We start from the raw sequence: 115,343 nt of genomic DNA, 5'->3' as shown, positions 1-115,343 counted from the left end.
CTTTTAATAAATAATCCCTGAATGTCCCTTCGTCGTCAGGCAGCCATCCGGTCAATACTGCCTGATAGTCTTTCTCAAAAGTATGATCTTTGATCTGTTCTGTCAGAGATGCAGCTGCCTTCTTGGTTCTTGCAAATACCATTACCCCGCCAACTGGACGGTCTAAGCGGTGAACTAAATAAAGCTGTGGCTCCCCATCTGTATTTTCCTCAAAAAACAGTTGATTTTTAAGCTGATGCAAAAGATCCATGTCCCCCGTCTTGTCACTGGAAACGGGGATTCCTTTTGGCTTCTCACAAACAACGATCTGGTCATCTTTATATATGATATTTATCTTTTTATTCTTTCTCATAAAAATCTCCTACATCTTGAAACGATATCCAACACCCCATATTGTCTCGATATATTGAGGTTTTGCTGTGTTAACTTCGATCTTCTCCCTGATCTTCTTGATATGAACCGTAACGGTTGCGATATCTCCTAAAGATTCCATATCCCAGATCTTATTAAATAATTCTTCCTTGGTAAAGACTCTGTTTGGATGTCCTGCAAGGAATGTTAAAAGATCAAATTCTTTCGTTGTAAAGACTTTTTCCTCTCCATTTAAGTATACACGTCTTGCAGTCTTATCAATCTTCAATCCACGGATCTCAATGATATCATTGACTTCCATCTGATTATTTACAAGACGCTGATAACGATTCAGATGTGCCTTCACTCTTGCTACAAGTTCACTTGGACTAAATGGCTTTGTGATATAATCATCTGCACCGAGTCCTAACCCTCGAATCTTATCGATATCTTCTTTTCTTGCAGATACCATAAGGATCGGAATTTCTTTTGCTTCTCGAATCTGCTTACAGATCTCAAATCCATCAACTCCAGGTAACATGATATCTAAAATGATCATATCAAAATCATTTTTTAGAGCCTTCTCTAGTCCCTGTTGTCCATCTGTTTCGATTTCTACTTCAAAAGAACTTAATTCCAGATAATCTTTCTCTAATTCTGCAATTGAAAGTTCGTCTTCTACGATTAATACTTTGCTCATGTTATTTCTCCTTTGACTGATCGATTACTTTATTTAGTGTAAAGAATATTGTCGTTCCAGCACGCAGCTTACTCTCTGCCCAGATCTCACCGCCATGTTCTTCGATGATCTTCTTACAAATAGATAATCCAAGACCACTTCCACCTGCTGAATTTCTCGACATATCTGCACGATAGGTTCTTCTAAAAATATGTGGAAGATCTTCTTTGGAAATTCCGATTCCATTGTCCTTGATCGCTACCTGTACCTTTCGGTCATATTCTGTTAACGTAATTCCTACTTTTCCTTTTGCTTTGTTATTGTATTTGCATGCATTATTGATAATATTGTTTATCACTCTCTTAAGCTGTTCCGGATCTGCTGTTACCATGACATTGGCTGCACAGTAATTGCGATAAGAAAACATCATGCCTCTTTGCTCAAGGTCTGCTCCGATCTCATCGACACAGTCTTTAAAATACGAATTGATGTTGATCTTCTCAAAATTATACGGAATGATATTCGAATCGATCTTAGAGTATAATGATAATTCATTGATCAATACATTCATATCATTTGCCTTGTTATAGACCGTCTTAATGTAACGATCCATCTTCTCAGGTGTATCGGCTACACCATCCATGATCCCTTCTACATATCCTTTGATCGCTGTGATCGGCGTCTTCAAATCATGGGAAATGTTACTGATCAAATCTCTGTTTTGCTTCTCATAAACAATTCTTGCATCGATAGAGTCTTTCAATTCTGCCCTCATCTCATTAAATGCATTGCACAATTCCCTGATCTCTTCTCCACCACTGTTAATCACTACATCGTTGTCAAGATTTCCTTCCTTGATACGTTCTGCACCTGCTTTTAATTCACGGATCGGGCCGACGAATTCACGATACATAAACCATGATAAAAAGGTACTTGTTAAGATCAGTACCCCTATCACAGCGCAGGATACCTGAATAATAATATTGCGGTAATGTGGAAGTACTGTTCCAAGATCTGTCATGATAAAAACAGATCCTTGTCCGCCATCATTGTATTTAAAGTCCTGCTGTTTTACAAGATAGTTTCCTGGTCTGCTGACAAAAAAGCCACGGTCTGCATCACTGTCTTTATTCCCATAGGATGGAAGTTTATGAATTAATTTATCAGATACTTTTTTCTTCCCTATATATTGGATCTGACCATTTTTACGGACGATCAGATAGGAATCCTTCGCTTTTAAACGTTCATTGAGATCATTTAAATACTGTTCATTGTCAAAGATTTGTGGATCTTTCTTTACGTGATCTTCTAATTCAAAGAAATTTCCCTGTGTCTCGGTATTCATCGTCTTTAATGGATTCACAAATCGTTCAAAAGACCCTGCTGAGAGGTCTGCCTTGTTGATTCTTGAATACCCTATACTCAAACCAGCGATCGATACTATCATCACAAAGATTGGTAGCACGATCGCTGGTAAATAGATCAACCGAACTTTATTTACTGCTTTCATCCCATTAACTCTCCTTTGGTATTAATATCTATTATTATACCATAGTCATACGAAGAAACCAGAATTTGATCGATTATTTTATTTAATTTTTAGAAACGATAAAATCAAGAAGTGCATCTGCAACTTCTTCTTTTGTCATCTTTGGAAGCTGCTTTTCTTCATCCTTTGTGATTAGTGTGATCACGTTTGTATCTGTGTTGAATCCAGCTCCCTGTTCCTTTAAGTTATTGGCTGCGATCATGTCGATCTTTTTCTTCTCTAGTTTAGCTCTAGAATTTTCTAACATGTTCTGTGTTTCCATGGAAAAACCACATAAGAACTGACCTTCTTTTTTATTCTCTCCAAGTGTCTTTAAAATATCTTTTGTCCTTACCAGTTCAATCGCCATATCTCCGTCTTTTTTCTTGACTTTCTGATCGCTGACATTCGCTGGTGTATAATCTGCAACAGCTGCAGATTTGATGATGATATCTTGTTCATCGCTTCTGCTTATCACTGCATCGTACATATCCTGTGCACTCACGATCGGAACAACATCTACAAACATCGGGGGTTCGATCGCTGTCTTTCCTGTGACTAACGTAACATCCGCTCCACGAAGCATCGCCATCTTAGCGATCGCATATCCCATCTTTCCTGAGGAATGATTGGAAATATAACGTACTGGATCGATTGCTTCGATCGTTGGCCCTGCTGTCACAAGGACTTTCTTGCCTTTTAAGTCTTTTTCTTTGGCGATCACTCTCTCAAGATGTGCAACCAGCACTTCTTCTGAAGGCATCTTTCCTGCACCACTTGTTCCACATGCCAGATGTCCATTCGCAGGCTCTACGATCTCATATCCAAATCTTCTTAGTTTATCAAGATTATCCTGCAAGATTGGATTATTATACATCTTTGTATTCATCGCTGGTGAAATGATCACTGGTTTGTTACATGCCATTACGGTTGTTGATAACATATCATCTGCGATTCCATTTGCGATCTTACCAATGATATTCGCTGAAGCTGGTGCGATCAGCATCGCATCTGCTTTGTCTGTCAGTGATACATGTGCTACATGAAACTGAAAATTACGGTCAAATGTTTCTACAAGACATTTTGTATTGGTCAAACTTTCAAATGCGATCGGGTTGATGAAATTTGTTGCATTCTTCGTCATGACTACGTGAACTTCGCATCCACGTTTCACTAACATACTCGCTACATTTGCCATCTTATAAGCTGCAATACTTCCTGTCACACCCAATACTATCGTTTTTCCTTTTAACATGATCTTTCTCCTACATATCTTCTAAACGTCCATGTCTTTCATAGTTTGTGCAACGGGAAATCTGATTCTCATCATCTACAAATACAACTTTTGGTTCAAATGTTTTTGCTTCTTCTGGTGTCATATCTGCATATGCGATAATGATGATCTTATCTCCTGTTGCCACGCAACGTGCTGCAGGTCCGTTTAAGCAGATCATCCCACTTCCTGGCTCTCCTGGAATTGTATATGTCTCGAAACGGCTTCCGTTGTTCACATCTACGATATGTACGTGTTCATATTCTAAGATTCCTGCTGCTTCTAATAATACAGGATCGACTGTGATACTTCCTACATAATCTAATTCTGCCTGTTTTACTGTTGCTCTATGAATTTTTCCTTTTAACATGCTGATGTTCATTTTTCTTTCTCCTTAAGTCTATTCGTTAATCAGTGTATTGTCAATGAGTCTTGTCTTTCCAATGTAAACTGCCATAGCTAACATACATGTTCCTTCCAGTTTCTCAACTGGTGCCATAGATAAAGCATCAACTGCTTCTACATAATCAATCTTGGCAAGTGGTTCTGTCTCAATGTTTTTCTTCATTGCTTCTACGACTTTGTTTGCATCTTTTTCTGTCTTGGCAAGTTCTTTTCCTAATGCTACCGTCTTAGAAAGGATCAGTGCTGCTTTTCTTTCTTCAGGAGAAAGATATGTATTTCTTGAACTCTTTGCAAGTCCGTCTTCTTCACGAACGATCGGACATCCAACGATCTCAATATCCATATTTAAGTCACGTACCATACGTTTGATCACTGCTAACTGCTGTCCGTCTTTCTGTCCAAAATATGCGTGGTCTGGTGTTACGATATTAAATAATTTATTTACAACCGTACATACGCCTCTGAAATGAATTGGACGAGTTTTTCCACAAAGTCCTTCTGTAAGTCCTGTCATGTCCACAAAAGAACAGAAATCTTTTTCATACATTTCTTCTGCTTCTGGATGGAAGATCAGGTCTACTCCTGCACTTTCACATAATGCTGCATCATGGTCTAAATCTCTTGGATATGTTGCAAGGTCCTCTGTTGGTCCAAACTGCATTGGATTTACGAAAATACTTACAACAACTTTGTCGTTCCCTTTTCTTGCTGCATCCATCAGACTTTTATGTCCTTCATGAAGATATCCCATCGTTGGCACGAAACCTACGCTTAGTCCCTGTTTCTTCCACTCTTTTACCTGTTCTCTGACTTCTTTGACTGTTCCTACGATTTTCATTACTAAAACTCCTTCTTCCCATTATACGTGGGAATCTATTTATATAAATTATGTCCTTTTTATTGTCTGTTTTTGGTCTTAATATAATTTTTCAATGACATCATCACTGATCGCATATGTATTTTCTGGTCCAGGGAAAGTTCCTTCTTTGACTGCATTGATATAGTCTTTGACTGCTCCCTGCATCACTTCTCCAACCTGTGCAAACTGTTTTACAAATTTTGGTACGAAGTTTCCATACATTGCTAACATGTCCTGATAAACTAATACCTGTCCATCACATTCAGCACTTGCTCCGATTCCGATCGTTGGAATATGTACTTTCTTTGTGATGATCGCTGCTAATTTCTCAGGAATTCCTTCTAAAACGAGCATAAATGCTCCCGCTTTCTCAACTGCCTGTGCAGCTTCGATCAGTTCTTTTGCTGCCTCCTCGCTTTTTCCCTGCACTCTGAATCCACCAAACATATTAGATGACTGTGGTGTCAGTCCAATGTGGGCACATACTGGAATCTGTGCATTCACGATTGCTTCGATCTGTGGACATACATTTTTTCCACCTTCTAATTTTACTGCTGTACAACCTGTTTCTTTCATGATTCGTCCAGCATTTGCTACCGCATCATATACAGATGTGTGATAAGATAAAAATGGCATGTCGACAACGATCATAGCGTTTTTTGCCCCTCTTACAACGGCTGCTCCATGATGGATCATATCATCAACAGTTACAGGAATCGTTGAATCATATCCAAGCATAACCATTCCAAGAGAATCTCCAACCAACATCGTGTCAATTCCAGCTTCGTCAAATAATTTTGCAGTGGAATAATCATATGCTGTCAGCATTGTGATCTTTTCTCCATTATCCTTCATCTTCTGTACTGTGCTTACTGTTGTTTTCATTTTTCTTCCTCCAATACATGTTTCATGTCTGCATAAGAAATATCAGGATGTCGCATCTGCGCAAGTTTTATGATCTCTTTTGTCAGGGCACTATAAGTTTCCTTTGTCTCCTGATCCAAGGCATTCAGATGTTTCTGCACTGTTTTGATATCATGGCGTTCCACTGGGCCTGTCAGTGCATCACATGTTCCAACATCAAATATATTGTTCATGTTCGTAACTGTCAGCGGTTTCAATGCCTTCAGTGCTGCATCTTCATCAAATCCGCACTCCATAAGCAGTCTTTTGGCCTGATTGATCAGTCCGACCGCAAGATTCGATGCAAACACAGCTGCTGCATGATATTTTGGTTTATCTTCGCTTTTTAATCTCACGATGTGATTTGGACACGCAGATAACAGATCCATGATCTCTTCTATGTGTTCTTCATTTCCTTCCACACTGAATAGAGCCTGTGATAAATCTTCGTATGCAGTTTTTTTACTCTTAAATGGAAACATTGGATGAATAGAGTAACCGTACGCTCCGGTTTCTTCAATTCCAGAAAGAACAGCTGATCCTAATGATCCGCTGCAATGACAAATAAACTTTCCTTGTATCGGATAAGTTTTGACTAGTTCCCAGACTGCGGCTATTGCATCGTCTGGTACTGTTAAAAATAGAACATCACTCTTTGTTAATATTTTATCAATTGAGGTTGTAAATATCTTCTGAGTCTGTTTTTCCGTTCCACTTACCTTTGCTTGTGTACGGGTGTAACACCCTGTGACGGGTATATTGTTGTGTACAAAGTAATCATAAAGAGAGCAGCCTACTTTCCCCGCTCCGATAAATCCTACTTTCATACATGTATCACCTGCTTTCCTGCGGGTGATGTTCTAAGTTAAATTGATTTGCCGGTATGATTTCTTTCAAGAATACCATCCAGATGTTAACTATAACACCCGTGTGGGGAAATAGCAAGTATAATTTTGATTGTAATGGTGTTGCATGTATGAGTCAGAAAGAACAAGAGAAGAAATATTTATAAGAATAAAGGGTGACACTCCGCATTTTTGAAAGCGTTTTTTACAAATCGCTGATCCGCGCCTGTTCCTTTGATAACTTCCTGGCTGCGAGCCAAAATGCCCGCAGCTGCGGTCAGACAATCAACCACAGGGCGCTGCGAATTTGTAAAAAACGCATTCAAAAAGTGCTCATGTTGTCACCCTTTATTCTTATAAATATTTCTTCTCTTGTTCTTTCTGACTCATACAACGGAACACTATTCAATTCACTACACAGTGTGTATGTTAAACGATATTGGTTGATGATTTTTGTATTCGTTAACAGAAGATGAAAGGGCTTAAACAAGCACCGATTTAGCGAGTAGTTTGATGAACTGAAGTTATTGGTATTTATAATAAACACTGTCTGTCACTACAAAAATTGAAAAACGATAACACTCAACATACACACCACTTAAGTTTTCCAATCTTGTAATTGTCCACACTTTAGACTTCTGGTATATGATAAAAAATAAATAAACGATCGGAAGAGCAGCATTAGAATTTTGCCACGTTTTTTACGGATTCGCAGCCGGCTTGGTGCGTTGTTTGAGTCTCAAAAAGTTCTGGTTTTCAATACCTTTGAAGGCGAGTTACGCAAGGAAAGCCGGCGGATCAGCGATCTGTACAAAACGTGAGTAAAATTCTCTAGCTGCTCTTCCGATCGTTTATTTATTTTTTATCATATACTCGAAATCTACAGTTGGCCAACTACAAATTAAAATTTTAAGACAACAACATTCTATCGTTTGCAAATTCTCCGCCGCTGGCTTCTTCGAATTTCTGCAATAAATCTGCTACCTTAAGCTTCTTCTTTTCTTCCCCTTTCACATCATAAATGATCTTTCCATCACTCATCATGATCAGACGGTTTCCAATATTGATCGCATCTTTCATATTATGTGTTACCATCATTGTTGTAAGATTATCTCTGGCTACGATCTTCTCTGTGATATCTAGTACTTTCTTCGCAGTCTTTGGATCAAGGGCTGCTGTGTGTTCGTCTAATAATAGCAGGCTTGGTTTCTTCAGTGTTGCCATAAGCAGTGTCAATGCCTGTCTCTGACCTCCGGATAATAGTCCTACTTTGGATGTCATTCGATCTTCTAGTCCTAAGTCGAGCATTTGTAATTTTTCTTTAAACATTTCTTTTTCTTTTTTTGTGATTCCCCAGCTCAGGCCTCTTTTCTTTCCTCTACGGTTTGCCATTGCCATGTTTTCTTCAATCTGCATACCTGCTGCCGTTCCCATCATTGGGTCCTGGAATACTCTTCCTAACATGTAGGCACGTTTGTATTCTGGAAGATCTGAGATATCCTTGCCATCTAGAATGATCGTTCCTTGATCGATCGGATAGACTCCTGCTACCATGTTGAGAGTTGTAGATTTTCCGGCCCCATTTCCTCCGATGATCGTTACGAAGTCCCCAGGATCTAAGTGAAGATTGACTCCATTTAATGCTTTTTTCTCATTGATCGTTCCTTTATTAAATGTTTTATGTACATTTTTAATTTCTAACATAACTTTGCCCCTCTTTCTATGCTGGTGTCCTGCGGTGTGAATATTTTGATTTGAGAGCAGGAATACCGAGTGCTAATGCTACGATGATCGCTGTGAATAATTTCATATCATCGGTACTTAATCCGAAATGTAAAACAAGTGAGATGATCATACGATATACCATTGCTCCTCCGATCAGTGATGCAAGGATATAAGCAAAGTTAAAACGTTTTCCAAAGATAACTTCTCCGATTACAATGGATGCAAGACCAATTACAATAGATCCTGTTCCCATTTTGATATCTCCGTATCCTTGGTTCTGGGCTACTAAAGCTCCAGATACTGAGATCAGTCCATTAGAAATCACCAGTCCTAAAACTTTGGATGTATCTGTATTTCCCCCTAAAGCACGTACCATAAATTCATTGTTTCCTGTTGCCCTAAGTGCACATCCGATCTCTGTTCCAAAAAACCAGTACAGAGCTGCGATCACAATGGCTCCAATAATGACTCCAACTACCAATGTTGCCAGTGTCTGATCTACTCCTAACAGATCCATTACCTTTGTAAATGCAGTGTCTTCTCCAAGTAATGAAACATTTGGTCCTCCCATAACTCTGATATTAACGGACCATAATGCGATCATTGTTAAAATACCTGCCAAGATCGCAGGGATCATAAGTTTCGTGTGCAGCCAGCCTGTAACAAGTCCTGCTAACATTCCTCCTACAAGTGCAAATAATAATGTTACAAATGGATTGACTCCCCTTGTAATAAGGATTGCACTGATACATCCACCGAGTGCAAATGTTCCATCGCAGGATAAGTCTGCGATATCTAAGATCCTAAATGTAATATAAACTCCCAGTGCCATGATTCCCCATAATGTTCCTTGGGCTAATGCACTATAAAGATTTGTAATTAATGCCATTTTCTACCTCTTTTCTAAATGCACAGAAGTGCCTCCCGCAAATCGGAAGACACTTCCTGATCTTCTTGTAATCTTACATGCAAGAAAATCTTATTTATTATTCTTTTTCTGTGTTGTTACCATCTTAGCTTCTTTTTTTAACTTCTCTGGAATCTTAATTCCTAATGTCTTTACTGTGTCTTTATTGATGATCAGATCCGCATTTTCCTGATATTCAATTGGCATATCTTTTGGTTCAGCTTTTCCTTCTAAGATCTTTACTGCCTGCTTTGCTGTCTGCTGTCCTAACTTGTAGTAGTTAACTCCGTATGTTGCAAGTCCTCCACCTGTACACATTCCTTCTTCAGCTACGATAAATGGAATCTTAGCTTCATTTGCTACCATGGATACTGTATTGATTCCTGCTGCGATCATGTTGTCTGTTGGTGAATAGATTGCATCAACTTTACCTTTTAAGGATTCTACAACCTGACGGATCTCACTGGATTCTGATACCGTTGCATCGACTGTTGTTAATCCTAATTTCTTTGCTTCTTTCTTCGCAAGTCCTACCTGGAATTTGGAGTTTGCTTCTGCAGAACAATATAACATTGCAACTTTCTTTGCATTTGGAATTAATTCTTTTAATAGATTCATCTGTTTTGCTACTGGTGTTAAATCTGATGTTCCAGATACGTTTGTTCCTGGTTTTTTATTTGATTTCACCAGTTTGGCATCGGCTGGATCTGTAACAGCTGTTACTAAAATCGGAATATCTTTTGATTCATTGGCCATTGCCTGTGCTGCTGGTGTTGCGATCGCTAATACAAGATCGCACTTATCTGTAACAAATTGTTTGGCAATTGTCTGGCAATTTGACTGTTCATTCTGTGCGTTCTTATATTCAATCTTGATCTTGTCTCCGTCTTTATATCCAGCTTTCTCAAGACCATCCTTAAACCCTTTGTAAGATGCATCTAAAGCATCATGTTCTACTAACTGAACGACTCCGATCTTCTTCTGGTCTGAACTGTCTTTCTTGCTTGAGCAACCAACCATTGTGGATAATGCTAATGCAGCAACTAATCCTGTTGCCATGACTTTCTTTAATCTCATATTTTTCTCCTCCTTAATATCGTTCCCGATTGCATTCCTTGGCTTTAAACTTCTGAACTTTAAAACTTCAATGCTTTTATGTACTAAATTGTAGCACTATGATTTTGTGTCGTCAAGCTAATTTTATTGCTTTATATGGTACATCATATTCCATACAATCTAATATCAATTATTTTATACGCATATTTCTTTATTTCTATGCAAAAAAGGATGAAAGATTTCCCAAATTCTTTCATCCTTTTTCTTCTATCAATTTCTTCTATTGCTGTGCTTCTTCGGCTGCTTTCTTCGCATTCTCTTCTGCAACTGTACGATATTTTATTGTCAGTGTTCTGATCAGTTCTTTTAACTCATCTGTTAACTGCTCTTCTTTCACTCTCCACTCCCAGTTACCACCTACCGTAGATGGTGTGTTGATCCTTGCTTCATTTCCTAATCCAAGATAATCCTGAAGTGGGATGATCACCATATCGCTTCGACTCTCTAATGCAAGAGAAATCAAGTCTAAATGTACAGTTCCTGTTCTCTCGATCGTACTGTATTTTAAATAATGCTCTAAGAATTTCTTATCATCTTCTGATAATGTTTCGTACCATCCAACAACCGTATCATTGTCATGTGTTCCTGTGTATACAACACTATTTTCTTTGTATTTATGTGGAAGATAGATGCTGTCATCATATGCTCCAAATGCAAATTCCAGAACATTCATTCCTGGGAATCCTGTATCATCTAGAAGTTTATGCACGCTGTCTGTTAAGAATCCTAAGTTCTCTGCGATAACTTTCTTCTCGCCAAGTTCTTTCTTCATTGCTTCAAAGAAATCCATTCCTGGACCTTTGACCCATTCTCCATTAACAGCTGTCTCGTCTTCTGCTGGAATCTCAAAGTATTCATCGAATCCTCTGAAATGGTCTAATCTTAAAATATCATATAACATAAAATTATGACGTAAACGTTTCATCCACCATTCGTAATCTGTTTTCTTATGATATTCCCAGTCATATACAGGATTGGACCATACCTGTCCATCTTCTGCAAATGCATCTGGAGGACATCCACCTACAACCGTTGCCTTTCCTTCTTCATCGACTTTAAATAATTCTTTGTGGTATGTAAATGCTGTTCCATCTAAGGCTACATAAAATGGAAGATCTCCTACGATCTGAATTCCTTTGTCATTCGCATATTTCTTCAGCGCAAGCCACTGTTTATGGAAATAATACTGGCAGAAGCAGAAATAACTTTCTGGGAATTTACTTTTCTTCTCGCTCATATATTCTGCATATTCCCCGATCCAGTATTCATTGTCTTTGATAAATTTCTTATAATCTTCATCTGGATGAAATCTGAAATAAGCTTTTCTTAAAAGCTTTCTGTGATCTTCTCTGATTTTCTCATAGTCAACTTTGCCCTTGTTTTCTTCCTTAATTGATTCGAGTTCTTTTTTCTTAAGAAGTCCTTCTTCCAGTAACTGTTCTAAGTCGATATAATATGCACTTCCTGCAAAACTTGAAAACGAAAGATAAGGAGAATTTCCCGCACCGATCGTTCCTAATGGAAGGATCTGCCAGTACTTCTGGCCTGCTTCTTCTAAAAAATCTACAAATTTGTATGCTTCCTTTGAAAAGCATCCAATTCCGTAATCTGATGGTAAACTAAAAATTGGCAATAATATTCCGCTTGTTTTCATTGAATGAATTCTCCTAAAATCTCCTAAAATTTTCTCACAACTCAATATAGTATATCATAAAACATACTTCTTGAACAGAAGTGCTCTTGTACTTAATTTAATTCTATCATTTATTTCTGGCTTTCTTCTGCAACAGCTTTGGCTACTGCTTTGCAGACTCTTTCATCAAATGCACCTGGAATGATATACTCTTCATTTAACTCATCATCACTGATGATACTTGCGATCGCTCTTGCTGCTGCCATCTTCATCTCTTCTGTGATCTGTCCAGCTCTTGCATCCAGAGCTCCTCTGAAGATTCCTGGGAATACTAATACGTTATTGATCTGATTAGGGAAATCGGATCTTCCTGTTGCGATAACTCTTGCTCCACCTTTCTTCGCTTCATCTGGCATGATCTCTGGTGTTGGATTTGCCATGGCAAAAATGATCGCATCGTCTGCCATAGTAGATACCATTTCGGCTGTCACGATATTTGGTGCAGAAACTCCGATAAATACGTCTTTATCTTTGATGATCTCTGTTAATGTTCCAGTCTGTTTCTCTTTGTTTGTGATCTCTGCCATATCTTTCTGTGCTGGATTCATCCAGTCTTCTCCTGGACATAATGCACCTTTCTGGTCAACTAAGACAACATTTCCTGCGCCAAACTGTAATAATAGTTTACAGATAGAGATTCCAGCAGATCCTGCTCCATTGATCACAATGTTTGCATCTTCCATTTTCTTTCCGACAAATTTTAAGGCATTTAATAATCCTGCTGCTACAACGATGGCTGTTCCATGCTGATCATCATGGAATACTGGAATATCTAATTCTTCTTTTAAACGTTTTTCAATCTCAAAACATCTTGGTGCGGAAATATCTTCTAAATTGATACCACCGAAACATGGTGCGATATTCTTGACTGTTTTGATGATCTCTTCTGTATCTTTTGTATCAAGACAGATTGGGAATGCATCAATATCTGCAAATTCTTTAAATAAAAGGGCTTTTCCTTCCATAACAGGCATTGCTGCTTCTGGGCCGATATCTCCAAGTCCTAATACAGCTGTTCCGTCAGATACGACAGCTACTAAATTACCTTTTGCTGTATAACGATATACTTCTTCTTTATTATCACGGATCTTACGACAAGGTTCTGCGACTCCTGGTGTATAAGCTGTACTTAAGTCATCTCTTGTCTTTACTGTTACTTTAGAACGTACTGCGATCTTACCTTTGTTTTGTTCGTGCATTTCTAATGCCAGTTTGTTGTAATCCATTTTTTGTATCTCCTTTATGATTCTTCAGATTTTGCTTCTTTAAACAGTATACCTTATCAAACAAAGCGAGTCTAGTCCGAAGAGACAATCACAAAAAAGGAGCAGAACTTTTACTCTGCTCCTTCACAGCTTAAAATTGACAAATTGTTTCCTTTATCTGTTTAGCGGTCAATCCAAATTCCTCTTGTAAAAATTCTGCTGTTCCTACTTGTCCAAATTTTTCTTTGACACCAATTCTTTTTACTGGCACAGAAATTCCATTTTCTGCAATCACTTCTGAAACCGCACTTCCAAGTCCGCCATAAATTGAATGATTTTCAATGGTTACAATTTTGCTTTTCCCTTTTGCTTCCTTGATCAATAATTTTTCATCCAAAGGCTTAATTGTGAACATATCTATAACTTCTACAGAATATCCTTCTTTTTCTAATTCTTCAGCACAATCCAATGCCTCAGAAACTAGTTGCCCAGCTGCAATAATTAATATATCTTTTCCTTCTTTTAAAATATTTCCCTGTCCAATTTTAAAAGAGGAACCTTTTTTATATACATTTCGTACAGCCTTTCGATTACTCCTTACATAATGGATTCCTTCCATTTTCAAAAACTCTTTGATGATCCATTCCATTTGTACATCATCTGCTGGATCGCAGATAACTGCTCCTGGGATTTCTCTTATCAATGCTACATCTTCCCACGCTGTATGAGTTCCACCATTGGATGCCACACTAAATCCTGGATCTGAGCCATAAACATTGATTGTATTTCCTGCATATGCACCGGATAAAAATAACTGATCAAATACTCTTCTTGTCGCAAATGGTGCAAATGTATGCGTAAATGGTTTAAACCCTGTCAAAGATAATCCAGCTGCAACTCCCATCATATTAGCTTCTGCAATTCCACACTGAATAAAACGCTCTGGATTTGTCTTTTTAATTTTGGTAAATCCACTTGCTCCACCCAAATCAGCTTCAAGAGCTGTTATTTTGTCATCATCCTTCATAAGTTCCTGCAATGTCTCAACAACGCAATCTCTTAATTCTCTTCCTGCTTCCTGTCTGTTTTCTGCTAATTGAAACATTTTACCTGGCACCTCCCTTAATGAACTCATCTAACTCTTTGATTGCATCCTTAGTAGCTTTTTTAATCGTATCATTATTAAATTTTACGGAGTGATTTGCATCCAACTGTTCAAAATATGGGACTCCAGCTCCTTTTATGGAATCAAGAATAATACATACTGCCTGGTCTTTTACATTTTTGGCCCGGTTGATTGCTTCATCAATTGCTTCCTCGTCGTTTCCTTTTACAGTCTGTGTATAAAACCCAAATGCCTTCATTTTATTTTCGATACTAAATGGATTCATTACTTCTTTTGTTGTACCATCTAACTGTTTTTTGTTATCATCAATAATCACAACACAATGATTTAATTTATAATGCGCAATATATTGAAATGCTTCCCAGCATTGACCTTCATTTAATTCTCCATCTCCAACGATCAGGTATACATACTGATCTGTTTTATTCATTTTAAATCCCGTTGCAATTCCTGCCGCTGCAGATGTTCCTTGACCAAGTGATCCAGTTGTCATATCTACTCCTGGTGTTTTCAATCGATCTGGATGCGATGGAAGTTTAGTTCCACCATCATTTAATGTAAATAGCCATTCTCTGTCAAAAAATCCTTTTTCTGCAAGTACACTATACCACGCTGGGCCTGAATGTCCTTTGGATAATACAACCATATCTCTTTCTTCCCAATCAGGATTCTTTGCATCGTATCGAAGCTGCTTTCCATAAAGTACACTCATCAACTCTACAATTGATAAAGAACCGCCCATGTGTCCGTAACCACGTTTTTCCAACATTTCCAAAACGTCTTTACGAATCTTAGCTGATAAAAGCTTCAACTCCTCTAATTTATCCTTTTCCATATTCATAAATCCCTTTTATTTTTCAAACTCTGTTCTTAATTTGTTTTCTAACTCTGTTTTGTCCATAATATTATCTAAAATAACTACTCTTGGTAATTGTTTTACAAAATTTTCTAAGTCTTTTCCTACAACAAATAAATCTGCTGCTCCTTCTGCTGCATCTGATAATGAAGAATGTGTTACACTTACTCCTGATACTCCAATCTTTTGCAGAGTTTTTTCAACGTTCATACGAACTAACATACTTGATCCGAGTCCTGAACCACAACAACACATAATTGATTTAATCATAATAAATACCTCCTAAAATCTAATTCTTATTTTTAAGCTTCTTTTTTCTTTGGCATAATAACGTTATAAATAATTGGCAGAAGGAATAATACTACACATACCGCAAATAATCCTCCACCTTTTACAAACTGAGCAATATTTCCTAAAATAATTCCTGTAATAGAAAAATCTGCATCTGAAAATGTACAGTTTGCAAAGTTCAAAGATCCCATAACTGGCATACAAATTGCTGGCAGAAATGTAATTAGTAATCCATGCAGAAATGATCCTACTAGACATCCCTTTAATCCACCTTCTGCATTTGCAAAAACTCCTGCTGTTGCTCCACAGAAGAAATGAGGAATAACTCCTGGTAAAATAAGCGCTACTGGAATTAATGCCTTATTGATTCCTCCAAGAACAAATAATCCTACAATACCTCCTAAGAATGATACAAGAAATCCCATTAATACTGCATTTGGTGCATATGGGAATACTACCGGGCAGTCAATTGCAGGTTTAGCATTTGGAACGATCTTCTCAGCAATACCACGGAATGCTGGAACGATCTCACCGATGATCAAACGCACCCCACTTAAGATGATATATACACCACCTGCAAAACTTAATCCTTTTGTAATAGCCCATACAATCCAATGTGTTTGTGTTTCACCTTTAAAGAAAGCAGAAATTGTTGGGTCACTCATTCCATCTCTCACAACAACTGCTACAAATGTTACAACAACAAAGAAGATTGTCATTGTTAAACCAATTGCTACTGTTGTATCACGTAAGAAAGAAATTCTTTGTGGGAAATTCACATCTTCTGTAGATTTACTCTTATCTTTAAATAGCTTTCCGATCTGTGCTGAAAACCAATAACCAAATCCACCAAAATGTCCAAATCCAAGTTCATCTGTTCCCGTAATTTTTTCCATAGTAGGCTGACAAAGTGCTGGTGAAATTACCATGATCAGTCCAAGGATCAGTCCACCTGAAATCCATAACATTGGACCTGTTAGATTTCCAACATTTAAAATAATTGCTAACATTGCTGACATATATAATGTGTGATGTCCTGTTAAGAAAATGTAATGTAATCTTGAAAATCTTGCTAATACGATATTAGCGATCATTCCAATACACATAATATAAGCTGTATCACTTGCAAAATCAGCTAATCCCAACGATACGATTGCCTCATTATTTGGCACAACTCCCTGCATATTAAAAGCATAATTAAAAATCACACCAAAATCATTTAAAGACCCTGTCTGCAAAAAACTTGAACCTGCTGTCAGTACCAAGAATCCAACAATTGTTTTTACTGTTCCTTTTACAACATCTTCTACTGGTTTTTTCTGCAAAATCAAACCAAATAATGAAATCAGACCTACCAAAATCGCAGGTGTTGATAATATATTAATAATAAAACTCATCTTTTATCCTCCTTGTGTATCTCCATATAATTTCTACACTGCCCCAACAAACAAGTCATAAATTTCTTTTTCATTTGAAGCATCTAAAACTCTTTGCGTACTTTCTTTGCTTTCAAATAATTCTGACATCGCCTGTAGTACTTCCATATGCGATTCCGCATCTGTTGCAGCTAACGTAACAAGAATTCTTACATCGTATCCGTCTTCTTTAAATTTTACTGGTTCTTTTAATAGTGTAATGGCAATCTGACGTTTGATAACTCCTTGTTCTGTACTCCCATGAATCAATGCCACATTTTCACACAGCACATAATATGGTCCAAGTTTTTCTGTATTTTTTATGATCTCATCACTATATCTTGCTTCACAATATCCACCATCTACTAATGGTTGAACTGCTGTATAAATTGCTTCTTTCCAGTCTTTTACTCCTGCAAGAATTTTTATATTCTCCAATTTCAACATGTCATATATCTGCTTCATTTTTCCTCCTGTAAAAGTTCATACAATACATTTTTAACATCCAAAATTTCTTTCTGTCCCCATAATTTTTCTTCATTTTTTTGTTCTGAAAAAATTGTCATTATATCATTCAATAAACGAATGTGCGATTTTTGATCCTGAGCTGATAACATTAAAATAATTTTTGCAAATCGCTGCTTACCATCTAATGTTATAAATTCCACAGGCTTTTTAAAAATAGTCATTGATAAGCCCATGCTTTGTGCTCCATCTTCAATTTCTGAATGTGCAAGAAATACCTGTTTTGTAATAAACATATAGGGACCATATTGGTCTGTTTTATAAATAATGCTGTCTATATAAGACTGTCTGATCAATTTATTTTCTAATAATACCTCTCCAGAAACTTTTATCGCATCCTGCCATTTAAACTTATCTTTTATAATGCGAATATATGGATCCTCCAATATTTCATACAATCCCTTTTGAGGTTTTTTCTTATGTTCCACATATTGTTTCAGAGAATTTTTTGAAAATAGCTCAATCAATTCTTCTTTAAATTTTTGTAAATTATCATTTGTCATATATTTTGATGCAATTTCTGTAATGTTCGAAATACTGACATTATTTTCATGCTTATACTTCATACATCTTTGCAAAACTTTCATTCGATCATTATCTGTAAGAATCGGATGTACTAAAATCAGATCTTTTTCATTTTCAATTACGACTGTCGAAATCACTACATTATAATCATGTGCTCTCTCATATTCTCTTAATGAACACACGTCAACTACATCTGCATCTGGGACAAGTGTCTGAATCTCACCCCATATCATATTTGCAGTACTGACTCCATTGGGACATACGATCAAAATTCTTAATCTGTTTTCTTTTTCCTGTCCTGCACTGATAAATGCGCCAAAATGTAATGTTATATACGCAATTTCACCTTCCGGAATCGGAAATCCAATTTCTTTTTCCAAATATTTACAGGTTCTTGCTGTGAGTTCAAAGAGATCTCCATACTCATTTTTTATATTATCTAACATAGGATTCGCAAGCTGTACTCCATATCGATATCGATACATTGATGTCTTTAAATGAGCTGCCAGTGCCTCTGTTAACTCTCTCTCCTTTGAGAATCCAACTCCTGCAATTCGTGAAAAAGCTTTTACAAGTATCCTGGAAAGCCATTGTGATTCTTGCCCAGATTCTTCTTCCATAAAATCTACCGGTATACTCTGCATTCTTGATCCCAGTAAATGTAATGTCAGATATAATTGTTCACTTTCTTTTAAATCTGAAAATCTTCTAGATACCATTTCATACTCTTTCGTATCCATAATCTCCATTTTTTCTTTTTTCGAAAATTCAACAACATCTGTACGATTATCAATGGTTGAAAAGAACACTGCAATAGTGTATAACGTTCCTTGTACATATTGAACATCCAACGCGTTTTCAATATCTTTTAATCTGTCCAAAAATTCTTGTACTTTTTCTGGAGCGTCTAACGGAAGAATTCCTTTCTTATAAAAATCTGCAATTGAACTAAAATAAGAAAAATAAATACTTCTTTTTCGTACAAGATCACCCTTAATGTGATACCCTTTTCCATTTTCGTAAATCAGCTGCAGCTGATATTCAGAAATGATTCTTCCTGCCTCTTTCACATCGCTTATCGTTGTATTTCTACTCACCTGACAAAAATCCATAAAATCATCAAGAAACAAATTTCTATTTCTTTGCAAAATAGAACATATAATGATCTTTACTCGTTCTGTTGGTGTAAACACATAAGCAAGTTCAGATGGTATCATCTTTAATCCTGCACGAATCATTGCTTTTTGTTCATCGTCAATTCGTATTCCCTTTTTTCGCTCAACGACTAATTCTGACAGATGTTGTGCCTCCATCCATTCATTGATCTTGCGTATATCATAATAAACACTACGCTTAGAAATATTCATTTCTTCTGCAAGTTGTGTGATCGATGTATAGCCATCTTGATATAATAAATATTTCAACATCTCATGACATCTTACATCTAAGTTATATACGATTGACATGTTCTTACCTCCTTTTGCTTTCCATATATTTATCATACCGAATCAACTCTTAAAATAAAAGTCCAAGAAATGTACAAAGAAAAAGCACAAATCTGCAGAATGTACACAGTGCAAAATTTGTACAAAACTACTCATGTTTGTGCATTTATCGTTTAGATGGATCCTGTACTTTTATTATTTTTATGCTTAAACATAAAAAAAGAAGAATGCATAACATTCTTCTTAATAAAAGAGCGGGTGATGGGAATCGAACCCACGTGATCAGCTTGGAAGGCTGGAGTTCTACCATTGAACTACACCCGCATACAATGCCCAGAGCCGGAATCGAACCAGCGACACGAGGATTTTCAGTCCTCTGCTCTACCGACTGAGCTATCTGGGCAGTTAAATTGTTGTCTCATTTCTGCGACTTCTATACTTTATCATATTCCTCGACTCTTGGCAAGCTTTTTTTTCAAAAAATTTTATTTATCAGCCAGATTCCTGTTTTTGTCTTAAAAATCTTGCCTTTTACGGACTCAATTGTCTCTCTAGAACTTTGTTCTTCTGCAAGATTTACTAAAAAATCTGCTTCTACAAGAATCTGATAATCAATACCGTCAATCTGATCATATGTATGGTGATGTCCGATCAAATAGCAGACTCTGTCTGTTTTTGCTTTGTCATATTGTAAGTCTTCCAGCATCTGCTGTGCAACTGCCGGTCCTTCAACCTCTTGGTATTTTCCTGCACTACTGTTGTATTTTTCTTCGCTTATTTTGATACCGATATCATGTGTTAATGCAGCCACTTCCAGGATGTCTAAAATTTCCTTATCTAATCCTTCCTGTTCTCCGATCAGCTTTGCATACGCGTGTACTTTCAAGAAATGCTGGATTCTCTTTGGCTGACCTTGATAGTAATCGATCATTGCTGTTGTCACTTTATTTATATCCATCTGTTAACTCTCCTTTAGTATTTTTTGAAAAAGCTGAATAATCTTTTCTTATTTAAGATCTTAATTGCTTTGTCTGCATCTTCTTCTCTTAATCCACCTGTACAAAAATCTGTCTTGACCAGATGTTTGTCAAATCCGTGTCTATGCCATTCATATGCACCATCATCTAATATGACAAAACCTTCAATCTTCTCTTCACACTTATCCAGCCAATCTTTGATCTCATCTTCTCTTCTTCCACTGCTTAGGTATTCTGTCTTATCTATGATCTTTAGGTCGTATTTCGCTAAGATGTCAACTAGAATCTGACACCAGTCCTGCACAGCATCACTGTGTTCTGCCCATCCGTATCTCCAGGATGATGATAATACGATCTTTGCTCCTGTTGCATCTACGATTGTTTTTAAATTCTTAATGTTATCCTCATCTACAGAAATCAGCTGATCATCTTCGCATTTCTCGAATAATTGCTGTGAATTCAATACTCCGTCTACGTCTAAAAAAATAACTTTCATGCCTTTGTTCCTCCTTTACCTTCACGGTAGTCAGACATGGTCTTTGATGAGTATTATACTCTCTTTTTTTTTAAACGTAAATGTATTTTAAGGTTTTTAATACCTTGTACATAAAATCCTTTTTTTTGTAAATACTATACTGGAATTCTTTACATTTCACATCAAGGAGGTTTGATTTTATTATGGGAAATAAATGTTTGGATTGTACAGCTTTAACGCTTACGATCATTGGTGCTATAAATTGGGGATTGATCGGATTCTTCCGATTTGATCTTGTTGCATTTTTGTTTGGAGATATGAGCTGGCTGTCACGAGTTGTGTATGCACTTGTTGGATTATGTGGATTGTATATGCTGGCATTTTACCGGCATTGTGGACGTGATATATAAAAGTTTCTTCTTATTAATTATACACGGAAAGAAAGGCCAGGCTATGGCATACGCCATAATCTGACCTTTTATAAATGGTGAATATACATTAAGTATAGAAACAAGCTATTTTAAAAATAGATATTTATTTACTGTGCATCCTTGATCTTCTTGATCTCTTCGATCATAACAGGAAGCACTTTCATAACGTCTCCAACGATTCCTACATTGGCTACGTCAAAGATTGGTGCATCTTCATCTTTGTTGATTGCTACAATGTATCCAGAATTCATGATTCCTGATACGTGCTGTGTAGCTCCAGAGATTCCGCATGCAATATATAATTTTGGTGCAACGATCTTTCCAGACTGTCCAACCTGATGAATCTTTGATACCCATCCGTCTTCAATGGCTGGTCTTGTTGCTCCTACAACTCCTCCTAAGAGTTTTGCAAGATCGTCAACTAATGCGAAGTTTTCTTTGCTTCCCATTCCACGTCCACCAGATACGATAACTTCTGCTTCTTCCAGGTTGATCGTTTCTGCGATTTCTTTTACACTTTCTGTGATCTTTGCTTTGATCACATCATCAGCTACTTTTACTTCTTTGGCTACAACTTCACCCTCAGTTGGGTCTTCCACTTTCTGGAATGCTCCGGAACGTAATGTTGCTATCTGTGGTGTTGTCTTGATCTTTACATCTTCCAATACAGTTCCACCATAAAGTGGGCATGTATAGATAACTTCTCCATCTTCTGCTTTGATATCTAATACATCGGATGCACATCCTGTGTTACATTTTGCTGCAACAACTGGTGCGATATCTTTTCCATCCTGTGTTCCACCTACAAATACAGCTTCTGGATTTTCTTCTTTTACTAATTCTACTAAAACCTGAGCATATGCATCGAGATTAAACTCTTTGTAATCTTCGCTGTCGACACAGATGACCTGATCGGCTCCGGCCTTTGCTACTTCTTTTGCTGCATCTGCTACTCCACCTCCAATAACAACTGCCGTAACTTTATCGGCAAGTTTCTTGGCTGGAGATAACATTTCCAATCCAACTTTGACTGGATTTCCTTCTGCAGTTTCTACATATACCATGATATTCTTACATTCTGCCATGTCCTTTGTTCTCCCTTCCTAGAATACTTTGGCATCTGCCATCATAGCGACTGCTTTTATTGCTGAATCTTCTGGTGTTTCTTCCTGAATCTTGATTCCGGCTTCTTTCTTCGCTGGTTCATATAATTTAACGATCTGAACCTTTGCATTAGATTCTCCGACTTTTTCTTTTTCAAGATCAGCAAGATCAACTTCTTTAATATCGCCGATTGGTTTCTTTCTTGCTGCCATTTTATTCTTGATCGTTGGGTAACGTGGGTCATATTCTGGTTTTGTGACTGTTACAACACATGGTGCAGAAGCTTCTACTGTACGGTATCCTTCTTCTGTTTCCTGTTTTGCTGTCACTTTATCGCCATCTAAAGCGATTTCTGTAATATTTGTGATCACACTTGTTCCAAGTTCTTCAGCTAACATTAAGCCACCCTGTCCAAGTGCGGCATCTGTTGCTTCTTTTCCACAGAATACAAGATCAAATTTCTGACCATTGTCCGCTTCTAATTTTGCGATCACATTTTTTAGGATATTTGCGATTCCTGTTGTGTCAGATCCTTTGAATGCATCATCACTTACTAAAAATGCATGATCTGCACCAACTGCAAGACAGTTTTTCAGAGAGTTCTTTGCACTATCTTCTCCGACACATACAACTGTTACTTCTCCTTCAGAGGATTCTTTTAATCGTGCTGCCATTTCGAGAGCATAGGTGTCAAATGCATTTACAACAGGTGTTACGTTTGCTAAATCCGGTGTTCCTTCTGCATTTAAATGGATTTCTACAGAATCATCCGGAACCTGTTTGATACATACTAAAATGTTCATAGTCTTACTCCTTCTTATGTTCTATCTTCCGATTGTGTTATTTGCTACGACGATTCTCTGAATTTCGTTACTTCCTTCGAAAATCTGGAAGATCTTAGCATCTCTTAATAATTTCTCAACTGGATATTCTCTGCTGTATCCATATCCACCGAACATCTGGATTGCTTCAGAAGCTACTTCCATTGCGATATCAGATGCATAGCATTTTGCGATCGCTGCTTCTTTGGAATGTGGTAATCCCATATCCATCTTTGTTAAAGCATGTGCAACCATCTGACGAGCTGTTTCTGTTTTGATTTCCATATCAGCTACTTTAAACTGCATTGCCTGATTTTTGATGACTGGTTTACCAAACTGAACTCTTTCTTTGGCATATGCAATACCTTCATTGATACCACGCTGTGCGATACCTGTTGCAACACATCCCATCCAAGCTCTTGCCTGGTCTAATGTCTTCATTGCGATTGAGAATCCTCTTCCTTCTTCTCCAACTAAGTTTGCAGCTGGAATACGACAGTCTTCTAATACAACATCACATGTGTTTGATGTACGGATACCCATTTTATTTTCTTCATTACCTGTGCTTAATCCTGGTGTTCCAGCATCAACTAAGAACATAGAGATTCCTTTAACACCTTTTGTTTTATCTGTCATAGCTGTGATACAGTAGAAAGAAGCGATTCCTCCATTTGTAATGAAGCATTTTCTTCCATTTAATACCCACTCATCTCCGTCTTTGACAGCTGTTGTTGTTCCTGCACTAGCATCAGATCCTGCTCCTGGTTCTGTTAAACAGAAAGCTCCAAATCCACCATCAATGATCTTCTGGCATACATGTTTTTTCTGTTCTTCATTTCCTGCGATCAGTACTGGTTTTGTTCCTAATCCACTGGCAGAAATTGTTGTTGCAAATCCTGCATCTGCGATAGCCATTTCTTCGATCAGTGCCGCAACGTCTACTCTTGATAATCCTGGTCCACCGTATTCTTCTGGTACTTCTAATGAATGTAACTGCATTTCAATGGCTTTGTCATAAATTTCTTTTGGCCATTCTCCACTGACGTCGTATGCTTTACACTGTTCTTTTACTTCGTTTTCACAGAACTCGTGTACATCCTGTAATAAGTCTTTTGCTTCCTCTGAAATTAAATATGCCATCTTGATATCCTCCTAAAATAACCTTAAAAAAGCTTTGTATATGTTTTATGTTACTTGTTTATGTTTGATTAATCGTTTCCTATTAAAATTATAATTTGTAGCAGATCTTACCTGGATTTAAGATCATATTTGGATCAAAGACTTCTTTGACACCTTCCATGATCCTCATCTGAACTGGTCCGAGAGACTCTGCTAGGTAGTCCATCTTTCCATGTCCGATTCCATGTTCTCCAGAGATCATTCCACCGAATTCTGTTGCTTTTGCATATACTTTATCCATAAAGACTGCAACCTGTTTCTTAAACTCTCCTTCTTCCATGTCATTACTGCATGTATAGATATGTAAGTTACCGTCTCCAGCATGTCCAAAGCTCTTCACTCTGAAATCAGCTTCTGCTTCTAATGATTTTGTATATGTCAGGAATTCTGCAATCTTATTTGTTGGAACTACAACATCACATTCATCTAACAGTACAGTATCTGCTTCAATTGCCTCAAGTAATGCTCCGCGGACAGCCCATGCATCTTTCTTTAAGGCTGGTGTATCAGCAACTAATACATCAATTGCTCCTGCTTCTAATACTACTTCAGATGCCTGTTCAATGATATCTTCCAGTTGTTCTTCAGAATTTCCATCAAATGTTGCTAATAAATATGCTCCAATCTCTGTTCCTTCTAATTCTTTTGGATATACCTGTTTTCCTAAGAACTTCTCAGTATCCATAACAACTTCTTTTTCCATAAATTCCAGAGCCTGTGGTGCCAGATGATGCATAAAGAACTGTGGTACTGTTGCAATACAATCCTCTAAGTTTTCATAAGGAATGATCAGACTGATCACTGATTTTGGTGCTGGAATTACTTTTAATGTAAGTTCTGTGATAATACCCAAAGTACCTTCAGAACCGATCATTAAGTTTAATAAGCTGTATCCTGAACTTGTCTTTGATACAGTAGCTCCAAGTTTTACAATCTCACCTGTTGGTAATACAACTGTCATGGCACGTACATAATCTCTTGTACATCCGTACTTAACAGCTCTCATACCACCAGCGTTGGTTGCTACGTTTCCACCGACTGTTGCGAATTTCTCACCTGGATCTGGTGGATATAATAATCCTTGTTTTTCTGCATCCTGTGCAAGATCATTTAAAAGGACTCCTGATTGAATCTTCACTACAAAGTTTTCTTTGTCATATCCAAGGATCTTGTTCATCTTTGTAAGAGAAATCATAACACCGCCACCGATACTTACGGCTCCTCCTACTAATCCTGTTCTTGCACCACTTGGTGTTACAGGAACCTTGTTTTCATTACAAAGTTTAACGACAGCTGCAACTTCTTCTGTTGATGTTGCTTCTACTAAAACTTCTGGTCTAGCTTTTCCGTAGATTGCCATCTCATCATGGGTGAAATCCTCATTGATTTCATCACCCACTAAGACACGTTTTGGAGCGATCTCTTTGAATTTCTCGATCATCTCTGGTGTCACTTTGTTATACTGATACTCACTCATTTATCTTCCTCCTTAAAAGTTTATAGCTTTTTAATATCTTTTATCTTTATCATTTTCAGATCAATTTAACTCCAAAGTAGCAAACTAATCCATAGATGATAACGAATAATACGAAATATTTGATAACCTTTGTTAAGATTTCACTTTCTTTTCCTACCGTTGCTGTTGCCGCTGTCGCTACTGCGATACTCTGTGGAGAAATAATCTTTCCTGCGGTACTACCAACTGTATTTGCAGCTACCAGCCAGATCTGGTTGATATTTAATTCTGCTCCTGTACTTGCCTGTAACTTGGAGAATAGTACGCTGCTTGATGTAGAACTTCCTGTTACGAATGTTCCGATAGATCCGATCAGTGGTGCAACTAATGGATAAAAGCTTCCTGTTACACGTACGATAAAATCTGCGATAGACTGTGTCATTCCGCTGTATCCCATGATCTTAGCTGTCGCAAGCACTGCCATGATCGTAATGATCGTCTTAAACATCTGAATCACTGTCTTGCCTAAAACAACAAAGATCTCACCAACTGGACATCCCTGAATCAGTCCTCCAATAAATGCTGCGATCAAGATCAGCACTCCTGGTGTTGATACCCATGTAAATGTATATGGGCTTGCTCCCTCTCCACTATAAATTGGTACATTTGATTTGATCGCTGATAATGGATCATGAATCGCTGGTACTAATGTTGAAGTCAGAAGTAAGAACAGTAATACAAGAATGAATGGGCTCCATGCAACAAATGCATCTTTTACTGTCATCGTAGTATCATCATTATCTTCGATTTCTACATCAAATTTACTTGCCTTACCTTTCAGCATTACTTTTGCAAGGATGATCGTTACTGCCATACTGCATACAGATCCGATAACTGCTGGAAGTTCAGCTCCTACAAATTTTGCTGTCAGATATTGTGGTACTAAGAATGAAAGACCTGACATCAATGTAATAAATAAAATTTCTTTATAATCACCGATTCCTTTAGCTCCTTCATGTTTTCCTGTGATGAAAACAACAAGGAAAGGAACGAGAATTACCATGATCGCAAGTTGTAATACAACATAAGATGCTGTCATATGTGGACTAAATCCTGTTACATTTGCTGCTGTAACCGTTGGAATTCCGATGGATCCAAATGCTACTGGTGTCGTATTGGCTACCAGGCAAACAGTTGCTGCAAAGATTGGTTCAAATCCTAATCCGCAAAGGATTCCTGCTGGAATCGCTACAGCTGTTCCGAATCCTGCCATACCTTCCATAAATCCTCCAAATCCCCATGCGATGATCAGCACAAGAACTCGTTTATCTCTTGATACAGAAGTAAGCATTTTTTTAATAAGTTCCATGTTTTTCGTATGTACGACCAAGTTGTAAGTAAACACTGCTGCCACGATAACCAGACAGATTGGCCAGATTGCCATTGCAAATCCTTCTAACCCTCCTGTGAGGACATCAATAATTTTTTGCTTCCATAAAAAAAGTGCTTCAATGACTGTAATGATCAAAGCGATCGGACAGGCTACATGTCCTGCCATCTTTAATCCGCTTAATGCAATGATCAGCCAGATGATAGGAAGCATCGCTAATAAAAAGTGAATGAACATCTTAAGTTCTCTCCTTTCTTTTCAAATATGAGCGGGTTCCGATATCCTATTTTTCAGCGTATACGCGACATAGTAAGATTGGTCCTACCAGTTACTGTACTTATATGGTAGGACCAATTTGACAAAAAGTCAAGGAATTTTTTTCGCAAAACGATTTATTCTTTTTCTATTTTCTTTTCTTTTTTGTAGAAATTGCACAAAAAAAGCAGCATTTTTACAAACATACTATTTTCAATCCAACCATTTTAAGCCATTTGTATAAATACTGTTTTTTATTTATTTGTTAATTTTTCATCAATTTCCACAAATTTCGTATTTCGAACTATTTTACGGAGTCTTTTTCTTTCGTTATACTATTTTGATATTGCTTCCATATGATCGTGGACAATATCACTACAATATAGTCGTCAATGCCTGCCCATATATGACTCCATGAATCCTTGCAACCGCATTTAAAAGATACAATAACGGGATCAGCAGAACTTCATTGGCTAGTCCCATTTGTAAAAATGTAATAAACATATTTGCTTTGAATACAATTCCGATTGCTGCAACTGGTGCATTCCTATAGACTACGAGAGTCTAGTTTAATACGATGGTTGATACACTCATCAATATAGAAAAAATTGAAGATTAATTTTACTGTTTAATCTTACAAAACTGAAGAAAATATGTGTTATATTATCTATATACTTTATAAAACGCAAAAGAAATTATCACGAGGTGAATAAATAATCATGAAAGCTTACGAACGTTTATTAAATTACGTCAAAATTTTAACTCCAAGCAATGAAAACAGCCAAACTGTCCCTTCTTCTGATTGTCAGTTTAATCTTGCCCGAGTCTTGGAAAATGAAATGAAGGAACTTGGTCTCAGTGATGTCTACTTAGATGACAAATGTTACCTATATGGCAAATTACCTGCCACAAAGGGCTATGAAAACTGTCCTGCGATTGGATTTATTGCTCATATGGATACTGTTTCTGATTTCTGTGATCACCCGATCCGTCCGATCCTCACGAAGAATTATAATGGAGAAGCTCTTCCTCTTGGAGATAGTAGTCTGGTTCTTGATCCGAAAGTTTTCCCTCATCTTTCTTCTCTCAAGGGTCGTACTTTGATCACATCGGATGGTACAACGATCCTTGGTGCAGATGATAAGGCTGGGATTGCTGAGATTCTTACGATGGTAGAACGTCTGATCAGTAAAGAGATTCCTCATGGTCCGATCAGCATTGCATTTACTCCAGATGAAGAAATTGGAAGTGGTGCTGAGTATTTTGATATCAAGCGGTTTGATGCTGATTTTGCTTATACTTTGGATGGCGATACCGAGGGTGAGATCCAGTTTGAAAATTTTAATGCCTGTAAAGCTGAGTTTGAAATCACTGGTTTTAATGTACATCCTGGTTCTTCGAAGGATACGATGATCAATGCCTCACTTGTAGCTATGGAGATCAACTCTTGTCTACCTTCTATGGAGACTCCTAGAAACACGGAAGATTATGAGGGATTCTATCATTTGATCGACATGAATGGTGATGTTAGTCATGCAACATTACATTACATTGTGAGAGATCATGATCAGGGGTTGTTTGAGGCGAAGAAACAGACATTACGTTTGATCGCGAAAAATATGAACGAAAAATGGGGTAATGGTTGCGTTACTTTAACCATTACGGATCAGTATCAAAATATGGCCGAGATTATTAAGGATTGTCCTCATTTGATCAAAAATGCAAAGAAGGCTTGTGAAAATGCTGGTGTAGCTCCATTGGTTCTGCCGATTCGCGGAGGTACAGATGGATGTCAGTTAAGTTTTCGAGGACTTCCTTGTCCGAATCTTGGAACTGGTGGACATGCTTATCATGGACCTTATGAACATATTAGCGTTGAAGGAATGGATATGTGTGTTGATATTGTTGTGGAATTGATTAAATTGTATACTGAAGGTTGTTGATGTATAAATAGAGAAAGAACAATGTATTAGGGTCAGAAAAACGAATTTCATTGACGGCTTGACCCTAATACATTGTTCTTTCTCTATTTATACACTCAAATCTTTCAGTATACACTACTTACAGATAAGATACTTCATTCTTCACTTTTCACTTCTTTACGAAACTCTTCCTGCATCCATATGATACACGTCGTCTGCGATTCCCATGGTAGATTCTCTATGGGATACTAGTACTACGGTTCTTCCTTTACTTTCTTCTTTGAGTGATTTCAAGATGATTCCTTCATTTAAAGAATCCAAGTTACTTGTTGGTTCGTCTAGTAATAACATCGGGCTGTCGTGTAAGAAGGCTCTGGCGATTCCGATTCTTTGTTTTTCTCCACCAGACAGGGTGTCTCCGAGTTCTCCGACTTCGGTGTCGTAGCCATTTGGCAGGGACATGATCATGTCATGGATAGAGGCTTTTTGAGCGGCTTTTATGATTTCTTCTCTTGCTGCGCCTGGTTTTCCGATCGCTATGTTATTGGCGATGGAGTCGTGGAAGAGTTCGGTTTCCTGAGTTACGTAGGATTGTGTGTTTCTTAGTGTCTTGGTTGGGATTTCTTTCACGTTTTCTTCTGAAATCTTTATGTTTCCTTTGTTTACATCCCAGAAGCGCATCAGAAGTTTCAACAGTGTGGACTTTCCGCAGCCGCTTTTTCCACAGATTCCGATGACTTTTCCTTGTTTCATATTGATGTTGCAGTCTTTTAGGATGACTTCTTCATCATAGGCAAAGGTTACATCTTCTACGGATGCACCTTCAAAACTTATATCAGCTTCTCCTTCTGATTCTTCTACCATTGGTTCTTCTTCGAGTAAGGATAACACTCTTTCTCCACTTGCTAATGTCTGGTTTAAATTGTTTGACAGGCTTGACAATGCAGTTACTGGGCCAAAAGAACCCATCATAGCGATCGTTGCAAGCAGCATAGCATCAAATGTGACATTTCCTGCCTGATATAAATGATACATTAAAAAGAACATTCCAAACGAACAGCAAAGGATCACAAAGTCTGTGACAGCTCTTTGCATAGCTTCCATGCGATTCAGGTCTTTTTGCATTTTTCCTAATTCAATGGATTTTTCACTTATTTGTGCTTTTCTCTTTTTACCTTGTCCATACTGAATCGTTTCGTCTATTCCACGGAGAGATTCTAAGACAAAACTGTTCAGGTTTCCGAATCCGCTTCGGAATTCCATTCCTTTTTGTCCGCCTTTTTTTCCATTTCTTAATGGGATCACGCAGCCTACCAGAAGATAAGAACAGACTGCAAAGATTCCTGCATAGACATGAAATCTTCCGATAAATACAACCATGATCAATGAAGTTAAAATTGCGATCATGATTGGAGAGATCGTGTGTGCATAGAATACTTCTAATAATTCAATATCGGTTGTGATGATTGAAATCAGATTCCCCTTTTCCCTGCCGTCTAATTTAGCTGGGCAAAGCTTCCGAAGTACCGCAAATACCTGATGTCTGATGATCGCTAACAGTTTAAATGCAATAAAATGGTTACAATACTGTTCTGCATAATGGAGGATTCCACGCATCACTGCAAGAACCACCAAAATAATCAGATATTTCGTCACACGCTGCCCTTTCATAGCAAGAAGTACACCATGTCCGGCTGTGATCGTCAGGAAAATGGCACACAGATACCCTAAGGTTCCAAGAAGCACTGCCGCTGTCATAATGTGTGCCAGTGGTTTTACAAGACCGATCATTTTCCCCATAATCTTTATGGAACTTCTTCTTTGTTTTGTTGTATTTTCCATCTTACACCACCTTCTTCTTTAAAGACTCATTCCATGACATATTTGCAGCATAAGATTCCAGTTCCTTCTGCTTATCAAATAAATGCTGGTATGCACCTTTTTTACGCATTAAATGTTCGTGTGTTCCCTCTTCTGCAACAATTCCATCTTTCATCATATAAATACAGTCAGAATCTACAACATTGGATAATCTATGGGAAATAAACAAGATCATCTTTGTCTTTGATAATTCCCGAATGACATTCATGATCATTTCTTCACTTTCCATATCAATATTGGATGTCGCTTCGTCAAATATGTAGATCGGTGTATCAAACAGCAGCGCTCTTGCAAGTGCCAGACGCTGTCTCTGACCACCTGAGAAGTTTTCCCCGCGTTCTGACAAGACAGTCTGTAATCCATCCTGTTCTTTTAAAAATGCCAGAAGATTTACTTTCTCTAACACTTCTTCCATCTCTTCTTTGCTTGCATCTGGTTTTGCCATACGAAGATTTTCTTTGACTGTTCCTGCAAATAAATAACTGTTATGTGTGATCTTCGTCATATGGGACATCAATTCATTTTCCATAATATCGGAGATATCCACACCACCGATCTTGACACTTCCAGTATATCCACGATTTCTCGCTGTTAAGATCCCTGCCAGTGTACTTTTTCCGCAGCCAGATTCCCCAACAAAAGAAATAAAGCTGTTTGCAGGGAAGTTCATTGTGATTCCTTTTAAGATTTCACGATCTTTTTCATAAGCAAAATGAACATCATCAAGTGAAATCTCTAACTCTCCCTGTGGAAACTTGGATTCTCCGCTCTCTCCTTCTTCCAGATCAAGCAGTCCAAAAATCTTATCACTCGCTGCCATTCCATTCATCGCAATGTGGAAAAATGATCCTAACAATCTTAACGGAATAAAAAATTCTGAAGCCAACAATAAAATGATCAATGCTCCGCCAATCGTGATATTTCCAGCAATATACTGATGAATCGCTGTGATCATTCCGACAGCAGCGCCACCGTAGGCTATGATATCCATGACGCTGGTTGAATTTAACTGCATTGTCAAAACTTTCATCGTGATCTTACGAAAATTCTGCGCTTCCTCATCCATCTCAACCGCTTTCATTTCATCCGCCTGATAGATCTTTAATGTTGTCATTCCCTGAAGATTCTCAAGGAAACTGTCTCCTAATGTTGTGTATAGTCCCCAGTATTTATTCAATAATTTCTTTGCGAGTTTCTGCACCGCAACGATTGAAATCGGAATCAATGGAACGCAGATCAGCAGTACCGCACTTGCCTTTAAACTGATAAAGGATAAAATGATAAATAATGTTACTGGTGCTAAGATGCTGTAAAACAACTGCGGAAGATATTTCCCAAAATAAATTTCAAGCTGCTCCACACCTTCGGTACTCATCTGTACGACTTCTGATGTTGAAACATGTTCCCGATAAGAAGCCCCTAAACATAACAATTTCTCATAGATCTTTTCTCGTAAAATTCTTTTCACATCAACACTTGCTGCAAATGACGCCCTTGTTGCCATCTGATCACATAAGAAACGGATCGCTACTGCAACCACCAAAACCATAAATGTTGTAAGGATCACCTGATTACTCATCTGGTGCATCAAAATACAGTCCACCATTCTTCCAATGGAAAAGATCGCTGCGATCTGCCCTAATAATGCGATCCACTGCCACAGGACCATCTGTACAATATATTTTTTTGTATGGGAAAGTAATTTTACCAATCTTGTTTTAATCATATATTATTTCCTTTGCTTTCTCTTCTTTGACAGTTTCTACTTTCAGTCCGAAATATAAGAAATGAAAAATCCATACGATCACAAGAACAACACGACCGATCGGTACGTTGTTCATCATGATAAAACCGATTGCCATTAAGATCGTTACCATCGCAATGATGGATCTCTTTGTTTTCTTCGTCATTGCTTTCTCTTTTGCAAAGCTTTCCAAGTGTTTCTTGTAAAGACTTGTCCCTAAAAACCAATCGTGAAGTCTTTTTGAGCCCTTTGCAAAGCAAAACACTGTTGCCATGTAAAATGGAACCGTCGGCAGGATTGGAAGTACAACCCCTATCGTCCCAAGCACCAGACATAAGATTCCAAGTGCCATCCACACATATCGGATCGGATTTTTTCTCATATTTTTCATCTCCTTTTTTATTAATATTCTATACTGTCAGAACAAATTTCTGTCCATCGATATCTGCTACATTTAAATGAACATCGTAAAGTTCACTGATACTTTCGGTTGTGATCACATCCTTTGGATCTCCCTGTACCAATACTTTTCCGTCTTTTAATCCAATGACTTCATCAGAAAAATGAATGGCCTGATTGATCTCATGAAGTACCATCACGATCGTAATTCCGTATTCCCTGTTTAATTTCTTGACTAGTCGCAGAATATCCAACTGATAACGGATATCCAGATACGTCGTTGGCTCATCAAGGAATAAGATCTTCGTGTTCTGTGCCAGTGCCATTGCGATAAAGACTCGCTGTCTCTGGCCACCAGAAAGCTGACTTAACTCGCGGTTCCTGAATTCCTCAAGTCCTGTCACTTCGATCGCATGATCGATCAGTTTCTCATCTTCCTCACTTTTGCCGCCCATTAATTTCATATAAGGGGTACGACCATAAGAGATCAGTCGTTCCACGGTGATATCATCGGCCGCCTGATTATACTGATGAACGATCGATACTTTTCTTGCAAATTCATTTAACTTTAAATTCTTGATATTCTTTCCATGCAGAAAAACTTTTCCACGGTTTGGATTCAGATTCTTTGTCATTAGAGAAAACAGTGTTGATTTTCCACATCCATTGGCTCCCATGATCGTTGTGATCTTACCTTCTTTGATCATTAAGGAAATATCTTTTAGAATCTGATTGCTTCCATATGCAAAGGATAAGTCCCTGACTTCCATCGCTGGCTTCTCTTCTTGTAATCTTGCAAGGAGTTCTTCTTTATTTGCCATATCTTCCAGACCTCCTTAATAGTAAGATAAAGAACGGACCACCGACAACACTCATGATCACGGCAGCACTGACTTCATTTGGTGCTGCGATCGTACGTCCGATCGTGTCTGCCAGCAAAAAGGTAAATGCCCCAAAAAATGCAGAAAACGGGATCAGCATCTTATGGTTGCTTCCGACTAAAATTCTTCCGATATGTGGAACGATCAATCCAAGGAAGCTGATCGCACCTGCAACGGCTGTGGAAATACTTGCAAGTAAGACTGCAACAAGTGAGATCACGATTCTTGTGACATTGACATTCACTCCCAAGCTTCTTGCGGTTTTATCTTCCAGAGATAACAGATTACATTCCTGTGTAAATAACATTGCAAGGAATAATCCTGCAACCACATATGGAAGCAATGTTGTGACATCATCCCATGTCTTCTGTGTGATATTCGCCTCAACGATTGCTGCCACACCAGTTCTGTCCCCGCCGGACATAGAATTTAAGGCACTGGATAACCCAGTAAATAAGCTGTTTACTGCCACACCAGTTAAGATAATTCTCATCGGACTTAAGCCACCCTTCCATGACAAACAATACACCATGAAAAATGCGACCACACCACCTGCAAATGCTGCGATCGGTGTGAAGAAATATAGTGTTGGTGCAAATGCCGTAATAATGATAGCGATAAAACTTGCCCCGCTTGAGATACCGATAATTCCCGGATCTGCCAGTGGATTTTTCAATACCGCCTGGAATAACACACCAGAAACCGCAATGGCCGCTCCTGCTAACATTGAAATGATGATTCGTGGAAAACGCAGATCATAGATCGTTGCCACGTCTTTGTTATATTTGACAAACAGACCAGAAAGGAGCTCCCCAAATCCAACTTTCAGACTTCCGATATTAATAGAGGCAAAGAATAAAAGAATTAACAATATAATGACAACCCCAAAGGAAATCCATGCTCGCATCATTTTATTTTCCTGCCTCTCCTGATCGGCATTTCTCGAACTAACTGCTTCAAGGTCTGCTTTTTTTACCTTCTTGAAAAACATTTATTCTTTCACCTCCTGTGTTCCTTTTGTATTCTGATAAAAATCTTTTTCTAATTCACTTAATGCTTTCTTATATTTGAAGTTTGCACTCATTCCAAAGTATTCATATGTCAGGTCATAAACCCGTTTGTTCTTCACAGCTTCAAAATGTTTCCAGATATCGTTAGTTTCAAAGTCTTCGTTAAACATTTTTGTCACCTGATCTGGAAGTGCATGTGCCGCACGGACAATGATATCTGGTTCTTTCTTCTTCATATCCTCGGTATTGACGGTTAAAAACTCCTGATCCGTATTCTGGTAAACATTTTCACCACCAGCAAGTTTGACCAGACTTCCAACATAGGAATTCTCTGTCGCAATGACATAACTTCCTGGAAGTCCCATCAGTACGAGAACTTTGGGATGTTTTTTATTTTTATTTCGTTTTGTATAACTTTTATAAAATGTTGTAAACTCTTTGGTCATCTTCTCGGCTTCCTGCTGCTTCCCAAAGATTTCCCCTAATTCCTGAACCGAACGGTACATTCCCTGCACACTTCTTAGATTTAAGAATGCATACTCCGTATTCTTCAGTTCTTCAAACTTTGGTTTTAAGTCGGTTTCCAGAGAAGAAGGAGCTAAGATCCAATCAGGATTTAAAGAAGATACGATTTCCATATCGGGACTCATGGCAAGTCCGACTTTCTTTACCTTTTTGTATCTTGATGGAATTTTGGAAACACTGCTCTTTGGTACACCGACAAGATCAAGATCCAGCTTGTCACAAATATCTGCAACAGCCGGAGATGTTGCGACGATCCTTGGATTGCCTGACAATGCTTTGACTTTCGCCTTTGCATTTAACACTGCCTGTTTTTCCTTTGGATCTGTGATCTCAAGCATAGTTTCCACGCTCTCTCCCTGACTGCTCTTTTTGCTGTCTTTTGGGTGCTGGTTTACACAACCTGTCAGGAAACAAGAGGAAATTGCAAGCAACAGGATCAAAAAAATGCTCGGATATTTTCTTAATTTAGTTTTCATCGTTGTAAATCTCATCATATTCATCCTGATCACCACCCCATTTATCCCAGTTTTTGCGGTAATAGTAAACGATCGTCGCTGCCACTCCAAGTAAGACCAATCCTGAAAATGTCATAGAAACCGTTAAGATCAAAATCCATGTTCCCACAGACTTTTCAGAAGATGTTTTCTTCTTTGTGGTCGTCTTCGGTGCCGTAGATAAACTAAGTCCCTGGGCGTTGCTTAAGGAATCGTCACTGCTTTGTGTTGCAGCTCCTTGGGATGCAGTTGTTGTCTGTTGGCTGGCTGTATTATTTGTGTCAGCTGTTGTCTGGTTGTTGTTTGATGTCTGCGTATCGGAAGATGATGTTGTGACCATCAAAGCCTTCATACCTACGGAATTCCCTGCAGTATAATTACCTGGGTAGAAATAGAAGATGACGTTTCTTCCCATTGGTTTTACATACATGGAACAACGGATGATACTGTCTTGGGATGGAAGTTTGATCCTTAAATCTTTTGTTGTTCCATTATTATCTTTTCCTGTCGCTGTCTGTGTTACAGATTGTGTTTGAAATCCTGATGCTCCTCGTTTCTGTACGGAAAAACTCAGATCAGATGTATAATCTACGAGACTTATACGAAATGTCAGATAATAACCCCCAGAGTCTGTTACTTCCAATAATCCTTTGGATGATATTGCTCCTTCGACCATTCCCTGCCCAGTTGCTTTCGATGAACTTCCTCCAGAATCTTCTACTTTTCCAGTCACGGGATGCTCATATGTTCTTGCAATCTGACAACTGTAGACATTTCCTGATGCTGCTTTTACATCTTTTGAAAGACTCTCAAAAGACAGGAGCACCACTAGAATCAATATCCAGTTTTTTAATTGAACAATATGTTTTTTCATTTTTATAATCCCCAGCTCCTCACTTTATAAACTATACCTAGAATAGAAAGTAATACACTCATGATCGATGGTACTATGATCGGTGTTTCTTCCTTATCTTCCTGTAATGTCTGACTTCCACTGTTTGTTGATGTTGAAACCTGATCAGTATTAAGACTTCTTTCTTCCACAGCTGATTGTCCCTGTACATTGGATTGTGTTGTCTCTGGTAATTTTGAACTTTGAATCGTAACTTTCTCATGACTTCCTGCTGAAGAAGTATTTGAAGAATTTGTTGTCATTGTAGTACTGCTTTTTTCTGTATTTTTATCATTTGATACAAATTCCTTTGAATTTTTTACTGCCTTTATAGAATTAAGGTCTAATTTCAGATATACAGCCTGTGTACCACTTCCCGGACTGATCGCATCCATAATCGGAACAAACACTTGTAATGGAACATATCCGTCATTTTTTGCTTTTGATATCAATGGAAATGTTACCTGGTCTGGGTAATCACTTCCATAAGAATCTCTGACTTTCTTTCCTTTTGTGTCTTTTTGATAAGAATCCACGGTTACATTTTTTAACGAACCTGTTGGTACCTTATATTGATCGATCTTATAAGTATTCGTAAAGTATTTGATCTTGCTTAAATAGCCGTAACTTGAACTAATATTCAATCCTTTAAAATCAAGTGTTATATCATATTTTCCATTTTTGACTGTGAGTTTTATCTTGTGATTGATTGCTTCATTTGCCATGGACTCTGTCTTCTTATCTGTCTTTAACATCTTGCCAGAAATACTGTAAACCCCATCTTCTAATTTCTTTATATTTAGCTTTGATTTCTTTGTTGTAGTTTTCTTAACTTGACTTTTCTTTGCTGTAGTTGTTGTTTGTTTGTCTTGCTGTGTTGTAACAGATGACTCAATTTTCGTCTCGTCACTTACCTTCTTTAATGTACTCCAGTCAAATTGAAATCTTGCATATTGAAGACCACTCCCTTTGCTGATTGCTTCCATAACAGGCACATAAACTTGAACCCACATCTCTTCTTGTTGATAATTCACTGGAAAATTCATGTAATGTGGATATAGTTTCCCTTTTACCTTAGAATCTGTCCCTGTCTTAGGATCATTATAGCTGTCATATGTATTTTCAAAATATGATTCTATATTTATCGGGATCGGTGTTTCATTTTCTGGTGCCTCGATCTTTCCAGATGTTGTCTTCCAGTTTGGAAAATAAGACATCTGAGCAAGATATCCTGTAAAATCAAGCTTTCCTAATTTTGTACTCAGTGCCTTGCATTCTGCTCTTACTGTATACGTTCCATTTTTTACGATCACTTGTATTGGCTGAACAATCCCTGCATTTCCCATAGAAGCCTGATCTGATGAGGCACTTCTTAAGAAACTTTGCATAGTATAAGTTCCATCTTCTAATGTATTTTTTTCATCCGCTGCTGCCTTATGATCTACAAATGCAGCACCAGCCAGACAGCATAATATAACGGAAATGACACAGCTGATAAAACGAAAATATTGTGCTTTTTTCATGATTTTTTTCTACTCTTTTATGGGGACTATAAAGCCCCTGTAGGTTTACAGCGGCTTTATCATTTGTTTCCTGTTACTTTTTAATTTTTACAGAAACTGCTTTTGAATATTTACTGTATGTTACTTTCTTTCCTGCTTTTTTAATTGCACGGACTTTATAATAATATGTCTTTTTCTTTTTCAGTTTCTTATTTTTAAATTTGGTTGTCGAAGCTTTTGTGATCGTCTTAACTGCTTTGTATTTACCATTCTTCTTTGTCGCACGATATACAATATATCCTGTTGCACTTTTGACTTTCTTCCATGTTACTGTTGCCGTTTTCTTGGAAGAATTCTTAACTTTCAGACCTGTGACTGCTACTAACTTTACAGTCGTTGTCGTCTGTGTTGCAGTTGGCTTCTGGACTGTTGCAACTGGCTTCTGAACTGTTGTTGATGGTTTTTGTTCCTCTTTCTTTGGTGCTTCTTCTGTTACATCTTCACTGCTAAAATCTTTATCATCTGCTGTTGTTTTAACGACTGATGTAAAATCTAAGGAAAGATTCATTTTCTGAGTTCCCATTCCTGATGCAATGCTGTCCATAATTGGTATAAATACCTGCATTGGTGCGATTCCTGTTTCTACAGCTTCATCTGTCAATGGGAATGTTACAAGATCAGGATAATTGCTTCCAAATTCATCGGATACAATGTCACCATTCGTGTTTTTCTGAATCTGATCAACTGTAACGTCTTTTTCTGTTCCATTTTCAATGTACTGGATCTTGTTTAAGTATCCATGGAATGTCTGTCCACCGAATGGAATATTCATTGCCTTTAAGTTTAATGTGACATAATATTTTCCATCTTTTACTGTTAACTTTACTTTATGTGCGATCGCATCATTTGCCATTGATAGATGTTTTCCATTTGTTTTTAACATCTTTGCATCTACTTTGTAGATTCCATCAGAAAGTACTTCTTTGTCTTTCTTTTCTTTTAATGTATCCCAATATAACGTGATCTGAGCATCTGTATCAAACTTTCCATGATCAAATGTAATTCCACCATGTTCACCACTTAAATTGCTCATTGCTGGTACATACAATTTAAAGTTTGCTTTATAAGTTAATTCTGGTTTATCACCTGTTAATGGCATATTTACAGTTGTTACACTCTCTCCATCTTTTGTTTCTTCGGATCCTTCTTTTGTCAGATCTGATCCATTATAATACCCATTAAAAGCTAATACATCCATTGCTTCTTTTGTAACCACTGGATATGATAATGTCATCTTTCTATTTTTATCAACCTTTAATGTTGCTGTTACTTTATTCTCAGAATTTGCTGCAGACAAGCTATGTTCTACTGTACTTGTCATGTTTTTCATCTGAATCCCATAAGTACCTTCTTCCACTGTTTTTGGTGCTGGTGCAAGAACTTCCTCTTTTGATGTTAATCCTAGAGATTCCATAACTGCATTTTTAATCGCGGAAGCACTTGTCGTTGCTCCAGACACTGTATCGACTTTGTCAAAGGAATTCTGATCTGTGATATCTAGACCTTGTATCTGGTCTTTGATTTTATTGATCGCTTTTGGAAGGTAGATATTTTCATTTTCTTTAGCATATTTTCCTTCGAAATTTTCTCCTTTAATCTGAAGATCTGTCACTTTTCCATCTTTGTATGTAACAGTTGTTTTAATATCGTATCCACCGAACTGTGCAATATGAATCGTATTTTCTTTTGTTCCATCTGATACGTTTTCATTTCCCTTAAGACTTGCATAATCAACCTTTAAAAATGCATCTGTTTCCTTTGCTATCGGACTGATCATCATATGAAGATAGATACCATCGGTTGTCTTTGCACTCTCTGGAATTGTAAATTTAATCTTTGTTGGATTACCAGCTTCATCTGTTTTCTCAACAGTCACATCTTTTGTTTCTGATTTTGTATCGTTTCCCTGATAAACTTTTAAATCCTTTGCTGCACCTGTCATTCCATAAAGATTTAATGCTTTTAATTCAACTTCTAAACTTGCTGTTCCATCTTCTGCTACTTCTAATGTTGCATTTTCACCTACAGCCCCGGCCGCCATTGAATTCTGTTCAACATCATCTGCTTTTTTTAACGACACTGGAACTGTATAAGAACCAGCTGACAAACTTATTTTGTTTGTTCCAAATGCATTAGACACTGCTGCCTTTACAATTGCTGGATGTGCTACATATATGGGTGTCGCTGTTCCAGCCATTGCAACAGCTAACAATAATGGCATGATTTTTTTCTTTATATGATATTTAGTTTTTCTCATAATCTCTCCTTCTCTTAATTTATAGGCATTATCGGTTAGTTTTAATTAACTCACTTCTTTTTTATCATGCATCAATATTCTCCGTCAACGAAAACAAGTTTTTCAAAATCGTTCATATCTGATATTTTAAATTTAAAATTTCTTTAAAAAAACACGTGTTTCTGCCATTTATCAATAAAACACAAGGTGTTGCAGGCGTGCAACCCCTTGTGTTTTATTGATAATTCTTCTCATTTATTTTTTGATCAATATGCTTTTCTTTGAGGAGAATGCACCATATACTTTCTTACCTTTAACTGTACGATAAGCACGAACTTTGTAGTAATATTTTTTATTTTTCTTTAACTTTGTATTTGTGTAACTTACTTTTTTATTACCTTTTACTACCTTAACAAGCTTATATTTTCCGTTTTTCTTTGTTGCTCGATAAACTTGATATCCATCTGCATTCTTTACTTTCTTCCATGTAATACGCACCTTACGTTTTTTCAGATTTTGCAGATTAATCTTTGACACTTTCTTAAGAATATCTTTCACTGTTGTCATTGATAATTTTTGTGTCGTTGTTGTATCCGATGGCTTTTGTTCAGTTGTTGCACTTGATGGTTTCTGTTCGGCTGTTGTATTTGATGGTTTTTTATCATCGTTTTTAGATACTGCTAATTCGTTTGAATATACAGTAAAACGGTATTGTTTTGTTCCATTTAATGTCGCATTTAAGACTTTCTTTATTCTGTATGTTCCCAGATTTGATACACTAAAGTTCCCTTTTAATTCTTCTGCCTGATCAGTTTCTGTATCTTCTTTAACTGTCTCCCATGTACCATCTGCATTCTTTTTCTGAACTTCTGTAATAATATCCCAGTCATATTTTTCATCCATAACTTCTACGATATTTTTATCTTTCCATCCGTTCTGCTCCAGCATATCTTTATAATCTTCAACCGTTTCTATTTCTCTGGCTTCGTCACTTGCTGTCTTATCAAACCAGAATGCAAGATCTAATACACTTAAATCCTGGCTCCAACTAATCTTCTGACCGTTATCTTCCTTTAGTTCCAGATTCATCGCGTTCTTCTGTGGATAAAATTTATTGATCGCTGTGTCTGATTTTTTCATCACTGCCGGATCCACAACTTTGATATTATTTAACGTAAGATCAAGCTTGTGAAGTACTCCATCATAATCGTTTTCAAATGTTTCAGGAAATGCCTTCTCTGTAATATTGGAGATCTGATTATCGTGGAAATCTACAGAATATAGTTTTTTATTCTTTGCAAATGTTCCATCTGGCACTTGAGCAATATAGTTCTTGTAGAAATTAACCTCCTCAAGATTTGACATCTTTGTAAAATCAATATTCGAAATGTCTTCTAATGCATTATTGAATGCACTGATCTTTCGCAATTTCTTTGTTGCTGCATTGATACAGTTTGGAAGTTTTACAAACTCGTTATTGGATAATTCAATAAAATTAATCGTATCTCCAGCATCATCTAAGAGATGATCTGGTAATGCATTTAATTCATTTCCTGAAATGGATAGCTGCTTTAGACTTGTATCTCCATCCAGTGCCCCAGCCTCTACAGACGTGATACTATTATTATCCAGTTCAAGATATACTAATTTATCCAATCCTGACAGTGTATCTTTCTTAATCTCCGTCAGATTATTTGCTCTTATATTGATCCAATTCAATTTTTTTGTATTTTTAAACGCATTTTCTGGAAGAGCTTTTATATGATTTGAATTCAAATCTACATACTCAAGATTTGTCATATTATCAAAAAATCCCTCTGGAATTTCTGTGATCTTATTTCCTGAAAGATCCAATTCTTTAATCTTATCTGATAAACCTTTTAACAGATCGATATTACTCAAATTCTTGTTTGATAAATCCAGACTTCCTTCGTCTCCATTAAATGCTGCTAATTCTTCCTGGGTAATTTCTCCATCATTGTTCGTATCAGCTCCTGCTTCGATCAATGCATCAACCAGGGTCTGGTTCGCATCTTTTTTATCATATCCTTTCCATCCTTTTTCCAAAGATGTGAATGTGATATCCGCTTTCATATATTTGTCATAGTTACCTTTATCAGATTCAGATCCCATAACGGATACTAAAGCTGCCGCTGTATGTATTTTGCTCAGATCTTTAATGCTCATTGTATATTCATATGCATCATAAGAACCATCACTATTTGCATCCCCATACGCTTCTTTTGTTGCTTGGGCAAACGTTCCATCTGTCTCTAATGTGAAGTCAAGTAAGTATTTCGCCATGGAGATATTTAACATGGATAATTTCATTTCTCCATCTTTTACTGTCAGTTTTGCTTTTCCTTCAAAATATCCACCTAAGGAAGAGGGTTCCTTGCTGCCTTGTTTTGTTGCTTTAAGTGTAACTGTATATACACCATCTTCTGTTGGATTTAATGTTGGATCTTCTTTTTTAAACGTATCAATTGCTTCCCTTAATGCAGCAACTGCCTGATCGATCTGATCCTGAGTTGCAGATTCTTTATTATATACATCTTCTGCTGTTTTGATCGCTTCCTGGAATGCATTCCATTTTTCATCAGATGCCGATTCTTTCGTATATGCTTTTGCTGCTGTGATCATATTATTTAACGCATTTTTATCGATCACTGCATCTCCTGATTTCAAATCTATCTGTGAAACGAAAGTTACTGTTTTTGCTGTTTTGTCGACATTCACAATGATCTTTTTATCTTTGTAACCATTTGCTGAAACAATAATTGTGTTTTCGCCATCTTTGATCGATCCCATATATACACAAAATCCATCAGAATATGTCATTGAATAATAATTATCTTTTCCTTCTTCATCATAAACTGGATATTCCTTGTCGTTCACTACAACTTTATTGATCTTACTGCAATAATCTGAAGAAGTAGATGCATATTTATCCATTTCAGTAAATTTAATATAATTTTCTGTTCCTGACCAGTTTTTTCCCCATTCTGCTTTTGTGATCGCAATTCCTGTTTTTAATCCAGTTTCTGTATTTGCCGCTTTTACCTGTACAATACCTGTTGATAAGATTACTGTCTGTGGAACTGCCATTGCTACTGCCAGTGCTACTGCCAGTGAATATGTTAATACTCTTTTTCTCATCATTTTCTCCTTTGTAGATTATTTTTTGATCTTAATTTTTTTGATCGTTGAAAATTTTCCGTATACTTTTTTGCCAGATACTACTTTATAAGCACGTACTTTGTAATAATATGTTTTTCCTTTCTTCAGTTTTTTATTAACATAAATTACTTTTCCAGCTTTTTTCAATGTTGTGATCTTCTTAAACGATTTATTCTTCTTCGTTGATCTGTAAACTTCATATCCTGATGCATTTTTCTGCTTTTTCCAGCTTATTTTCACAGATCTCTTTGAAGATTTTTTTATTTTAAGCTTTACAACCCTTGATGGTTTTGCTATTTGTATTTCTTTCTTCTTTATTGTTGTTATTTGCGAAGTTGGCGTTGTTGCTGTTGTTTTATCTTCCTTCTTGTCTTCTTTCTTATTTTCAATTGTTACTTCATTTGATTTTGCTTCAAATAAGAAATTTCTCATAGAACTCATGTAACCATAAACATCCTTTACAACTCGATACGTTCCATCTTCTGTAAACTTGAAAGAACCATCCATTTCGTCTGCTTTTCCCTCATTGATTCTTTGATCGATCGTTACAAATCTTCCATTTGTGTCTTTCTTTTGAATTTTGGTTACGATATCCCACTGATATGACAAATCTTTTAATGTCTTTGTAAAATCGCCTTCCGCATATCCTTGTTCTTTCAGATATTCTTTATATTCATCAACTGACTGAAGTTCTTTTTTCTTTGCATCATTTGTTTCTTCATACCAGAACATCAAATCCAACGCACTTAACTGCTGTGACCATTTCATCTCTTGATCACCGCTTTTCTCTAGTCTTAATTCCATTGCGGACTTCTGTGGATAAAATTTATTATATGACTGGCTTTTATTGATCAGCTTTTTATCTATGATCTGCATGTTATTGAATTTAAGGTCCAGTTTCCTTAGACTAACTCCATTTGGAAGAATATCTGGTGATACAGAGGTCAAATCATTATCAAACAGATCCAAACCATCAAGTTTTGTATTTTTTGCAAATACATTTTCTGGAATCTGTGTTATCTCATTATGCATAAGGTTTAATTCTGTCAATTCCGGAAGTTTTGAAAAATCAACTTTGCTGATATCTTTCATTCCATTATCCCATGCATGCAGTTCCGTCAATGAGGAACAATCCTCTACTGCTTTTGGAAGACTTTCCATATTATTTTCCTGTAAAAACAACATTTTTAATGATCCTGCCAATGGTTTGAGACTTCCATCTTCTAATGTTGTGAGATTATTTCCATATAAACTCAGCTGTTCTATTTTTTTCATACCTTCAAAGGCATTCTTATCAACTTTTGAAATCTTATTGTTTTCGAGTCCTAAGATCGTCAGCTGATCTAGTCCTTTGAATGTTCCATCTTCTAATGTTGTAATCTCGTTTCCATCCAATGCGATCCAGTTAAGTTTTGTGTTGCTCTTGAAGAATCCTTTTGGGATAGACGTAAGTTTACTATTTTCCATATAGAAATTTTCTAATTGTGGCATCATCATCAACAGATCTGATGGAAGCTCAGTTATGTTATTATAAGAAAGATCAAGGGTTGTCACAGACTCCGGAAGGTACTTGAGCAATTCCAATCCTTCATTACTTAAATTGCAATTCTGTAATTCCATCTTGTCACCTTTGTATTGCTGAATTTCTTCTTTTGTGACAGTTCCATCATTATTCTTATCCAGTCCATAATCGATCAACGCCTGATTCAGTGCTTCTTTTCCTGTTGGTTTTTGATCTTGATCTTTGATGGCATCAAAGCCTGTCCATCCTCTCTCGATCGACATATCTTCTATATCCGCTTTTGTATATTTTTCATAATTTCCTATATTGTCTCTGCTTCCTCCCATAGGTTCTGCCAATACTGCGATTTTTGTGATGTCTGACAATTTATTGATCTGAATCTTATACTCATACATATTATAAGTGTCCGCAGAATTTTTTTCTCCTACTGGAGTTTTTTCAGATGTTTTATAATTTCCTTCTGAATCTCCAAGTGTGATATCGTACATCATATCTGCATATGTTGTACTAAGGATATTTACCCATGTCTTTCCATCCTGAACAGTAACTTTAATCTTTGGATCAATAAATCCGCTTAGCATTGATTCCTCAGATGTTCCTTCTTTGTTGATCGTCATTGATAATGTATAAGCTCCATTCTCCGTCGGATCTTCCAGGATCATCTTTGCCTTTGCTTTTTTTTGTAAATGAATTCCTTTTGCAGCAACATTTTGTAATGTTGCTGGATTACTTGTTGCCAGAAGGATTGCTGAAAATGCAACTGCCAATCCTCTATATAACTTCCTTCTTCTCATTTCTTTTCCTTCCTGTTATTTGGTTTTTAATGTTTTCTTTATACTCCAATTTCCATAAATCTTTTTGTGATCGTTTGTTTTATATGCTCTGATCTGAATATAATATCGTTTCTTTGATTTTAATTTTTTGATCGTTTTACTTGCCGTTTTGGCATTTACTTTGATCCGTTTCGCCTTTTTCATATTGGCTTTTGTTGCATATCGTATTTCATATCCTGATACTTTGGATTGTTTTTTCCATGTTAATCTGATCTGTTTTTTTCCTGCTTTTAGTTTTTTTACAACGACTCTTGGCACGGCTATTTTTGTGTTCGTTGTTGAAGTATTTTGAATCACTGTTGTTGTGTCTGGTGTTGTTGCATTTTGCATTGCTGTTGTTGTATTTTCAACATTGTTTTTTATATCAGGATCTGATTTCTTATCTTCTTCTACCGTGATCACAATCGCATCACTGATATCTCTGTTAAAGTTGTTTGTTCCTGTTGCCACTGCGTATACTCTTGCTGTTCCAGGTCCAAGAATCGTCACTTCTCCATCCTTGCTTACCTTTACAACATCATTTTCATTTGCAATAAATTCAACTTTCCCATCTCCTGGTGCTTCAACATATGCTTCTAACTTAAAGTTTTTGTCTGAAACATATTTCTTATATGAGGTAACTGGAACTTTGATCTTTTGATAACCTTTATCAATCTTGATCGTTACTTTTTCTTCTGTTTCTTTATACTCTTTTGTCTCGGATGCTTTGATCACGATATTACATTTTCCACGTCCAACGATCGTTACTTTTCCATCTTTGACCGTAGCAATTTTCTCATTTGTTGTTTCATACGTGAGATTTCCGTTTCCTCTTGTTATTTTTGCGTCAATTGTAAATGATTTTCCTGAATCATTCATTGTTTTATTTATTTGTGCCGGGGCTGAGATTGCCTGGTATTCTTTTCCGTCTTTAGATTCTGCTGCTTCATTTGTGTTATATTTTTCCAAATGTACATATCCATATCCAAACTCTGTATCCTTTCCAGATTCCCCAAGATCTACTGCATTATCTTTAAACGCCGCATATACATCCCTTTGATTATAATCTGGATGTTTCATTTTGACATAAGCTGCTGCCGCTGCCATATGGGGTGTTGCCATAGAAGTCCCGCTTATCGTATTGGTTGATTCTTCTCCATTGATCCATGCACTATAGATATTTCTTCCTGGTGCAACAAAATCAAGTAGTTCTCCATTATTGGCAAAATCTGAACGAATCAGGTTACCTTTTGCATCTGGCTCAAATGATCCAACTGCGATCGTCCATGGACTGCTCGCTGGATAACTTTTAGAAGTATCTGTGTATTCATTTCCTGACGCAGCACATACTGTTGTATTTGCTTTAAATGCCCTTGCAAACGCTTCATCCATTAGAGTTATCTGATCATTTTCAAATCCTGACATTATTTCAAATCCAAGACTCATATTAATAATATCTGCTTTATGTTCTACTGCATAATCCACCGCATTTGTGATCGTTGCATAGGATGCTGTACCAAGAGCACTAAATACTCGAATTGCCATGACTTGTACTTCTTCTGGTGTTGCCTGCGTAATGATCCCTGCGACATGACTTCCATGTCCTTGTTTTGTATCACTATATGCTGGCTTCGTTTTATCATCTTCATTTCCTTCATCCAACGCAAGATTTATACTGTTTTCTCGATCTAGCCTGTTCTTAAACCATTGATGATCCACATTAATTCCACTGTCGATCACGGCAACTTTGGCACTTTTATTTTTCCAACTGTCTTTTTCTTCCTTAAGTTGATCCATTCCCATTTTTTTAATTCCATCGTATGCCGCCACTTCATCTGATCCATTATCTTTTGCTGCTTCTTTTAGTGTGATTGGTATATCTTGAAATATTGTTGTTCCTGGAAGATCCTTTTTTAACTTCTCACATGCATTCTTTGCCTCTTCTGCAGAGTCATAAAACAAAATCTGGTAATTTCCCACTGTGTAGTAGTACACACTGTTAGCACCATAAGTATTTTCAATCTCATCTCTTGTTTTTACGATCAATTTTTGTTTAATCGTTTCATTGACCTGAGATTGAGTTATTTTTCCTTTCATTCTGGCTGTATTATTATTTGCTTTTTCTCTCATAACTGCAGCCATCTGTTCTGGCGTATTTACTTGTTTTGCATTATTATTTGTCTGTGATGCTTTTATGTTTTTTCCAAATGGAATAATTGAAAATACCAAAATCGCGCAGATTAATAATGCTAAAAAACGATTTTTCATAAGTTTCTCTTTTCCTCCCTTGTTGTAATCAATTTATAATATTTTTAAAGTTAGTTTTGACTAATATTTACCATAACTATTATTTTCATGTCAATCACAACAAATTTTTCAAAGAGAACAAAAAAAGAAAGTGAAAAATTCACAAAATTTTCACTTTCTTGATATTTACGTTCTTTTTTTAATTTTTCTGAAGTTGCATTGATGCAACAAAATTATTGTTAATAAGAGTTTTTCTCATTTTATTTTTTTGATACAGACAAAAAATCTGAATTTTTATCTGTTATTTTTCCATTGTAGATAAAAAAGAAAAAGAACCCAAGATCGCACTCTTAGATTCTTTTTCTTTTTGTTAGCTATTATTTTACACTCACCGAAGGTTCATGTTCTGTTTTATTTTTACCATATTGTATTCTTATGTTCAACCAAAAGATGTTTTACTATTTCTCTTTAAAAATGACAATATCTTTCCGATACATCATATTCATTTCGTCCATCTTGTTGCATCACTGCAACATATGGTCAGTAATTGATAATGATTCTCAATTGCTTTCTTGCTTCATTCCTAGGTGTTGATGTAAAGCAGCTTTCAGCCTTATTATTCCTTATTATTCCATTTATATCCATTCCACAGATTCTATTCTATTAGTAGCTACATTTTCATCATCATTTATTATATAATTTTGTTATGAATAATATAGAAAGGACTCTATCATATGAACTCTGAAAATTATGGTACTCATATCAAACATATCCGTCAAAAAATGGGTTTAACACAAAATCAAGTTGCTGAGGCTCTTGGTGTAACGCCTGGTTATATCAGCAATGTAGAAAATAACCGTACTGCTATGTCTCTGCGTATTTTAACATATTATGCGAAGCTTTGTGGCTGCTCTCTGGATTCTCTCGTTGGTACTCTGGATCCGGAATATTCAGAAACTGCGCTTGATCGTAAACTTTATAATGCGATCATGCAACTTGATGTGGATACGAAAGAAAAACTGCTGAAAACGATTGAATTGTGGAATTTGTAGAGTAGACTTGCCTGTATGGGGGAGAAATAAAAGAAAGATAGCATGTGAGCAACAATGGAATTCGTGTTGCTCACATGCTATCTTTCATTTTTTCTCTAAATACTCGATGACCTTCAACTTATACAATTTAAATTTTCAAAATCAGTGTCGCCATACTCTCTGGCATTCTCTTCTCCCCAACGCTGCTTGTCATAAACAGTTGGATCTGCCCGGTGATTTCTGTTTCTGACAACTGCTCAAACTCAAAATCTTCAAATGGAATCTGTATTTTCTTATCTTGGATCGGAAGATCTGTTAAAACGTCTTTGCTGCTTCTACATTTGACTGTCTGAATATGTCCAGACAGCATCGCTCCACCTTTTGTCATTGCTTTCATTTCTCTGACGGCTAGTTCTAAATAGTTTTTATCCCCCTTTAAATGCAGATATGCTGGTTTTTCAAATCCTTGGTCTGCCATAGAGAGACTTTGCCAGTCTTTTCCTTGTCGATAAATGGAAAATGCGACTTGATATATGCCTTTTTTTAGACTGCTGCATAATTGTTCGTAAGTCATCTTAGTAATTTCTTTACTTTCATTTTTCCCGATACTTTCATACTTTAGATGCATTTTCTCTTTCTGGCATAATTTCTGAATCGTATCGATATCTGCTGTATCAAACATTCCATTAACTGCCTGTCTTTGTTGTTGTTCGTTAATTCCAATAGATGCAAAGTAATGGTAAAGATCTGCTTCGATCATTTTATAATATTCTAAGAATTCTTTTCCTTTTCTGGTAAATTCCTTATCTTCCAGGAATCCTTCTTCTCGGTATCTTTTGAAGCATCGGGAGATTGTTGATCTGTTTACCTGCATCTTTCTTCCGATCTCTGCTTCGTTGTATCCTTTTCCTTCCTCAATCTGTATCTCTAATGCTTTTAAGCATTGTAACTGAAACATATTCGGTTTATAATTTTCCATTGTTTTATCACACATTGTCAAACTCCTAAATTAATGATACGGTTAAAATACGAACCGATTCTTCTATAATCTCTTCTTCATGATGATCACACACTACTATTTCTACAATTCCTTCAGATAATTTGTCGTTTCTTCGAATCGTACAGTCCAATGCCTCTGTCAAAATTCCAAATTTTCCATTTTCTTTTTTTGCATACATCCATTGATTTCCATAACAGTAGCGAATTTCTTTTTTCAGCAGATCTGAATCTATCGGTTTTAAATACAAGTAACTTTCTTTGCTGATCGCTACTTCCACTCGTTTCTCAAACTGCTGATATTCTTTCGAAAGAATTCTTGGATGTGATGTTCCTTTTTCAAAAAATGCGATCGGCATGATCCTCTTTCCTTCTGGAAACATCAGATTTAAATCATTTCCTCTAGTCATATATGAATATGTATGACGGTTTTCCATAAACATACGGATTCCGGTTAAAATGCGTTCATCCAGAACATGTTCGATCGCACATGCATTTTCTTTTGCAATACTTCCATCAACACCAGAAACCAAACGCAGAAACTCTGTAAGGCATCGTTTTCTTTCCAGACATTGCTGCCCTTTGGATAATCCCATCGGCGTTAAGAACATTCTTCTTCCTTCGTCCTTTAACAGATATCCTTCTTCTAACAATCCATCTGTAACTCTGGTAACTCTTGATAACGGCACTTCAAGTTCCCTGGATAAGTCGGATTTTACAATCTGGTTCTCTTTTCGTTTCATTTCATACATTAGACTTAGATAATCTTCTTTTTCCTGTTTTGATATCTCTTTTGACATATACTGTTCCTCTTCTCATCATTCTATATAAAAATGATAAAAGGAATGTTGCACGAATGCAACATTCCTTTTTGTTAACGATAAATATTCTCAAATTGTATTTTTAAGCTTCTGCTTTAGCGATTTTTACTAATCGACTTGTTCCAAGGCGGTCTGCCCCAAGTTCGATAAATTTCTTAGCATCATCAAAGGAACTGATTCCTCCTGCTGCCTTGATCTTTACATTTTCTCCAACATATTTCTTAAATAAAGCAATATCGTCAAATGTTGCTCCTGATGTTGAGAATCCTGTAGATGTTTTGATGAAATCTGCTCCTGCTTCTGTTACAATCTCACACATCTTAATCTTTTCTTCTTCTGTTAACAGACATGTTTCGATGATAACTTTTAATATTTTATCTCCACATGCGCTCTTTAATAACGCAATTTCGCCTTTGATCTTATCGAAATGTTTATCTTTGACATCTCCTAAGTTGATGACCATATCAATTTCATCTGCACCATTTAATATAGCATCTTTTGTTTCATATTCTTTGACTGCTGTTGTACTATATCCATTTGGGAATCCGATCACTGTACAGATTGCCATTTTCCCATCAACATAATCTTTTGCTCTTTTTACATAAGATGCTGGAATACATACAGATGCTGTCTGGTATTTGATCGCATCATCGCATATTTCTTTAATTTCTTCCCAAGTTGCTGTCTGGGCTAATAGTGTGTGATCAACAGTTTTAAAGATATCTTCTCTTGTCATAATGATTTCCCTTCTTTTGAAGTTCGCTTGTTACTTTTGTTAATTGTGGTATAGAGGATTGTGCTCCTAATGTCTGCACGGAAATCGCAGACGCCATAGAGCTTATTTTTAATACATCATAAAAATCCAATTGCTGCTTGATCGCATATGCAAATGCACCATGAAAAATGTCCCCTGCACCATTTGTATCGACTGCTTTTACTTTAAATGCTGGCATCAATGTGATCTTTCCATCTCTACGATATAATAATCCTTTTTCTCCCAGTGTGACCACTGCATGCTTATGATTGATCTGTTCTACTTCTTCAAAGATTTCACATGCTTTCTTTGGATCATTAAGATTGATCGTCTTTCCTGTATATTGTCTTGCAAAATCTTCAGAACATACCAGATAATCTACTTCTTTTGCTACCTGCATTGTACTTTCTCTGCATGTCCCTGCATCTACGATTGAAATGGCACTCTTATAATGATGAATTGCCTCCACACTGATCTCTGGTTCGTGTCCATCACTTAAGATAACAGAGACTTCTTCATCCGGATATTTATATTTAATGTCTTTTTTCTCACCTGGGAAATTAAATAACGTTCTTGATCCATTTTCCTGATTTGAAAAAATATAACTATGCGGTGTTTCAATCTCATCATCCTTGATCAGATAATTGGTTCCGATCCCAGCCTGTGCAGCAATTTCTAACAATCGTTTCCCGTAAGTATCGTTTCCGATCCTGCTGATCAATTCTACTTTTTCTCCCCACATTGCACACAGATATGCAGCATTAAATGCAGGTCCGCCTCCACATTCTTCTTTTTGTGTCACGCGGTATTTTTGATTCTCACAGATCGCGCCGTCAAGCGGAATCGTGATATCATACGCTGACTGTCCGATACAAAAAATACTTCCCATCTGTTTCTCCTTTATTCTTCTACAAGATCACATAATTCTTTGATCAATGCTGGGTAATCAATCTTCGAAAAATCTGTTACATCAACTTCGATCAGATGTCCCAGTTCAAATGTTCCGTATCCACGGTTCTTGCAACGATCCATAAAAATATCATAGGTTACAAGACAATCTGCCTTGCTTCTGTCTTCTAGTACATCACCTTTATGATAACGTGATACCAGATGACTTAAATGTCTCTTTGGATCCAAATCTCTCTTTTGTGAACGCTTAAATAAAACTTCTAGATCTCCGATCAAGCGGAATGTTACAACTTGATATTCATATTTCTCTGCAAGATTTTTAATCTTGTCTTTCTGTTTTACACTGAATGGGTAATCTGAAATAATGGAATCCCCATTCTTAAGATCTTCTTCCATAACTTCATAGTACTGTTCCCAGCTCTGATTTTCAATGGCTACTTTTTCTTCCATATTATCAAATCCATACTGGTCAAATAATTTTTCTTTCATATCATCCTGAGATACGATCAAAAAGTCTGGAAGTTTTTCTAATATTTTATTACAAAGATAACTTTTTCCTGTTGCCGGGTATCCTGCAAGCAATACGATCGTTTTTTTCATGCTTATTTCCTCCGCTCAAATGATAGATATTTTTCTAAAAAGTTAAATGCGGCAGGGATTCATTCCTCCCTGCCGCACCTGATGAATTATATAATATAAGAGGGTTATTTAAACTTTTTAATCCTATAATTTAAATAATGAAGCCTTATCTATAACAATTTCTTTGATTCTTTCATTTGCTGGTCCTAACAGATTTCTTAAAGATGTCAGTGGTGTTACATCATCAGCTGTGAATGTTTTGCTGACAACTTCAATATAGTTTTTATTTAATTCTGTTCCCACATTGATCTTTTTCATTCCTTCACGTACACAACGTTTCATATCTTCATCAGATACTCCTGTTCCTCCATGAAGAACTAATCCAACAGGTCCTAATTTAGCTTTTAATTCTGTTAATAATTCATAATTGATCTTAGCTTTAGATTTGAACTGACCATGTGTTGTACCAATAGATACTGCTAATGCATCTACATGTGTTTCATTAACATAATGAAGTGCATCTTCTGGTTTTGTATACATCGCAGCGTCTTTTTCTACTACAACACCTTCTTCAGCTCCACCGATAGATCCGATTTCACCTTCTACAGATACTCCATGTGCATGAGCATATGCTACAACTTCTTGTGTATTTTTGATATTTTCTTCAATTGGTAATGCAGATCCATCATACATTACAGAAGAATATCCAAGATCGATTGCTTTTTTCAGTGCTTCAATGCTTTTACAATGATCCATATGAAGAGCTACATTTACAGAAGATTTTTCTGCTAAAGCTTTTACAGCTGCGATCAATGGTTCAAAACCAATATATTCAGCTGTTCCAAGAGAAGTCTGGATAATGATTGGAACGTTCAGTTCTTCTGCTGCTTGAATCATTGCTGGAAGCATTTCAAAACAATGTAAGTTGAATGCTCCTACTGCTCCTTTACCTTCATTTTCTTTAAATAATTCAATCAAATTTTTATACATTTCTTTACTCCTTTAATTTTGCCTTATACGTTGCGAATGAATTATATGTTTGCAGGGAGGAATTTCCTCCCCGTAAATGTTATGCATTTCCTCGGATCATATCCTTTGACATCTGCATCAGGTTCTGAACCTTATCCATATATTCCTTTACTTTTTCATCATCTTTCGCTTCTGCAGCTTCTTGACGTTTTTTATTGTAAAGTTTCATTAGATCTGTGCTCGCTTTTCCGTGCTGCTTGCAAAGTTCCAAGCTTTCTTCATAATATTGGATTGCCAGATCTGTTTCTTCTGCTTGTGTATACAGGGATCCGATTTCGTTTAATAATGAAACTCTCTCATCCCCTGTTTTACTTTCTAATTCTGTTACTTTTTCTGAAGCTTTCGCGATCAATTCCTCTTTATTTACAACAGGAACTGCCTGCTCTTGCTTCTTTTCTTTCTTCTTTTTACCAAAGAAAAACATTGATCATCCCTCCTGTATAACTTTCTATAATGATCTTTTGCTTTCTAATCTTAGAAGATTCCTGCGATAGATTTAATGATCATGAAGAAGAATCCTGTTACTACAGTATCTACGTCTGTACATGTCATGTTCTGGAATCCAATCTGTCCAAGCATTGGGGAAAGTAAAGCTGGTAAGATCATGATGAAGATACCATGTGCAATACATCCAATAATCGTTCCGCGACGTCCACCAACCTGGTTAGCAAAGATACCAGCTGTACCACCTGCGAAGAAGTTACTCATAACTCCAGGTAAGATCATTGGTAATCCAAGCATTGGTGTTAAGAACATACCGATGATAGATCCGATTGTTGTAAAGATGAATCCTAAGATTACTGCGTTTGGTGCATATGGGAATAATACTGGGCAGTCTAAGGCTGGTTTTGAATTTGGAACCAGTTTCATAGAGATTCCCTGGAAAGCTGGTACTAATTCAGCTAACAGTAAACGAACACCTGCCATTAATACGTATAAACCTGTCACAAACTGTAATGCCTGTAAGAACATGAATACGATGTAGTTTGTAGCTCCTGCGTATTCAGCACATGCTTTAGGTCCTGCAAAGATTGCTACAATCAAGTAAAATGGCACCATAACTACCATTACTGATAAATATGTATCCTGTAAGAATTCAAGACTCTTAGGTAATGCAACATCTTCTGTTGATTTAGATTTATCACCTGTTAATTTAGCAATTAATGCTGTGAACATATATCCAAATGTACAGAAATGTCCTAATGCGATATCATCACTACCGGTGATCTGCCGCATAACTGGCTGTGCGAATGCTGGCATTAATGTTGCGAATGCACCACCAACGATTGATCCTACGATGATCAATGGAAGTCCTCTTAATCCACAGAAGTAAGCAAATACTACGCAAAGTGTAGATTCCCATAATAAAGCCTGTCCTGTTAAGAAGATGTACTTAAATGGTGTAATACGAGCTAAAATAATATTAACAATAAAGATACCTGCTAATGTGATAGCGATCTCTGATCCAAGTCCAAGGTCTGTCATTGCCTGACCGTTAATACCTTCGATAGATGCTACAAGACCCTTAAGTCCAAAGGCCTTATTAAACAGATCACCAAAAATAGCTAATGATCCCTGGATAACGCTTGAACCTGCGGATAATACTAAGAATCCTAAGATAGTTTTCATTGTTCCTGATACAACAGTACCAATTGGTTTTTTCTGTAACACTAAACCAAGCAGTGCGATCAGTCCTACGACAACAGATGCCTGTGTCAGGATGTTCTTAATGATAAAATTTAAAACCTGCATTTTTTCTCCTCACTCTCTATTTTGCTAGTTTTATAAAACTCCAAGATCTTTTAAAACCGGTGTCAGTTTTTCTTTGATCTCATTTTTATCGACCAATCGATCGAGAAAAATTGTTGGACAGTCCAGTGTATAACGCTCAAACTGTTTCTCAAAGTTCTTTCCTGAAAGAATGATGTCAGCCTTTGCTCCCCCTACACTAGAGATGTCTGTATGGTCAAGTTTTGCCTCCACACCCAGTTCCTTTAATACGGCGTCTACACTCATCTGACATGCAAAACTGCTTCCCAGTCCTGCTCCGCATACTGTTAAAATCTGTAACATAGTTTCGTCTCCTTTCTTTTTTAAAACTATTTCTCTTTGATCACTTCAAGTAACTCTTCATAAGTCGTTGCTTTAGCTATATCATCAATGAGTCCGCGCTCTACAAACTCAACGATCATCTTAAGAATATCCATGTGGCTTTCACTGTCTACTGCTGAAAAACAGATCATAACTTTTACTTCACTGTCATCTCCATCAAATTTTACTGGCTGATCCAGTGTGATCAGACTACAACCGATCCCAATAGCTCCCTGTTCTGGTCTTGTGTGCGGCATTGCGATTCCATCTGCAATGACAATGTAAGGCCCTAATTCTTTGACAGAAGCAATGATACCATCAACATAAGATTGTTTTGCACATCCTTGTTCTACAAGCATCCCTGCCCCAATTCTAACCGCTTCTTCCCAATCAGAAGCTTTTACCTTCAATTTAACGTTGTCTTTATTTAATACTAGTGATTCCATGATATTTCCTTCCTATTCATTTCTTTCCAAATGACGAATAAAATCATCATAATCTTTATCTTTGATCAATTTTGTAACCCCTTGATCACCAATCAGATATTGATATAATCGTTTAAATACAACTTCCCACATATTGTATTGTGACTTTGGTACATTGAGTAAAAGTACAACCTGCACTTTTTCATTTTCCCAGAGGATTGGTTTCTTTAAGATCATAACGGATACGACTGCCTCTTCAGAGTCATTTGACATTGCATGCGGTATTGCTACCATATTGCCCAGTTCTGTCGTCGACATTTCTTCTCTTTTAAATACGGATTTACTTCCTTCTTTACTGATCAATCCTCGTATCTGCATCTCTCTTGTCATATGTTCAAGAATTTCTTCTTTATTCTTAAATTCCACATCATAGAAAAATAATTCTTTTCGAAAAATCTTTCGATAATCAATTTCATCTTTTTGATCTTCTTTTAAAATATTTCCTATGAACTGAATATCTGTTTCATCCAAAAATAGATTTATTTTCTTTATTTTGTCAGATTTAAGTTCTGAAAGTTCTGCCGTTGTCAATACAAGATCCACCTGATCGATCAACTCTTGACTTACTTCCTGTTGCGAACATGTTTTGAGCACTTCAATCTTATGTCCAAAATTCTGTTCAATCTTTTCTTTAATCAGCATCGCTGTTGCAACTCCTGCATAGCACACGATAATTGCTTTCTTTCTTGGTTTTTTCTCATTAAGCCCTTTTCTTTCCAATGCTGCTCCAAAATGCATCGCCAAGAAACCGATTTCATTTTCTTGTGTCCTAAACTGGAAATTCTCTTCAATGATCTCTCCTGCGATCACTGCAAGTTCAAATGCCAGTGGATACATATTCTTGATCGAATCTAAAAATTCATTTCGAATATTCATATCGAACCGCATTCTCTGAAGTGCCGCACTCAAGTGCATTGCCAATCCATTAATCAGCTGTTTATCATCGGAAAGATCAATGTTTGTCTCTTCCTTGATCTTTATCAGAATTTTTTCAATTTCGTTTTTATATTCATAATCTTCTTTTGGATCATCAATCAAAAATCTCTGACTTGAGATCAAGTGCTGTGTCAAATAATAAACTTCATTTCCAAGATCTACTTCAAAGTCTTGCTGAATGCGTTTGATGATCTCCTGAGCACATTCAAATTCAACTTTCTTTTCAAATGTTTTGATATCATTTTCTTCGTATGTCACACTCTTTTGCCTTGCAAAGCGTTTTAACATGATCAAACTATGAATCAAAACGTTTTTAAATGCCAGATCTGTAAGTCTTAAATTATAAACCGAAATTACATCAAGCAAAATTTCTCTTAATTTTTCAATTTCCTGTTCTTTAAAAATACTTTGATAAAATTGATTTTCTTCTATTCCAAAATACCCTTTGCTGTTAAAGATATATTCTGAAATACAATATCGTATCTTCGCCTCATCTCCTACGATCTTCACACCATCTTTCTTTGTGATACTGATTTTAAGATCGTAAGGTTTTAAGACTTTATCGATATTGCGAAAGTCTTTCTTTAAAGTAGAAGTACTAATGAAAAGTTCTTCTTCCAGATCAAAAAACTCTATTTTTTCTTTTCTTCCATTGAGTATCGACAGCAATAACTTTGAAATAATATACTTTACTCTGTCTTCTGGCTCTGATGGAATAATATTTTTAAAATCTTTTTCTCTTTTTTGCTCTTCCATCTCATTCTGAAATGCTAAAAATTTTTCCTGATCTTCAATCTTTAAATAATATCCTTGTCCAATCTCTGATACAACGCTTGCACCATGATCTTCCAATGCTCTATTTAAATCTTTCATATCATTTCGAATGGTTCTTGAAGACACTCCGATTGCAACTGCAAGATTATCTCCTGTCATACATTCTTTATTTTTCAACAATAATTTCAGAATCTGGATACATCGTTTGTTTGATATTTCCATTACTTTTCTCCTTCTGTACTAAATTATATGCAATATGCACATAAGAATATAGTTCGTCTTTTTCCACTTAAGGCGGAAAAAAAGACGAAATTTCCGCCTTTTATCTTTAGCTAAAATTTCGTCTTTCACATTATAAGCAAAACGAAGGGAGGAACGTTTGTTCCCCCCCCCTAAATTTTTTAATTCTGTTGTTTATCAGTCATCTGATCCTTTGAGTAAGTACTCTCCCGGGTACAATAGTCCAAACTTCTCTGTGGCTGTCTTTTCAATAAATTCTTTTGTCTTGATATATTCTTTTTTCTTCTTTAATTCTTTTTTCTTCTCTTCTTGTTTCTTGATCTGGGATTCCACCTGCTGCTGCTCTTTGGCGATCTTCTTTGATTTCTGTCGTAGATTGATATAGGAAAATGCTAAAATGACTACAAATATCAGAACAATGATCATGATGATCTTTGTCCTCTGATCCAGCTTATTTTGTTTCTTTCGTATTGTCACTTTTACCACCTCTTTTTATTTGTTTCTTTAGTGCCATTGTAACTTGTTTTTTTTCTTTTTTCAATTGCCATTTCAGGTTTCTCTTGATATGAATTCCTGGTCTTAAACATACTTTTTCAAATTGCCTTATGATCTTCTTTAGCTTCTCTGTAATATGTATGACAGCCCTCAAAAGGAACTTGCTGCATAATTGATAATATAGAATCATTCCGATCACAATTCCGAGGAAAAAGAATCCTCTTAACTCGCCATCGTTATATGTACAAAGAAATATAAATGCCATCACTGCTGTAAATATTCCAAATCCTATATCTTCTATAAACAAAAACACGCTTTTATGATAGAATACTCTTCGAATTCCACGAATAATATCATATATTGCATGCAAACATACACCAAATAAAATTGACACAAGAAAAAATAACAACGGATCGGTTACAGTCTCTTTCATTATTTCAGTAACCTTCCTAATAATCCTTCTTTCTTTCCTGGCTCTTCTATATTAGAGTATAAAAAACTGTCAATCTTTCCCGTAATCTCTACTTCACCCTTCTCAACCAGTAATTTCTTTACATGGAGATTCTTTCCCTTGATCATTAACAGTCCCTGATCTGTGTCAAGAATGATCTCATTAAGATCAAAGGAAACAACATCTTTTACCCCTGTGATCACGCCAAGAGATCGGTTTGATAAGCTGATCTTATGTGCTCTTAAAGGTTGTCTCTCTTCTATCATACTAAACTTCCTCCCAAAATGTTTTATACATCTTATGAACAAAGCTTATAAAACATACCTATAAAAACTTGTACAGATCTGCTGCTTCATCTTTCTTCACTGTCTCTGCTATAGAAACTACTTCTACTGCTGTCTCTCTATTTCCAAACTGGATATCTATTCTGTCTCCTGGTTTCACATTCGTTCCAGCTTTCGCTGCTTTGCCGTTCACTAGAACTCTTCCTGCACTACAGGCTTCATTCGCAACAGTTCTTCTCTTGATCAGTCTGGATACTTTTAAAAACTTGTCTAAACGCATGATTATGTCTCCTTCTTTCTTCTATGTTATATTGCTGAAATAGATATAGAAAAACTGCCGGATCCATAGAAACCGGCAGTTAATGTAATATCAAATGAACATTCTATTCGTTTACAATATCTTTTAAAGCTTTTCCTGCTTTGAATTTAGGTGCTTTAGAAGCTGCAATGTGCATAACTTCTCCGCTGCGAGGGTTTCTTCCTTCTCTTGCAGCTCTTTCAGATACTTCAAAAGTTCCGAATCCTACTAACTGGATCTTCTCACCTTTCTTTAATTCTTCTGCAACTACATCTGTAAAAGCTTTTAATGCCTTTTCTGCATCTTTTTTAGACAATTCTGTTTTCTTTGCAATTGCTGCAACTAATTCTGTCTTGTTCATTAAATTTTCCTCCTAATCTCAACTCAAACATAATTGTATATGTCTTTGAATTTGCATAAGATAATTCTATAGGCTTTCCTCATCTAAGTCAAGTAAAAACTTCAAATAAACCACGTTTTTATGCTGTTTTCAGGCTTTTTCTTTCGCTTTTTTATGGAACTGTGTTATAATGTGTGAAAACGACAAAAATCAACGATTAAGTGTCTGACAAATCTAAAAATTAAGAAAGAGGATAAATATGATTCAATTAGGAAAATTTCAAGATTTATATATTGTGAAGAAAAAGGAGTTTGGTGTTTATGTCAATGACCAAAAGGATGTAACAGATGGAAGTATCCTTCTTCCTGCCAAACAAGTTCCAGATGGTGCAAGGATCGGTGATCAGATTTCATGTTTTGTTTATAAGGACTCTGAGGATCGCCCAATTGCTACCGTTCATATTCCAAAGATCACATTAGGTGCGATCCGCCCTCTACGTGTCAAAGAAGTTAGCAAAATTGGTGCTTTCCTTGACTGGGGACTAGAAAAAGATCTGTTTCTTCCATTTAAAGAACAGTTAGGACATATCCGTCCAAATAAAGAATATCTGGTTTCTCTTTATATTGATAAGAGTGATCGTCTTTGTGCAACAATGAAGATTGGTAAATTATTATCGACAGATCATCATTTTAAAGTCAACGATTGGGTGCATGCCACTGTTTATAATATCAACCCTGATCATGGTGCTTTTGTTGCTGTAGAAGATCAGTTCCTTGGACGTATCCCAAAACGCGAGATTCACAATAAAATCGTAATTGGTGAACAGCTTAACCTTCGTGTTACAAAAGTGAATGAAGATGGTAAATTATCCCTAAGCCCTCATGAGAAAGCTTACCTTCAGATTGATCGTGATGCGAAATTAATCATGGATACCATTGAAAGCTATGATGGCCGTCTTCCATTTAATGATAAGGCGAGACCTGCTACGATCGAACGTGAGCTTGGACTTAGCAAGGCTGCTTTTAAACGTGCAGTTGGACGCCTGTTAAAGGACGGACTGATCACGATCACAGACAATGGAATCTTAAAAAAATAGCGAGGTAACTCCATGAAATATATCAAATCCGCTGGCTGCTTCAGCCTGTTTTATGTGATCTTGTATTTTATACTTTCCACTGGAATGGGGATTTTTATTACCAACACATATCTTTTTACTACTTTATTTTATGGTATTTTACTCATTGCCGCTTTTCTTTATCTTAAGATCTGTGGAGATGATACAAAGAAGACATTACGAATGTATAAGATCCATATTGGTTCATTTTTTCTCGTGATCCTTCTTGCCTTTACGATCCGTCCAGTTGCAGGGTTTATTACTATGATCGCCAATTTGTTTTTTCAAGATGTTACAACCAACACTATGACACAGAAAGTGATGCAGAGTCTTGGATTATCAGTTTTTACAACCGCTTTTCTTCCAGGTCTTGTGGAAGAGATACTGTTCCGTGGAGTACTTTATTCCAGACTGCGAAAAGCCAATCCCATCAAAGGAATCTTATTATCTGCTTTGCTTTTTGGTATAGCTCATATGAACTTTCAGCAGTTTTCCTATGCATTCTTTTTGGGTATCGTATTTGGATGCTTATTAGAAGCAACGGATTCCATTTTTGCAACCATAACTGCTCACATGATTTTTAATGGATCTTCCATCCTTTTAACTTATGCAATATCAAAAGTTTCACTTTTTGGTGTAAACAATCTTGATACTGCAAATACAGTAACGGTATCTTCGATCATTGCATCCATTCCTGTTGCATTGATCGGACTTATCCTTAGTATCTTTCTGCTCGTTGCGATTGCTTATCTGAATGGACGGCTCGGCTATATAAAAACATGGTTTCAGAAAGATATCCGACAGACCTGGCCAAAGAAACGTGTTACAAACATCTCTTTCTGGGCTGCATTTATTGTTTGTTTTCTCTTTTCGATCATGATGGAGATTACATCATCTTTTCTTTAAACCAAAAGAACTTCAGAATATGCTATTTCTTTCATATTCTGAAGTTCTTTTATTCTTTGTAATTCTTGTCTACCAGATAATAATTCAGATCACAATACCCCATTCCTGTATTAGCCCCATTTATAACAGCTCTGCTTGTATACTGCCACATATCATAAGAAAATGGGATTGCTGGTGCGGATGCTTTCGTATAATGTGCCACCCAGATCTTATATTCTCTGATCTTACTATATTCAAAATAATTTCGAAGTGCTGAAGCTCCTGAATAAACCATAGGCTCAAATCCTGCTTTCTTTATCTCATCACAAAATGTTGTCGTGACTGCTGTCACATTACGTCTTCCTGTCTGAAATACCGCTTCTTCTTCGATATCAAATGCCACTGGGAGATCTAAATCTGTCGGATCGATTCCCTGCTCTTTGAGGAGTTTTAAGCAGTGTCTGGCTTCTTTTTTTGCATCACTGGTTGTCTTCGCATAAGAATAATAATAAACGCCTCTGTGAATTGATGCATATCCTGCATTGCGGAAATTGGTATCAAATTTACTGTCTTTCCTTCCTGCTCTCTTCTCATTCATCCCTGAACCGATCTTGATCATCGCATGATTGATATTATGGTCTTTGACCTTCTTCCAATTGACTGTCCCGTTATAGGATGATATGTCGATCACCTTGATCCGGCCTTTTTCTACTTGTGTCTTGATCGGCAGACCGATATTCTGTACGATCCATATAAAGATCACTGCAAAAAAGATTAAAACTCCACAGATCATCTTTAATTCTTTTTTATTCTTCTTTGTTAGTTTCATTTTTTTCATCTTGATCTAACACTTTCTATCATCCTTGTCATTCTTCCACTGCATGTACATATGTCCTATTATCATCTCTTTCATAACTGCATGTCACAAATGTATAAATACGATCGATCTTCTTATCATCCAGCTTGATCGATGGTTCACTCATTCTCCGAATCTTTGTGATATATTCTTTCTTCTGCGTTTCATTTGCAAATGTGATTGGCATCTGATCCTGTGCTTTCACCGCATAAGCACTGATCACTTTCAAATGCATTGTCTTCTTTGGAGTATATAAAATAATCACATGATGTTTCTTTAGAAAGGATTCTTCTCTGAATTTTAGCAGCTTGGCAAACATCGTTCCATTTTTCATATGGTGTCCATAAATGATATTATTATCTGAGATAAACGACTTATCACATCCGTGATCTAAAAAGATCGTCCCTGAACTGCTTTTTTTCTTATTGTAATCCATATGAAGATATTCTTCGTTATCTTTACCTTGAACGATCGGATAATCAATTCCTGTCCCCTTTGCGTAAACCCAGCCAACAATGTCTGGATTCTTTGCCCGAAGTTTATCAAAATCAATCGTTCTATCTCCATTTGTCTTCTTTACATTGTCTTTTTTTATCTTTTCATAAGTATCTTTCGCTTCTTTATAAGATTTATAATATCCATACAGCTTATAGGCGCTAATGCAAAATACTGCAATACAGAGCAAGAGAAAGATATGATATAGTATCTTTTTCATAACCACGATTCTCCCTTTTCTTTTACTATAACAGAAAAAGTATCTGATTTCATTGATTGAAACCAAATACTTTCTTAATTTTTTATGATTGATTTAATTTTAAAGCTCTACTTCATCTCTTACTCGAAATACGCATCTTCTCTCGATGACTCCGATCTCTTCGAGTGTTGTCATCATGCGGTATACTGTTGCCATTCCAATGGAAGAATCTCGTTTGACTGCTTCGTAATAGATCTCTTTGCAGCATTCCCATTCTCCATTCAAGATAACATCTAGTAGAATCTTTCTCTGTTGTGTGATTCTCTTACCACTTTGTTGTAAAGCCTTCTCTACTTGTTCTTGGCACATGCTGTTCTCCACCTTGCCTTGCTGTTGTATGCATGACTGCGGGATAAAGTCTATGGCATGACACTTTATCTCGCATTCATACTACATAAATGATTATACTATATAAAGGTCGTTTTGATGAGTTAGTCTCATCTAATTACATATATAAGGTTAGCATTACCTAACCATTTTGTCAATAGTTTTTCTTAATTTTTTTATTTTTTCACGGTATTTTTTCTCATGTGCTTCCATTGAAAATACACACTGTTTATGATACAATGATAACCAAAATAAACATATCTTGTAGACTAGATATACAATTATTAGTAAGGAGGAATCTTTTTGAAAATACAAGAATCCGCTGAAAATTATTTGGAAGCTATTTTAATTTTGAAACAAAACAAAGGGTCTGTAAGATCCATTGATATTGCTCATTATTTGAATTTCTCTAAACCAAGTGTCAGTATTGCTATGAAAAATCTTCGTAATTCTGATATGATCACCGTTGATTCTGATGGTTTCATCTCTTTAACTGAAGCTGGTCATAAGATTGCTGATACGATTTTTGAGCGCCATACTGTTTTATCTAACATGCTGATCAAACTTGGAGTTCCTGCAGAGATTGCAGCTGAAGATGCCTGCCGTATGGAACATGTGATCAGCCCTGAAAGCTTTCATGCGATCAAAGCACATCTGAATTCTGAAGAACATATTAAAGCTCTCAGCAATCAAAACAAATAATTTGAAACAAAAGCACTTTTTTCTGTATATTACAGATCTTAAAAGTGCTTTTTTGTTTTCTACTGGTTTCGATAACTTCTTCTACAACACCGTTCTTTATGAAAGTGATATGACTTCATATCCTGCATCTTCTACTGCTTTTCTAAGCTCAATATTACTTAATTCACGATCATATGAAATAATTGCTTCTTTATCTTTTAAAGATACTTTTGCTGAAGCTCCTGCAACTTTATTGATCGCATTTGTCACATTGTTGACACAGTGTTCACAAGTCATACCTTTGATCTTCATTGTTTTCGTTCCCATCACGGGACCATCTAAATGTTTTTCTTTTACTTTCTTTACAGTACCCGATCCGCCGCCACAGCAAGGACTTTCCCCATGCATATGTTTCTTTGTCTGTTTGATCGCAAAAACTGCGATAACAATAAGGATGAGTACAATAATAATATCTGCCATTTTATGATACCTCTTTTTACTTTACATTATTTATTTAGTAATTTACGGATCAGTTTATAAAGCTGGTATCCGATCACCCCGATAAGATATAATCCAATAAAGATTGCAAATGCATAAAACATAGAACCTGTTGAATTTCCCATTGCTGATTACCTTCCTTTTTTCTTGACTGATGAATCCTTCACCTGAAAACTGCTGCATCCTGAGCAGCCTGCACAGTTGCCTCCACATCCGCCTTGTTTCTTCTTCTGCACCTGTTTATAAATAACAAATGCGCAATATGCAATAATCAATAACAATATGATAATACTTACTGGATTCATAATCGTCCCTCCTTTATATCATATCTTTTTTATATGAAATTTGATAAGCAAGAAGCCGGATGTTTACACATCCAGCCCCTCTATTATATACCATTTCGACTACGCCTGAACAGATCTCTTTGAATATACTTTCTGATCTTTGTATGGATCTGGTCTGAATAGCAGGAATAACATTACAAGCAATAACACGATACCTACTGCTGTTCCTACTGTAAATGCTCCACCTGTTGCAAATGTACCGATCTGATATACGATCAGCGTTACAACATAAGAAAAAATATTCTGGAAAAGAATCGCAAACCAGAACCATTTTCTAGACTGCATTTCTTTTGCCATTGTAGAGATTGCTGCTAAACATGGAGAGTCTAACAGGTTAAACAGTAAGAATGAAAATGCTGCTACAGCACTTGGGAACCAAGTTCTTACTGCTTCTGCTACTGTGACAGCATCTTCTGATGCATCTCCAGTTACGTTTGCAAGTACACCCATTGTTGATACGATAGACTCTTTTGCTGAGAATCCTGATAAAGAAGCTGCAACAGCTTTCCAGTTGTCAAATCCAAGTGGTGCAAAGATTGGTGCGATTGCTCCACCGATAACTGCTAATAAACTGTTTCCTGGATCTTCAACAGCTCCGAATGAACCATTGACGAATCCATATCCACTTAAGAACCACATAACAACACAAGCTAAGAACAGGATTGTTCCGGCTTTGATGATGAATCCTTTTAATCTTTCCCATACATGAAGTAATACTGTCTTAGCAGATGGGATATGATACTGTGGAAGTTCCATTACGAATGGAGCTGGCTTTCCAGAGAATGGTTTTGTCTTCTTTAAGATGATTGCTGCAACTAATACGGCTACGATACCAATGAAGTACATACATGGTGCCATTAATCCACCTGCTTCATAACTTCCTGTTGCATAACTTGTCATAACACCACCCATCATAGCGATAACTGGAAGTTTCGCTCCACATGGAATGAATGTTGCTGTCATAATTGTCAGTCGTCTGTCGTTGTCTTGTTCGATCGTCTTAGATGCCATGATACCAGGAATTCCACATCCTGAAGAAATCAGTAATGGAATGAAGGATTTACCTGATAATCCGAAGTGGCGGAATACACGGTCCATTACGAACGCAATACGTACCATATATCCACAGTCTTCTAAGATAGACAGGAATAAGAATAAGATTGCCATCTGAGGAACGAATCCAAGGACAGCTCCTAAACCACCAATGATACCATTAACGATCAGATCCTGGATTGCTGCGCTTGCACCGATTCCTTTTAAGAAGCTTTGAGCGGCTGGCTGGATCATCTCAGCTACAAATGTATCATTTGTCCAGTCTGTTACTAATGTACCGATCGTTGTTACAGAAATATAGTATACAACAAACATGATCGCGATAAAGATTGGGATACCTAAGATACGGTTTGTCACAATACGGTCGATCTTATCAGAAATCGTTAATTTTCCTCCGCTCTTCTTCACTGTAGTGGAAACGATCTTCTGAATGAACTGATAACGTCCATCTGTTACGATACTTTCCATATCATCGTCTTCGGCTTTTTCAATCTTTGTTCTGTTATCTTCTATAACTTTTGCACCATTTCCTGAAAGTGCTACGCTTTCTGCTACTTTGCTGTCATTTTCCAGGAATTTTACTGCATACCATCTTCTCTTATCTTCAGAAATAGATGATGGAAGTACATTTTTAACTTCAGCGATCGCTGCTTCTACATCTTTAGAGAAAATCTCTTTTGGCAGATCTACGGTATTCTTCTTCGCAACTTTGATTGCTTCTTCCACTACTTCGTCAAGACCTTTTCCTTTTAATGCAGATGTCTCAACAATTGGACAGTTTAATAACATAGAAAGACGTTCCACATCAATTTTGATCCCACGTTTTTCTAATAAATCTGCCATATTCAACGCGATGACAACTGGTACACCAGTTTCGATCAGCTGTGTTGTCAGATATAAGTTTCTCTCGATGTTAGTTGCATCAACTAAGTCGATGATAACATCTGGATTTTCATTTAGTAAGAAGTCTCGGCTGACTACTTCTTCTAATGTATATGGTGAAAGAGAATAGATACCTGGAAGGTCAGTGATCGTGATGTCTTCCCCTTTTCTCTTTCCTTTTAATTTACCTTCTTTTTTTTCTACGGTAACACCTGGCCAGTTACCAACATACTGGTTAGCTCCTGTCAGGGCATTGAACATGGTAGTTTTACCACAGTTCGGGTTACCCGCAAGTGCGATATTAATAGCCATTTCTTTTTTACCTCCCTGGGGAATTGCTTCCCTATTAAATAATAGCTTTTCTTGATATTAGATATTACTAACTTTTATTAGATACTACTAACTCTTATGTATTAAGCTTCTTTAACTAATACACACTGAGCATCATTCTTTCTTACAGAAAGTTCGTATCCTCTGACTGTAATTTCAACAGGATCTCCAAGAGGAGCTACTTTGCGGATAAAAATTTCGCTTCCTTTTGTGATTCCCATATCCATAATACGACGTTTGTAAGCACCGTCTCCATCGATCTTTGCAACTATAACTGTGCTTCCAACTGCTGCGTCTCCTAAAGTCATGGTCATATCTCCTTTCTTCTCAATATTTCATTGTCTTCAAATCTATCAAGCATCTATCAAATAAACCGCTACGTGACAATTTATTCCTATAAACGCAATATAACAAACATATTAAACCATAATATGTCTAGCCATATCCTTATTAATTGCAACTCTGGAGTCTTTAATGTTCACAATGACATTTCCTCCGATTGCTGATAATACAGTTACTTCTGCTCCCTGTACAAAACCGAGGTTTGATAAGAATCTTCTTGTTTCTTCACTTCCACCGATTCTCTGAATTGTACATGTTTCTCCAATTCCAACCATAATTAAAGGCATGATATCTTCCCCTTTTTCTCTATTCTATCATTGTTAGTTGTAACTATCTTTTGTTAGTGTAAACTAATTTCCTTTTACAATTTGTTAGTATATTCTAACTTCAAAATACTGTCAAGGGGTTTTTTATATTTTTTCGTTATGCAATTTCACAACGTTGCTCTAAAATTTCTGTTAATGCAGCCTGACTGCTTGAGTGACTTCTTACTACTTCAATATTTTTATTCTTTGCTTCACTGACAGCACAACGTACCATTTTGTGTGAAACTGTGTTCGTAAATAATACGACTAAATCCGGGGTACCAATTTTCTTATTCAGACATGATGGCATCTGTGTAAATATCTTTGCCTTGCAGTTATGCTTCTTACAGATTGTTTCATACTGACGTACCATGCGGTCATGTCCTCCAATAATTACAATACTCATTTTGTGTTCCCTCCTTCTAGATATTGCCTTGCTGTTTTTAATACAGCCGGACATATGATCCATACGCCCGGCTGTTTATTTTCTTATTCTTTATTTATAAATTAGATTGCTGCCAGCTGTTTACCCATGGCTTTTAATTCATCCTGAGCATCTTCATCTGGAGCTTCCTGACAGATTGCGTCTTCTCCGCCAACAACAGTTGCTCCTGCTCCTTCCATCTGCTCTACCCAGTTTCTCATCCATTCTCCGTCTCCCCATCCGTAAGATCCGAATAATCCGATTGTTTTTCCTGAAGCGAATCCGCAGACTTCTTCAACAAATGGTTCCATTGTTGATTCTTCTAACTGTTCAACTCCCATAGATGGGCATCCAAGTGCAAATGCTTTTGCATCTTTTAAATCTGCTGCGCTGATATCATCTACAGAAACAACTTTTGCCTCAGCTCCGCCTTCTTTGATTCCCTCTGCAACATATTCTGCCATTTCTGCTGTATTTCCTGTTCCTGTCCAAAATGCAACGATTACTTCGCTCATGACTTATCCTCCTAATGATTGTCTTTCTTTTTTGTTTGAATGTTTTATTTTTAGTTAAGCATACCTAGGTACCTGATAATTTGTGTACATGTCGACGAGTTCTTTAAAACTCTTTCCGTATTCCACAAGTTTGACCATCTGGAAACGAACTTTATCATAAACTTCAAAGATCTTTTTCGTCTGAGAAAGGTTGTCGTAAACCTTCCAGTAGCTGCAATATAAACAATTTTGTCCATTGTTTTTGATAAATCCGATCACATCACATAATGGATATCCGAGAATTAAGCCAAGTTCATGTGGAAAATCTGCCTGCCCTGCTTTGTAAAGCCTGTAACGATTCTTAAGTGTATAAAGGATATTTTGAATCTGAAAGGATGAATAGCCGCAGTGTTTTAAAAATCTTTGGTTTTCTGGATCCATCAGATACTGGTTAACTTGCTGTTCACGATACAGCAGCCAGAGACATTTACCATTTCCTGAATAGATCAGTCCACACTTGATATCACTTCCCGCAAGTGACTGAATTAATTCTTTTGAGTCAATATAGTCGAGAGTTACTGCATTGGATGGCTTTAGCCCTGCAAGCACAGGTGCACAATGCATCGCCATCTGCATCTGCATACATTTTTTCCATTTTACATGACTTAATTCTACTTGATATCTCATTGATTCCTCCTTAGGTTAGTCTTAACTAACTATTTGCATCATACACCTATACAATAGATTTGTCTATAGTAAAAAATGAGAAGATTTATCACTATATTTTCTGCTTTTATAGTCATTAATCTTCCCATTTTTATATCTTTTATTCTATTTTCATATCCATTAATACAATCGGTCCAAACACTTTCCTATCGTATCAACTGATTTACACGTTCCGATGCTTCTTTGATCGCTCTGCCTTGTTCTTCTGTAATATTTTGTGGTTTGATCCGTTTCATCGAATGTTTCAGATCACTAATTGCTGATTTCAACTCTGATCTTTGTTCTCTGGATAATTCTTTTTTATGCTGGGCTAAATATGCCTCACCCTTATAAAGCATATTTTCTCCCTCATTATAACTTCCGATCGCATCACGTTTTTCCTGATCTTCGGATTCATATGCCTTAGCATCTTCCATTGCTCGTTCTATGTCTTTATCTGACATGTTAGAACTTGCTGTGATCGTAATGGACTGTTCTTTTCCTGTCGCAAGATCTTTGGCAGATACATTCAGAATTCCATTGACATCGATATCAAATGTTACTTCGATCTGTGGAACCCCACGCATGGCTCTCTTGATTCCTTTTAATTTAAAAGTTCCAAGGACCTGGTTATCCCTTGCCATCGCACGCTCTCCCTGCAAAACTTTGATTTCTACAGTTGTCTGGAAATTTGCTGCTGTCGTAAAAATCTGACTGTATCTTGTTGGGATTGTAGAATTTCGGTCGATCAATCTAGTTGCAACGCCTCCAGCTGTCTCAATGGATAAGGACAACGGTGTAACATCCATTAATAAAATCTCATTTAACCCTGCTTCTCCTGCAATCTTTCCACCCTGAATTGCTGCACCCAGAGCTACACATTCATCTGGATTCATATTCTTGCTTGGTTCTTTACCTGTTAACTGTCTTACTTTCTCTGAAACTGCTGGCATTCTGGTAGAACCGCCGACTAACAGTACCATATGAAGTTCGCTGGTACTGATTCCTGCATCAGATAACGCCTGATGAACTGGTCCTGCTGTCTGATCGATCAAATCTGAAGTCAGTTCTTCAAATTTGGATCTGGTTAATGTGATATCCATATGTTTAGGGCCATCTTTCCCTACTGCAATAAATGGCAGATTAATCTGTACAGTCATAGAAGAAGATAATTCTTTCTTTGCTTTTTCTGCCTCTTCTTTGATCCTCTGAACAGCTGTCTGATCCTTAGACAGATCGATCCCTTCTGCTTTTTTAAATTCCCCGATCAGATAATTCATGATCCTTTGATCAAAATCATCTCCTCCAAGATGATTATTTCCAGCCGTTGCCAGTACTTCAACAACTCCATCACCAATCTCGATCACCGAAACGTCAAAAGTTCCTCCACCAAGATCATATACCATGATCTTCTGGGATACGGATTTGTCTAGTCCATACGCCAATGCAGCAGATGTCGGTTCGTTAATGATACGTTCCACACTTAATCCCGCAATCTTTCCAGCATTCTTTGTAGCCTGTCTCTGAGCATCGCTAAAATAAGCTGGTACTGTAATCACGGCTCTCGTTACTTCTTCCCCGAGATAGCTTTCTGCATCCTTTTTTAATTTGGCCAGGATCATCGCTGAAATTTCTTCTGGTGTATATTTCTTCCCATCAATTTTTACTTTACGATCTGTTCCCATCTGACGTTTTACGGATGCAACTGTACGACTTACATTCGTTACCGCCTGTCGTTTTGCTGGATCTCCAACCAGTCGTTCTCCATTTTTCGCAAATGCCACTATCGATGGCGTAGTTCTTCCACCTTCTGCATTTGAGATCACAACTGGTACTCCACCTTCCATCACTGCTACACAAGAATTTGTTGTTCCCAAATCTATTCCTATTACTTTGCTCATAGTCTTCCCTCCTAAATCAGTGTTGTTTTACAGATCAACACCAGTATCTGCCACCGAGACAACAGTTGCACATCAAATTTAACATGCACATCTTCATACACCAGTCTCCACCTGTGGAATATGGATTCTGATAAGTACTTTGTCTTTGCTGATACCAAGAACCATTTCCTTGCAGCTGTTGTAATAACATCTGATATTCATAATTATCAGGTTCCATGGAAACTGCCTGTTTTGCATGTTCCATAGCAGTTACATTATTTCCAAGGCCTTGATTGGCAGCTGCACTGTAATAGTACCATCTCGCATTTCTTCTGGCTGGTTCCATGCCATCTAAAACATTCCTTGCTTCCTGATAATAACCATTCCTTACATAATTACCTGCTGCTCTTAAATGCGTGTCCTTCTCATATCCTGTCGTTGTCTTCTGTCTTTGCTGAGCTCCGCCATTTGTGTAATAACCACTAAATTGTCCAAAAATATCCTCAAATGGATTCCATTCTCCATACGGATTCCCTTGTTGATTTCCATATGGATTCCCTTGTCCACCATAAGGATTCCCCTGACTCTGGTATCCACCATAAGAACTTTGGCTGTATCCGGTTGTTTTCTCCTTCATAACCTGTTGATAAGCTTGCTGGAGCTCTTTAAATTTCTCCTCAGCTGCCTTTGGATTATCAAGATTGGCATCTGGATGGTATTTTCTGCTTAATCTTTTATATGCTTTTTTTATTTCTTCTTCTGAAGCACCTCTTTGCACTCCTAGAATTTCATATGGATCAGACATTCTTTTCTTCCTTTTCTTTTTCTCGTTTCTCTCGTACCTGTTCGTATCGATACCATACTCCGGAATATAAGACATTTCTCAATATATCTATATCATCGATCAGTGGAAGCTGTTCAAAAGCTTTCGAACACTCTGCCATCATCATCGTTAGAATCTGATGGATCATATCTTCAAATTCCGGTTTTGTATATATATTTTTCAGTGGATTATAGTTGTGATTCTTCAGATCATCTTCAATATCTTCATATGCATCCATCAAATAAATGAATTTACCAAGGAAAAATCCAAATTGATTCAGAAGTTCTTTCCACTCATCATCCTGATACAACATGATCTCTGCCATGACCTTTCCAAACATCCCTGACATCTGGTCGATATCCTGATTGTCTTTTTTCTCTTCTTCTGACAGCTTTTCTAATATATCATTGATCTTATTCCATTTTTCCCTATAAAAATTTCTGGAAAACCCACTTTTATGGTATAAAATTTTTTCTAATACCAACTTCTCTAATTTGCGGTCATCATTCCAATCATCTTTACATTTGTAATAAGTTAACAAAATATTCATGTGCGCGACATAATCCGTGATATTGTTTACTCTTTCCTCATGTTTTTGCAATGGATGTGTGACACATCGCTTCATACTCTTTGTTGTTTCTAATTCATAAAGACTGGTTAAGGTCATCAATACAAAGACCATATCATAGGAAAGTGTGATCTGACCAAACTTTCCATAATGTTCTTTTAATTTTCTGCACAAACCACAATAGTATCCGTGATAGACATCGAATTCGCGGAATTTCATCTCTGATTTGTTGACAATGATATACCCAAACATTTTAGCTCCTCTTTACGAATGTGGTACGACACTTTGGACAACGAACTTCTATCTTTCCTTTTCCTCTTGGAATTCTGATCTTCTGTCCACATCCTGGACATTTGTAAATATGGTAGTTCTTCATCTGCTGTGCTTTGTATTTTCTATTGCTCCAGAGTCCCCGCATATTGGATGTTTTATTCAGGAACCATCTGTTTTCTTCGGCTCGTTTATAGATGTTTCTTGAAAACATACGGATATAGCAATAAATCAAAAGTGCTAATGCGATCCAATAAAAAATACGGCTAAGTGATACTACGCCGCCAAATACGATTCTTCCTGTAAATAGTGATAGTACAAATGCTGCTAAAATAATCTTCATTAAAAAGCGGTTCAGATCGTCATTTCCGTATCTGCCCTGCATGAATTGGTTGAATTTATCTCTCATAGACTTCTCCTTCTTTGATATCTGTTCTATTATGGATATCACATTTAAGTATAATGGTAATTATACGCAAACCTATGCAGAATAGCAATGAATTGGTTGTAAAGAAATTATAAATTTTATTTTATAATTGCATCATCGATCATAGAAAAATACCTGCAGCTGATCTACTGCAGGTATTCTTCCATGATCTTCTTTGTTTTATTGACCACGTATCCACTTCCGCCTCGTTTCTTCACGTTTTCTGTCATGGATACCAGTTCCAATGCTCCCTTATTGTTTGTTGCTGGCATTATGGTCACAAACCAGCCGATTTCTGTTCCTTTTGTGTCTGTCTGTGATTGTTTGATCTCTGCAGTTCCTGTCTTTCCTCGAAGATCTACCCCTTCTATGTTCGCTGCGTGTCCCGTACCAGAAGGATCTCTGATTACTTGTCGCATAGCTTCATTTACAGTATTCACAGCTTGTTTGGTAAATATAGTTTCCTTTAATACTTGTTTTTTTGATCCGTTTTCTTTGACCAGATACGGTTTCAGCATATTACCATTATTAGAAAATGCTGTGTAGATTGCTGCCATATGTACCGGGTTTACCATCATTTTCCCCTGTCCATATCCACTGTCAGCTAACTGAATATCAGAAGTAAATCCTTCACTTCCATAGGATGAAGCGTTTAGTCCAAATGTAAATTTCAAACTTTCTCCAAAACCTAAGTTGTCAAGCTGATCCTTCAAGGTATCTTTTCCTATCTTCAGGGCTGCTTTTGCAAAATAAATATTGTCAGAATAGATCATTGCATTTTGCAGATTATGCCCATTATAATCGTGCAATGTTGTTACGTAATAACCACCCCAGCTTTTATCCTTCTGCCAGCGTTTTCCACTGTTTCCAAAGTCATCATTTGCACGAAATTTATTCTGGCTTAGTCCGATCGCTGCTATGATCGGTTTGATGGATGATCCTGGTGCAAATGTTGCTTTAAAGCGATTTTGCATTGGCAGTCTTTGATCGCTATTGATCACATTCCATTTCTTCTGGCTCATTCCTAAGATAAATGCCTGTGCATCATAAGACGGAGTACTTACAAGTGCCTTGACCTCTCCTGTTGAAGGATTCAATGCAACATGAGCACTTTTATCATTTTTATACTGTTCGTAAATAGCCTTTTGCAAACTACTGTTGATCGTTGTTGTTAAATCCTTTCCATCTGTCTGAGATCTAACCGCCAGTGACTGTTTTTTCTGTCCATTAGAATCTTCTATGTATATCTCTAAGCCATTCATGCCAGAAAGCTGCTCATCATATAATTTCTCAAGTCCTGCTTTTCCTTCGCCATTTTGCATATAACCGATAAGATGTGCTGCTGCCTCCCCAAGTGGATAGATTCTCCCAGTTTCTGTGGAAACAATGATCCCTTTCACATTGAGAAGATCTTTTGAATATTCTTTTAATTTGATCAATGGTACAAAAGAATCATCCGTCACCCATTTTTGATCAAGTTTCCTCTGAATCTCTTCTTTGGATAATCCTAATTTCTTTGCCGCAAGTTTTACGGAATTACCGTCCATCTTCCCAGGAACAAATCCTACAGAATAGATCTTACCCTGTACAGCAAGTGCATTTCCCTGTGCATCTTTGATCTTTCCTCTTTTGGCATATAAAGTTTTTACTCTGACTTTGTCTTCTGCTCCTAATTGCGGAAAAATAACGGAGTCATCCCAATCTATGCGATATCTATGATTTTCTTTGACAAAATCTGTACGGTTATTATAGGCAATAATTCCAGCATTTGTCTGCATTTTTACGTGATATGTCACGGTTGTTGATCTCTTCTTTGAAGTTACATCAGCATCGATCGTTTGGACCCCGATTCCCTTATAAATATTTTTATTTCTCTTGATAAATTCTTCTTTTGAAATACTTTTTTGGCTTTCTTCATTCAAAAGATCGTACATCTTTTCATACTTTCCATCTTCTGCATATGACATATATTTTAATAATGTGTCACCTGGATTCATCGCAATATTATTCTTATAGAATAATACAGCTCCCGCAGCTGCGATCACCAGTGCGACTCCTATTGCTGCCTTCTTTGCTATACTTCTTCTATCTTCCATATGATACTACCTCTTTCTGATTCCTACCTTGATCTGTATTATTTTATTTAATCGTAGAGATCTTTTCTCCTGTTTTCAAAGACAGGATTGGCTGTTCTTATATTTTGAATCTGTTCTTTATCTATCTGTGCATAGAGCAGCTCTTCCTTTTCTTCTCCTAAATACAATCTGGTTCCATCTGGTGCAAATCCAGTACTTCTTCCCATGTAATGTTCCTTGCTGTAATGACAACATCCTAAAACATACATCTCATTTTCAATTGCTCTTGCCCGAAGAAGTGTCTCCCACTGCATAAATTTTCCTTCACCCTTAACCCATGCCGCTGGATACAACATGACCTGAGTTCCAGATAATGCTTCATATCTTGCAAGTTCCGGAAATCTGAGATCATAACAGATTCCAAGTCCGATCACACCTACAGGTGTCTTAATTGGTGTAAACAAACAATCCCCCTTAAGCGTATTCATTGATTCCTTCCATTTATATGCATTAAACAAATGTGTCTTTTTATAATCAGACACAAGTTCTCCCAGGTCATTCAGGATTACCATTGTATTGTAGTTCTTTGTTTCATCCACAGTCTGTTCATTCATCCCAAAAATGATCCACATCTTAAACTCTTTTGCAAGCATCTTCATTGCCTGTACAAATTCGCCATGCAAGCTTTGTGCCTTTTTTGTATAGTTGTGTTCAGCATCCGGATAATAATTCATGAAATATTCTGGAAAAATGATCATAACTGCCTCTTCTTCTGTTGCTTTCTTTATATATTGTTTTGCTTTTTCTATATTTTCTCTCCAGTTTCCGGAAGATGTTGTCTGTGCAACCGCTATTTTATCCATGAAATTTTATCCCCTTTCCAGTCTCTAGAATACCATATTTCGGGCTTTTTTTGTACCGTTATTAACTTTCTTTAAATTTTTTGTAAAAAAAAATAAAAAAAATTAAAAATAATGCTTGCATTTCTTAAAACATTCGTATATAATAAATCTTGCGTTAAGGAAGCGCAGTAAAAACAACATAATTTAAGCGTGATTAGCTCAGTTGGTAGAGCACCTGACTCTTAATCAGGGTGTCGAGGGTTCGAACCCCTCATCGCGTACTAAAGCACTGTTTTTGGTTGATTTTGTAGCCGGGGATGGTGTTTTTCTTTTATTTAAATCTTATATTGTCTTGTAACTGATCTTGGAAACGTCTATAATAGATGATATTACTGATCAACTATCATTCTAAGAGGAGTCTCAAATGTCAAGCAACCACAAATTCGAATCGAATAAAAAGTATTTTACGATTTCTATCTATACCATTGCTGTTATCCTGATCGGATGCGTGATCTTCCGTTTTATAACACAATGGTCTAATACAAGCAAACTGATCTCTCAATTATGGGGCATCTTATTTCCATTTTTTATGGGATTTCTGATTGCCTATATTTTAAACCCTGTTGTAGCTTTCTTTCAAAGAAATGTATCAATAAAACTTTTAAAGAAGAAATCTGCCAGTACACAGCGTGGACTCGCCATTTTGATCAGTTATCTTGTCATGGTTGGTTTTATCATTGTATGTCTACGATTTATCATCCCACAGTTATATGACAGTATTCGTGAACTATCCCTGATGATTCCCGATATTTATAAATCAATCATGTCAATCTTTGAACATTATCGTGAGAACAGCACAGATATGTTTCCTGGTCAGATTGCCGATATGATCGAGACAAAGACATTACCAAAGCTTTTCGAACTGACCAACAATCTTCTGACCAATATCGTCCCTATGCTTTATGAGGCTTCCATGTCTTTTGCCAAGGGATTATTTAACCTGTTTATCGCATTTATTGTTTCTATTTATATGACGATCGATAAATTTATTTTAAAAAATGCCGGAAAACGATTGGTTCTTGCAATCTTTAATGAAAATTTCTCTTATCGTGTACTTCGCACTTTAAAAGATTGTCATAATATTTTTTCTGGTTTCATTATCGGAAAATCCATTGATTCTCTGATCATTGGCTTACTGGCTTTTGTTGCGATGACAATTTTAAAACTTCCTTATACTGTATTGATCAGTGTTATTATCGGCGTCACAAATATGATTCCTTATTTTGGACCGATCATTGGTGCAGTTCCCGGTGCTTTTATTCTTTTTATCGTAAGTCCGACGAAGTGCCTGATCTTTATTATCATGGTTTTTGTCCTGCAGCAGTTTGACGGTCTGATCCTTGGACCTAAGATCCTTGGAGAATCTACCGGAGTTCGTCCACTACTGATTTTATTTTCCATCACTGTTGGTGGCGCTTATTTCGGTCCACTTGGAATGTTCCTTGGAGTTCCGTTTTTTGCTACAGTTCAATTTTTGATCGGAAACTGGGTGGATTATCGATTGTATAAGAAGAATATTAAGTTAGAAAAAGAAGCTTAACATAATAAGAGGATTGACTCATATGATATTTTGTGAGTCAATCCTCTTTTATTGTTATTGATTCGCTATCTGTTCTGCCAGATCATTTAAATATACCCAACGGTCCATCTTTTCATTCAAAGCTTCTTCTGTCTCTTCTTTTTGCTGCGTAAGCTCTGCTAATTTACCAGAATTCGTTGCATTTTCCATGATCTCTTCATCTAACTGTTCTATTTTTTCCTCCAGTTTTGCGATATCATCATCGATCATTTCAAATTCTTTTTGTTCTTTGTATGTAAACTTGAGCTTCTTTTGGTGTTCTTTCTGGAATTTCTTTCCATTGTTTTCTTTTTTCTCTGGTTTACTTTTCTCTTGTTTCGCAATTGGCTTTACTTTCTCCAGATAATCCGTATAACCACCTTCGTACTGTTTTAAATGTCCACCTTCTTCAAACGCAAAAATCCTGTTTACAATACGATCAAGAAAATATCGGTCATGAGATACTGTGATCACGATTCCTGCAAACGTATCCAGATAATCTTCTAAGATTGTTAATGTCTGGATGTCAAGGTCGTTGGTCGGCTCATCGAGGATCAGAACATTTGGTGCTTCCATCAATACTTTTAGTAAGTAGAGACGTCTCTGTTCTCCTCCAGAAAGTTTATCAAGCGGTGTGTATTGAAGTTCTGGCGGGAACAGGAAACGGTCTAGCATCTGGGATGCACTTGCCTGCCCTTTCGTTGTCTGGATGTATTCTGCGACATTTCTGATATAATCAATGACACGGATATCTCCTGTCATATCTTCATTTTCCTGTGCAAAATACCCGATCTTTACGGTGTCACCGATCGTAATGTTTCCTTCGTCCGGCTTTAAGATTCCCATGATCATCTTCATCAAAGTTGATTTTCCACAGCCATTTGGTCCGATAAATCCAATCCTGTCATCTCTTAATACGATGTAAGAGAAATCATTGATCAGATGTTTGTCACCAAATCCTTTGGAAATGTGTTCTAACTCGATCGTTGTCTTTCCAAGACGGCTGCTGATCGAATCCATCTCAACATTTTGCTGCATGGATGGACCTTTGGCATTCTTAAGTTCTTCAAAACGTTCCGTTCTGGCTCTCTGTCTCGTTCCTCTCGCTTTGATTCCCTGTTTCATCCATTCCATTTCCACGCGGAGTAAACTCTGGCGCTTACGTTCTGTCGCAAGTTCCATCTCTTCGCGCTGGACTTTTAACTCTACGAATCCAGAATAGTTGGTATCGTATTCGTAAAGCTTTCCTTTGTCGATCTCTACGATCTTATTCGTTACACGATCTAAGAAATAACGGTCATGGGTTACCATGATCAATACACCTCTAAAGCTGTTTAAGAATTCTTCCAGCCATAGAACCATATCATTATCTAAGTGGTTGGTTGGCTCGTCAAGGATCAGTACTTCGGTTGGATCTACTAAAGTTCTTGCGAGTGCAACTCTCTTCTTCTGGCCTCCAGATAAATGATCACATCCTTCATCAAAATCATAGATTCCAAGTTTTGTAAGGATCGTTTTTGCTTCACTCTCTGTCTTCCAGTCCTGATGTTCTTTTCCATCCATCACATATTCAAGAATGCTTTGTTTCTTCGAAAATTCCGGATTCTGTGGAAGATAAGATACACGGATTCCATTTCCACAGATAATCTGTCCTTTGTCTGGCTCGTTGATCTTGGCAATGATCTTTAATAATGTAGTCTTTCCTGTACCGTTGACCCCGATCACACCAATCTTATCGCCACTGTGGATTCCAAGAGATACGTCATCAAAAATGACTTTCTCTCCATAAATTTTGCTGATATGTTCAATATTTAATATATTCATCTTACTACTTTGCCTGATCGATCGCATCAACTAATTCTTCTTTGGATACTGCTCCAATCAGTTTTGCCTTAATCTCTCCATCTTTGATCACTAAAAATGTTGGAACTGACATGATCTTGTACTGTGCTACGATATCAACATTCTGATCGATATCAAGTTTTCCGACTTTTACAGTTCCTTCATATTCTTCAGCTAATTGTGCTACCACTGGTGCCATCATCTTACAAGGTCCGCACCATGTTGCAAACATATCTACTAATACTGGCACATCACTTTTTAATACTTCTTCTTCAAAATTATCACTTGTAAATGTATATTCCATAATAATTCACCTATCCTTTGCTATTTATTTAAACATCGTTTTGCTTCGTCTAGTGACTGAAAAAATTGACAGACCCATCTGTTCACGCATGGATGCAAATATAGAAACAACTGGATCTTACATCGAAACTTTCCTTGTTTCATAATTATATTACCACTTTTTGTTTATTTTATGCAATCCTTTTATTTGGCATGACGATATGCGACTAAACGACAGATTGAATTTCCCTTTGCTGAGAATTTCTCCTCGTATTCTGTCATGACATTTCCTTCATTATATTCGCTGTGATGAAGATCGTATGTGTGATTTTCCAGGATCCATCCTGCTTCTTCTACCTGCTCTAAGGAGAAGTCAAATAAGTCTTTGTTATCTGTCTTAAACATCACTCTTCCTTCTGGTGTCAGGATATTATCATATCGTTCTAAAAATCTTGTAGATGTCAATCTTCTCTTTGCATGGCGGTCTTTTGGCCATGGATCAGAGAAGTTTAAATAAATCCTGTCTACTTCATCTTTGTCAAACACTTCTTCGATATTCTCTGCATCCATACGGATCAAACGAAGGTTGTCCTGTTCAAAATCTTCTAATTTCTCTACAGCTCTTACTAAGACACTTGAATATTTTTCGATTCCAATATAGTTTACTTCTGGATTTCTTCTTGCCATTTCTATGATAAACTGTCCTTTTCCCATTCCTACTTCGATGTGGATTGGGTGGTCATTTTGAAATACTTCATGCCATTTTCCTTTCATCTGCTCTGGCTGCTGGATGGAAAACTGATTTTCTATGATCGTCTCTCTCGCTCCTGGTACATTTCTTAAACGCATTTATATTCATCTCCTTTATCTTTTTCTCGAATCTTTGTTGATTATATCATAGACGATGGGTATAATAAAGAAAAAGTATGCGGCCTTAAAAAGGCTTAGGATCTGCACTTCAAGGAGGAAATGCCCATGGAAATCGAAAGAAAATTTATCGTCCACAACTTACCTGATAATCTGGATTCTTATCCACACTCTGAGATCGAACAGGGCTATCTTTGCATGGAGCCTGTCATTCGTATCCGCAGGATGAATAAGCAGTATTTCTTGACTTTTAAGAGTAAGGGATTGATGGCTAGAACCGAACATGAATTTCCGCTTGATAAGGCAGCTTATGAACATCTGCTTCCGAAGGTGGATGGGATTTTAATTTCTAAGACTCGTTATAAGATTCCGGATGAACATGGATTTGTGATCGAACTGGATGTCTTTCATGGAGAATATGAAGGGCTTGTGATGGCCGAGGTGGAATTTCCTAGCGAGGAAGTTGCTGTGGAATATGAAGGACCTGAGTGGTTTGATGATGAGGTTACGTTTGATTCTCGGTATCAGAATAATAATTTGGCGAATAAATAATTGTTTGTCATAATCTTTGACGTATATAAGAGATATAAAATAAATAAAAGGTGGCTAAACACGAATTTCATTGACGGATTTTTTACAAAACGCTTGTTCGCAAACTTTCCTTGCGAAACTCGCTTCGCTCAGACATCGCACCAAGTTTGCTGCGATTTTGTAAAAAATCCTATGAAATTCTATCGTTTAGCTACCTTTTATTTATTTTATATCTCTTATATACGCTGAAGGTTATTGGTAATAACTATATATTCTATATTTATTATCATGTAAATTTTACTTACAATTTTTTCTAAAAATGATAATGGTTCTATTTTATATTATTTGTCTACCAAAACTTTACATCGTTTTTTATAGCAGGCGATTCCGTAGTTTAATATTGTTTCGTAGCCTTCTTCTTCTAGTTTCTGATCGTAATTCTTTTCTTTGATCTGTTTTAGTGCTTTTTGGCATGCTTTATCTAGTGTTTTGATGTTTTCTGCATATTTTACTTCTATAATGATTCCGATTCTGGCTTGTTCTGCTTCGATCATGATGTCGCTGTATCCGTCTCCGCTTTCTTGGTTTGAGGTAATGTACCAGTCTGGGTCGTAGCTTAGTAAGCCTAGGAGGACTCCATGGTAGAAGTTTTCTTTTTTGGTTGTGAAGGTGTCTCGGATGCTGATGGTTTTCATTAGGTAGTTATTAAATTGTTCTTCGATTGCTTCTGCGTTTCCTTCTTCAAATGCTTTGCAGAAATCTTTTAAGCGGTTTTCGTCTTTTCTTGTGGTTTCTTTGAACCATTCCTGAATCTGTTCGATAAAGATCTGTCGGATGGATTCGTTTGGGATTATCAGAGAGTAAGTTCTTCCTTGTGGTTTTCCCTGTTGGGTGAGGTAGCCTGTTGCGAAGAGTACACTCCAGAGATTCTCGATCGTGCTGTCTAGTTCGTTGTATGTTAGTTCTAACCTGATTTCTTTCTGGATTGCTTTTCCTTCAATTAATTGTTCAATTTCTCTTCTTGTCTGTTGGTTTGCTTTCTCTATAAAGCGTTTTACGATATAATTTCCACTTGTATTGATCCAGTATGGCTGTGGTGTCGCATCTGGTTCTACTTTTAATGCTCGGCAGTGATTGATTACATCCCATGGGCAGTAGATATCTGTGTTTCCAAAGCGATAGCCGTCATACCATTTCTTTGTTTGTTCGAAAGCTTCTGGTACTTTGTAATATTGTAATATTTCTTTTACTTCTTTGTCTGTAAATCCAAAGTACTCATCAAAATATTGGTCTGTGATAGAAAAGATATTGAAGTTATTTAGTCCTGTAAAGATGCTTTCTCTGGCAATTCTTAAGCAGCCTGTTAATACGGCCATGTATAGATTATCATTTGTTTTTAATGATTGTTTTAACATGTTTCGAAGTAAGATGATCATTTCATTATAGTAGTTATTCTCGAACGCCTTGTCTAATGGGACATCATATTCGTCGATCAATATGATAACTTTTTCCCCATAATATTCTTTTAAAATAGAAGATAAAATCCACAGTGCTGTCATTAACTCTGTATCTTTCATGTTATCTGACATTAATGATTTCATCTGTTCTTTTTGTTTTTCGCTTAACTTATCTCCTGACATTCGATCGTATAATCGTCTGGATTCTGCTGCCATGATATATTTCATCATAGCTTTTGCATCTTCATAATTTCCTGCTTTCGCTCCTTTTAATGAAACTGAGATTACTGGAAATTTTCCCTGATATTGATCGCATAATTCTTTGTCCTTTGAAATTTCAAGGCCTTCAAAAATTGCCTGATCATTTCCTATTTCAAAGAAATATTTTAACATACTCATATTTAAGGATTTTCCGAATCTTCTTGGTCTTGTGAATAGATTGACTAGGCCGTGTTCATTTAGCAATTGTTTGAGCAGGCCTGTTTTATCTACATAGTAATAGTTTTCTTTTATCATATCTTCAAAGTTTTCAATTCCGATTGGAAGTTTCTTTTGCATGAGGTTCCCTCCTTTCCGCATTTATCTTACCTTTTGTTCATATTTTACTATCTGATTATTTTATATGCAACTCAAAATAATCTTTTAATTTTTTCATAGCTTTCATAAATGTTCCCTGTGTGGCATCTTCTGCCAAATGATAATCCTTTAAGTAAAGAAAGCACATACGAAAAACAGAATCTCCGTATTCTCGCATAAGCCTTTCTAAAATTTGTTCTGTCGACATTCTTTTGATCTCCTTTCATCTTTTTAGAGACAATGAATTTAGAAAAAATTACATAATCTGAAAAGATTGATGGTTTTAATTTAACAAAAAATCCTGCCTGACACTGATTTCTCAATGTAGACAGGATTTCTTTACATATTCAAATATATTCTTGCTTTTATCTTGATTTATCTTTTAAAAAGAAAAAATTCAAAATTACATCTAATATAAAAAATATAAGTACAAATAATCCCCAATATACCACCAAACTGTCATATCCTAATCCCAGTATTCTGAAAATTATCTTATGTACTAACACTGTAAATAAGATCAATACTACATTCATTGCTGCCAATAAAATACCTTTCATTTTTCTCTACCTCTTTCTTTTTTTAAATCAATGATTCGATCTGCACTTTTTGCCATTTCTTCATCATGTGTAACGCATACTATTGTTTTTCCTTCTTTTTTTAATTCTTTAAATAAATGAATAATTTTTTCCTTATTGCTTGTATCAAGATTTCCAGTTGGTTCATCTGCAAGTATAATCTCACATGGTTTTAACATCGTTCTTGCAATTGCTATTCTTTGTTGTTCTCCACCACTTAATTCGCAAACCTTATGTCCCAGATATTCTTTGGATATCCCAACTTTCTCTAAAGATTCTTCTAACTCTTTTTCTTTAAAATTCTTTCGATACTTTTTTGATAACAACAGATTTTCTTTTACTGTATCATTTTCTATCAAGGCATAATTTTGAAAAATATACCCAAATACATATCTTCTTAAATTTTGAATATCTTTCTTAGAAAAGCTATTTTCCCCATTGATTGAAATACTCCCACTATCTGGTTTATCAATCATAGAAATCATATTTAAAATAGTAGTTTTTCCTGCCCCGCTCTCACCAATAATTGCAATAAATTCATTTTTATTGATTTTTAACGAAAAATTTTTCAAAACTACATGATCACCAAATGATTTACAAATATCTTTTAATTCAATCATCACCATTGCTCTCCATTTATTATTTTTTCATGTAAATTTTTCTTACTTAAATAATCATACTCTAACTTTGTAACAATAATTTCTATGATACATGCTATAATCATAAAATACCATACTACTACATTATGTTTTATAATATATACTACTGCAGTTGTGCACAAATTAATGCCTATAAAAACTAGAATGATTTCTTTTATTGACGACATATAGCCATATCCCCATAAAGCTTCTAATAATAATCTTTGTTGTTTTGAAAAATAATATCCACTAACTGCTATTGTTATAAATACTATGGAGCAAAGTATAACTGCTAATAAAATTGCACTCTGCCACATTACTTTCTGTCGAATAATCACAAGATTGCTGGCTGCCTGTCCATAAATATTTGTTACCGAGTTAAATTGATAAATACCTAACTCTTGTTCTAATGCTTCTACTTTTCGATATGCCCGACCTTGTTTTTTAGAATTATCCTCAAAATAAATGCTACCTGAAACTGTATCTCCTGCATACATAGATGCAATACAAGATGAATCCACTCCGCCTGTATAAATGACTGCTATTGGATCTATAATCTGATTTTTGTCATTTCCTGTATCTGAATCATACGTAAAATAAGATTGATTCGATTTCACATATATGATATTAATAGATAGTTTATCTTTTTTCAGCATATTTTTTGGTTTATTCATATTTTTTCTAAAATAATTATCTATTGTAACCTTTTGAAAATAGAAATTTTCTTTATAATTTTTTATGATTTTTTTTTCATATTTCTTATACTGTTCTGGCACTAAGATATTAAGAGTATTTTGATTGTAATCAATCAATTTTGAAATGGCTTTTCCATTACATGTTTGTATTGGATTTCGCTTTAAATAATTTTCATCTATTTGAATACTTCTTCCTGCTGGTGAATAAATTTGCTCTTCTTTATCTCCAGCATACTCAAATTCGTACCTCTGATTTCCTCTTCCATCCGATTCCTTTTCATAATTATCTGAGTTTATAATAAATATTTTGAGTTTATCTTTTGATTTTTGATAAAATTTTTCTAACTCATCATTAATATTTCTTGCTTCCAAAGAATCTTCTACCACTGAAGAATCATATCCTTGAAAATTAATTGTATAAATATTTTTTGTCTTATTCCAATAACTCAAAGTATGTTGTTTATCTTTCAATCGTTGTGCATCATTTGTTGCATTACTTAAAGTTAACAATACAACTATAAATACGCTAGTCAACACTATATAAGATATTTTTTTGATTTGATTAAAAAAGCCCGTTTTTTCCCCTTCTGATATATACTTTTCAAGAGATAATATCATACAATTTATTATAATTGCCAACAGAAAAATTATAATGCTTATCAATAAATTTACCAAAATACATGTAGACATATATTCTATTATTTTTTGTATTCCTTCAAACTTCCATCCAACTCCAATCCATATCATTAACCATATCATTTCATTGAATATCCAAAATCTTATGATATCTTTATTTATCTTCCATATAATTGATGCTTTCGAATATCCCCAATATTTCATTAAAGCTATTTTCTTTCTCGAATATATATAATAGACACTAAATCCTAGCAATAAAAATAAAACACTAAATCCTAACAAATACAACACTGAAAGATTATTTATTGATTGCCATTTTTGTTGATTGGTATATATTTTTACAATACCATATTGGGATAATCCCTGTTCTAATTTCTGCTCTATTGCTCTCGTCGTATGATCTATAAAAAATGTGTTTCCATATCCTACATTCTTCAAATCTTTAAATGGATACACATTTATTTTCCATGTGGTATACGGAAACTTCATATTTAAAACTTCTTGTTGATTTGTCGTATAAATAGATAATTCTTTTTCATTAAGAAATTCATATTTCATAATTGTTACATGATATTGATTTGCAAACTTTAAAAGTTCTTTATGAACTTCTGATACATTCACAAGTTCTTGTTGTCTGGCTTGAACTTCTACCACTCTCTTATGGAAAATCTTATCTGTCATGCGATAATCACTGAAAATTGCAAACCCAAAAACATTCATGCCTATCAATACAATGCTATATAAGATGCAAACAATCTTTTTGCTTTTCATTTCACAGTTTTCTCCTAAAAAATAATTACTGTAACCTTTTTGTATATAGGCTGCAGTAATTATTTTATATTTCTATTATTTAGTTGCCCATTTAGCCTTATTTCCAGTTAATGTCTGAAAAATTCTTCTTGTAGCTCGTGTTCCTTTTGGGACCCATGCACTAGCATACCATTTAGAAGAATTTGAATTTTTCACTACCACTCTATGTGTATAATAATCATTATCAAAATGTGCAGCAAATTTTTCACCTTCCCAAGTTACCCAAAAATAGCCTCTATTAGCGTTAGGTTTACTTGGACGACCTTTTAATAATTTATTTGATGCTGTATCACCTGACACACCATAAATCACATCATGTAATGATTTATCACCATTATTTAAATACTGGTCTAAATTAATTTCCTGCTCTTGTTCAGCTGTGTTCTCTTTTGTTGTACTTGCATATGTATCTGCATATGTTATACCAACTAGTCCGAAACATGCGCAGAAACAAAATGCTATTAATGCTAATTTTTTTGTCATAATGCTCTCCTTATATAATATTTTTACATTCCAGAATGTACTTATATACTACTGCATTATGTATATATTGTCAATATTTTTATAATATGTTGTTAAAAAAATACTATATCATTTTATACTGGTATCCATTTTCCTACCCATTTTCCAGTTACTATATTATATTTTCTTTTATATAAATTTCCATTTACTACTTTATATTTCCAAACATAAACATTTTTATATTCCTCGATATCTCCATTTTGCCCTTCATCTACAATTGCTACATTTTCTTGTGCATAAATTGTTTGAACAGAGAAATTAAGTCCCATCGAAAATACTAATACCCCACCTAAACATACAATTATCTTATTTAACCTCTTCATTTTCTTTTGCCTCCTTGTCGTTTTTATATACACGATATCCTTGAAATGTTTCTAATGATTTACACTTTCCTACAAATCTTCCTTTATAATATATTTTATATCCTTTATTGTTTTTTATAAAAAATGTATCTTTATTTTCTAAATTGTATATAATTTCATCTGACATATGATCTGGATTATTATATTCTGGCTCGAATGCAAAAACAAAACTTAAAATATAACTGAAACAAAAAACCATAATGTACAAAATATATCCTCTGTGTTTATATTTTTTCTCCTGTCCTCTTATAATTAAGTCAAATCTTTGTTGAAGTGTAGATCTTCCGCATCCAATAAAACAAAGAACTGGTATCTTCTTATGCATCTTATTATTCTTTATAATTTTAAGCATACATTCTAAATACTCATAAATTTCCATTTCATTCATTGATTCCGTTATTTTTTTATCGTTTGCGAATTCTAACATATCCTTGAATTTCTCTTTTAAAAAATATGCGAAAGGATTCCACCAATAAAAACACATAATAATTTCACACAACATATTTAACCACAGATCATGATGATTAAAATGCTGCAGTTCGTGTTTAAAAATATATTGTAATTCTTTTTCGGTAAAATCCATTTCCGGCAGTAGAATCTTAGGATGAATCAATCCTGTAATACATGGACTCTTAATTCCCTGTATTTTATATATTTCAAATTTATAGTTTTTATTATTTTGTACTGATTTATATGCCTTCTCTATCTTATTTGAATTATCTGGTACTAGTATTGATAAAAATCGATTGAATTGAATCTGTGTATGTATAAGCTTGCATATATACATAAAACTAATTAATATCCATACTACTATAATTACATCTGAAACACTATAATCCTTCCAAATATGTTTCATTAAAATATCACATATTACAGTCAACGCACGTGTAGAATAAATGTTTTTGGTGAATACAAAATTACATGGAAAAAACATTCTTAACATAACCATGATCATGAAAAATACCAACAAATTAGCACTATTTTTTAAAATAAAATTTATTCTATTTCCCAGCAAACATACCACAATCATAAAAACACTACTCAATAATATACATGCAAATACTGATCCGTATGTTGGAAATGTCATATCTAATTATCCCTCTTTTTCGCTAAGATTTCTTTTCTATACTTCAATTCTTGTTCCAGTTCATTTATAACCTCTTCATCCTCTTCATTTTTTATAAATTGAGCAACCAAAGATTTTTTAGAAATTTTATTATTAATTCCTGCAAAATTAGAAATAATATACTCTTCTATCTTAATCTTAGAAGTGTAAGTACGTGCCAATACATTTCCTCTATGTTCAATACCGGCAACTTCAATATAATCTGCTTTCAGTAAACTCTGAATAGATGCACGTATTGTATTAATATTCATACTTTCATCCAATTTCAAAATATCTGATGCTGCTAATGGATGCTCACTTGCCCAAAATATTTTCATTATTTCTACTTGTTTTTTTGTTAATTTTTTCATTGAACCACTTTCTCCTTTAATCTTAATTTACTTTATATTTTATATGAAGCCTACCATTTATACAAGTATAAATATAACATTATATTATTTTTTTATTGCATATGTTATGTTAGCTATTTATAAAAATAATTTGATTTTTTCTACAAAATAAAAAGATTCTAAGCAATCAATCTGCCTAGAATCTTTTTACACATATTCAAATAAATTTTATGCTTTCAATCCCTTACGAACTAACGCTCTCTTAAGTGCCAACTCTGCCCTTGCAATATCAATATCTGCGCTCTTAGCTTCGAGTCTCTTTCTTGCTCTCTCTTCCGCTTTCTTTGCACGTTCAACATCGATATCTTCCGGCCATTCTGCGACTTCTGCCAGGATACTCATGGTTGTTTCTGTGACTTCCACAAATCCTTTTAATAATGCCGCTTTCTTCTTGGTTCCGTCTTCTTCTGTGATCCTTAGGACACCTGGTGCGATGATCATGGTCATCGGGATGTGTCTTGCGTAGATTCCGACTTCTCCTTCGGTTGTATTTAACTCAACAAATGTGACATCTCCTGTATAAAATGAGCGTTCTGGTGTAATGACTTCTAATTTCATTGTGTTTTCAGCCATAGGATCACCTACTTATTTCTTGCTGCAAAACGTTCTACAACTTCTTCGATGGTTCCTGCATTCAAGAACATTCCTTCTGGAATCTCATCGTGTTTTCCTTCTAAGATTTCTTTGAATCCCTGGATCGTATCACTTAAGGATACATACTGTCCTGGTTTTCCTGTAAACTGTTCAGCTACGAAGAATGGCTGAGATAAGAATCTCTGTACCTTTCTTGCGCGGTCTACGACCAGTTTCTCGTCTTCGGAAAGTTCATCCATACCTAAGATTGCAATGATATCCTGTAATTCTTTGTATTTTTGCAGAATCTCCTGAACACCACGAGCTACTTTGTAATGTTCTTCTCCAACGACTTTTGGATCGAGAATTCTGGATGTTGATTCCAATGGATCTACCGCCGGATAGATTCCCATCTCTGAGATCGCACGTGATAATACAGTTGTTGCATCCAGATGGGCAAACGTTGTTGCTGGTGCCGGGTCAGTTAAGTCATCGGCTGGCACATAGACTGCCTGTACGGATGTGATCGATCCATTCTTTGTGGATGTGATACGTTCCTGTAAGGCACCCATCTCTGTCTGCAGTGTTGGCTGGTAACCTACCGCACTTGGCACTCGTCCAAGTAAGGCAGATACCTCAGATCCTGCCTGTGTGAAACGGAAAATGTTGTCGATGAATAATAAGACGTCTTTTCCTCCACGATCACGGAAATCTTCTGCAATTGTAAGCCCGGTAAGACCAACTCTCATACGGGCTCCAGGTGGTTCGTTCATCTGTCCAAAGACCATGGCGGTCTTGTCGATAACGCCTGATTCACTCATCTCTGTGTATAGATCATTTCCTTCACGAGTACGTTCTCCTACACCAGTGAATACGGAATATCCACCATGCTCTGTTGCGATATTTCGGATCAGCTCCTGGATCAGTACGGTTTTTCCTACTCCCGCACCACCGAACAGACCGATCTTTCCACCCTTCTGGTATGGGCAGAGAAGGTCAACGACTTTGATTCCTGTTTCCAGAACTTCTGTCTCTGTAGATTGTTCTGAAAATTCCGGTGCTTTTCTGTGGATTGGTAAGCGGTTGGCTCCTTCTGGTGCCGGTTTATTATCAATAGGATCTCCCAGCACGTTAAAGATTCGTCCTAAGGTTGCCTCTCCTACAGGAACGGAGATTGGTCCGCCTGTAGCCTGTGCTTCCATTCCACGGACTAATCCGTCGGTTGGTCCCATTGCGATACATCTTACGGTGTCATCACCCAGGTGCTGTGCAACTTCAACGACTAATTTCCCGCCGTCTTTTGTCTGAATATTGATCGCATCATTGATCTCTGGCAGGTTATCACTGCCAAACTTGATATCCAGAACCGCACCGATGACCTGTGTGATCTTTCCTGTACGATTATCTGCCATGTTATTTCCTCCTGCTTCTTATATCGAGTCCATCACTTCAGGGCTTCTGCTCCTGAAATGATCTCTGTTAATTCTTGTGTGATCGCTCCCTGTCTTGCTCGGTTGTATGCAAGTTCTAAGTTTGAGATCATCTCTTCTGCATTACTTGTCGCAGAATCCATTGCCTGCATTCTGGCTCCATTTTCACTTGCTACAGATGTAACTAAGGCTCCATAGATCATGCTGCAGATATACTTTGGAATTAATAAAGAAAGTGCTTCTTCCGGCTCTGGCTCAAAGTTCATTGGAGCCTTGCTTTCAGATTTCTCTTCATTTGCCTGCTGATCATTCTCAATTGGGAGTAATTTTACAAGTTTTGGTTCATGAACCACGGTATTCTTAAAGTCGGTGTATGCCAGATAGATCTCACCGATCTCTCCATCTTCAAAAGCTTTTAGAAGCTTCTCTCCTAAGATTCTGGCATCATCATAGACTGGCTCGTTGATCATCTCTGAATCATCAGAAACAATCTCATACTCACGATGTTTTAATGTATCCATCGCTTTATGTCCTACCGCATAGATCATGATATCTTCTTTGTTCATACCGCTGTCCCGGATCAGTTTCACAATATTGTTATTATATCCTCCTGCTAATCCACGGTTGGATGAAATGGTAATGATCCCTTTCTTTGTGGAACCATTTTCCTGTAAATACGGATGATTGATATTACCTGCTTTGGCAAGAATCGAGCTGATCGTCTCATACATCTTATTAAAGTATGCTTTTGACTCATCTGCACGCTGCTTGGCTCTCTGTAACTTTACCGTGGATACAAGTTTCATCGCTTTTGTGATCTGTCCGGTACTTTCGACGCTGGCTTTTCGTCTTTTAATATCAATTATCGATGCCATGACAGATCACCTTACTTTCTAAATGATTCTTTTGCTTCATTGATCGCTTTGATCAGTTTCTCTTCTGTCGCATCATCCATGACTTTCGTCTCGGCAATGCTTGTAAAGATTTCTGGATATTTTGTATCAATCAGTTCAAATAATTCTTTCTGGAAATCAAGGATCTGATCTACTGGCAGGTCTAAGAGATGTTTCTTGACTGCTGCATAAATGATCGCAACCTGTTTCTCAACTGGTAATGGCTGATACTGTGGCTGTTTTAAGATCTCTCTGATTCTCTCACCCTGATCTAATCGTTCTTTTGTATCATCGTCAAGCTCTGATCCAAACTGGGCAAATGCTGCCAGTTCTCGATACTGTGCAAGGTCTGTACGGATTGGTCCTGCGATCTTCTTCATTGCCTTGATCTGTGCAGATCCTCCAACTCGTGATACAGAAAGTCCGGCATTGATCGCTGGTCTGAAACCTGCATTAAACATCTCTGTTTCCAGATAGATCTGTCCATCTGTGATGGAAATAACGTTAGTTGGGATGTATGCAGATACATCACCTGCCTGTGTCTCGATGATCGGAAGGGCTGTTAATGATCCCCCACCTAATTCATCAGATAATCTGGCTGCACGCTCTAAAAGTCTTGAATGTAAATAGAATACATCTCCAGGATAAGCTTCACGTCCAGGTGGTCTACGAAGAAGTAAGGAAAGTGTACGGTATGCAGTTGCATGTTTGCTTAAATCGTCATATACAACTAATACGTCTTCTCCTCTTTCCATCCATTCTTCACCGATCGCACATCCTGCGTATGGTGCGATATACTGAAGCGGTGCTAATTCACTGGCTGTGGATGCTACGATCGTTGTATAATCCATCGCACCAAACTCTTCTAATGTCTTAACGATATTAGCAACTGTGGATGCTTTCTGGCCGATTGCCACATAAATACAGTGAACCCCCTGTCCTTTCTGATTAATGATCGTATCGATCGCGATCGCTGTCTTACCTGTCTGACGGTCTCCGATGATCAGCTCACGCTGTCCTCTTCCGATCGGTACCATCGCATCGATCGCTTTGATTCCTGTCTGGATCGGAGTATCTACGGATTTTCTTGAGATTACTCCTGACGCAACTCTTTCAATTGGACGATATTTATCTGTCTCGATTGGACCTTTATTGTCAATTGGCTGTCCTAAGGAGTTTACGACACGTCCTGTCAGTTGATCTCCAACTGGCACTTCTACCACGCGGCCCGTTGTCTTGACAATATCGCCTTCGTTAATATTCTTTCGGTCACCTAAGAGAACTGCACCTACGTTGTCCTCTTCTAAGTTTAATACCATTCCATAAACTTCCCCCGGAAATTCGAGCAGTTCTCCCTGCATCGCTTTCTCTAATCCATGGATTCTGGCGATTCCATCGGCAACCTGTATTACCGTTCCAATATCAGAGGTTTCAAGCTTTGTTGAATATTGTTTGATCTGTTCTTTGATCACAGAACTGATCTCTTCTGGTCTTAAATTCATGGGGCTTATCTTCCTCCTGTTCTATAGTTGTATTTGTGACAGATATCTTCCCATCGAATCAAGCTTTGTACGAATGGAATTATCCACAATCCGATCATCCATACGAAGGATCAATCCACCGATGATGTCTTTATCTGTCTCATAAGTCACCTCTAACTTCTGATATTCTGAAGAAGCAATGACTTTCTTTAAGATCTTGTCTTTTTGTTCTTGTGACAGCGGCATTGCTGACGTTACATGTAGGGCTCCGATTCCTAACTGACGTTTGATATTCGAAATGATGTAAGTAAAGATTCCATCAAATTCTTTAAAACGTCCTTTCTTGATGATGATCATCAAAAATCCTGTCATATCATCAGAAACCCGGCCATCAAAAACGTTCTTTGCTGCCTCCATCTTCTCTTCTTTTGTGATCTGGGGATGATTTAGGAAATTCACGAAATCTGTGTTGGAATCTAAGATTTCTTTGACAGCTTTCGCCTCTTCCAAAGCTTCTAAAAGATCGTCCTCATCTGTTTTCACAGAAATATAGGCATCCCCGTAAATCTTATCTACTCTTGAAGCCATGTCTTATCACCCATTTCCTGTAAGGTCTGATCAACGAAAGCATTCTGGTCTTTCTCATCCATCTGGTTCTGGATGAATTTTCCAGCCATTAAGACTGCCATCTTGACCATCTCCTGCTTCATCTGATCCTGTGCATTGATTCTTGCAAGCTCTGCCTCATGATTCGCACTTTCTATGATCCTTGCAGCTTCTTCTTTCGCTCCTGCAACAATCTCTTCCTCTCTCTTCAGTGCTTTCTTTCTGGCCTGTGCCATTAAGGCATCTGCTTCTTTTTCAACATTTTTTAGTTTATGATCGTATTCGGCTTTTAACTTTGCAGCTTCTGCCTGATCGGCTGCTGCCTGATCGATCTCATCTGCAATTCTGTTCTTACGGTCTTCTAAGATCTTGCGAACCGGTTCAAACAGAATATAGGAAAGCAGTGCAAACATGATGAACACTGCGATTCCTTGCATAATCACATCAAAGCCAAGCTGAATATCTAATCCAAATATTCTTCCGTCCACGCCTTGGCCTCCCTTCGGCTTGTTTTATTAAAGTTTTGCAAACAGTGGATTTGCATATAATAAGATCAAACCAATAACCAGACCATAAAGACCTGTTGTCTCTGCTACCGCCTGTCCAAGAAGCATGGTAGATGTGATATCACCTTTCGCTCCTGGATTACGTCCTACTGCTGCTGCACCCTGTCCTGCTGCGTATCCCTGTCCAACACCAGGTCCGATACCTGCGATCAGTGCAAGTCCTGCTCCGATCGCAGAACACCCTAATACAAATGCTTCACTTGAAATATTCATAGTTTTTTCCTCCTAAACTACATAAAATTTTGTCGCTAAAATTTAAGCTTCCCGCTTATCTGTGATAAATGTCATTGTCAGCATCGCAAATACAAATGTCTGGATCGCTCCTGAAAACAGATCAAAGTACATATGCAAGAATGCTGGAATACCTAGCTGCGCAAGCCATGGCAGCAATCCGTACCACAATGCCATCATGATCGTACCCGCCATAATATTTCCAAACAAACGAAGAGACATGGAAAGCGGTGTCGCAAACTCTCCGATCAGGTTAATTGGAAATAAGATTGGAATCGGTTTGAAAAGATCTGTAAATACATGCAATTTACTCGTCTTAAATGCACTGTACTGAATCAGTACAAACGTGATCAACGCTAACGCAAGCGTTGTTCCATAATCCGCTGTCGGTGGTCTTAGGCCAAATAATCCAGATGTATTTGCAAAAAAGATAAAGACCATGATCGTTCCAATGTAATTTACAAATGGACGCCAATGTCTTCCCATGCTTCCCTTTACCAGATTATCAAGCATCTCAACGATCATCTCCACAAAATTCTGAAGTCCTGACGGCTTCTCATCACCGTGAAGAACTGCATGTCTTGCGATCAATGCTAATACGATGATAAACACCATAACGATCAGCGTCGTCACATGCGTTGTCGTGATCCAGACCTTATGCCCGAAAAACTTCAGCGGGATCAGCCCATGCACCATAAAGTCAACGTCATCACCGGATGATGCTGCCAACATCATGGGGGCATTCATAATTCCCATGGCACAACCTCCTTTTTATTATATTTTCCATTTTTCCGATTTTCTCTTTCTCCATGTTAGAAACCCGGAAAATGTGATTCACGTTATTCTTGTAAAACTCTGCGCGTGATATGCTCGTGAATCGGTTTTTGTAAAAATGCTGCAAACTTACTGCTTAAGAATCCAACCAATGCAGCAATAAAAGCACTCATACTAAGTTTGATCATCACATATAAAATAACCAATGTTGCTACATATCTTATCAACGCACTCTTGATCATATTCCGGCTTGCCTGATGAGTATCCATCTGTACAGACTTCTGGATGCTTACCATCATCGTTGTGATCATCACGAGAGCAAAGATCGTTCCCACAATAGCTCCGATCAGATATCTTAGATCACCTCTGGTTATTATCATACCCAAAATCGCAGATAACACTCCGCACAAAAGAATTCCGATCACAAGATCTAGGTATGTCTCGTCTAGCTGTCTTAATTTATCTCTCATCTTTATCCTCCATATCTTCCTGTTTTAGTATATTGTGAATCAGAGAATATACTCCTCTGATTCCTCCCATAATACCAAGAATCAGAAAAAGAAGAAATAGATTTGTGGAAAAATGTTTATCAATCCACATTCCGATCGCCATGCATAAAAAAACAGAAGTCAACATCGTAATTCCTATCTGAGTCACCAATGACAACATCTTGATCACTGGTCCATACTTATGCATAGATATTTCCTCCTTCTTGCGAAATCTTTTTACAAAGATTATTATAACATTTTTTACAAATGCAAACCACCATATTTTTTGTTTCTTATTTATTTTTACCAAAAATAACCAGAGAAATTGAATTTTTCATCAATTTTTCTCTGGTTTCTTCTTATTAAATAGTTATTTATTTTTTTGAATAATTTTTTTCATTTTTGTGTGATCATGCCACCAATTTTTTATTAGTTTCCTATATTCTTTTATCACAATTTCCCTTTGATTCTTTGTGTTCATTGCACAAATAGTATCAAATATGGTAGACTATTTTTACATGACTTCAAATGAATAGGACACAAATAAAGGAGGGCAGATTTATGCCTCTTACATTAAATGAATTATATACACAAACCAAACATCAATACCATCTTTCCATGATCGCAGGTGAAACTGGGATCGATCATATCATGAACTGGGTTTATGTCTCTGAAGACAGTTCTACCCACGACTTTCTAAAGGGTGGAGAACTGATCATCACGACAGGAATCAACTGTCAGGATGAGGCTTCTCTTTATGATTTTATTGAAACGATGATCAAAAGCCATACTTGCGGGATGATCTTAAATACGGGAAAATATATTCTTTCCGAAGATATCACTGATTCTATTAAAGCATTGTGCGACAAACACAACTATCCATTGATCGAGATGCCTTGGGACGTTCATATTTATGAGATTACGAGGGATTATTATAACCGGATCTTTATGGACACACAGAAAGATACTTCGATCACAGATGCATTTTTATCTTTTATTGAAGAAGATTCTCTGCATCATTATGATGCTTTGCGGATTCTTGAAGATAATCATTTTGAGAAAGAAGATTGTTATGAGATTTCTTTAATGAAATGTAATAAGAAAGCGATCTCTGATGATCTTAAATTGCGTCTGCTGTTTTTGATGGAAAGTTATATCAAACTAAACGATCTGGATATTCATATTGCTTTTTATAAAAATCATTTTTTGTTTGTTTTTCATGACATGGAAAAAGAATTGATTTATAACGAAATGTCTTCTTTGATCTCTACACTGAAAAGTTCATTAAAAAAAATGCAGATTTATGCAGGAATTGGAAGTTCTGTCCACACGCTTCGTGAGATTCGTGTAAGTTATCAACGTTCTCTGGCTGCTCTTGTTTATGCTGTGAATAAAGGACAGGAAATTGCCCGGTTTGAGGAGATGGGATTCTTTCGAATTCTTCATTCTGTGAATGATAAAAATCTTTTGATGGCTTATCATGATGAGTATTTGAAGAATATTGAAGAGTATGATGAGATTCATGATACAAATTATCTGGAGACGTTGCATCAGTATCTGCTTTGTAATGGGAGTATCCAGCATGTGGCTTCGAATATGTTTTGTCATCGAAATACGATTACTTATCGGATGCGGGTGATCGAGGATCATTGGGATTTGAAATTGGATGATACGGTAGAGAGGTTTCATTTGATGACGGCGTTTTTTATCCGGGATTATTTGAATTTGTAGTTATCAATCATCTAAAAGATGTAAACCAACATAGTAAAACATCCACTCTTCTATCTTGAAAATCTTAATTGTATACGGGAATGTCTTCAGGTATTCATAAAAACATAAAGAAAGATAGGTGTACGAAATGATAGAATTTCATTGACGGATTTTTTGCAAAATCGCAGCCAACACGGGCACTGTTTGAACGCAGTGAGTTGTGCAGGAGTGTTGGCGGATCAGCGTTTTGCAAAAAATCCGTCAATGAAATTCGTTTTTCGTACACCTATCTTTCTTTCTTTATGTTTTTATGAATACTCGATACATTTCTGTCATACAACTTAAAATTTCTTGCTATTTTAACACACAAAATCATCCATATCCCAGTCACTCCTATGATCCAGAATTCATTTCCTGCAAATGACAATGTAATGTCATTTTCCATAAACCAGGCTCCGCTTGTAATATAGAGATTTGTTGGGTTTAGCAGGCGTAATATAACATTCATAAATGTTACATTCGAATAGTAAGCACCTAGGAACAATGCCATGTTTAAGAGAATTAATATAGCAAATGAAAAATAACTGTTCCCTAGCAAGAATTGGATTGCGATCGTTGCCAGTGCAATCAACAGGATGATTCCAAGATATACGGTAAGTGTTAGGATCAAGTATTGTATCTGCGTCATTTTAAAGAATGTAACAAATGGATAAAACCATCCCGAATATCTTTTTTCTGCAACTAGTGTGGAGGCAACCGAGACATTCCATAGTCCTTTGAATGATACGCAGTAAAAAAAATAAATCCATGTAACACTGCATAGTATCGCTGAAAATAAAATTCCACTTAACGTCCCTGCAAAAGCTTTACAATCCATGATTCTCTTCCCAGTTCTGGTTGCATCTACAAGATCATTTGTCTTTTGCAGTCTCTCATAATCCATGATAAACAAAATACTGAGTGCCATCAAAAGACTCATTTCCACGATTAATTTTTTCCCTAACTTTGAATATAATAACGAATGAATCTCATAATACTGTCCTGGATAAAAAGCATCGTTATATTCTTTATCAGATTTGATCTCCTCCACTCTTTTTTGCAGATGCTCATAGTTATCTTTTACGAATTTCTTCATAAATCCCTTGGGGTGATACTGAAGCATTTCTTCTTTTTGTTTTAGGATCTTCGTCATATCAAGTTTGTCATACAAGTCGATATTTTCTTTGTAATATTCTTGATATGCCTTAGATAACTGCTTTCTTTCATTTCTATTTTTAGCTTGACGTGAGTGGTTTATATCATCTGTTTTTTTAATAATGTCATGCATGATCACTAATTCTTTGGATGTATCCTTATTTCCCGCCTCATTGTAAATAATTAAACAATTCACAAGACAAAATATCACTGCCAATAACCAAAGCATTGGATTTTTCATGATCTTTTGAAACTCTAATTTAAAAATTCTCATAAATCCACCTTTTTCCATCGATTACTTCTGATCTTATAAAACAGAAACATCACTATGAGCCATGTGGCGAGTGCATACAATTCCCAGTATGCCAGAACCTGATCATTTGTAATCAGGAAAAGCATATAATAAATTTTCCTCATAAGGAACATCATCGCTCCACAGACTGGAATTGAAACCGCAACAGCTCCCATATAATTTCCTATTGTTCTGCCGATAAAATCAATGATCACAATACTTGCGATTGCAAATAATAAGATCAGAGCCATATAAAGTAACATATAAGTTCCAAAAGAAAGCTTATCGCACCAGTAAGAATTTGATGCGATTCCCCAACTCTCACATCTCCAAAATACCGATAATCCCTTCAAATGCCAGACAATCCCATATACAGCCATTTGAAGAATTCCAACAAAGAGTGCAGCAAGTGCACTTGCTATCAATTGAATCTGATAAATCCTTCTTCCTGTTTTCGTCGTTGCCAGAATCGGAATAACCTGTCTTAAACGTTGTTTTAGCTGATATGGAATGATCAATGCAAAAAAACAGATCATGATCAAACCACCGATCGTTACCATATCTTCTTGCAAAATGTAAAACACTCCCTCATGTACTAATGATATGTAATCTCTTTTTACCCTCTTTTCGATTGCCTTTTGATATAACTTCGTTCCATCAAAAAATCCATCTGCTTTTAATTCTTTATATTTTTTATCCGAAACTCCATATTCAGATCCTTGAAACTCTCTGATATGTTCTAAAGCTTGTATATCCAAAAAAATTTTTGATGTCTTATCATTATAAAACACATAATTTTCTAATATTTTATCAAGTTCTTTTTCCTGCTTTGATAAAGCTGTTTTCTGACCAAGTTCTTCATATTTTTTATTAAAAATTTCATAATCCACAATCCCTCTTTTTGAAAGCTCTTGATCTTGTTTTATGATCTTTGTAAAATCTTTTTCTAATTCCTGATGTTTTTCCTGATATTGTTTTTCATCTTTTACTTTCCACTTTGGTCCCCATTCTTTTACTAGTTCTGCCGTAAATGGAATGTCATACTTTGTATTTGTTACCTGTCCTCCAGTTGGATATCGATATATTTGTGTAAATGTCATATAGTATAAAATAGAGAACATACATAATAACAGTATGATTCGAATATCCAATATTTTTTTACATTCATTGATTATGATCCGCATGTTATTTTTCCTCCCTGTAAGTGACTAAAAATACATCTTCAAGGTTTGGTGTACACGGTCTTGCATTATTATCTTCTTCCTCACTATAATATCGGACCATCATTTTTTCTGATTCCTGTCGCATGGATAAAATGATTCGTTTTTGTTCAAATTCTTGGATCTTGGATTCATTGATCGATTTCTCAAATACCTTCCCCTCAAGCTCCTTGCAGATGTTTGGAACTGTATCATTTTTTAATAACTGTTTTTCTTTGATCATAATGACATGATTTGCAATGGATTCAATGTCTGACACAATATGTGTTGAAAGGATCACTATTCGATCCTTGGATAATACAGATAATATATTTCGAAATCTTACTCTCTCTTTTGGATCAAGTCCTGCAGTTGGTTCATCTAATACAAGAATTTTTGGATCATTTAACATTGCCTGTGCGATCCCTACACGCTGAATCATTCCACCAGAGAATTTTTTCATTTTCTTATTGGAGACATCGCTTAATCCTACTAACTCCAATAATTCTGGAATTTTTTCTCTTGCAGCTTCTTTGGAAATTCCTTTTAACGCTGCAAGATAATCAAGATACTGTGTTGGTGTATTATTTTTATAATATCCAAAATGCTGTGGCAGATAACCGATCACATCCCGGTATGTTTCTCCCATTTTATAAATATCCATTCCATCGTATAAAATCTCTCCACTTGTTGGATACAAAAGTGTTGTGATCATTTTGATCAATGTCGTTTTCCCTGCACCATTTGGTGCGAGCATGGCATATAAACCATTTTCAAGTTCCAGATTAATATCTTCCACTGCTGTGAATTTTCCATAATCTTTTCTAATATGCGAAAGTGTAAGCATCCTTCTCCTCCATTCTTCCAACCAAAGTAAATAAAGCCACAAAACACACGATCATTGTTGCAATCTGAATTCCTAATGGAATATATTCAAAAAGAAATAAAATCTTTGTTTTCGGTAATCGCATGATCGCTGCAAAAAGTAATACCCATATTGCACCAAGACCCGCAAAGCACTTATAGTTATTCCATCTGTGATAAATGTATACAGCAATGATCGCAAAGACCAGCATACTTGAAACTCCAACAACTCCAACCGATAAGATTGCTTTCTCCCTAATCCCACTAAGGAATAAAAAGCTGGTATTCACCAGAGATAATACAACTGCTGTATAAAATAGACGAAGGCTCACAATATAATTCATCGAATAATACATCGTATTTCTTAATTCATTGATCTGCGTCTGTTCGTCCATATAGCAAGTAAAGTAAGAAAACAATAGAAAGAAAACGGGCATTCCCAAAAAAGCTGCCCCAAATTGTCTGATTTCCTCCTCAAAGGAAAGTACTAGTCCAAGACACACGGCAAAATAAATTATAAACGTCGCAAAAAATACAGAAAGATTTTTATAATAAATGACTCTTAACCCAGGTCCCAGATAAATCTTTTTCATTCTTTTTAGAAATGAAATCTTTTGAGGCATACCTTTTAAAATGATGTCTTCAATTTCATTCTGTATTTCTGACCGTCGTGGGTAACGAACGTCCATCTGTTCTACATAAAATTCCTGATTATTTTCTTTTTTCATTACTGATAGTCCACCTCACTTTTTATTTGTCGTATCATTTTATAAAATCTTGATTTCACTGTGTTTTCGGAAATATTTAATGTCTGCGATATGTCCTGAAATGTCCTTTCTTCAAAACATTTCATATAAAAAATCTCCTGCCACTCCTGCTTATATAGCGAAACAATTTCCATAATGTCCTCTATCAGCTCCTTATGGATGATCAACTCGGACAAGTCCCTGACCGCTGTTCCTAAATTACCACTATGAAGTTCCAGATTCTCATCTGTCATATCAATCTGTTCTTGCTTTAATGACAAACGATGTACCTTGCTTCGATAATGATCACATATCTTATTCGATGCAATCCTATACATCCATGTCCGAAATGAAGCCTTTTTATGATCAAATATTGTGATCTTTTGCAAGATCTGTATAAAAATATCCTGTGTCAAATCTTTTGCAAGTTCTTCATTTCCTGTTTGTCGGTATACATATGCATAGACTTCTTTGTAATAATATGAGATCAGTGCGTTGGCTGCTTCTTTATCTTGTTTTTTCTTTATTCTTTTGATCAACTTTTGTTCTATTAGCATGCATGCCACTCATTTCTTGTTTTTTTGTACCGTACATTATTATATACGAAATCATTTGTTAAAAAGTTTTAATTCTATGAAATAAAATAAAATCGCTATGCAACAACCTTTATAGACCATCACACAGCGATTTTGTTTCATTAAATTTTACATTCTTGCATTTTACTATGCCGATATCATCTCACTAACTTCCAGAATCTTCTTTGTATCCTCCAGACAATGTTTCTCACTCTGTACCTTTCCATTTTCCACATCTTCCATAAAATTCTGTATCTGCATTGTCATATCATTTCCTTTAAATGGATAACTTTTCATCTCTGTTGTACCGTCATTCCAATGGATCGTATAATCAATGATCCTGTTATAATTTGGGATCATGATCTCTCCTTTAGTTCCGACGATTTTTGCATATCTATCCATTTCTCGATTGATTGCACCTTCGGCGGTTGCGATGCATCCATCTTTAAAATAAATCTTTGATTTGAAATAATAATTGATACCTTCGATATCTTTTCTCTCAGTTTCTATTTTATCAATTTCTTCTTCATGGATTCCTAAAATAAATCCAAGCACATAGCTTCCAATATCATTCAATGCCCCACCTTGTTCTTTATCAAACAAAAATGATGTCTTAGGCAATCCTAATGAATCTGAGCAGAAATTTGCATAAATTGTTTGAATGTTTCCAATTTTCTTCAGATCTTCTTTTAGATGATCATACCCTGTGTTAAATTTTGTTTTTAATGCTTCCGTACATAATATATTTGTTTTCTTTACTTTTTCTTGAATCTCATCTACATCTGTGGATGTTAACACTAACGGTTTCTCACTTAATACTGGGATATGGTGTTCCAATGATCTTAAGATCCATTCTTTATGAAATTTATGTGTGAGTGCGATATAAACTGCATCTACCTGCGGATCATTTAGCAGTTCTTCATAATCTTTATATACTTTGACTTCTGGATGTTCCTTTAAATATGGATCATCCATGGAAACTGAACGTGAGCTGATCGCATAAATCTTTCCTTCATCTGTTGCCTCAATTGCCTGTACAAACTTTCTGGCGATTCTGCCAAATCCTATAATTCCAAAATTCATATCATTTTCCTCTCGTGATGTGTAATTTTATTTCTGGAAATCAATTCTTTCTTCAATTATAATTATAGTATGCGTGACGTAAAACACAACAGGAAAGGAGATTCCATATCATTCAATTACCAATTTCTCTCGGCAATCAAGGTTTTGCTTCTCTTCGTGAAAATCATTGCTTTTATATCGATAAAACAGATTTTATCAGAGAATGGTGGGAAGAACAGGATGTTGTAACTTTGATCAAATATGAAAAAAGATACCAAACTAGTAGTGAATCATTTGGTATCTTTTTTCGCGTTATAACATTTCTTTACCCCAAATACCCAAGCTCCTTAGATATCTGCCCAGTAGTCCTATTAAGTTCATCCAACACAAATTCCTTCTTCTTATCATCCACACGAAATACCGGAATACTTGCACTGACTGCTGCCACGATCTTTCCTGTGTAATTTCTTACAGGCACTGCCATACAATACATCCCAATCCAGTATTCTTCGTCATTGACCCCATATCCCTGTTTCTTCACTTTCTCTGCCTCATGGATCAGCTCACTGACAGTTAAGATCGTATGTGGTGTATATGCTGGAAGTTCTTCTTTATCTTCGAATAACTTATAAATCTCTTCCTCGCTCATCTCACTGATCATCACTTTTCCAAGTGCTGTTGCATGAATGGATTCATACTCGCCCGGGCTTACACTGTTGTTCATGCCATTGCTCGTATATTCCATCTTGGAAATAATGATCGTTTCTTTTCCTTTGATTGTTCCATAATCGATCGTTTCGTTTAATTTCTTTCCAAGTTCTAATAAATGCGTGCGGTCAATATTAAATAACTGGTTCTGTGCTGGAACTGACAGTCCTACTTTATATAATTCCCAGCCAAGACGATATCTGTTTGTTTCTTCACTCTTTTCAATATAACCATAATACTGCAGTGTATCTAATAAACGATGGACTGTACTCTTTCCGATTCCTAATGCATCGCTTAATTCACTGACTCCTGCTCCAAGATTCCCTGTATTCTTTGCAAGATGATTTAACAATTCCAGTGCTTTCATTACCGTCTGCACTGGATATTTTGGTTCCTGTGCCATGACTTTCCTCCCGTTTATCTGTTTTTATATCCTCTTTTGATCACTATCATTATATCAAACCCCGTCTTCACTATGCAAAATATTTTTCTTCTATCTCGAACTTTTTTCTAAATTTTGAAACACTTCATATATAATCGAAAAAAGAGACGGTATTTTGACTAAATCCGTCTCTTGATCTTTTCTCTTTCTTCTATATATAACTCTCGATCTAAAATCTTATGCACGATGTTTCAAGTCTTTGAATGATTCTTCCTGTGGTCCTCTCTGGTCTTTCTTCGCAATATATAAACTTCCTGTTCCTGTTGCGCAAAGAATTGGTGGTTCACATGCTGTTGCAGCTGTATGCTCGATTCCTTCCATATCCGCATCTGTACGATCAAGCATTGTTGCTACCTTCCATGCTTCGAACTTGCATTTGTAAGACTGGTTTCCTACTTCTTCGATCCATCCTACATATTCCATAAAGTCGCCTACATAGACTGGTGCTGTAAATTCGATTTTCTCATATCCTAAGAACAAACTAATATCTCCGTCCGCATATACCATCAGTTCTGTTCCTACATCGCCCCACTGAACAACGATTCTTGCTCCATTAACGAGTCCACCTACATAGTGAGCATCTTTCTCACTCATCATCATGTGATGTACAACTTTCTTTCCGATCATAGCTCTTACCTCCATTTTTCTCGTTCTATTATTTAGAATCATTTTCTAAATGTTACTTTGTACTGTGATGGTAACATTGGATTGTATTTTTGTCAATACATTTTTGTAATTTTTCTGTTATTTATAATTCCTTTCTATTATATAGAAAATTTAATTCAATTTTTCTAATGAAGCAAGAAATACTTTCCCCTAACTGGAGAGTTGTTTCTGTTTATTTTTTATAAGTAATGCACAATTTTTCTGCAAGTTATTAAACATATTGTCTAAATATCGTCGTTTTTTTGTCAATCTTTTTCCAATTATTGTATTTATAAACAATCTGTTACGTGTAAACTTTTTTCTTTTTCTTGATATTTTTTCTCATTTTCAGAAAATAAGCTCTTTACATTCCATCTCATGTATCCCTTAAAATACAATCATAGTCATTCGTGGAGAAAAATAAAGAAAGGAGTTTCATATGAGTGTAGTTATGGCAAATGCACTTGGCACTGGAATTTTCTGCGGACTCTGGCAAGGTATCGGTTCAGTTCTTGGACTTGCTACCTGGATGGGCTTCGTCGGCTGTACTTCTTATTTCTCAGCCGGATGTGGAAAAACCGGTTTTATTAAATCCATGTGCAGTAACTATGTTGGTCTTCTCTGGGGTATGTGTATTATCATGTCAGGAAATATCAACAGTGGCATTTTGTTTGGTGCGATCGTAACTGGAGCTTTCTCCTGGCTGATCTGCTATCAATCAAAGATCGATCTATTATCCTTAGTTCCTAACACTTTCATGGGCGGTTTTTCTGCTTTTGCCAGTGGCGGAGATTGGAAAATGCTTTGCATCTGCCTTGTCTTAGGAAATATTCTCGGTGTGTGCTGCGATTATTCTGGAAGATTTCTGGCAGCAAAATTTGGTAAAGATAATTAATTAAGAAATAAGAATGAAACAAATTTTCAAAGGAGCGTGAAATAAAGATGAGTAAAGTAATTAAAAAAGCTTACGCAGAAGAAATGAAACAGGGCTACAATTTAAGAACAGCCATGGAAGAAGCATCCAGATGTCTTCTCTGCCATGATGCCCCTTGCAGCAAGAGCTGTCCAGCAAAAACGGATCCAGCAAAATTCATCCGTTCCCTGCGTTTTAGAAATATTAAAGGTGCTGCTGAAACAATCCGTGAAAACAATCCATTAGCTGGTTGTTGCGCAGAAGTCTGTCCTTATGGTCAGCTGTGTGAACAGGCTTGCAGCCGTACTGGAATTGATAAACCGATCGAAATCGGAAAGCTTCAGAAATTCTTAGTTGAAATGGAAAAACGCGAGGGTATGGAATTCCTTCATGTAGAAGAAAAACGTGATGGAAAGATCGCCTGTGTTGGAGCTGGTCCTGCTTCTTTAGCTTGTGCAAGAGAGTTAGCATTATTCGGATATGATGTAACAATCTATGAAGCAAATGAAAAAGCTGGTGGTGTTTTAACATACGGAATCGTTCCTTCCAGATTACCTCAGGAAGTTGTTGATTTCGATATTGCAACAATCGAAAAACTTGGTGTAACATTTAAGTTTAATGAAACGATCGATGCTGCACGCTTAGAAGAATTAAAAGCTGAGTATGATGCAGTCTTCGTTGGAACAGGATTATGGAAATCTAAAGTCATTGATATCCCAGGAAAAGATCTTGATGGCGTTGTAAGTGCGATCGATTTCTTAAAAGATGCCCGCTTAAATAAAGAAAACATGACTCTTGGAGATACTGTTTTAGTGATCGGTGGTGGTGACGTTGCCATGGACTGTGTAACAACAGCAAAACAGCTGGGTGCAAAAGCTACAATCGTATATAGAAGAACAATTGAAGAAGCACCTGCTGATATTGATGAAGTTATGGCTGTACAGAGCATGGGAATTCCTATCATTCAGGAATTTGCACCAGGTGAGATCATCGGTAGTAAAGGTCATGTAACTGCAATGAAATTTAATGGACGTGACAATGAATCCGAACTTACCATGAAAGCTGATCAGGTTGTATTTGCTATTGGACAGGCTGCTTGTGACACTACAAAAGATATCAAAGCTGGCGGAAAAGTATTTACTGGTGGAGATATGGTAAATGGTGGAAAGACTGTTGTACAAGCTGTTGCTGAAGGTAAAGATGCTGCTGCTATGATCGCTGCATATCTGAACAAATAGAAAGGAGGCATTGATTATGTCATTAAAGAAAGATTTATCTATTGATTTTTTAGGAGTTAAATGTGAAAACCCATTCTTCCTGTCTTCTTCTCCAGTAGGAAGTAACTATGAAATGTGTGCAAAAGCCCTTGAAGCTGGATGGGGTGGAATTTATTATAAAACAATTGGTATCTTTATCCCAGACGAGTGTTCTCCTCGTTTTGATATCACTACAAAAGAAGGAACTCCTTGGGTTGGTTTCAAGAATATGGAGCAGATTTCTGACAAGCCATTAGAAGTGAACTTGGAATATATGCGCCGCTTAAAACAGGATTATCCAAACAAAGTCATCGTTGCAAGTATCATGGGAAGTAATGATGAAGAATGGACAACACTTGCAAAAGCTGTTACAGAAGCTGGTGTTGACATGATCGAGTGTAACTTCTCTTGTCCTCAGATGACATCTCATGCCATGGGATCTGACGTTGGACAGAATCCAGAGTTAGTAAAACATTATTGTGAAGTTGTTACAGCTGCTACACATCTTCCTGTCATCGCTAAAATGACTCCAAACATTGGAAATATGGAAATTCCTGCGATTGCTTCTATGGAAGGTGGTGCTGCTGGTATCGCTGCCATCAATACAGTGAAAGCGATCACAAATATTGATATCGAAAATATCACTGCTATGCCTGTTGTAAACGGTAAATCTTCTATTTCCGGATACTCAGGAGCTGCAGTTAAACCTATCGCTCTTCGTTTCATTACACAGATGAAACAGCATCCAGATCTGGTTAATGTGCCTATCACTGGTGTTGGTGGAATCGAAACTTGGAGAGATGCCTTAGAGTTTATCCTTGTTGGTGCTTCTAACCTTCAGGTAACTACGGCAGTTATGCAGTATGGATACCGCATCGTTGAAGACATGATCAGCGGATTATCTCATTACATGGAAGATAATGGTATTGAAAAACTTTCTGATCTGGTAGGTCTTGCCCTTCCTAATATTGTTCCTGCCGAAGATCTTGATCGAAGTTTCAAACTGCTTCCTAAATTTGATGAAGATGCTTGTGCTGGATGTGGTAGATGCTATGTATCATGCTTTGATGGTGGACATCAGGCAATTGACTGGGATGAGGAAGCTCGTCGTCCAAGATTAAATACAGATAAATGTGTTGGATGTCATCTATGCCTGAATGTCTGTCCTGTTATGGATTGTATCACTCCTGGTGAGATCGTTATTAAACCTGGACGTGAAGAACACGAAATCAAAATCAAAACTAAGTACGAATAAGAAATATCACATTGATAAGGAGGTCTTAGTAATATGAAAGAATTCGATTTGATCATTAAAAATGGAACCGTCGTAACCTCTACCGAAAGTTTTTTATGCGATGTTGCAGTGAAAGACGGAAAGATTGCTGCCATGGCACAAAATATTGAAGCAGATGCGAAAGAAATTTATGATGCCGCTGGTAAATTAGTTCTTCCTGGTGCTTTAGATGCACATACACATATGGCTATGCCATTTGGTGGAACTGTTTCCGCTGACAGTTACATGGCAGGTACTCGTGCTGCTGCCTGTGGTGGTGTCACAACGATTTTCGACTATCCTGTACAGCACAAAGGAGAAACGATCCGCGGATTAGTTAACTCCAAGAAAGAAGTTTTAGAGAAAGAAGCCTGCGTAGACTATGCAATGCACTGCTGCATCACTGATTTAAATGAAGGTGAGATCCTTGAAGAAATGGAAAAGGCAGTTGCTGAAGGTATCACAAGTTTCAAATGCTTCCTTGTTTACAAAAAAGAAGGAATGATGGTAGATGACGGAATGCTTGCAAGACTGATGCTTCGTGCAAAAGAACTTGGAGCGATGATCAATATCCACGCTGAAAACCCTGATCTGATCGATTATTATACAGAGAAATTCTTAAGTGAAGGTAAAACAAGCGCTTGGTATCATTACATGAGCCGTCCTGAATTCGTAGAAGCTGAGGCCGACAAACGTGCTGTTCACTGGGCTAAGCATTTAGATGCTCCTTTATATCTGGTTCATATGGCAGATAAAGAAGGTCTGGAAGCTTGTATCGAAGCCAAAGAAGAAGGTGCTGACGTATTCGTTGAAACATGTCCACAGTATCTGGAATTTACATGCGACGTATACAAACGCGAAGATGGAAGAAACTTCGTCTGCTCTCCTCCTATGAAAGGACAGGAAAGTCAGGATGCTTTATGGAAAGCAATTAAAAATGGAATGATCGATACAGTTGCTACTGACCACTGCCCATTCCAGAGTTATGAAAAAGACTGGGGTAAAGATGACTTTACAAAGATCCCTAACGGGTGCCCTGGTGTAGAAAACTTATATCCATATATGCTGGATGCCGCAAATAGCGGAAAGATCACTTTTGAGAGAGCTGTTGAATTATGCTCTACAAACGTAGCCAAGATCTTTGGATGCGACAACAAAGGATCTATCAGTGTAGGTAAAGATGCTGACATCGTTATCTACGACAAAGACAAAGACTTCACGATCAGCGTTGATAATATGCACTCTGATCTGGATCATACGATCTGGGAAGGAAAACAGTTACACGGTTATCCAATCCGTACTTACCTTCGTGGAAATGTTGTATATGACAATGGAGACTTTGTCGGAACACCTGGACTCGGTGAATATGTAAAACGAAGCCCAAGAAAACACTAAACCCTATAATACAAACACTTAACATAATTTTATAAAATCAGAGGATTCTTATGAAGAGAAAGAAATTACGACTTACGCCGAAACAAGCTGAACACATGCTCTTTAATGTTCTGGAGATTGGCAGCCGAATGCTCGTCTCCGGAGCTGAGGTCCAACGCGTCGAAAATTCGATCTATCGTATGTGTACTGCATATGGATCGGAAACGACCGAAGTCTTCTGCATGACCTACATGATCGTTGTTACAATTTCCTCCAAGCAATTTGGCACGATTACCTTGTCGAGACGGATTCATAACCTTTCCCTGAATCTATATGAATTACTCTATTTAAATGCTTTATCCAGAAGGATGTGTTCCACTCTTCCGGATATGAAAACGGTCGATCAAAAAATCAGGCAGATCAAAGCGCTGCCAAAGTATGGTCCAATACCCTCCATGCTCATATATGCTTTGATCTCCTCTTCTTTCACAATATTTTTTGGAGGCAGCCTTCCTGATGCCGCCGTTTCCGGTATGATCGGAATCGGTATACGGTGTGTCGAACTTCTCCTTCAACCACTGCCTCTAAACCGTTTTCTTCTGGTTGTATTATTATCAACAGTATCGGGCTGTATGGCCGCATCCTGTGTTTATACAAACGCTATGTTTTCTCTGGATAAGATAAGCATAGGAAATATCATGATCTTGATCCCTGGGCTGATGTTTACCAATTGTATCAGGGAAATGATCTCAGAAAACATGTTATCCGGCTTAACAAGGCTTTTGGAAGCATTATTTATTTCTTCTTCCATCGCCATTGGTTTTGCCATTGCTTACTATCTGCTGTAAAAGGAGGCTTGTACCATGAATCCATATATACAGATCATTGCTGCATTTTTTGGATCTCTTGGGTTTGCGCTTTTGTTTAATCTGCGCGGACAATGGCTGTTCTTCACAGCCTTAGGCGGAGACCTCTCCTGGTGTGTATATCTGATCAGCGGATCCTTTATATCTCACTATGAACGGCAATATTTTGCAGCAGCTTTTTTTCTCGGAATCTATTCCGAACTTATGGCACGTAAAACGAAATCACCTTCCACTCTTTATCTGGTAGTAGGCATGATCCCATTGATTCCAGGAGCCGCACTTTATTATATGATGCGAAATGCCATTCAGACGAATTTTAAAATGTTTGCCGAACGTGGCTTAGAAGCAGTTATTACAGGTGGAGCGATCGCATCTGGTATCATTACCGCCATGGTATGTTGGAACGTGAGCAAATTAAATTTATTAAAAAAGTAAATCAATCTTTAGGAGGTAACTATTATGTACGAATGCAGTTTAGAACGAATGACAGACAAGATCAAAACAATGAGTCAGTTCGGAGATGCCGGACACGGCGGAATCACTCGTTATTCCCTTTCTCCAGAAGCACTGCAGGCAAGAGGTGAGTTTGTACGCCGCATGGAAGCGATCGGAGCTACAATTAAATTTGATGATATGGCGAACTTATATGCAACACTTCCTGGAAGTGAACCAGATCTTCCTGGAATCGTAATGGCTTCTCACTGTGATTCCGTAAAGAACGGTGGAAATTATGACGGAATCTTAGGTGTTATGGGAGCTATGGAAGTTCTTGAAACAGTTGCTGACCAGAACATCCCTCATAAACATAATTTAACAGCTATGATCTGGACAAATGAAGAAGGATCCTTATATCCACCAGCAATGATGTCTTCCGGTGTTATCTGCTATGACTATCTTCCAGAAGATATCCGTGTAAACTTCAAACATGAAGATATGTTAAAATCTACTTCTGTTCTTGATGCTACAAAGACATTCGGTGCTGCCCTTGATGCATCTGGATACAAAGGTGACAAATCAAACCGTTTAAATAACAAAGATTACAAAGCAATGTTCGAATTACATATCGAACAGGGACCTATCCTTGAAGCCGCTGGAAATGACATTGGTGTTGTTACTTGCGTTCTTGGAATGGTTAACTACACGATCAAAGTTTATGGACAGTCTGACCATGCAGGAACAACTCCTATGAAGTATCGTCAGGATGCTTTATATGGAGCTTCTAAAGTTCTTCAGTACCTGCATGATGAATTAGACAAATTAGATCCAGAACTTGTTTACACAACAGGTGAGATCTTCTGTCATCCAAACGTACATACAGTAATTCCTGATTATGTAGAATTCTCATTAGATGCACGTCATGAAAAACCAGAAGTGATCGAACAGGTTGTCAAAGTAATTGAAAATATTCCTAAAGAAGTCGTAAAATGCAAGACTGATTATGAAATTGCATGGACACGTGATACTGTTTACTATGACAAAGAACTTGTTTCTTACGTTCAGGAATCTGTTGATGAACTTGGATATTCTAACCAGAAGATCAACTCCGGTGCTGGACATGATGCTCAGTTCGCAGCTTATATGCTTCCTACAACAATGGTATTCGTTCCATCTAAAGACGGACATTCTCACTGTGAACCTGAATATACATCTCCAGAACAGTGCACACAGGGTGCTTCCGTATTATTAAATGCCGTATTGAAATGTGACGCAAAATAAATACATTTCGCTAATAATATCTTCCTCATATAAGTCAAGAATAAGAGATATATCCTCTAGGATATATCTCTTATTCTTCTG

The 115,343-nt window shown here is 36.6% G+C and carries 117 protein-coding genes and 3 tRNA genes (1 of these 120 only partly in view); 17 read left to right on the top strand and 103 right to left on the bottom strand.

Annotated features, from left to right (window positions below; translation table 11 throughout):
- From QUE18_RS02565 to QUE18_RS02455, 23 genes are all read right to left on the bottom strand, one after another.
- On the bottom strand, positions 1-352 hold the 5' end (the start) of the coding sequence (locus QUE18_RS02565) for an RluA family pseudouridine synthase (RefSeq protein ID WP_008394130.1). Its footprint begins 359 nt before the window's first position; only the first 352 of its 711 coding nucleotides appear in the window; it begins with the start codon at positions 350-352; its stop codon lies beyond the left edge, outside the window.
- A gap of 9 nt (positions 353-361) precedes the next feature.
- On the bottom strand, positions 362-1,051 hold the full coding sequence (locus QUE18_RS02560; protein ID WP_008394129.1) for a response regulator transcription factor: 690 nt from the start codon (positions 1,049-1,051) through the stop codon (positions 362-364).
- 1 nt (position 1,052) lies between these two features.
- Positions 1,053-2,540: a HAMP domain-containing sensor histidine kinase gene (locus tag QUE18_RS02555; protein WP_009204076.1), complete on the bottom strand. Its 1,488-nt coding sequence runs from the start codon at positions 2,538-2,540 to the stop codon at positions 1,053-1,055.
- A gap of 82 nt (positions 2,541-2,622) precedes the next feature.
- Complete coding sequence (gene coaBC / locus QUE18_RS02550) at positions 2,623-3,813, bottom strand: bifunctional phosphopantothenoylcysteine decarboxylase/phosphopantothenate--cysteine ligase CoaBC (protein WP_008394127.1); 1,191 nt, start codon at positions 3,811-3,813, stop codon at positions 2,623-2,625.
- Between the two features lie 10 nt (positions 3,814-3,823).
- Positions 3,824-4,213 carry an aspartate 1-decarboxylase gene (gene panD / locus QUE18_RS02545; RefSeq protein ID WP_009265588.1) on the bottom strand — a complete coding sequence of 130 codons (390 nt, stop codon included), beginning with the start codon at positions 4,211-4,213 and terminating at the stop codon, positions 3,824-3,826.
- A gap of 18 nt (positions 4,214-4,231) precedes the next feature.
- Complete coding sequence (gene panC, locus QUE18_RS02540; RefSeq protein WP_009204075.1) at positions 4,232-5,074, bottom strand: pantoate--beta-alanine ligase; 843 nt, start codon at positions 5,072-5,074, stop codon at positions 4,232-4,234.
- Positions 5,075-5,152: 78 nt separating this feature from the next.
- Complete coding sequence (gene panB / locus QUE18_RS02535; protein WP_008394124.1) at positions 5,153-5,980, bottom strand: 3-methyl-2-oxobutanoate hydroxymethyltransferase; 828 nt, start codon at positions 5,978-5,980, stop codon at positions 5,153-5,155.
- Positions 5,977-6,825: a Rossmann-like and DUF2520 domain-containing protein gene (locus QUE18_RS02530; RefSeq protein ID WP_008394123.1), complete on the bottom strand. Its 849-nt coding sequence runs from the start codon at positions 6,823-6,825 to the stop codon at positions 5,977-5,979. Before QUE18_RS02530 ends, panB begins: the two co-directional genes overlap by 4 nt.
- 927 nt (positions 6,826-7,752) lie before the next feature.
- Positions 7,753-8,547 (bottom strand): ABC transporter ATP-binding protein, encoded by a 795-nt coding sequence (locus QUE18_RS02525; protein ID WP_008394120.1) that lies wholly within the window; start codon positions 8,545-8,547, stop codon positions 7,753-7,755.
- Between the two features lie 16 nt (positions 8,548-8,563).
- The gene (locus tag QUE18_RS02520) at positions 8,564-9,457 is read right to left on the bottom strand and encodes an ABC transporter permease (RefSeq protein WP_009203201.1); all 894 of its coding nucleotides are present in this window, start codon (positions 9,455-9,457) and stop codon (positions 8,564-8,566) included.
- A gap of 90 nt (positions 9,458-9,547) precedes the next feature.
- Positions 9,548-10,552: an ABC transporter substrate-binding protein gene (locus QUE18_RS02515; protein ID WP_009203202.1), complete on the bottom strand. Its 1,005-nt coding sequence runs from the start codon at positions 10,550-10,552 to the stop codon at positions 9,548-9,550.
- A gap of 259 nt (positions 10,553-10,811) precedes the next feature.
- Positions 10,812-12,245 carry a 4-alpha-glucanotransferase gene (gene malQ / locus QUE18_RS02510; RefSeq protein WP_008394116.1) on the bottom strand — a complete coding sequence of 478 codons (1,434 nt, stop codon included), beginning with the start codon at positions 12,243-12,245 and terminating at the stop codon, positions 10,812-10,814.
- A gap of 110 nt (positions 12,246-12,355) precedes the next feature.
- The gene (locus QUE18_RS02505) at positions 12,356-13,510 is read right to left on the bottom strand and encodes an NAD(P)-dependent malic enzyme (RefSeq protein WP_009203203.1); all 1,155 of its coding nucleotides are present in this window, start codon (positions 13,508-13,510) and stop codon (positions 12,356-12,358) included.
- A 130-nt stretch (positions 13,511-13,640) separates the two neighbouring features.
- Positions 13,641-14,594: a transketolase family protein gene (locus QUE18_RS02500; protein WP_009203204.1), complete on the bottom strand. Its 954-nt coding sequence runs from the start codon at positions 14,592-14,594 to the stop codon at positions 13,641-13,643.
- Position 14,595: 1 nt separating this feature from the next.
- Entirely contained in the window at positions 14,596-15,456 is an 861-nt protein-coding gene (locus tag QUE18_RS02495; RefSeq protein WP_009203205.1) for a transketolase, read from the bottom strand.
- Positions 15,457-15,465: 9 nt separating this feature from the next.
- A complete protein-coding gene (locus QUE18_RS02490) occupies positions 15,466-15,741 on the bottom strand; it encodes a PTS sugar transporter subunit IIB (protein ID WP_009265590.1) in 276 nt (91 codons plus the stop codon).
- A gap of 32 nt (positions 15,742-15,773) precedes the next feature.
- Positions 15,774-17,159, bottom strand: a complete 1,386-nt coding sequence (locus QUE18_RS02485) for a PTS ascorbate transporter subunit IIC (protein WP_009203207.1) — start codon at positions 17,157-17,159, stop codon at positions 15,774-15,776.
- Positions 17,160-17,192: 33 nt separating this feature from the next.
- Positions 17,193-17,642, bottom strand: coding sequence for a PTS sugar transporter subunit IIA (locus tag QUE18_RS02480; RefSeq protein ID WP_009203208.1), 450 nt, complete (start codon positions 17,640-17,642; stop codon positions 17,193-17,195).
- On the bottom strand, positions 17,639-19,693 hold the full coding sequence (locus tag QUE18_RS02475; protein WP_015530698.1) for a BglG family transcription antiterminator: 2,055 nt from the start codon (positions 19,691-19,693) through the stop codon (positions 17,639-17,641). The genes QUE18_RS02480 and QUE18_RS02475 overlap by 4 nt, the downstream gene beginning before the upstream one ends.
- Positions 19,694-19,925: 232 nt before the next feature.
- Positions 19,926-19,996: transfer RNA gene (locus QUE18_RS02470), tRNA-Gly, on the bottom strand.
- Between the two features lie 6 nt (positions 19,997-20,002).
- Positions 20,003-20,075 (bottom strand) — tRNA-Phe (locus tag QUE18_RS02465).
- A gap of 72 nt (positions 20,076-20,147) precedes the next feature.
- Complete coding sequence (locus QUE18_RS02460) at positions 20,148-20,630, bottom strand: HD domain-containing protein (RefSeq protein WP_009203210.1); 483 nt, start codon at positions 20,628-20,630, stop codon at positions 20,148-20,150.
- A gap of 14 nt (positions 20,631-20,644) precedes the next feature.
- Positions 20,645-21,145, bottom strand: a complete 501-nt coding sequence (locus QUE18_RS02455; protein WP_008394112.1) for an HAD domain-containing protein — start codon at positions 21,143-21,145, stop codon at positions 20,645-20,647.
- A 182-nt stretch (positions 21,146-21,327) separates the two neighbouring features.
- On the opposite strand from QUE18_RS02455, the gene QUE18_RS02450 reads away from it, so the two are divergent.
- Complete coding sequence (locus QUE18_RS02450) at positions 21,328-21,534, top strand: DUF378 domain-containing protein (RefSeq protein WP_008394111.1); 207 nt, start codon at positions 21,328-21,330, stop codon at positions 21,532-21,534.
- A gap of 128 nt (positions 21,535-21,662) precedes the next feature.
- Here QUE18_RS02450 and QUE18_RS02445 read toward each other — a convergent pair whose 3' ends face one another.
- From QUE18_RS02445 to QUE18_RS02425, 5 genes are all read right to left on the bottom strand, one after another.
- A complete protein-coding gene (locus QUE18_RS02445) occupies positions 21,663-22,640 on the bottom strand; it encodes an electron transfer flavoprotein subunit alpha/FixB family protein (RefSeq protein ID WP_008394110.1) in 978 nt (325 codons plus the stop codon).
- A gap of 18 nt (positions 22,641-22,658) precedes the next feature.
- Positions 22,659-23,462, bottom strand: a complete 804-nt coding sequence (locus tag QUE18_RS02440; RefSeq protein WP_009203211.1) for an electron transfer flavoprotein subunit beta/FixA family protein — start codon at positions 23,460-23,462, stop codon at positions 22,659-22,661.
- A 21-nt stretch (positions 23,463-23,483) separates the two neighbouring features.
- The gene (locus QUE18_RS02435) at positions 23,484-24,620 is read right to left on the bottom strand and encodes an acyl-CoA dehydrogenase family protein (protein ID WP_008394108.1); all 1,137 of its coding nucleotides are present in this window, start codon (positions 24,618-24,620) and stop codon (positions 23,484-23,486) included.
- Between the two features lie 88 nt (positions 24,621-24,708).
- On the bottom strand, positions 24,709-26,136 hold the full coding sequence (locus QUE18_RS02430) for an FAD-binding oxidoreductase (RefSeq protein WP_008394107.1): 1,428 nt from the start codon (positions 26,134-26,136) through the stop codon (positions 24,709-24,711).
- Positions 26,137-26,191: 55 nt separating this feature from the next.
- The gene (locus QUE18_RS02425; protein WP_008394106.1) at positions 26,192-27,742 is read right to left on the bottom strand and encodes an L-lactate permease; all 1,551 of its coding nucleotides are present in this window, start codon (positions 27,740-27,742) and stop codon (positions 26,192-26,194) included.
- A 737-nt stretch (positions 27,743-28,479) separates the two neighbouring features.
- On the opposite strand from QUE18_RS02425, the gene pepT reads away from it, so the two are divergent.
- The gene (pepT, locus tag QUE18_RS02420; protein ID WP_009203213.1) at positions 28,480-29,703 is read left to right on the top strand and encodes a peptidase T; all 1,224 of its coding nucleotides are present in this window, start codon (positions 28,480-28,482) and stop codon (positions 29,701-29,703) included.
- 156 nt (positions 29,704-29,859) lie between these two features.
- Here pepT and QUE18_RS02415 read toward each other — a convergent pair whose 3' ends face one another.
- The 12 genes from QUE18_RS02415 to QUE18_RS02360 all read right to left on the bottom strand — a co-directional run bounded on the left by QUE18_RS02415 (position 29,860) and on the right by QUE18_RS02360 (position 49,088).
- Positions 29,860-31,524: an amino acid ABC transporter ATP-binding/permease protein gene (locus tag QUE18_RS02415; RefSeq protein WP_009203214.1), complete on the bottom strand. Its 1,665-nt coding sequence runs from the start codon at positions 31,522-31,524 to the stop codon at positions 29,860-29,862.
- Position 31,525: 1 nt separating this feature from the next.
- Positions 31,526-33,289: an ABC transporter ATP-binding protein/permease gene (locus QUE18_RS02410; protein ID WP_009203215.1), complete on the bottom strand. Its 1,764-nt coding sequence runs from the start codon at positions 33,287-33,289 to the stop codon at positions 31,526-31,528.
- Positions 33,282-33,698 (bottom strand): YbaN family protein, encoded by a 417-nt coding sequence (locus tag QUE18_RS02405; protein ID WP_008394101.1) that lies wholly within the window; start codon positions 33,696-33,698, stop codon positions 33,282-33,284. Before QUE18_RS02405 ends, QUE18_RS02410 begins: the two co-directional genes overlap by 8 nt.
- Before the next feature lie 19 nt (positions 33,699-33,717).
- Positions 33,718-34,527, bottom strand: coding sequence for an ABC transporter ATP-binding protein (locus tag QUE18_RS02400; RefSeq protein ID WP_009203216.1), 810 nt, complete (start codon positions 34,525-34,527; stop codon positions 33,718-33,720).
- Positions 34,517-35,578 (bottom strand): FecCD family ABC transporter permease, encoded by a 1,062-nt coding sequence (locus QUE18_RS02395; protein ID WP_009203217.1) that lies wholly within the window; start codon positions 35,576-35,578, stop codon positions 34,517-34,519. The genes QUE18_RS02400 and QUE18_RS02395 overlap by 11 nt, the downstream gene beginning before the upstream one ends.
- Positions 35,579-36,622 carry a heme ABC transporter substrate-binding protein IsdE gene (gene isdE, locus QUE18_RS02390; RefSeq protein ID WP_009203218.1) on the bottom strand — a complete coding sequence of 348 codons (1,044 nt, stop codon included), beginning with the start codon at positions 36,620-36,622 and terminating at the stop codon, positions 35,579-35,581.
- Entirely contained in the window at positions 36,588-37,490 is a 903-nt protein-coding gene (locus tag QUE18_RS02385) for a heme-binding Shp domain-containing protein (RefSeq protein WP_009203219.1), read from the bottom strand. Before QUE18_RS02385 ends, isdE begins: the two co-directional genes overlap by 35 nt.
- A gap of 2 nt (positions 37,491-37,492) precedes the next feature.
- Positions 37,493-39,031, bottom strand: coding sequence for an NEAT domain-containing protein (locus QUE18_RS02380; protein WP_009203220.1), 1,539 nt, complete (start codon positions 39,029-39,031; stop codon positions 37,493-37,495).
- 73 nt (positions 39,032-39,104) lie between these two features.
- Complete coding sequence (locus QUE18_RS02375) at positions 39,105-41,327, bottom strand: NEAT domain-containing protein (RefSeq protein ID WP_009203221.1); 2,223 nt, start codon at positions 41,325-41,327, stop codon at positions 39,105-39,107.
- Between the two features lie 234 nt (positions 41,328-41,561).
- Positions 41,562-44,468 (bottom strand): leucine-rich repeat domain-containing protein, encoded by a 2,907-nt coding sequence (locus QUE18_RS02370; RefSeq protein ID WP_009203222.1) that lies wholly within the window; start codon positions 44,466-44,468, stop codon positions 41,562-41,564.
- A 15-nt stretch (positions 44,469-44,483) separates the two neighbouring features.
- The gene (locus QUE18_RS02365) at positions 44,484-46,802 is read right to left on the bottom strand and encodes a leucine-rich repeat domain-containing protein (protein WP_009203223.1); all 2,319 of its coding nucleotides are present in this window, start codon (positions 46,800-46,802) and stop codon (positions 44,484-44,486) included.
- A gap of 15 nt (positions 46,803-46,817) precedes the next feature.
- Positions 46,818-49,088 (bottom strand): S8 family peptidase, encoded by a 2,271-nt coding sequence (locus tag QUE18_RS02360; protein ID WP_009203224.1) that lies wholly within the window; start codon positions 49,086-49,088, stop codon positions 46,818-46,820.
- Between the two features lie 713 nt (positions 49,089-49,801).
- On the opposite strand from QUE18_RS02360, the gene QUE18_RS02355 reads away from it, so the two are divergent.
- The gene (locus QUE18_RS02355; protein WP_009203225.1) at positions 49,802-50,119 is read left to right on the top strand and encodes a helix-turn-helix domain-containing protein; all 318 of its coding nucleotides are present in this window, start codon (positions 49,802-49,804) and stop codon (positions 50,117-50,119) included.
- A gap of 127 nt (positions 50,120-50,246) precedes the next feature.
- Here QUE18_RS02355 and QUE18_RS02350 read toward each other — a convergent pair whose 3' ends face one another.
- The 16 genes from QUE18_RS02350 to QUE18_RS02275 form a co-directional block, all read right to left on the bottom strand.
- On the bottom strand, positions 50,247-51,092 hold the full coding sequence (locus tag QUE18_RS02350) for an iron transport-associated domain protein (protein WP_009203226.1): 846 nt from the start codon (positions 51,090-51,092) through the stop codon (positions 50,247-50,249).
- A gap of 10 nt (positions 51,093-51,102) precedes the next feature.
- Entirely contained in the window at positions 51,103-51,894 is a 792-nt protein-coding gene (locus tag QUE18_RS02345) for a metal-dependent transcriptional regulator (protein ID WP_008394087.1), read from the bottom strand.
- Positions 51,895-51,997: 103 nt separating this feature from the next.
- Positions 51,998-52,651: a deoxyribose-phosphate aldolase gene (gene deoC, locus QUE18_RS02340; protein WP_008394085.1), complete on the bottom strand. Its 654-nt coding sequence runs from the start codon at positions 52,649-52,651 to the stop codon at positions 51,998-52,000.
- A complete protein-coding gene (locus QUE18_RS02335) occupies positions 52,629-53,558 on the bottom strand; it encodes a carbohydrate kinase family protein (RefSeq protein ID WP_008394084.1) in 930 nt (309 codons plus the stop codon). The genes deoC and QUE18_RS02335 overlap by 23 nt, the downstream gene beginning before the upstream one ends.
- An 11-nt stretch (positions 53,559-53,569) precedes the next feature.
- Positions 53,570-54,178, bottom strand: coding sequence for a P-loop nucleotide/nucleoside kinase family protein (locus tag QUE18_RS02330; RefSeq protein WP_008394082.1), 609 nt, complete (start codon positions 54,176-54,178; stop codon positions 53,570-53,572).
- A gap of 123 nt (positions 54,179-54,301) precedes the next feature.
- Positions 54,302-55,147 (bottom strand): class II fructose-bisphosphate aldolase, encoded by an 846-nt coding sequence (locus tag QUE18_RS02325; RefSeq protein ID WP_009203227.1) that lies wholly within the window; start codon positions 55,145-55,147, stop codon positions 54,302-54,304.
- Between the two features lie 79 nt (positions 55,148-55,226).
- Positions 55,227-55,610 carry a tetratricopeptide repeat protein gene (locus QUE18_RS02320; protein ID WP_008394080.1) on the bottom strand — a complete coding sequence of 128 codons (384 nt, stop codon included), beginning with the start codon at positions 55,608-55,610 and terminating at the stop codon, positions 55,227-55,229.
- A gap of 50 nt (positions 55,611-55,660) precedes the next feature.
- Positions 55,661-56,938, bottom strand: a complete 1,278-nt coding sequence (locus QUE18_RS02315; RefSeq protein WP_008394079.1) for a PTS ascorbate transporter subunit IIC — start codon at positions 56,936-56,938, stop codon at positions 55,661-55,663.
- Positions 56,939-56,968: 30 nt separating this feature from the next.
- Entirely contained in the window at positions 56,969-57,259 is a 291-nt protein-coding gene (locus tag QUE18_RS02310; RefSeq protein WP_008394078.1) for a PTS sugar transporter subunit IIB, read from the bottom strand.
- A 26-nt stretch (positions 57,260-57,285) separates the two neighbouring features.
- The gene (locus QUE18_RS02305; protein ID WP_008394077.1) at positions 57,286-57,723 is read right to left on the bottom strand and encodes a PTS sugar transporter subunit IIA; all 438 of its coding nucleotides are present in this window, start codon (positions 57,721-57,723) and stop codon (positions 57,286-57,288) included.
- Positions 57,724-57,735: 12 nt separating this feature from the next.
- Positions 57,736-59,694 (bottom strand): BglG family transcription antiterminator, encoded by a 1,959-nt coding sequence (locus QUE18_RS02300; protein WP_040344082.1) that lies wholly within the window; start codon positions 59,692-59,694, stop codon positions 57,736-57,738.
- Between the two features lie 195 nt (positions 59,695-59,889).
- Positions 59,890-60,189, bottom strand: coding sequence for a cell division protein FtsL (gene ftsL, locus QUE18_RS02295; RefSeq protein WP_008394071.1), 300 nt, complete (start codon positions 60,187-60,189; stop codon positions 59,890-59,892).
- A complete protein-coding gene (gene yabQ / locus QUE18_RS02290) occupies positions 60,164-60,640 on the bottom strand; it encodes a spore cortex biosynthesis protein YabQ (protein WP_009203229.1) in 477 nt (158 codons plus the stop codon). The genes ftsL and yabQ overlap by 26 nt, the downstream gene beginning before the upstream one ends.
- On the bottom strand, positions 60,640-60,924 hold the full coding sequence (gene yabP, locus QUE18_RS02285; protein ID WP_008394069.1) for a sporulation protein YabP: 285 nt from the start codon (positions 60,922-60,924) through the stop codon (positions 60,640-60,642). Before yabP ends, yabQ begins: the two co-directional genes overlap by 1 nt.
- 58 nt (positions 60,925-60,982) lie before the next feature.
- Positions 60,983-61,222, bottom strand: coding sequence for an RNA-binding S4 domain-containing protein (locus tag QUE18_RS02280; protein WP_008394068.1), 240 nt, complete (start codon positions 61,220-61,222; stop codon positions 60,983-60,985).
- Between the two features lie 103 nt (positions 61,223-61,325).
- Complete coding sequence (locus QUE18_RS02275) at positions 61,326-61,601, bottom strand: HU family DNA-binding protein (protein ID WP_008394067.1); 276 nt, start codon at positions 61,599-61,601, stop codon at positions 61,326-61,328.
- 238 nt (positions 61,602-61,839) lie between these two features.
- Here QUE18_RS02275 and QUE18_RS02270 point away from each other — a divergent pair, with 238 nt between their 5' ends.
- Both QUE18_RS02270 and QUE18_RS02265 read left to right on the top strand, forming a co-directional pair.
- The gene (locus QUE18_RS02270; protein WP_008394066.1) at positions 61,840-62,676 is read left to right on the top strand and encodes a CvfB family protein; all 837 of its coding nucleotides are present in this window, start codon (positions 61,840-61,842) and stop codon (positions 62,674-62,676) included.
- Between the two features lie 12 nt (positions 62,677-62,688).
- A complete protein-coding gene (locus QUE18_RS02265; protein WP_242852701.1) occupies positions 62,689-63,600 on the top strand; it encodes a CPBP family intramembrane glutamic endopeptidase in 912 nt (303 codons plus the stop codon).
- A gap of 49 nt (positions 63,601-63,649) precedes the next feature.
- On the opposite strand, the gene QUE18_RS02260 is transcribed toward QUE18_RS02265, so the two are convergent.
- The 3 genes from QUE18_RS02260 to QUE18_RS02250 all read right to left on the bottom strand — a co-directional run bounded on the left by QUE18_RS02260 (position 63,650) and on the right by QUE18_RS02250 (position 65,498).
- The gene (locus QUE18_RS02260; protein ID WP_077327751.1) at positions 63,650-64,408 is read right to left on the bottom strand and encodes a glycoside hydrolase family 25 protein; all 759 of its coding nucleotides are present in this window, start codon (positions 64,406-64,408) and stop codon (positions 63,650-63,652) included.
- A 37-nt stretch (positions 64,409-64,445) separates the two neighbouring features.
- Complete coding sequence (gene srtB / locus QUE18_RS02255; RefSeq protein WP_009203232.1) at positions 64,446-65,150, bottom strand: class B sortase; 705 nt, start codon at positions 65,148-65,150, stop codon at positions 64,446-64,448.
- A gap of 99 nt (positions 65,151-65,249) precedes the next feature.
- The gene (locus QUE18_RS02250) at positions 65,250-65,498 is read right to left on the bottom strand and encodes a transcriptional repressor (RefSeq protein ID WP_008394061.1); all 249 of its coding nucleotides are present in this window, start codon (positions 65,496-65,498) and stop codon (positions 65,250-65,252) included.
- 321 nt (positions 65,499-65,819) lie between these two features.
- On the opposite strand from QUE18_RS02250, the gene QUE18_RS02245 reads away from it, so the two are divergent.
- Positions 65,820-66,218, top strand: coding sequence for a metal-dependent transcriptional regulator (locus QUE18_RS02245; protein ID WP_008394060.1), 399 nt, complete (start codon positions 65,820-65,822; stop codon positions 66,216-66,218).
- A 96-nt stretch (positions 66,219-66,314) separates the two neighbouring features.
- On the opposite strand, the gene QUE18_RS02240 is transcribed toward QUE18_RS02245, so the two are convergent.
- The 14 genes from QUE18_RS02240 to QUE18_RS02175 form a co-directional block, all read right to left on the bottom strand.
- Positions 66,315-66,677, bottom strand: coding sequence for a heavy-metal-associated domain-containing protein (locus QUE18_RS02240; protein WP_008394059.1), 363 nt, complete (start codon positions 66,675-66,677; stop codon positions 66,315-66,317).
- A gap of 149 nt (positions 66,678-66,826) precedes the next feature.
- Positions 66,827-67,000 (bottom strand): FeoB-associated Cys-rich membrane protein, encoded by a 174-nt coding sequence (locus QUE18_RS02235; protein ID WP_008394058.1) that lies wholly within the window; start codon positions 66,998-67,000, stop codon positions 66,827-66,829.
- A gap of 99 nt (positions 67,001-67,099) precedes the next feature.
- Positions 67,100-69,286, bottom strand: coding sequence for a ferrous iron transport protein B (gene feoB / locus QUE18_RS02230; protein WP_008394057.1), 2,187 nt, complete (start codon positions 69,284-69,286; stop codon positions 67,100-67,102).
- Between the two features lie 101 nt (positions 69,287-69,387).
- Positions 69,388-69,612, bottom strand: coding sequence for a FeoA family protein (locus QUE18_RS02225; RefSeq protein ID WP_008394055.1), 225 nt, complete (start codon positions 69,610-69,612; stop codon positions 69,388-69,390).
- Positions 69,613-69,723: 111 nt separating this feature from the next.
- Positions 69,724-69,933: a FeoA family protein gene (locus QUE18_RS02220; RefSeq protein ID WP_009203234.1), complete on the bottom strand. Its 210-nt coding sequence runs from the start codon at positions 69,931-69,933 to the stop codon at positions 69,724-69,726.
- A 136-nt stretch (positions 69,934-70,069) separates the two neighbouring features.
- Positions 70,070-70,357 carry a DUF2325 domain-containing protein gene (locus tag QUE18_RS02215; RefSeq protein ID WP_040344086.1) on the bottom strand — a complete coding sequence of 96 codons (288 nt, stop codon included), beginning with the start codon at positions 70,355-70,357 and terminating at the stop codon, positions 70,070-70,072.
- Positions 70,358-70,458: 101 nt separating this feature from the next.
- Positions 70,459-70,890, bottom strand: coding sequence for a flavodoxin (locus QUE18_RS02210; protein WP_008394052.1), 432 nt, complete (start codon positions 70,888-70,890; stop codon positions 70,459-70,461).
- Positions 70,891-70,944: 54 nt separating this feature from the next.
- Positions 70,945-71,556 (bottom strand): DUF3793 family protein, encoded by a 612-nt coding sequence (locus tag QUE18_RS02205; protein ID WP_008394051.1) that lies wholly within the window; start codon positions 71,554-71,556, stop codon positions 70,945-70,947.
- A gap of 185 nt (positions 71,557-71,741) precedes the next feature.
- On the bottom strand, positions 71,742-73,475 hold the full coding sequence (gene dnaK / locus QUE18_RS02200; RefSeq protein WP_008394050.1) for a molecular chaperone DnaK: 1,734 nt from the start codon (positions 73,473-73,475) through the stop codon (positions 71,742-71,744).
- Positions 73,476-73,509: 34 nt separating this feature from the next.
- A complete protein-coding gene (locus tag QUE18_RS02195) occupies positions 73,510-74,259 on the bottom strand; it encodes a DnaJ domain-containing protein (RefSeq protein WP_008394049.1) in 750 nt (249 codons plus the stop codon).
- The gene (locus tag QUE18_RS02190) at positions 74,252-75,097 is read right to left on the bottom strand and encodes a DUF5685 family protein (protein WP_009203236.1); all 846 of its coding nucleotides are present in this window, start codon (positions 75,095-75,097) and stop codon (positions 74,252-74,254) included. The genes QUE18_RS02195 and QUE18_RS02190 overlap by 8 nt, the downstream gene beginning before the upstream one ends.
- Position 75,098: 1 nt before the next feature.
- Positions 75,099-75,524, bottom strand: a complete 426-nt coding sequence (locus tag QUE18_RS02185; RefSeq protein ID WP_015530678.1) for a zinc ribbon domain-containing protein — start codon at positions 75,522-75,524, stop codon at positions 75,099-75,101.
- Between the two features lie 164 nt (positions 75,525-75,688).
- Positions 75,689-77,638 carry a penicillin-binding transpeptidase domain-containing protein gene (locus tag QUE18_RS02180; protein ID WP_009203237.1) on the bottom strand — a complete coding sequence of 650 codons (1,950 nt, stop codon included), beginning with the start codon at positions 77,636-77,638 and terminating at the stop codon, positions 75,689-75,691.
- Between the two features lie 47 nt (positions 77,639-77,685).
- On the bottom strand, positions 77,686-78,480 hold the full coding sequence (locus tag QUE18_RS02175) for a carbon-nitrogen hydrolase family protein (protein ID WP_009203238.1): 795 nt from the start codon (positions 78,478-78,480) through the stop codon (positions 77,686-77,688).
- 187 nt (positions 78,481-78,667) lie between these two features.
- On the opposite strand from QUE18_RS02175, the gene QUE18_RS02170 reads away from it, so the two are divergent.
- Positions 78,668-78,740, top strand: a tRNA-Lys gene (locus tag QUE18_RS02170).
- Positions 78,741-78,883: 143 nt separating this feature from the next.
- Entirely contained in the window at positions 78,884-80,059 is a 1,176-nt protein-coding gene (locus QUE18_RS02165; RefSeq protein WP_040344089.1) for an AI-2E family transporter, read from the top strand.
- A gap of 54 nt (positions 80,060-80,113) precedes the next feature.
- Here the strand turns inward: QUE18_RS02165 and QUE18_RS02160 are convergent, their stop codons facing one another.
- The 3 genes from QUE18_RS02160 to trmB form a co-directional block, all read right to left on the bottom strand.
- Positions 80,114-81,901, bottom strand: coding sequence for an ABC-F family ATP-binding cassette domain-containing protein (locus tag QUE18_RS02160; protein ID WP_009203240.1), 1,788 nt, complete (start codon positions 81,899-81,901; stop codon positions 80,114-80,116).
- 4 nt (positions 81,902-81,905) lie between these two features.
- Positions 81,906-82,223, bottom strand: a complete 318-nt coding sequence (gene trxA, locus QUE18_RS02155; protein ID WP_009203241.1) for a thioredoxin — start codon at positions 82,221-82,223, stop codon at positions 81,906-81,908.
- Positions 82,224-82,405: 182 nt separating this feature from the next.
- Positions 82,406-83,050, bottom strand: a complete 645-nt coding sequence (gene trmB, locus QUE18_RS02150) for a tRNA (guanosine(46)-N7)-methyltransferase TrmB (RefSeq protein WP_009203242.1) — start codon at positions 83,048-83,050, stop codon at positions 82,406-82,408.
- A 120-nt stretch (positions 83,051-83,170) separates the two neighbouring features.
- Between trmB and QUE18_RS02145 the strand changes: the two genes are divergently transcribed.
- Entirely contained in the window at positions 83,171-83,620 is a 450-nt protein-coding gene (locus tag QUE18_RS02145; protein WP_009203243.1) for a CYTH domain-containing protein, read from the top strand.
- Between the two features lie 320 nt (positions 83,621-83,940).
- On the opposite strand, the gene QUE18_RS02140 is transcribed toward QUE18_RS02145, so the two are convergent.
- The 19 genes from QUE18_RS02140 to QUE18_RS02050 form a co-directional block, all read right to left on the bottom strand.
- Complete coding sequence (locus QUE18_RS02140; protein WP_040344093.1) at positions 83,941-85,614, bottom strand: AAA family ATPase; 1,674 nt, start codon at positions 85,612-85,614, stop codon at positions 83,941-83,943.
- Between the two features lie 55 nt (positions 85,615-85,669).
- Positions 85,670-85,840 (bottom strand): sigma factor, encoded by a 171-nt coding sequence (locus QUE18_RS02135; protein ID WP_009203245.1) that lies wholly within the window; start codon positions 85,838-85,840, stop codon positions 85,670-85,672.
- Between the two features lie 157 nt (positions 85,841-85,997).
- Complete coding sequence (locus QUE18_RS02130; RefSeq protein ID WP_009203246.1) at positions 85,998-86,189, bottom strand: bacteriocin-like WGxF protein; 192 nt, start codon at positions 86,187-86,189, stop codon at positions 85,998-86,000.
- The gene (locus tag QUE18_RS02125) at positions 86,186-86,827 is read right to left on the bottom strand and encodes an ABC transporter ATP-binding protein (protein ID WP_118627789.1); all 642 of its coding nucleotides are present in this window, start codon (positions 86,825-86,827) and stop codon (positions 86,186-86,188) included. Before QUE18_RS02125 ends, QUE18_RS02130 begins: the two co-directional genes overlap by 4 nt.
- Positions 86,827-88,947 (bottom strand): bacteriocin-associated integral membrane family protein, encoded by a 2,121-nt coding sequence (locus QUE18_RS02120; RefSeq protein WP_009203248.1) that lies wholly within the window; start codon positions 88,945-88,947, stop codon positions 86,827-86,829. Before QUE18_RS02120 ends, QUE18_RS02125 begins: the two co-directional genes overlap by 1 nt.
- A 75-nt stretch (positions 88,948-89,022) precedes the next feature.
- Positions 89,023-89,469, bottom strand: a complete 447-nt coding sequence (locus QUE18_RS02115; protein ID WP_009203249.1) for a hypothetical protein — start codon at positions 89,467-89,469, stop codon at positions 89,023-89,025.
- Positions 89,470-89,582: 113 nt separating this feature from the next.
- A complete protein-coding gene (locus QUE18_RS02110) occupies positions 89,583-89,831 on the bottom strand; it encodes a hypothetical protein (RefSeq protein ID WP_009203250.1) in 249 nt (82 codons plus the stop codon).
- Complete coding sequence (locus QUE18_RS02105; RefSeq protein WP_040344095.1) at positions 89,815-90,957, bottom strand: M56 family metallopeptidase; 1,143 nt, start codon at positions 90,955-90,957, stop codon at positions 89,815-89,817. Before QUE18_RS02105 ends, QUE18_RS02110 begins: the two co-directional genes overlap by 17 nt.
- A gap of 2 nt (positions 90,958-90,959) precedes the next feature.
- On the bottom strand, positions 90,960-91,346 hold the full coding sequence (locus QUE18_RS02100) for a BlaI/MecI/CopY family transcriptional regulator (RefSeq protein WP_009203252.1): 387 nt from the start codon (positions 91,344-91,346) through the stop codon (positions 90,960-90,962).
- A 207-nt stretch (positions 91,347-91,553) separates the two neighbouring features.
- Positions 91,554-91,958, bottom strand: coding sequence for an ATP synthase F1 subunit epsilon (gene atpC, locus QUE18_RS02095; RefSeq protein WP_009203253.1), 405 nt, complete (start codon positions 91,956-91,958; stop codon positions 91,554-91,556).
- Between the two features lie 8 nt (positions 91,959-91,966).
- Complete coding sequence (atpD, locus tag QUE18_RS02090; RefSeq protein WP_009203254.1) at positions 91,967-93,370, bottom strand: F0F1 ATP synthase subunit beta; 1,404 nt, start codon at positions 93,368-93,370, stop codon at positions 91,967-91,969.
- Between the two features lie 32 nt (positions 93,371-93,402).
- The gene (gene atpG, locus QUE18_RS02085) at positions 93,403-94,263 is read right to left on the bottom strand and encodes an ATP synthase F1 subunit gamma (protein ID WP_009203255.1); all 861 of its coding nucleotides are present in this window, start codon (positions 94,261-94,263) and stop codon (positions 93,403-93,405) included.
- An 11-nt stretch (positions 94,264-94,274) separates the two neighbouring features.
- Positions 94,275-95,783, bottom strand: a complete 1,509-nt coding sequence (gene atpA / locus QUE18_RS02080) for a F0F1 ATP synthase subunit alpha (protein WP_008394027.1) — start codon at positions 95,781-95,783, stop codon at positions 94,275-94,277.
- Between the two features lie 21 nt (positions 95,784-95,804).
- Positions 95,805-96,350, bottom strand: a complete 546-nt coding sequence (gene atpH / locus QUE18_RS02075) for an ATP synthase F1 subunit delta (RefSeq protein ID WP_009203256.1) — start codon at positions 96,348-96,350, stop codon at positions 95,805-95,807.
- A complete protein-coding gene (atpF, locus tag QUE18_RS02070) occupies positions 96,335-96,856 on the bottom strand; it encodes a F0F1 ATP synthase subunit B (protein ID WP_008394025.1) in 522 nt (173 codons plus the stop codon). The genes atpH and atpF overlap by 16 nt, the downstream gene beginning before the upstream one ends.
- Positions 96,857-96,883: 27 nt before the next feature.
- Positions 96,884-97,147 (bottom strand): ATP synthase F0 subunit C, encoded by a 264-nt coding sequence (atpE, locus tag QUE18_RS02065; protein ID WP_008394024.1) that lies wholly within the window; start codon positions 97,145-97,147, stop codon positions 96,884-96,886.
- 42 nt (positions 97,148-97,189) lie between these two features.
- The gene (gene atpB, locus QUE18_RS02060; protein ID WP_008394023.1) at positions 97,190-97,921 is read right to left on the bottom strand and encodes a F0F1 ATP synthase subunit A; all 732 of its coding nucleotides are present in this window, start codon (positions 97,919-97,921) and stop codon (positions 97,190-97,192) included.
- 83 nt (positions 97,922-98,004) lie between these two features.
- Positions 98,005-98,409 carry an ATP synthase subunit I gene (locus QUE18_RS02055; RefSeq protein WP_008394022.1) on the bottom strand — a complete coding sequence of 135 codons (405 nt, stop codon included), beginning with the start codon at positions 98,407-98,409 and terminating at the stop codon, positions 98,005-98,007.
- A complete protein-coding gene (locus QUE18_RS02050) occupies positions 98,399-98,635 on the bottom strand; it encodes an AtpZ/AtpI family protein (protein WP_040344098.1) in 237 nt (78 codons plus the stop codon). Before QUE18_RS02050 ends, QUE18_RS02055 begins: the two co-directional genes overlap by 11 nt.
- Positions 98,636-98,988: 353 nt before the next feature.
- Between QUE18_RS02050 and QUE18_RS02045 the strand changes: the two genes are divergently transcribed.
- A complete protein-coding gene (locus QUE18_RS02045; RefSeq protein WP_154663003.1) occupies positions 98,989-100,158 on the top strand; it encodes a PucR family transcriptional regulator in 1,170 nt (389 codons plus the stop codon).
- Between the two features lie 265 nt (positions 100,159-100,423).
- Here QUE18_RS02045 and QUE18_RS02040 read toward each other — a convergent pair whose 3' ends face one another.
- The 8 genes from QUE18_RS02040 to QUE18_RS02005 all read right to left on the bottom strand — a co-directional run bounded on the left by QUE18_RS02040 (position 100,424) and on the right by QUE18_RS02005 (position 107,846).
- Positions 100,424-101,605 (bottom strand): hypothetical protein, encoded by a 1,182-nt coding sequence (locus QUE18_RS02040; protein WP_154663004.1) that lies wholly within the window; start codon positions 101,603-101,605, stop codon positions 100,424-100,426.
- Entirely contained in the window at positions 101,602-102,807 is a 1,206-nt protein-coding gene (locus tag QUE18_RS02035; RefSeq protein ID WP_015530675.1) for a hypothetical protein, read from the bottom strand. The genes QUE18_RS02040 and QUE18_RS02035 overlap by 4 nt, the downstream gene beginning before the upstream one ends.
- Position 102,808: 1 nt before the next feature.
- On the bottom strand, positions 102,809-103,669 hold the full coding sequence (locus QUE18_RS02030) for an ABC transporter ATP-binding protein (protein ID WP_009203260.1): 861 nt from the start codon (positions 103,667-103,669) through the stop codon (positions 102,809-102,811).
- Entirely contained in the window at positions 103,647-104,414 is a 768-nt protein-coding gene (locus QUE18_RS02025) for a hypothetical protein (protein ID WP_009203261.1), read from the bottom strand. The genes QUE18_RS02030 and QUE18_RS02025 overlap by 23 nt, the downstream gene beginning before the upstream one ends.
- A complete protein-coding gene (locus QUE18_RS02020; RefSeq protein WP_009203262.1) occupies positions 104,414-104,989 on the bottom strand; it encodes an RNA polymerase sigma factor in 576 nt (191 codons plus the stop codon). The genes QUE18_RS02025 and QUE18_RS02020 overlap by 1 nt, the downstream gene beginning before the upstream one ends.
- 165 nt (positions 104,990-105,154) lie before the next feature.
- Entirely contained in the window at positions 105,155-106,090 is a 936-nt protein-coding gene (locus QUE18_RS02015; RefSeq protein ID WP_009203263.1) for a Gfo/Idh/MocA family protein, read from the bottom strand.
- Positions 106,091-106,394: 304 nt separating this feature from the next.
- Complete coding sequence (locus tag QUE18_RS02010; protein ID WP_009203264.1) at positions 106,395-107,180, bottom strand: IclR family transcriptional regulator; 786 nt, start codon at positions 107,178-107,180, stop codon at positions 106,395-106,397.
- Between the two features lie 216 nt (positions 107,181-107,396).
- Entirely contained in the window at positions 107,397-107,846 is a 450-nt protein-coding gene (locus QUE18_RS02005; protein WP_015530672.1) for a hotdog fold domain-containing protein, read from the bottom strand.
- 457 nt (positions 107,847-108,303) lie between these two features.
- On the opposite strand from QUE18_RS02005, the gene QUE18_RS02000 reads away from it, so the two are divergent.
- From QUE18_RS02000 to QUE18_RS01970, 7 genes are read left to right on the top strand one after another with little or no spacing between them, the layout of a single operon-like run.
- On the top strand, positions 108,304-108,759 hold the full coding sequence (locus QUE18_RS02000) for a DUF1097 domain-containing protein (protein ID WP_009203265.1): 456 nt from the start codon (positions 108,304-108,306) through the stop codon (positions 108,757-108,759).
- Between the two features lie 47 nt (positions 108,760-108,806).
- A complete protein-coding gene (locus QUE18_RS01995) occupies positions 108,807-110,015 on the top strand; it encodes an FAD-dependent oxidoreductase (RefSeq protein WP_008394005.1) in 1,209 nt (402 codons plus the stop codon).
- Between the two features lie 16 nt (positions 110,016-110,031).
- Positions 110,032-111,288 carry an NAD-dependent dihydropyrimidine dehydrogenase subunit PreA gene (gene preA / locus QUE18_RS01990; protein ID WP_008394004.1) on the top strand — a complete coding sequence of 419 codons (1,257 nt, stop codon included), beginning with the start codon at positions 110,032-110,034 and terminating at the stop codon, positions 111,286-111,288.
- Between the two features lie 33 nt (positions 111,289-111,321).
- Positions 111,322-112,701 carry a dihydropyrimidinase gene (gene hydA / locus QUE18_RS01985; RefSeq protein WP_008394003.1) on the top strand — a complete coding sequence of 460 codons (1,380 nt, stop codon included), beginning with the start codon at positions 111,322-111,324 and terminating at the stop codon, positions 112,699-112,701.
- 50 nt (positions 112,702-112,751) lie between these two features.
- Positions 112,752-113,528: a threonine/serine exporter family protein gene (locus QUE18_RS01980; protein ID WP_009203266.1), complete on the top strand. Its 777-nt coding sequence runs from the start codon at positions 112,752-112,754 to the stop codon at positions 113,526-113,528.
- 15 nt (positions 113,529-113,543) lie between these two features.
- Positions 113,544-113,981: a threonine/serine exporter family protein gene (locus QUE18_RS01975; RefSeq protein ID WP_009203267.1), complete on the top strand. Its 438-nt coding sequence runs from the start codon at positions 113,544-113,546 to the stop codon at positions 113,979-113,981.
- Between the two features lie 24 nt (positions 113,982-114,005).
- Positions 114,006-115,262, top strand: a complete 1,257-nt coding sequence (locus QUE18_RS01970) for a Zn-dependent hydrolase (RefSeq protein ID WP_040344101.1) — start codon at positions 114,006-114,008, stop codon at positions 115,260-115,262.
- Positions 115,263-115,343: the final 81 nt, after the last annotated feature.

The organism is Anaerostipes hadrus ATCC 29173 = JCM 17467, assembly GCF_030296915.1.
In the GTDB taxonomy this organism is placed as follows: Bacteria; Bacillota; Clostridia; order Lachnospirales; family Lachnospiraceae; genus Anaerostipes; species Anaerostipes hadrus.
This window is presented reverse-complemented; position numbering and strand designations above follow the sequence as displayed.

Coding starts and splice junctions, on each gene's coding strand:
- QUE18_RS02560 (WP_008394129.1), bottom strand. CDS start 1,051: ATGAGCAAAGTATTAATCGTAGAAGACGAACTTTCAATTGCAGAATTA.
- QUE18_RS02555 (WP_009204076.1), bottom strand. CDS start 2,540: ATGAAAGCAGTAAATAAAGTTCGGTTGATCTATTTACCAGCGATCGTG.
- coaBC (WP_008394127.1), bottom strand. CDS start 3,813: ATGTTAAAAGGAAAAACGATAGTATTGGGTGTGACAGGAAGTATTGCA.
- panD (WP_009265588.1), bottom strand. CDS start 4,213: ATGAACATCAGCATGTTAAAAGGAAAAATTCATAGAGCAACAGTAAAA.
- panC (WP_009204075.1), bottom strand. CDS start 5,074: ATGAAAATCGTAGGAACAGTCAAAGAAGTCAGAGAACAGGTAAAAGAG.
- panB (WP_008394124.1), bottom strand. CDS start 5,980: ATGAAAACAACAGTAAGCACAGTACAGAAGATGAAGGATAATGGAGAA.
- QUE18_RS02530 (WP_008394123.1), bottom strand. CDS start 6,825: ATGAAAGTAGGATTTATCGGAGCGGGGAAAGTAGGCTGCTCTCTTTAT.
- QUE18_RS02525 (WP_008394120.1), bottom strand. CDS start 8,547: ATGTTAGAAATTAAAAATGTACATAAAACATTTAATAAAGGAACGATC.
- QUE18_RS02520 (WP_009203201.1), bottom strand. CDS start 9,457: ATGGCATTAATTACAAATCTTTATAGTGCATTAGCCCAAGGAACATTA.
- QUE18_RS02515 (WP_009203202.1), bottom strand. CDS start 10,552: ATGAGATTAAAGAAAGTCATGGCAACAGGATTAGTTGCTGCATTAGCA.
- malQ (WP_008394116.1), bottom strand. CDS start 12,245: ATGAAAACAAGCGGAATATTATTGCCAATTTTTAGTTTACCATCAGAT.
- QUE18_RS02505 (WP_009203203.1), bottom strand. CDS start 13,510: ATGGATTACAACAAACTGGCATTAGAAATGCACGAACAAAACAAAGGT.
- QUE18_RS02500 (WP_009203204.1), bottom strand. CDS start 14,594: ATGTTTCAATTAGCAGAAAACAGACAGGAAGCAGGAAGAGAATTAAGA.
- QUE18_RS02495 (WP_009203205.1), bottom strand. CDS start 15,456: ATGAATATGGAAAAGGATAAATTAGAGGAGTTGAAGCTTTTATCAGCT.
- QUE18_RS02490 (WP_009265590.1), bottom strand. CDS start 15,741: ATGATTAAATCAATTATGTGTTGTTGTGGTTCAGGACTCGGATCAAGT.
- QUE18_RS02485 (WP_009203207.1), bottom strand. CDS start 17,159: ATGAGTTTTATTATTAATATATTATCAACACCTGCGATTTTGGTAGGT.
- QUE18_RS02480 (WP_009203208.1), bottom strand. CDS start 17,642: ATGAAGCAGATATATGACATGTTGAAATTGGAGAATATAAAAATTCTT.
- QUE18_RS02475 (WP_015530698.1), bottom strand. CDS start 19,693: ATGTCAATCGTATATAACTTAGATGTAAGATGTCATGAGATGTTGAAA.
- QUE18_RS02460 (WP_009203210.1), bottom strand. CDS start 20,630: ATGGATATAAATAAAGTGACAACAGCAATGATCGATTACTATCAAGGT.
- QUE18_RS02455 (WP_008394112.1), bottom strand. CDS start 21,145: ATGAAAGTTATTTTTTTAGACGTAGACGGAGTATTGAATTCACAGCAA.
- QUE18_RS02450 (WP_008394111.1), top strand. CDS start 21,328: ATGGGAAATAAATGTTTGGATTGTACAGCTTTAACGCTTACGATCATT.
- QUE18_RS02445 (WP_008394110.1), bottom strand. CDS start 22,640: ATGGCAGAATGTAAGAATATCATGGTATATGTAGAAACTGCAGAAGGA.
- QUE18_RS02440 (WP_009203211.1), bottom strand. CDS start 23,462: ATGAACATTTTAGTATGTATCAAACAGGTTCCGGATGATTCTGTAGAA.
- QUE18_RS02435 (WP_008394108.1), bottom strand. CDS start 24,620: ATGGCATATTTAATTTCAGAGGAAGCAAAAGACTTATTACAGGATGTA.
- QUE18_RS02430 (WP_008394107.1), bottom strand. CDS start 26,136: ATGAGTGAGTATCAGTATAACAAAGTGACACCAGAGATGATCGAGAAA.
- QUE18_RS02425 (WP_008394106.1), bottom strand. CDS start 27,742: ATGTTCATTCACTTTTTATTAGCGATGCTTCCTATCATCTGGCTGATC.
- pepT (WP_009203213.1), top strand. CDS start 28,480: ATGAAAGCTTACGAACGTTTATTAAATTACGTCAAAATTTTAACTCCA.
- QUE18_RS02415 (WP_009203214.1), bottom strand. CDS start 31,524: ATGGAAAATACAACAAAACAAAGAAGAAGTTCCATAAAGATTATGGGG.
- QUE18_RS02410 (WP_009203215.1), bottom strand. CDS start 33,289: ATGATTAAAACAAGATTGGTAAAATTACTTTCCCATACAAAAAAATAT.
- QUE18_RS02405 (WP_008394101.1), bottom strand. CDS start 33,698: ATGAAAAATATGAGAAAAAATCCGATCCGATATGTGTGGATGGCACTT.
- QUE18_RS02400 (WP_009203216.1), bottom strand. CDS start 34,527: ATGGCAAATAAAGAAGAACTCCTTGCAAGATTACAAGAAGAGAAGCCA.
- QUE18_RS02395 (WP_009203217.1), bottom strand. CDS start 35,578: ATGTTTTTCAAGAAGGTAAAAAAAGCAGACCTTGAAGCAGTTAGTTCG.
- isdE (WP_009203218.1), bottom strand. CDS start 36,622: ATGAATATGATGAGATTTACAACGATGAAAACTAAATTAAGAAAATAT.
- QUE18_RS02385 (WP_009203219.1), bottom strand. CDS start 37,490: ATGAAAAAACATATTGTTCAATTAAAAAACTGGATATTGATTCTAGTG.
- QUE18_RS02380 (WP_009203220.1), bottom strand. CDS start 39,031: ATGAAAAAAGCACAATATTTTCGTTTTATCAGCTGTGTCATTTCCGTT.
- QUE18_RS02375 (WP_009203221.1), bottom strand. CDS start 41,327: ATGAGAAAAACTAAATATCATATAAAGAAAAAAATCATGCCATTATTG.
- QUE18_RS02370 (WP_009203222.1), bottom strand. CDS start 44,468: ATGATGAGAAAAAGAGTATTAACATATTCACTGGCAGTAGCACTGGCA.
- QUE18_RS02365 (WP_009203223.1), bottom strand. CDS start 46,802: ATGAGAAGAAGGAAGTTATATAGAGGATTGGCAGTTGCATTTTCAGCA.
- QUE18_RS02360 (WP_009203224.1), bottom strand. CDS start 49,088: ATGAAAAATCGTTTTTTAGCATTATTAATCTGCGCGATTTTGGTATTT.
- QUE18_RS02355 (WP_009203225.1), top strand. CDS start 49,802: ATGAACTCTGAAAATTATGGTACTCATATCAAACATATCCGTCAAAAA.
- QUE18_RS02350 (WP_009203226.1), bottom strand. CDS start 51,092: ATGTGTGATAAAACAATGGAAAATTATAAACCGAATATGTTTCAGTTA.
- QUE18_RS02345 (WP_008394087.1), bottom strand. CDS start 51,894: ATGTCAAAAGAGATATCAAAACAGGAAAAAGAAGATTATCTAAGTCTA.
- deoC (WP_008394085.1), bottom strand. CDS start 52,651: ATGACAAGAGAAGATATCTTTAAAACTGTTGATCACACACTATTAGCC.
- QUE18_RS02335 (WP_008394084.1), bottom strand. CDS start 53,558: ATGGGAAGTATTTTTTGTATCGGACAGTCAGCGTATGATATCACGATT.
- QUE18_RS02330 (WP_008394082.1), bottom strand. CDS start 54,178: ATGAAAAAAACGATCGTATTGCTTGCAGGATACCCGGCAACAGGAAAA.
- QUE18_RS02325 (WP_009203227.1), bottom strand. CDS start 55,147: ATGTATAAAAATTTGATTGAATTATTTAAAGAAAATGAAGGTAAAGGA.
- QUE18_RS02320 (WP_008394080.1), bottom strand. CDS start 55,610: ATGTTTTTCTTTGGTAAAAAGAAGAAAGAAAAGAAGCAAGAGCAGGCA.
- QUE18_RS02315 (WP_008394079.1), bottom strand. CDS start 56,938: ATGCAGGTTTTAAATTTTATCATTAAGAACATCCTGACACAGGCATCT.
- QUE18_RS02310 (WP_008394078.1), bottom strand. CDS start 57,259: ATGTTACAGATTTTAACAGTATGCGGAGCAGGACTGGGAAGCAGTTTT.
- QUE18_RS02305 (WP_008394077.1), bottom strand. CDS start 57,723: ATGGAATCACTAGTATTAAATAAAGACAACGTTAAATTGAAGGTAAAA.
- QUE18_RS02300 (WP_040344082.1), bottom strand. CDS start 59,694: ATGGAAATATCAAACAAACGATGTATCCAGATTCTGAAATTATTGTTG.
- yabQ (WP_009203229.1), bottom strand. CDS start 60,640: ATGAAAGAGACTGTAACCGATCCGTTGTTATTTTTTCTTGTGTCAATT.
- yabP (WP_008394069.1), bottom strand. CDS start 60,924: ATGATAGAAGAGAGACAACCTTTAAGAGCACATAAGATCAGCTTATCA.
- QUE18_RS02280 (WP_008394068.1), bottom strand. CDS start 61,222: ATGCGTTTAGACAAGTTTTTAAAAGTATCCAGACTGATCAAGAGAAGA.
- QUE18_RS02275 (WP_008394067.1), bottom strand. CDS start 61,601: ATGAACAAGACAGAATTAGTTGCAGCAATTGCAAAGAAAACAGAATTG.
- QUE18_RS02270 (WP_008394066.1), top strand. CDS start 61,840: ATGATTCAATTAGGAAAATTTCAAGATTTATATATTGTGAAGAAAAAG.
- QUE18_RS02265 (WP_242852701.1), top strand. CDS start 62,689: ATGAAATATATCAAATCCGCTGGCTGCTTCAGCCTGTTTTATGTGATC.
- QUE18_RS02260 (WP_077327751.1), bottom strand. CDS start 64,408: ATGAAACTAACAAAGAAGAATAAAAAAGAATTAAAGATGATCTGTGGA.
- srtB (WP_009203232.1), bottom strand. CDS start 65,150: ATGAAAAAGATACTATATCATATCTTTCTCTTGCTCTGTATTGCAGTA.
- QUE18_RS02250 (WP_008394061.1), bottom strand. CDS start 65,498: ATGTGCCAAGAACAAGTAGAGAAGGCTTTACAACAAAGTGGTAAGAGA.
- QUE18_RS02240 (WP_008394059.1), bottom strand. CDS start 66,677: ATGGCAGATATTATTATTGTACTCATCCTTATTGTTATCGCAGTTTTT.
- QUE18_RS02235 (WP_008394058.1), bottom strand. CDS start 67,000: ATGAATCCAGTAAGTATTATCATATTGTTATTGATTATTGCATATTGC.
- feoB (WP_008394057.1), bottom strand. CDS start 69,286: ATGGCTATTAATATCGCACTTGCGGGTAACCCGAACTGTGGTAAAACT.
- QUE18_RS02225 (WP_008394055.1), bottom strand. CDS start 69,612: ATGACTTTAGGAGACGCAGCAGTTGGAAGCACAGTTATAGTTGCAAAG.
- QUE18_RS02220 (WP_009203234.1), bottom strand. CDS start 69,933: ATGCCTTTAATTATGGTTGGAATTGGAGAAACATGTACAATTCAGAGA.
- QUE18_RS02215 (WP_040344086.1), bottom strand. CDS start 70,357: ATGAGTATTGTAATTATTGGAGGACATGACCGCATGGTACGTCAGTAT.
- QUE18_RS02210 (WP_008394052.1), bottom strand. CDS start 70,890: ATGAGCGAAGTAATCGTTGCATTTTGGACAGGAACAGGAAATACAGCA.
- QUE18_RS02205 (WP_008394051.1), bottom strand. CDS start 71,556: ATGAGATATCAAGTAGAATTAAGTCATGTAAAATGGAAAAAATGTATG.
- dnaK (WP_008394050.1), bottom strand. CDS start 73,475: ATGAGCAAAGTAATAGGAATAGATTTGGGAACAACAAATTCTTGTGTA.
- QUE18_RS02195 (WP_008394049.1), bottom strand. CDS start 74,259: ATGTCTGATCCATATGAAATTCTAGGAGTGCAAAGAGGTGCTTCAGAA.
- QUE18_RS02190 (WP_009203236.1), bottom strand. CDS start 75,097: ATGTTTGGGTATATCATTGTCAACAAATCAGAGATGAAATTCCGCGAA.
- QUE18_RS02185 (WP_015530678.1), bottom strand. CDS start 75,524: ATGAGAGATAAATTCAACCAATTCATGCAGGGCAGATACGGAAATGAC.
- QUE18_RS02180 (WP_009203237.1), bottom strand. CDS start 77,638: ATGGAAGATAGAAGAAGTATAGCAAAGAAGGCAGCAATAGGAGTCGCA.
- QUE18_RS02175 (WP_009203238.1), bottom strand. CDS start 78,480: ATGGATAAAATAGCGGTTGCACAGACAACATCTTCCGGAAACTGGAGA.
- QUE18_RS02165 (WP_040344089.1), top strand. CDS start 78,884: ATGTCAAGCAACCACAAATTCGAATCGAATAAAAAGTATTTTACGATT.
- QUE18_RS02160 (WP_009203240.1), bottom strand. CDS start 81,901: ATGAATATATTAAATATTGAACATATCAGCAAAATTTATGGAGAGAAA.
- trxA (WP_009203241.1), bottom strand. CDS start 82,223: ATGGAATATACATTTACAAGTGATAATTTTGAAGAAGAAGTATTAAAA.
- trmB (WP_009203242.1), bottom strand. CDS start 83,050: ATGCGTTTAAGAAATGTACCAGGAGCGAGAGAGACGATCATAGAAAAT.
- QUE18_RS02145 (WP_009203243.1), top strand. CDS start 83,171: ATGCCCATGGAAATCGAAAGAAAATTTATCGTCCACAACTTACCTGAT.
- QUE18_RS02140 (WP_040344093.1), bottom strand. CDS start 85,614: ATGCAAAAGAAACTTCCAATCGGAATTGAAAACTTTGAAGATATGATA.
- QUE18_RS02135 (WP_009203245.1), bottom strand. CDS start 85,840: ATGTCGACAGAACAAATTTTAGAAAGGCTTATGCGAGAATACGGAGAT.
- QUE18_RS02130 (WP_009203246.1), bottom strand. CDS start 86,189: ATGAAAGGTATTTTATTGGCAGCAATGAATGTAGTATTGATCTTATTT.
- QUE18_RS02125 (WP_118627789.1), bottom strand. CDS start 86,827: ATGATTGAATTAAAAGATATTTGTAAATCATTTGGTGATCATGTAGTT.
- QUE18_RS02120 (WP_009203248.1), bottom strand. CDS start 88,947: ATGAAAAGCAAAAAGATTGTTTGCATCTTATATAGCATTGTATTGATA.
- QUE18_RS02115 (WP_009203249.1), bottom strand. CDS start 89,469: ATGACAAAAAAATTAGCATTAATAGCATTTTGTTTCTGCGCATGTTTC.
- QUE18_RS02110 (WP_009203250.1), bottom strand. CDS start 89,831: ATGAAGAGGTTAAATAAGATAATTGTATGTTTAGGTGGGGTATTAGTA.
- QUE18_RS02105 (WP_040344095.1), bottom strand. CDS start 90,957: ATGACATTTCCAACATACGGATCAGTATTTGCATGTATATTATTGAGT.
- QUE18_RS02100 (WP_009203252.1), bottom strand. CDS start 91,346: ATGAAAAAATTAACAAAAAAACAAGTAGAAATAATGAAAATATTTTGG.
- atpC (WP_009203253.1), bottom strand. CDS start 91,958: ATGGCTGAAAACACAATGAAATTAGAAGTCATTACACCAGAACGCTCA.
- atpD (WP_009203254.1), bottom strand. CDS start 93,370: ATGGCAGATAATCGTACAGGAAAGATCACACAGGTCATCGGTGCGGTT.
- atpG (WP_009203255.1), bottom strand. CDS start 94,263: ATGGCATCGATAATTGATATTAAAAGACGAAAAGCCAGCGTCGAAAGT.
- atpA (WP_008394027.1), bottom strand. CDS start 95,783: ATGAATTTAAGACCAGAAGAGATCAGTTCTGTGATCAAAGAACAGATC.
- atpH (WP_009203256.1), bottom strand. CDS start 96,350: ATGGCTTCAAGAGTAGATAAGATTTACGGGGATGCCTATATTTCTGTG.
- atpE (WP_008394024.1), bottom strand. CDS start 97,147: ATGAATATTTCAAGTGAAGCATTTGTATTAGGGTGTTCTGCGATCGGA.
- atpB (WP_008394023.1), bottom strand. CDS start 97,921: ATGGGAATTATGAATGCCCCCATGATGTTGGCAGCATCATCCGGTGAT.
- QUE18_RS02055 (WP_008394022.1), bottom strand. CDS start 98,409: ATGAGAGATAAATTAAGACAGCTAGACGAGACATACCTAGATCTTGTG.
- QUE18_RS02050 (WP_040344098.1), bottom strand. CDS start 98,635: ATGCATAAGTATGGACCAGTGATCAAGATGTTGTCATTGGTGACTCAG.
- QUE18_RS02045 (WP_154663003.1), top strand. CDS start 98,989: ATGCCTCTTACATTAAATGAATTATATACACAAACCAAACATCAATAC.
- QUE18_RS02040 (WP_154663004.1), bottom strand. CDS start 101,605: ATGAGAATTTTTAAATTAGAGTTTCAAAAGATCATGAAAAATCCAATG.
- QUE18_RS02035 (WP_015530675.1), bottom strand. CDS start 102,807: ATGCGGATCATAATCAATGAATGTAAAAAAATATTGGATATTCGAATC.
- QUE18_RS02030 (WP_009203260.1), bottom strand. CDS start 103,669: ATGCTTACACTTTCGCATATTAGAAAAGATTATGGAAAATTCACAGCA.
- QUE18_RS02025 (WP_009203261.1), bottom strand. CDS start 104,414: ATGAAAAAAGAAAATAATCAGGAATTTTATGTAGAACAGATGGACGTT.
- QUE18_RS02020 (WP_009203262.1), bottom strand. CDS start 104,989: ATGCTAATAGAACAAAAGTTGATCAAAAGAATAAAGAAAAAACAAGAT.
- QUE18_RS02015 (WP_009203263.1), bottom strand. CDS start 106,090: ATGAATTTTGGAATTATAGGATTTGGCAGAATCGCCAGAAAGTTTGTA.
- QUE18_RS02010 (WP_009203264.1), bottom strand. CDS start 107,180: ATGGCACAGGAACCAAAATATCCAGTGCAGACGGTAATGAAAGCACTG.
- QUE18_RS02005 (WP_015530672.1), bottom strand. CDS start 107,846: ATGATCGGAAAGAAAGTTGTACATCACATGATGATGAGTGAGAAAGAT.
- QUE18_RS02000 (WP_009203265.1), top strand. CDS start 108,304: ATGAGTGTAGTTATGGCAAATGCACTTGGCACTGGAATTTTCTGCGGA.
- QUE18_RS01995 (WP_008394005.1), top strand. CDS start 108,807: ATGAGTAAAGTAATTAAAAAAGCTTACGCAGAAGAAATGAAACAGGGC.
- preA (WP_008394004.1), top strand. CDS start 110,032: ATGTCATTAAAGAAAGATTTATCTATTGATTTTTTAGGAGTTAAATGT.
- hydA (WP_008394003.1), top strand. CDS start 111,322: ATGAAAGAATTCGATTTGATCATTAAAAATGGAACCGTCGTAACCTCT.
- QUE18_RS01980 (WP_009203266.1), top strand. CDS start 112,752: ATGAAGAGAAAGAAATTACGACTTACGCCGAAACAAGCTGAACACATG.
- QUE18_RS01975 (WP_009203267.1), top strand. CDS start 113,544: ATGAATCCATATATACAGATCATTGCTGCATTTTTTGGATCTCTTGGG.
- QUE18_RS01970 (WP_040344101.1), top strand. CDS start 114,006: ATGTACGAATGCAGTTTAGAACGAATGACAGACAAGATCAAAACAATG.